Consider the following 115,343-nt stretch of genomic DNA (forward strand, 5'->3'; position numbering starts at 1 on the left):
ATTCAGCTAGAGGGCAATTACATTACACTATTCTGGGCCGTAGAAGCTGTGTTACTGCTCTGGCTATCGCAAAAATCAGGTATCCGCCTGATGATCGCAGCGTCGGCGTTGATCACTGTGCTCATGTTGATCAGTTTGGTTATGGACTGGCAGCATAACTACTATCCACTCGAAGAGTACATCGATTTGTCGTTATTTTTAAACAAAGCTTTTGTGGCTTCTTTTGTGGCTATGCTGTCGCTATTAGGTGCTTCACTGCTGCTCAAACAAGATGCTGTAGTAGAGGTAAGAGGCGTGCAAATAATATGGCGTGCATTGTATTTGCGTGTGTTGTTGGCTATAGTGTTCTATTTTGGATTTTTGTTTGAATTGAATTACCAGTTTGTACGATTCGACTATCAGGATACACACCGATTGATTTTATTGGGTATTTATAACTTTACCTATGTGCTGCTTATACTGGCTGTGTATCGCCGCCAGCCGAGCGAACTGTTGCGCAAATCTGGCTTTGTACTGTCGATACTTGCGGTCTTCTCATATATGACCTTCTATCTACAAACCATCACTGATGCCAGAAGTTTTTATGCACTGGATAGCGAAGCAAGTACAGGGTTCTATTGGCATTATATTATGCTGATCTTGTTTGTGCTTATTCTTACCTATTTGTTTAGAGATATTCGCCAACAGTACACATTCAAGTCTAAAGAGGGAACGATTTTTCTTTGGGTACTGGCTTTTATTGGTGTGTATGTATGCACCACAGAGGTTACTCATTTGTCGGTCATGAGGCAATACGGGACTGATCTCGATGATTATGGTGCTTATGATTTAGCCATTCGTTCGGTATTTCCAGTAGTGTGGACATTGAGTGCTTTGGTGCTGATGGTGGCAGGGATGAGGTTGCGATTGAAACCACTACGTTTGGCTTCATTGGTTTTGTTTTTGGTCACTATTGTGAAATTGTTTTTCTACGACTTGGCTGGAAACTCTACAGGAAAAATCATCTCTTTCATATTGTTGGGGGTGATTTTGCTATTGACTTCCTTCCTTTATCAAAAATTAAAATTCATAATTCAAGATGATGAAAAGAAAGAATAGTTGGTTGCTGGGAGTGCTACTGATAAGTACTTCCGTTTTTGGTCAAGAGTTTGCCTATGAGGCTTCGCTACTACAGGTGAGGGATGCTGGATATTATCAGGTGATGCTTTCACCCGAATTGCTAGGGCAAGCTAAGCCCAACCTGTCAGATGTGAGAATCTATGACAAAGCAGGTGTGGAGCAGCCTTATTTGCTACGAAGAGAACAGGAGGTTTCTACCAAATCTCTTTTCAGAGCATATGAAATCACAGACAAGGCCTATCAGCAAAATGCTATATCTCATTTGATTTTTAGTAACTCAGACAAACGCGCAATTGACAATGTGAGTATTGAGGTGAAGAATACTGATGCGAAAAAAAGAGCCAGATTGAGCGGAAGCGACGATCTAGAAAACTGGTATGTGATCAGAGACAACTATTTGCTACATGCCATGCAAAGTGAAGAAGAAACAACGGAATTGAAAATTCTGAACTTTCCGTTGAGCGATTATGCTTATTTCAAACTGGAGATCAATGACAACTGGCGATTGCCGATCAACATCCTAAAGGTAGGATATTACGATACCCAGCAAGTAAAAGGGGCTACTACTACGTATGATTGTCCAATTATAGAGCAGAAAGATAGCCTGAAGACATCATATGTTCGGGTGGTATTTGATGAGCCTGTCTACATGGAACAATTGCAACTAATGGCCAGTGGTGCCGATTTTTATTCTCGATTTACGAAAGTGAAAACCAAAAGAATAGGAATAGATAAGAAAAATAAAGCGTATGAATATTGGACGACTTTAAAGTCTTTTGAGCTTAACTCTAATAGCGAAAACAAAGTCTCTTTTTCAGGTGTCACAGTGTCTGAACTGGATATAGAAATAGACAATAGAGACAATGCTCCTTTGAAAGTGGAGCAAGTAAAGGCTGGTTTTTTGAATAAATATGTAGTGCTTGCTCTCAAGCCAGAAAATTCCTACGTAATAAAACTAGGTAATGATCATCTGGCTACACCTGACTATGACATTGCCAAGTTTGCTAGTCAGATTTCAGCTGATAGTCCGAAATTAGTACATGGTGCTTTGGTAGATATCAGACCTAAAGAAGAGCCAAAAGCCCCAGACTTTTGGGACAATAAATATTTGGTGTGGTTGGTGATTGCTGTTGTAGGCTTTGGGCTGGCTTATGTCTCATTTAAGATGATCAAGGAGATCGGAGGAAAAGAATAGATTAAAAAGAAAAAACATCCGCATCTTCTTCTATCAAGGTGCGGATGAATAAACGTCAAATTATTTTCTTTTTCCGTTCTTTTTGGGTGTTTTGAACTCTTCCAGATTCAATTTTCCGTCTTGATCAGTGTCCATGGTGCCAAAGACTTCTTCTGGCGATTTAGGTTTCATGTTTTCCTGTCGAGCGAGCATCATTTTTTCATATTCTCCATATTCGATTGTGCCATTTTTGTTTTCGTCTATCTTGTCGAATGACTTCTTTGAATCCAATTTCTTGTTCATTTTTGCTTGCTTTTGATCTGCTGCGGTTTTGAATTCTGATGCGTCAATGAACCCGTCAGAGTTGGTGTCTAGCTTGGCAAAGAGCTCTTCTTTGTTTGGGCGCTGAGGTTGTGCCTGCACTTGAGAGATAAAAAACATACCCAATGCGAGGGCGCTACATTTTAGAATTAATACTTTCATTGTTATTGAATTTTTGATTTTATAGTCGGTTAGACTACAGCTCTATTCAATAGTTTAAATCAAAAGAATTCTTTTTCAGAAAGTATCATTTAAATGATAATGAAAAGTGAATTACTGCATGGCTTTCAATATGTCGCGTAACTGCTCTGGGGAGGTAATTAGATGTGCTTTGCCTGTGAGGCTTAATTCTATGCGCTTGGCCGATTCGAAAGTGAGTGCGTAGGCGTCCTTCCCGTTGAAAAGGTAGAGCCCATGTGCCAATTCGTCTTTGGCATCCATGCAGATGTCTTGTACATCAAATGGGGCAAATTCTAATTGAGTAATTTTTTCAAAGCCTTTGTCTTGAGAATAAGTGAACAAACTCACGACCTGTGATTCATTGCCATCATTTCTTAGTTTGATGTCTACTGGGGCTTTGGCTCCTATACAGCTCAAGGAGCTGCTGCTTTGTCCACATCCTGCGAGTGTAATGACGATTACAAGTAATACGGTGGTGTGTTGAAATACTTTCTTCATTGAATTTGAGCCTTGATTACTCAAAGCTAAGAAATACGTAGAAGATAAGTGACTGTAGAGAGGGGATATGTGAGTCTAAATGTTAGTGATGTCTTTTTGTAAGAGAGTAAATGTACTTAGAATCACCACAATGATGATTCTAAGTAAAGTTCTTAAAAAATGGCTTTGGCTATCTTTTGTACACTGGTAGACTTGCCCATAGAGTAGTAGTGGAGTACAGGTACACCATTGGCTTTTAGCTCTTTGGATTGTTGGATGCCCCATTCGATGCCTACTTGCTGTACTTCTGTATTGTTTTTACATGCTTCTACAGCATCTACTAGATCGTCTGGCAGATCGATTTTGAAGAAGCTAGGCAGTACACTCAATTGCGATTTGGTTTTCAAGGGTTTGAGTCCTGGGATAATAGGCACGTTGATACCCATAGCTCTACATTTTTTTTCGAATTCGAAAAATTTCTGATTGTCGAAAAACATTTGTGTGACGATATATTCAGCACCAGCATCTACTTTTTGTTTTAAAAATTTCAAATCAGAATTCAAACTTGGTGCTTCAAAGTGTTTTTCGGGATAACCCGCCACGCCAATGCAGAAGTCTGTTGGATTGGCATTTTCCATATCGCCGTCGAGATACTGGCCATTGTTCATGCCTTGTACTTGATGCAATAGGTCGATAGCGTAGTTATTGCCCTCAGGCTCTGGCTTAAACTGCGGTTCAGACTTGATAGCATCGCCGCGCAGTACGAGCACATTGTCGATCCCAAGAAAGTTGAGGTCGATTAGGGCATTTTCGGTTTCTTCTTTGGTAAATCCACCACAGATGATGTGAGGTACTGGGTCCACATCGTATCGATGTTTGAGAGCGGCACATATTCCTACTGTACCAGGGCGTTTTCTGGTCGTTTTTTTCTCTAGCAGCCCATTGGGGTGTTTTTTGTAGATATATTCCTCCCGGTGATAGGTCACATCGATAAACGGCGGTTGAAACTCCATCAACGAATCCAAATGATCGAAGATATTTTGAATGTTTTCTCCTTTTCTTGGAGGGATGATCTCCAATGAAAACAAGGTTTTGCCGTTGGCTTGTGCGATATGTTCGGTTACTTTCATGCGATATTTAGTCGATGGACTATGGCGGTTAGTCCACAGTAGGTTTACTTATACGTTGATGTTTTGGGGCATCGTTGTTGTCAGTTTTTTTAAAATCAAACAGGAAAGCACAAGATGTATGCTTCCCTGTTTGATTCAGTTTTATTTCAAGTTAGGCTGCGGAGTCATTCTCAAATAAGGCTTTACCTCTGTGTGTCCTTTTGGAAACAAAGTAGGAATTTCTTCATTAGTCACTGCTGGTGCGATCACACAGTCGTCGCCGTTGTTCCAGTTGGCTGGCGTAGCTACTTTGTGGTAAGCAGTCAGTTGTAGTGAGTCGATTACTCGGAGCAATTCGTCAAAATTACGTCCTGTAGAAGCTGGGTAAGTAATGATCAACTTTACCTTCTTATCTGGTCCTATCACAAATACTGATCTCACGGTCAGTTTGTCATTGGCATTGGGGTGGATCATATCGTACAGCGTAGATACTTTTCTATCTTCATCCGCAATGATTGGGAAATTTACGGTTGTGCCTTGTGTCTCGTTGATGTCCTTTATCCATCCGTTGTGAGACTCCAATCCGTCTACGCTAAGCGCAGCTACTTTTACGTTTCTTTTGTCAAACTCAGCTTTGTATTTGGCTACAGTGCCGAGCTCAGTAGTACACACTGGTGTGTAATCTGCAGGATGAGAAAATAAAATACCCCAACTGTCGCCAAGCCATTCGTGAAAATTGATCTCACCTTCTGTTGATTGTGTTGTGAAGTTTGGTGCTTCATCACCTAATCTAATCGTGCTCATTTTGTTAATATTTAAATTATGAAACAAATATTTACTTACTAGTTTGATTCTTTCTTTTTCTAATCGGAGGATCAATAGCCAAGGTTTTCTTTCATCCAATCTTCGGCTTCTTTTACGTCCATTTTTTTCGTTTCGGCGTACGTCGCAATCTGATCTTTGCCTATTTTTCCCAGCCCGAAGTATTTGGCCTCAGGTCTGCCAAAATAGAAGCCAGAGACTGCTGCCGCAGGATACATGGCGTAAGACTCCGTAAGAATAATACCTGCTTCTTTTTCTGCATCTAGGAGCTTAAATAGCTTGGATTTTTCGGTGTGATCGGGACAAGCAGGATAGCCTGGTGCCGGACGGATACCGGTATAAGCTTCTTTGATCAACGACTCGTTGTCGAGCTGCTCATCTGAGGCATAGCCCCAGATTTCTTTTCTTACTTTCTCATGGAGCAGTTCCGCAAAGGCTTCTGCAAGCCTATCCGCTAAGGCCTTGATCATGATGATGTTGTAGTCGTCATGATCGGCTTGGTATTTTTCTACCAATGGCTCGATACCTAATCCCGTAGTGACGGCGAAGAAGCCTAGGTAATCATTTTGTTCTTTAGTGGAAATGAAATCTGCCAAAGACAAGTTGGGTAGTCTTGATGATTTTTTGCCTTGCTGTCGCAAGAAATGGAAGGTTTCGATTTCTTCTTTTTCGTTTTTTGGATTGAAAATTTTTACAGATTCTCCAATGTTTTGAGCAGGATAGATGCCCATCACTCCGTTGGCATGTAGGAGTTTTTCTTCGATTACTTTATCTAAGAGTACATTGGCATCTTCGTAGAGTTTTTTGGCTTCTTTGCCAATTGTTTCGTTTTGAAAAATCTTAGGGTATTTGCCTTTGAGCATCCAAGTAGAAAAGAAAGGCGTCCAGTCGATATAATTTCTTATTTCATTCAGGTCATAATCTTTGAAAGTTTGGTTGCCCAATACTTTCGGTTTTGTGATCGAACCTTCTGGCAAAACGAATTTGTTTTCGATGGCCTGATCAATAGGGATGAGTAGCTTGTCGTTTTGTTTGTTTTGGTGAGTTTCGCGCAAGCCGATGTATTCTTCTTTTACGTCGGCAGCAAAGGTGCTGCCTTTTTTACCAAGGTCGTTGACTACAGGTACTGCTCGCGATGCATCTAGTACGTGTACGGCTGGGCCTGAGTATACAGGGTCTATTTTGACAGCTGTATGGATACGAGAAGTGGTAGCTCCACCAATCAACAGGGGAGTGGTCATGCCTCTTTTTTCCATTTCTTCAGCTACTTCTACCATTTCTTTGAGCGAAGGGGTGATCAACCCACTTAGGCCAATTACATCTACGTTTTCTGCAATGGCAGTTTCTAGTATCTTTTCTTTGGGCACCATCACACCGAGGTCGATGATCTCAAAATTATTGCATGCCAAGACTACGCCTACGATATTTTTTCCAATATCATGCACGTCACCCTTCACGGTGGCGAGTAGAATTTTGGCTTTAGCCGATGAGCCAGATTTTTTCTTTTGAGCTTCTAGGTAGGGGAGCAGTATGGCTACAGATTTTTTCATTACCCGTGCACTTTTCACCACTTGTGGCAGAAACATTTTTCCTGCGCCAAATAAGTCTCCTACCACGTTCATGCCGTCCATCAGTGGGCCTTCGATGATTTTTAGCGCATCTTGATACTCTTCGTAGATTTCGAGCGTATCGTCTTCGATAAATTCGATGATGCCTTTCACGAGTGCGTGCTCAAGTCGTTTGGCTACTGGTTCGCTGCGCCATTCGAGTGCTTTGGTTTCATCTTTTTTGTTACCTTTTACAGTTTCTGCATAGTCGAGGAGTACTTCAGTGGCATCTTCAGTACGGTTGAGTAGTACATCTTCTACCTTGTCGAGCAAGTCCTTAGGTATGTCATCATATACTTCGAGCATGGCTGGGTTAACGATGCCCATGTCCATACCTTCACGAATGGCATGATATAAAAAAGCAGAGTGCATGGCTTCTCGTACGGTATCGTTTCCTCTAAAAGAAAAAGATACGTTACTTACGCCACCACTCACATGGGCAGCAGGTAGGTTTTCTCTGACCCATCTGGTCGCCATAAAAAAGTCGAGCGCATTGAGTTTGTGCTCGTCCATGCCTGTAGCTACAGGGAAAATATTCAAGTCAAATATGATGTCCTGAGGCGGGAAATTTACTTTTGGCCCTGTGAGGATGTCGTAAGAGCGCTGGACGATTTCTATACGTCGGTCGTAGGTGTCTGCCTGACCGTCTTCATCGAATGCCATGATGATGGCTGCTGCACCAAACATTTTGATGGTTTTGGCACGTTGGATAAATTCTTTTTCACCTTCTTTTAAACTGATAGAATTGACCACGCACTTGCCTTGGGCGCATTTTAGCCCTTCGGCTATGATCTCCCAGTCGGACGAATCGATCATGATTGGTACACGAGCGATATCTGGCTCAGCTGCGACTAGGTTCATGAAATCTTTCATGGCTTTCACACCATCGAGCATGGCTTCATCCATGTTGATGTCGATGATTTGTGCACCACCATCTACTTGGTGTCTGGCAATTTCCAAGGCCTCTTCATAATTTTCTTCTTTAATCAGTCGAAGAAATTTCTTTGATCCTGCCACGTTGGTTCGTTCACCTACATTTACAAAATTGACTTCAGGTGTCAAAATCATTGGCTCTAGCCCACTGAGTTTGAGTGGTGGGTAGTTATGCCATTTGTATTCGTATTTGCCTTTATAGTCTGGATGTATGCTCATATTCGTCGTCGTCAACGGTCGACAGCTTTCTGTCAACTGCTATTTAATGCTTTTAATTAATGCTTGAACTTTTACCATAAGTAGAGTTAGTCAAACATGAATTTTATTATTCTGATGTTAAGTTTATTGACCATCGGCTATCGACCATGGACTTGTAATTTCCCTTGGTTGGTACTTTTCTACTAATTCTGCAATGGCACGGATATGATCTGGAGTAGTGCCACAACAGCCGCCGATGATGTTGACCAGGCCTTCGTCTAAAAATTCTTTGATTTGCTCGCCCAGCATTTCGGGTGTTTCGTCGTATTCGCCAAATTCATTGGGTAGTCCAGCGTTTGGATGTGCACTCACATTGAATTCGGAGTTTTTAGCCAGTATTTCTAAATAAGGTTTGAGTTGGCTAGCTCCCAATGCACAATTCAACCCGACAGATAACAAGTTGAAGTGAGAAACAGAAATCAGGAAGGCCTCTGTTGTTTGCCCAGAGAGAGTGCGGCCACTGGCATCAGTAATAGTGCCTGATACCATGATGGGTAGTTCTTTGCCAACTTCGTCGAATGCCTCTTTTATAGCTACCAATGCTGCTTTGGCATTGAGGGTGTCGAAGATTGTTTCTACTAATAATATGTCGACACCGCCAGCTATTAGGCCTTTTACTTGTTCGATATAGGCGATTTTGAGTTCGTCGAAGGTGACGGCTCTAAAGCCTGGATCGTTTACGTCAGGAGAAAGGGAAGCGGTACGGTTGGTAGGCCCGATAGACCCAGCTACAAACCTTGGCTTGTTAGGGTTTTTGGCTGTGTATTGATCGCAAGCTTTTTTAGCTTGCTTGGCTGACTCATAGTTGAGTACATAGGCCAGATGCTCTAGGTTATAATCAGCCTGAGCAATAGTAGTACTACTAAAGGTGTTTGTTTCCAAGATGTCTGCACCAGCTTCGAGGTATTCACAGTGGATTTCGAATAGCACATCAGGTCTAGTGAGTGCGAGTAGATCATTATTGCCTTTGAGTGGCGAGGGGTGATCTTTTAACTCTTCATTTCTAAAGTCGTCTTCGCCCAGATCATACCGCTGGATCATGGTACCCATAGCGCCATCTAATACTAATATTCTTTCTTTTAGAATATCCAGAATGTTCATATTCTTCAATTTTTAAAAATGAATTGCGACAAGCTATTATGCCATGCGCGAATACTTTAAATACCTGGGAAACTTCCCACATAGTACTTACCAAAAAAGAAATCTTATAGAGATAACCTATCTTTTTCTAAACGCTGAAGCATTCAGAATGGGAGTTGGCACAACATCCAGTATTGCGGCTGTGGATATGTTGCCAAGACGTCTACGGGCCCAGTCCCTCGGTCTTTCTTGATAAGTGGGGCAAAGATATACGAATCTAAGGTGTGAACAAGAGATTGAGGAATAATTAGATGATTGTTATTTATGAGGTGAATTTGTTGAAAGATTTGAAATGAATCTTGAGGTGGGTGGCTTTAAAGGGTTTTTCGTCTCATGTTAAAGACTTCTGTATTGATTGATCCGTCTTTTTGTCTCAGTTTCAGTGAAATTTTTAGGTAATTAGGGTCGATCAGTTCGTAGGTCAATCCTTTGAATATAGCTTTGTTTGGTGCTACAGATTCTAGTGTGAACGTGACATAGTCACCTTTTTCTTCCCAGCCTGTCATGTCAGGATTGAAATGCTTGAGTCGGAGTCTTAGGGTGTCGTTTACCTCAGAGATGTCCATGAATTCCATGAAAGTGGTTTGCCCATCTGCCATGTGTTTGAATATGCCATTCATACGCCCTAGAGAAGGAGGCATCCAGCACTCTTCTGATACACCACCAAACCCATCGCCTACCCAATAGCCTCTTAGGAAGTTGAGATCATCAATACTGGGCTGCTTGTCTTGAGCAGTAGCTTGAATGGAAAGGATAAAAAGAAAGGGAACGAGTATTTTTTTCATTCCCTTAATGTAATTAAATAATAGCTAAAAAATGGTAGTCGCCTATTTCATTATCTCATAAGAGATGAATACTTGGTCGCTTACAGTTAGGTCTTGTGCCTCGAAGTTGGACATGTCGCTTTCTGCGAAACTTTTCATCATGCCCATTTGGCTAGCAGCATAGGGTCTGGGCTGAGAAGATCCACTGCCGTAGTTTATTTCTTTGATGCCTTTGATGGTATAGCCAGTGGCTGAGGCTAGTGTTTCAGCTTTGGCTTTGGCATCAGATACGGCCATTTGCATGAGCTGTGTTTTTACTTTTTGGGTTTGCTCATCTGACATACCAAACGAGATGGATACTCCAGGTGCGGCTTCGTCAGAAGCTGTTTTGTTAAGTACTTCTAGCAATCGTTTGGTAGAATGATCGAATTCGATCATAAGAGTTTGTGAGGCTACATATTCAAAACCTTTAGGTTCGTTTTGTCTGTATTTTCTGTTTTGCCTGATATTGAAATTTGACGTTTTGATGTCTTCTTTTTTGAACCCGATTTTTGTCAATGATTTGGTGAGTACGTCTATACGGTTGGTCATGGTGGTCAGTGCTTCATCGTAGCTGTCTTTGGTTTCGTTGATGGCGTACGAAATAGTGGTGCGCTCTGGCTGGACAGATAAGGTGGCTTGGCCAGTTACGTTGAGCTGGGCATGAGCTAAAAAGATAACTAAAAATAGAATGGGGGTAAGGATTAACTTTTTCATGTTTGTCGAATTTGTTTGGTTGGCGTGTTTACAAAAATCAGCCCAAAAACTAGAGATAGTTTGAAAATCATAGAAAATGATATGAATGGTTTGATAAAATTAAAAGAGGTCAAAAAAAAGTCCGATCTTTGTCACAAGTCAAGGTCGGTTTTGTCCTTGAGAGTACTGATACAATTGGAATTCGTAAACTATGAGTGATAAAGAAATAAAGACTTTTGCCAAAGATATGATGGCGACTCTGCAGAAGTATAAGCAGACGTCGAATAAGAAAGCGATATGGCAGATTTGCAATTCAATGATCCCATTTGTGGGGATTTGGATAGCGATGTATTGGGCCTTTTCTTACAATCTATTTTTGTTTTTTGGTCTAGGGATTGTCAATGCGTTCTTTTTGGTTCGTATTTTTATCATTCAGCATGACTGTGGTCATCACTCGTTTGTGAAGTCCAGAAAATGGCGAGATATCATAGGGTTTGTTTGTAGTATTTTTAGTGCCATGCCTTATCACTATTGGGCAGATGCACATGCGTTTCATCACAACCATAATGGGAAATTAGATACTAGGGATATAGGCGACATCAATACCCTTACGGTGAAGGAATATCAGGAAATGGGGACTTGGGATAGAATCAAATACCAAATATTCAGATTTCCTGTCGTTACTTTCTTGATTGGCCCTATCGTCTATTTCATTAGAAATATGAGACTTCCACTTGTGATTTTGGATGATAATAAAAGTAGAGCCTTTTGGAGTGTGATGATCAACAATGTCGTTGTGATTGGCGGATTGATTGCACTTTGTTTGATCTTTGATTGGAAGGCGATTTTGGCGACTTATTGTACGGTCTTGTATTTGTTCTCAATTATAGCCATTTGGTTTTTCTTTGTGCAGCATCAGCACGAGGATGGTTATAAAAGGTGGGAAAACGATTGGGATCATTTCGTGTCGGCAGTCAAAGGAAGTACCTACTACAAATTACCTGGTTTGGTCAATTGGCTGACGGGAAATATCGGGGTGCATCATATTCATCATTTGTATTCAGCCATTCCTAATTATAATCTGGTTAGGTGTATCAAAGACAATCCACAGTTTAGCAAATACACGACAGTAGTCACTTTTTGGGAAAGCTTGAAGTATATGAATCACAAACTATGGGACGAAGATGCGCAGCGTATGATTACTTTTAGTGAATACAAAAGGCTCTATCGCATGGCTGCCTGATCAAGACCACAGAAGATATGTAATGATAAGGTCATGTTTCGAATTCGAGGCATGACCTTTTTTTGCTGTAGGGGAACCTTTCGAGCCACTCAGAGGTATAGAACAGTAGCAACGTTAAAAGAATAAAAGTAATGGAAAATAAAGAATTGAATTGTGAAGATGGCGTGTGTGATCTATCTGCTGTTGAAGCGCCTACTAGTGTGCCATTTAGCAAAGGAGGAGATCGCTTGATCTATATAGGTGATCCGATGTGCTCCTGGTGCTGGGGAATTACCAATCATCTGGATAAGCTCAAAGATGAATTCGAAGATCGACTTGATTTTGAACTGATCCTTGGAGGCTTGCGCCCTGGTGGAGGAGACGAATGGACAGAAGAATTTAGAAATATGCTTCGTACGCATTGGGAGCACGTAGAAACGGCTTCTGGACAACCGTTTGATTTTCGATTCTTCGACCGAGCGGAATTCGACTATGATACAGAGCCATCAGCGCGTGCGGTGAGAGTTGTACGAGATTTGGATGCTTCCAAAGAATGGCAGTTTTATAAAAGACTACAAAAGGCCTTCTATGCCGAAAACAAGGATGTGCATGATTTGGCTACTTATGAAGCACTTTGTGGGGGATTAGGACTGAATTATACGGCTTTTGAAGCTTTGTTTCTTTCGCCAGGGTATAAACAATTGGTAAATCAAGATTTTGCTAAATCCCAACAGATGGGTGTTAGAGGGTTTCCTGCTGTGGTATTGAAGAAGGGAGAGGCTTATCATGCGGTCAGTTTGGGGTACTCTGATTATGATCGAATGAAGGCCACACTAAGCTCTATTTTAGGCTAAACACCCATTGGCATGATTTCAGAAGAGACTGTCTTAAAAGCGCTCAAACTTTTAAGATAGCCTCTTCATTTATTTAAATTATTAGCATTGTTCAGGTATGGTTTGAAATTCTACCGGAGCCTCATTGTCCTTGAAAGAAGCACGAGGTTTTAGGTTTAGCGTCTGAAACATCTGCTTGTCCATATCCTCTTCAGGGTTTGGTGTCGTCAAGAGTTTATCTCCCGCAAAGATAGAATTGGCACCAGCCAAGAAGCAAAGTGCTTGTTCTTCGATATTCATTCTTACCCTACCTGCCGATAGTCTCACCATTGCGTTAGGCATAATGATTCTTGCCGTAGCAATCATTCGAATCATTTCCCAGATAGATACTCTTGGCTGGTCTTCGAGTGGGGTACCTTCTACTGGCACGAGCGCATTTACTGGTACAGACTCAGGGTGTTCTTCGAGTGTGGCTAGGGTATGTAGCATGCCTACCCGGTCATTGTGGCTTTCGCCTAATCCTATGATGCCACCTGAGCACACAGAGATTTTCGCTTTTCTAACGTTGTTTAATGTGTCTAGGCGATCGTCGTAGGTTCTGGTGCTGATAATTTCTTCGTAGTGTTCTTCGCTGGTATCTAGGTTGTGGTTGTAAGCATACAAGCCAGCATTTTTTAATTTCTCGGCTTGTTCTTCAGTGAGCATACCTAGTGTGCAGCATACTTCCATACCCATGCTGTTTACGCCTTTTACCATGTCCAAAACCTTGTCGAAGTCGCTGTTGTCGCGTACTTCTCTCCAGGCTGCACCCATGCAAAATCTTGTACTGCCGCTATCTTTAGCTGCTTTCGCAGAATTTAGTACTTCATCTACTTCCATAAGTTTGTGCACCTTCACGTCTGTATGATATCTGGCTGCCTGAGGACAATAGGCACAATCTTCTGGACAACCACCAGTTTTTACTGAAAGGAGCGTGCAGACTTGTACTTCGTTTGGGTCGTGGTAGGCACGGTGCACAGTCGCCGCGCGATAGACTAAGTCCATAACGGGGGTGTTGTATATTTCTGTAATTTCTTCTCTGGTCCAGTCGTTGCGAATGATCATGCTTAAAACTCTTTGATTAAGGATTAATTTCGAATCGCTAAATTAGAATATTTTGATTATTTCCGTCCAAAACCTATTGGTTTACTTGGGTAGATAAGAATAAATAAATATTTGACAGGTTTTGTGATGGATGTTGAATGATTGCTTATTTGTTTTTAACAAAAATTAATATTGGATATTTGTCATAAAACCAAACTTCGTATAGTTTTGGTTCGCAAATGGAAAAATCTCTGTTTAGACATATTGTATTGCTGTCCTTGCTTCTGCTCGGCGGAGTCAGTCAGTTGTCTGCATGTACAGAACAAGAGAGTTACGTCCAGTCTGCCACTATTGCACTCGAAGGAGCAGGGCATGCCAGCTTTAATATTGTGCATGAAGTGCAGCATGACGTTTTCAAGTCTTCTATTCCTCTTTCTGAAAAAGAACACCATCAGATAGAAGTAGCAGAAAAAGAAGTAGAAGAAAGTGAAACGTCTTCTTCTAAAAAGCACGCAGTTTCAAGCGACTACTTTACTTCTATTTCATCCGACCTGATTTTAGGTTACTTTCATTGCCTTAGAAGCCGCCAGGCCTTCTATAATAGCTTTTCTCATTATACCGTATTTAAGCCAATATATGTTGTGCTCGGAGTATTCCGACTATGATACTACGCTTAGTGTAGGTGAGAAATATTGCTTACTACCATTTCAAATTAATTACAAAAGTACTTTCTGTTTTTTAAAAACCAGAACCTACGTATTTGTAATGTGTGCTTGATTCACACGCCAAAAAAATCAAAAATCCATACCAATAAAAATTAAATCATGAAGAAGAAAATTGTCTTGCTCACGAGCTTGTGTGCAGTGCTATGCATTGTGAGCTGTGAATCCAAAAAAGAACATCACAAAAAGGAAACTAAATTCCAAGTGACAAGTCCTGTCAAGTTGGACACCTCCATTGTTAAAGATTATGTATGTCAGGTCAAATCGATTAGGCATATCGAATTGAGAGCCTTAGAGAGAGGCTATTTACAAGATTTTTATGTAGACGAAGGCCAATCCGTAAAGCGAGGTCAGCTGATGTTTCAGATCATGCCGAAATTGTATCAGGCTGAAAAGAAAAAAGCACAAGCTGAAGCCAATTATGCGGAAATCGAATATCTCAATACTAAGAATCTAGCTGAAAAAAATGTAGTTGGACAAAATGAGCTGGCTCTAGCTAAAGCCAAGTATGACAAAGCTCTGGCCGAACTGGCATTGGCGCAAGTTCATGTGGGCTTTACTGAGGTTAGAGCGCCGTTCGACGGCATTATGGACCGTCTTCGTGTAAGGCAAGGGAGCCTTCTCGATGAAGGTGACTTGCTCACTACGCTATCGGATAATAGCAAAATGTGGGTCTATTTCAATGTGCCAGAAGCAGAGTACCTAGATTATCAGGAAAATAAAGCTACGGATAGCATGCTCGTAGTTAATCTACTCATGGCCAACAATAAGATGTTTGAGTATCCAGGTCTTGTAGAAACTATAGAAGCAGATTTTAATAACGAAACGGGTAACATCGCCTTTAGAGCGACATTTCCTAACCCAAAGGGGCTGTTGAGACACGGTGAAACAGGAAATATCCAAATCGTTAAATCGATGAAAAATGCTTTGCTTATTCCTCAAAAAGCAACTTTTGAAGTGCTTGATAAGAAGTTCGTGTATGTGATAAACGAACAAAATGAGGTGGTGCCTCGGCCGATAACCATACTTTCAGAAATGGAAGATTTATATGAAGTAGGGGCAGGGTTGAAAGAAGAGGATAAAATTCTTCTGGAAGGTTTGAGAATCGTGAAAGCTAAGGATAAAATCAATTACGAATTCTTAGATCCCAAAGTCGTATTCTCCCATCTCAGAATACATGCCGAATAAACTGATCAATAAGCATTTAAAAAAATAAGAAGATGTTTCAAACATTCATACGTAGGCCAGCCCTAGCCATAGTGATCTCTTTGGTCATTATGTTTATGGGAGTACTCGCCATCAAAACGTTACCCAAATCACAGTTTCCTGATATTGCACCACCGATGGTGGTGGTCTATTTGTCTTATCCAGGAGCTAGTTCGACTGTATTGACAAATTCAGTTTTGATTCCGTTAGAGCAAGCCATTAATGGTGTGCCTGGCATGAAATACATGTTTTCTACAGCGGCCAGCTCAGGTGAGGCCAATATACAGATCGTTTTCCACAAAGGGAGTGATCCTAACCAGGCCGTAGTAAACATCAATAACAGAGTGCAACAAATGAAAAACCGCCTCCCACCCATTGTGCAGTTGGAAGGGTTGAGGGTGCAACGTTTGATGCCTAACATGCTGATGTATGTAAATCTGTACGGTACAGATACGACTAATGTAAATATGAAGTATATCTTCAATTACGCATACATCAATATGCTGCCAGAGCTGCAGCGGATCAATGGTGTAGGTCGTGCCCAAATCATTGGTAGTAGACAGTATGCCATGCGTGTATGGTTGAATCCAGACAGAATGCGGGCATACAATATCTCGTCGGAAGAAGTAATGGAAGCTCTCAATGAGCAAAGTATCATTGGGTCTCCGGGTAGACTAGGACGAGCAGATAGTAAACGATCCGAAGCAATTGAGTATGTGTTGACCTACAAAGGTAGGTTCAATGAAGCCGAAGAGTACAAGGATGTCATTGTCAGAGCCAACTCTGAAGGAGAGGTTTTGAGACTAAAAGATATCGCAGACGTAGAGTTGGGTAGTGAGTATTATGATATTTACTCCAACAAAGACGAATTTCCATCGGCAGCAATAACCCTAAACCAAGCCTATGGCAGTAATGCCACCGAAGTGATCGAAGAAGTAAAAGCCAAGCTAGAGGAAATGAAAAAGGATTTTCCTCCAGGAGTAGAGTACGAAATCAGTTATGATGTCTCTAATTTCTTGGATGCTTCTATCGAGGAAGTTATTCACACCCTGAGAGATGCTTTTATTCTGGTGTCACTTGTTGTATTTCTGTTTTTGGGCGATTGGCGCTCTACACTGATTCCGACGTTGGCGGTTCCAGTGTCGCTGATCGGTGCCTTCTTTGCTATGCAGATGTTTGGTCTTAATATCAATATGATCACCTTGTTTGCTCTGGTACTAGCCATCGGTATTGTAGTAGATGATGCGATTGTGGTGGTAGAGGCTGTGCATGCCAAGATGGAAGAGAAACACTTATCGCCATTTAAAGCAGTGAAAGAGGTACTTGTAGAAATCAGTGGAGCCATTATCGCCATCACGCTTTTGATGACAGCGGTATTCGTGCCAGTGTCATTCATGTCGGGGCCTGTAGGTATATTTTATAGACAGTTTGCAATTACGATGGCATCGTCTATTGTGATCTCTGGAGTAGTAGCCTTGACACTTACGCCTGTGCTCTGTGCCATTATTTTGAAAAACAACCATGGTCAGCCAAGAAAGAAAACGTTGATGAATCGATTTATGGATGGATTCAACAGGGGGTTTGAGAAACTGACGGGAAAATACACGGGACTTTTGAAGCTAATAGCTAATCGGCGTACAGTCACCTTTGGTTTGTTGATCTTGTTTAGCTTAGGAACTTTTGGAGTAGCCAAGCTGCTTCCATCTGGTTTTATTCCATCCGAAGACCAAGGGATGATCTACGCAGTATTGCAGACGCCTCCGGGTTCTACGCTGGAGAGAACATATGCGATCAGCCGCCAGCTCCAGAAGTATGCTATGGAAGTGGATGCTATTCAATCAGTGTCTTCGCTAGCTGGATATGAAATATTGACACAAGGTAGAGGGTCTAACTCTGGCACTCTTCTAATCAACCTCAAGCCGTGGCATGAGCGTCACCATACGGTGAAGGAAGTGATTGAAGAATTGGAGGAAAAAGCCAAGGACATTCCAGGGGCACAAATCGAGTTTTTTGATCCACCAGCAGTGCCTGGGTATGGTGCAGCAGGGGGTATTGCACTTCAGCTGTTAGACAAAAATTCCGAAATCAACTATCAACGGTTGGGTGAAGTCAACGAAGATTTTATGGATGCCCTAGAAGAAAGACCAGAACTTACTTCTTTGTTTACATTCTACAGAACGGATTATCCTCAGTATGAATTAGAAATAGATAATGAACTAGCCATGCAGAAAGGAGTATCCATCGGCCGAGCCATGGACAACCTTTCCATCATGGTAGGTAGTACCTATGACTTGGGTTTTATCAAATTTGGTAGATTTTTTAAGGTCTTTGTACAGGCAGATCCAGCTTTTAGGAAGTTACCTTCTGATGTGATGAAACTCTATGTTAAAAACGACATAGGTGAAGAGGTGCCTTATTCTTCTTTTATGAAAATAAAGAAAACGCAGGGTATCTATGAGATCAACAGATACAATATGTACACCACAGCGTCTATCAGGTGTTCGCCAGCCAAAGGCTATAGTAGTGGTGAGGCTATTACAGCTATACAGGAAGTGGCTGAGCAGACATTGCCGAGAGGCTATGATATCGACTGGTCTGGTCTGCAAAAGGATGAGGTAGCAAGAGGTAACGAATCTGTGTACATCTTCATCATCGTATTGATCTTTGTTTATCTGGTGCTGACGGCACAGTACGAAAGTTTCATTCTTCCGTTGGCCGTTATTCTTTCGCTTCCAGCAGGGATTTTCGGATCGTTCTTGGTAGTTAAAGCCATGGGACTGGCCAATGACATATATGCACAGGTGGCACTGGTGATGTTAGTCGGTTTGTTAGGTAAGAATGCCGTCTTGATTGTAGAGTTTGCAGTACAAAAGCATCAGGAAGGAATGACCGTGTTGGAAGCAGCCATTGAAGGAGCTAGAGTGCGTTTTCGCCCTATTCTGATGACCTCATTTGCTTTTATTGCTGGTTTGATTCCACTCATTCTTGCTTCAGGACCAGGAGCAATTGGCAATCGTACCATTGGTGCTTCTGCACTTGGGGGGATGCTATTCGGAACCATATTTGGAGTGGTTATCGTCCCAGGATTGTACTACATATTTGGTACATGGGCAGATGGCCGCAAATTGATTAAAGATGAAGATTTTGAGCCTTTAACAGAACATCACAATGGATAATAGAAAAATATATCAATGTATAGGTGTCGCTTGCTTTGTGATAGGCTTTTCGGCTTGTGCACCTAGTATAGTTTCGAAAACAGAAAATGTAGACGTAGTACCTGAGCAGTATAACGATGCTCAGGATACTACCAATACCGCGGGCCTTGTTTGGAAAGAATTCTTTTCAGATCCTTACCTGACGGCCCTTATCGATACGGCTTTGTATAATAATCAAGAGCTGAATATTACCTTGCAGGAAATCGAGATTGCTCGAAATGAGGTGAGAGCTAAGAAGGGGGAGTACCTCCCTTCTGTAGGTATTGGTGCTGGCGCTGGAGTAGACAAAGTGGGTAGATATACGAGCAAAGGGTCTAGTGAAGCCACTACGGACATTAAACCAGGCAAAGAGACACCTGATCCGTTGCCAGATTATGGCTTTGGTGCCTATGCCACTTGGGAAGTGGATATTTGGCGTAAGCTACGGAATGCTAAAAAATCTGCATACACCAGGTATATTTCGTCCATTGATGGAAAAAATTTCTTGGTGACCAGTTTGATCGCTGAAATAGCTAATTCATATTATGAGTTGCTGGCGCTTGATAATCAGCTGGCCATCTTGCAGCAAAACATCGAGTTGCAAAATAATGCTTATGAAATGGTGAAGCTACAAAAGCAAGCCAGCCGTGTGACGGAATTGGCTGTGCGTAGATTTGAAGCACAAGTGCTCGATACCAAAAGTATACAGTATGGCATTCAACAAAGCATCATCGAGACCGAAAACAGGATCAATTACCTAGTAGGTAGGTATCCGCAGCGAGTGGAGCGAGACCATGTGAGTTTTGGTGAACTGGTGCCCAATACGATTGCAGCAGGTATTCCTTCGCAGTTGTTGGAAAATCGCCCAGATGTGAGACAGGCAGAAATGCAACTGATCGCGAGCAAGCTGGATGTGAAAGTGGCTAAAGCCCAATTTTATCCTAGCTTGACTATCCGAGCAGGAGTGGGGTTTCAGGCGTTCAATCCTGCGTATTTGCTCACTACACCTGAGTCGCTCATTTATTCATTGGCGGGAGATATTACGGCGCCGTTGATCAATAGGAATGCGATCAAGGCGGCCTATTATAGTGCCAATGCACGCCAGATACAGGCGGTATTCAACTATGAGCGCACGATTCTGAATGCTTATGTAGAGGTGGTCAATGAGATGTCTAGTATTTCTAATCTGGCAAGTACTTATGATCTGAAAGAGCAACAGGTGCAGACGCTGAACGAATCAATTGATATTTCTAATTTCCTATTCAAATCAGCACGAGCGGACTATATGGAAGTGCTCTTGACCCAGCGTGAAGCTTTGGAGTCTAGGTTCGAACTAATAGAAACCAAAAAGAAACAAATGAACGCCATGGTGAATGTCTACCGTGCATTAGGCGGTGGCTGGAAAGAATAAGGTAGATAATGAACAAACGAAAATCTGAGCTGTAGCTCGGATGGTATGGATGAAAAGCCGTTTTGCCTAGGTGCAAAATGGCTTTTCTCTATTTTAGGGAGTACATATCTAAACGTAGTGTTTGGATATTATACAATCTTATTTTTACTTCATGATCAAATAAACCAAACCAGTTGGCGTACTCATAGTATAGATTGACATATTGTTACTGGTCTGCAATAATATATTTTGAGTCAATCCTTGTTTCCAGAAATTGTGATATATTAACCTAATAAACTAATCTACTATGAAAATCATTGCACTACTTTTTGGCCTTTTATTCACATTTAGCAGTTATGCACAAGAATCTAATGCGATAGGTTCCATATTTCCAGACATGGAAGCAGAAGGGGTAGACAGCTTAGTCAAACTCCCTGAGCATATCAAAGGCAAATATTCCATCATCGGACTGGCATACAATAAAAAATCTGGTGAGCGTATGCCAGATTGGATAGCTCCTATATATCAAAAATTTATCATGGAGCCTGGAGGGCTGATGATAGGGTACGATGTCAACACTTACTTTGTTTATATGTTTAGTGGAGTCAAAGTTGCAATGAAAGATGTGGTGAAAAGTAAGATGATTGCTGAAATGGATCCTGTGCTATTGCCTCATACACTCTTCGAAACAGGAGATTTGAAAAAGTACCAGACTTTCTTGGATATGCTTGGTCGTAAGGATACACCATACTTTTTTGTGCTCGATCCCGAAGGTAAAATCCTGTGGGCAACTCGTGGTACATGTCGCGAATCCAAAATCAATAAACTAGCTTCTTATATAGATGATGAGAAGTAGGTGCTTGAGCCGCTAGTCAGCTTGCCTGTGTTACGGAAATTTCATTTCCGTTTTTTTGATTGATATTTTCTATTTCTAAGCTGTCATGTGCTAACCTCATAAGGAATACTTGGCTATAGTAATAAATTCAATATTTATGTTGAACGAAACTCACTGTCTCATTTTTTGGGGGGATGATCATAACGATCAGCTAAGCACAGTCGGCTTAGCCTTTCAAATATCTCAAAAGTATCTGATCCAGATACCCTTTGCAAATAACTAAGTAAGCCGATTGGGCTTAGCGCCTGTTATCAGCTTTTTATTTTTTAGTAGTATTCAGTTTGTCCAAAATAATTGCTAATCCAACTTCTAGGTTCGAGAATAAAAATAGTCTCAATGGTTTTAAGCTTTCTTCAGATTCATTGAGATAAGTCTCCAATTTCCTTCTAAGTTCAGACAATGGATCAAAATCTTCATATAAGAACTCGCCTATGTTGTTTGATTTGTAGCGATCCTGTAATAGTTCTGTAAAATTGAAGAGCTGCTTATTTGAGGATTCTTTTATAGCTTCCAGTAGTGCATCTACATCAATGTATGGAAGGAATTCTTTTGATAAGAAATGCTTCTTAAATACTTCAGCCAAATCAAATTCATTGTTCTTCCTTAAGCATTCAATAATCTCTGAGTTACTATAATTAAGTTGTTCGTTACGTATTTCTATATGAATCTCTTTAACATGTTTCATAATCTCCATTACCCGAGCATCTCTGTCTCCAAAATGAAAAATCGAATCAAGGACATGATTATTAATCTGTCTCTTTTCCTTCGCAATTTGCAACCCCGTCTTTAGATCCAAAATAATCTCTTCAACTGATCTATCTACTAGTTTATTTTCAGAGAAATAGAAATAGAACTTAGCAAGCTGTACATAATCATAAATACTGTATTTTCCTTCCTTCGCATATTTCAACACACTTTTGCTGTACTTATTAAATGTGGAATCATCCAATTCTCGAAATTTATAAGTGATTAGAGCTCTAAACTCTTCAATCTCAATAGGGATTTGATCAGGGTAACGATCCTTTATTTCTTCCTTTAAAACAATCTGGTCAAGAAAGCCTGAAAGAATGTAAGAATAAATTGAAGAGTAGAAAAAATAAGAATTAACTGATCCAGATATATACTTTTCATAAAAATGTTGAACGTACTCTTTAGGCTCTTCTTTGCTAATTTCTTTGTTTTTTGACAAACTTAATGATTGACGATACTCATCAATATTATCTAATTTCTTAAAATCTTTATTATCAGATGAAGTTAATTTTCCCTCTTTAAATTCTATTGTTATGATTAGTGAGAAGAAGATTATTTCATCCATATAATCTTCTTCAATGTCTTTTATATTTCCATAAAGACCTTTTAATAGATCAAGATAAAAGTCAATTATTCGGAGGTTTTGTAAGTCATATACAAATGCTAATTCAACAAATCTATTTTGTTTCGAAAGTAAAAACGTGTGAAATTCCTCGTGAGATTCACGGTATCTTTCGAACAAATGAGGCAGAGCATCTTCAATATTCGTTTCAAAATTGATAGTTCTTCCAATGATCTTTTCTTTAATACTAGCATATCCTTGTTGACTTTTATCTATGTTTGGTTCATCAGCAAGAAATATTGATTTCAATTTTTTATGTTCTACGAAATTGTTGATGTAACCTAATGTTTCCTTTACGGGAATTTGACACCTTTCAAGGTCATCAAAACATATTATGTAATTGGAAAAGTCAAGCGAGTCAAGGCTCACTCCCTTTAATAAATCGTTTAAATCCGTTTTGAGAAAAATCTTACTTGTTTGATTCAATACATTGCCTATTACTTTAACGGAGTTTGAGAACCAATTCTTTTCTTCTTTACCAATTACGGGAATTAATCGAATAAATAACAAACTCTCAAGATCGCTGATAGAACTTATTCCGTTGAGCGATATGTAGATTGGATTCAGTTTTTTTGTGGTAGCCACTCGGCTCAATTGGTTCTTCCAAAAGTAGGTTTTACCGCATCCCCACTTACCATTAATAAGTAATGCATATTGAGTTTTCTTATTATCTAAATATTCAGAAAAAACTTCAATAATGTGCTCGGTATTCATGCTTGAAGATAGTTGATTATTATTGCTGATAACGGTCTCGTGTATAATTAGTGGCGTGATTAAGCACGGAAGTTAACAAATATAAACCGAATAGAATATTCCGCAGGAATATTCGTAAGCAAGCTCGACCTAGCCATTAATTATACACCTTGTTGCCACACGTTTTTTTAGCGTCTGACTGGTCCTTGATCATAAATTTCGAATTCAAACATATCAGAGTTTTTAAATCCGTAAACTTTGTTTAGTATTTCTAATAACACCTTTTGGGTTTTCTCTTGGTTGTTTCCCATATTCATTGCGTAACAAGGAATTCCGTCAAATTCATAATACTCAAAATCATCAACCATTTTTAACGTTCGGAATTTAGCCAAGTTTTCCATTTCGTTGTCAAAAGTCAGATTTATCGAGAAGTTAAATGAGTTTTTTGGTGTGGCTGTTTGTTCAATTAGTGCTCCATGAATAACTTGCATTATAACAGTTTTGTCTTTTGCTAAGTTTATCAAAAATGCGTGATTTTTATTTTCAAATCGGTCAGCCGTAATATTTAGGGTATTTTTTAATCCGCTATCAAGCTTTTCAGTTTGTGATTTCACTCCAAAATTTATTCCTAACGCGGCTAAAATTGTGAATAATATTCTTCTCATTGATTTTGTTTAAATGTGTGGCAACATCCGGATATCAACCACTAGTGGTTGATATATCCATTATGAATGTAAAATAACACAAACTATTTTCTTGTAGAAAGACACGGTAAACAAATCCGTTAAAGCTTATTTTGTTTGCTTTGAGCTTGCTGGCTAAAGAGGATTTGGTAAGTGTCAGAATAATTGAACACCAATCAATTTAAAAGCGGTTAGGGAATAAATTCCTTAAATTTATTGATCAGATGCAACCCCCACGAGCCGATCCGCATCTTGTCCATGAATTTCATAATCAATGGTGATTAAAATAGGTCGAAACAACTCTGAATCTGAGCTGATACGTCAGTGCAAGCGTCAAGATAGGCGGGCACAGCGATGGCTATATGAGCAGCAAGCGCCCGTGATGCTTACGGTATGTAGGCGCTATATCGGCGATGCAGATATGGCCGAAGAGCTGATGATCAGCGGATTTGCCAAGGTGTTTGCCAAGCTGGATCAGTATCAGGCACAGGGGAGTTTTCAGGGGTGGATCAGGCGCATCATGGTGACTACCTGCTTGGAGTGGATTAGAAAAAACAGACAGCTCTATAAGGAAGTAGACCTCGATGAGATCAATCCTTCGGTAGATTATGAGACGGTCGATCACCATTTGGAGGCCGAAGACTTGATGCAGGTGATTACTCAATTGCCGCAAGGCTATCGTACCATTTTCAACTTGTATGCCATAGAGGGATATAGTCATCAGGAGATTGCGGATCAGCTGGGGCTTTCGGTCAACACCTCAAAATCGCAGTTGAGCAGAGCCAGACAATGGCTACAAAAGCAGTTGGCGCAGCAGGAGATAAAACAAAGAGACAATGGAAGCTAGACAGACAGACAAGTTATTTCGCGACAAGCTAAAAAGTGCGACTACGACACCGCAGGCCGCTAGTTGGGATAGGCTAGAGGCCATGCTAGAAGAAAAAGAAAAGACGGGGTTTTATCTCTGGCGGGTAGTTGTCATGCTTGTGTTGCTGATCGTGTCTGTCGGGGTGGTCATCTTTTGGAGTAGGGAGTCGGAGATACCTGTAGAGGTTATCGCAGTAGAGCAGCCGTCGGAGACCATCAAGGATAGTCGCCGTGTCATTCCGCTAGCCATTGACACCAGCAAGGTGGCTATAAAAGAGGTGATAAGCCCCTCTGTGGATGGGGTGAAAACTTCTGATCATCCTCGAAAAAAAACAACAGAAAGAGTAACCCAAGAGCACAGGGAGGTGACTCCTATACGAATAGAAAAGGAGGAATTGCCATTGGCGCAAGTAGAAGTACCTCAAGATACCATCGTAGAGCCTGTGAAGAAGAAGTATAAGTCGATCAGGATTACTTATAAGAGAGGGGGACAGAAGGAAATGCTCGCCAAAGTAGATACCGTAGCGGGAAGCAAGGTCAAAGACTTTTGGGCGCAGACTAGAGAGATCAATCCTGCAGACATGTGGGCAGATATCCGAGAGGCCAAAGACAATCTCTTTCAACGAAACTCAAGAAAAAATAACGTCAAAAACTTAAACAAATAAAATCATGCAAAGATTAGGACTCACCATACTCATGGGAAGCCTATCGTGGGTAGCGATAGCCAATAACTCCGTCAGAGAAGATACGGTCGTAATAGAATTGGGGGAACGAAGTAAAATGGTAATCTACACCGAAAACCAACAAGACCTGAAAGAGCTCAGTAATTACGACATTAATGCGATGATCGGTGAGCTCAATAGTCATTTGGATTCGGCGGATGTCAATACAGAGGAAGTAGTGATGAAGGACGACACGGGCAAATACTTAAGGGAAATAAACGAGCCAGAAGAGGAAGGAAATGCTCCGCTGGTGTACTACGGTGATGAGGGGTATGAAAAGGAGCAACATACGGATGAAGATCCGTACGAACAACGATACGATAGACAGGCCTATGATAGCCGCTATGACGATATCGACGAGGAAGAATATGTAAGGGTAAGGCGTAAGTCTCAGAATAGGCGTACCTATGGGACATTCGAAATGGATCTGGGGATGAATAATTGGTTGGAAAATGGCACGTTTCCCGACAATAACAATGCTGCCTATGCAGTGAAACCTTGGGGGTCTTGGTATGTAGGCGTGGGAGGAGCCTATCATACGCCAGTGATAGGGCCGCTCAAGCTTAAATGGGGAGGCAACATGACTTGGTACAATTGGAAATTGGAAAATACTGCTGTGCGTATCACTAAAACAGACACGGAGACGACGTTTGTAGAAGACCCGAATATCGATGGTAAAAAGAGTAAACTGGCAGCTACTTACATCAATGCCAGCTTGATACCGATGTTGGAATTCGGCACCAAGGGGCACTCGGAGCGTGGTTGGAACTGGAGCAAATACAGAGATCGTGGTTTTCGCATAGGAGCGGGAATGTACGCTGGTTATCGCATAGATAGCTGGACCAAGATGAAATACTCAGACAATGGCGACAGTGAAAAAGACAAAAACAAGGGTAATTATTATCTCAATAATTTCAGGTATGGCATTCGGGGACAGGTTGGATTTAGAGGAATGGATCTCTTTTTCAACTATGACTTGAACAGTGTTTTTGCTGAAGATAGAGGGCCAGAGCTGCAAGCCATCAGTTTCGGATTTATTTTATGATTCGAAAGAAAAACAACGTCATTGTGAAGCCATGAATACACGGCAATCTCTTGGTGTTATTCGTCTTTGGCGGCTTCTTCGGCTCGGTCTTTTTCGATTTTCTTTTTGGATTTGGCCAATGGTCCTAAGAAGTGCTTAGGGTTTTCGTCGAAGTGAATCAATAGTCTATCCAAGTCCTCGATCGTTTTGTTGAGGTTGTTGTATAGGCTGTCTTCTTTGAGCATTTTTCCTACGCTACCCTTGCCTGCATTGATGTCTTCTATCATTAGCGTAAGCTGAGCCAGTGTTCCGTTTAGTGAATTGATGGCACTGTCTATTGGTAGGTTTTGTACCATGTTGAGTGTAGAATCTGCTTGGTTTAGCACGGGTTCTAGCATGTCTACTTTGGTATTGATGTTAGCCAGCAGTACGTTGACTCCCTCAAGTGTTTGCTTTAGGTTGCTGTTGTTTTGTCTCACAAACATATTGACTCCTTTCAAGGTCGTGTTTAATGATGTCAATACCTCTTTGATTTCTTCACCAGCACCTTCCATGCCTAGCAAGATTTCGTTGACTCTTCGTATGGTAACAGTTAAGTTGGAAGTGATGGGTTCAGCACTTTCGAACAGGGCAGCGAGTCCTTTGTCTATGTCAGATTTTAGGGTATCGCCGCTTTCTAGTGGTTTAGATAGATCGCCGATTTCCAACAAAATAGCTTTACTGCCCAGAAAGTCACTGTTGGTCAATTGAGCCACGGTAGAGTCTCCCAAGATTACCTTTTCGTCTACATCTAGTTCTACGATGATCTTGTTGTCCATCTGTTGCAAGATGCCAATGGAACTTACTCGTCCAACGGCAAAGCCGTTTACAATCACAGGGTTGGATACATTCAGCCCATCAATGTTTTTGTAAAGTACATAGTACTTGTTGGTGGGAGAGAAAAAATTTTGTCCTTTAAGGAAGTTGAATCCGAAATAGAGGATGGCACCAGAGATGATGGCGAACAAGCCTACTTTTACTTCTTTGCTCACGTTAGGGTCTTAGTTTTTAGATTCGATTTCGGTTTTGTAATCACGGAATGCTCGGTATATACCCGAAGCAATATAGGTTTGTTGCAATTTATCATTTAATTCTTTTTCCTCCTTAGGATTACTCAAAAATCCAGTTTCTACTAATATACTTGGCATGGCCGAACTCCATAGCAAGTATAGGCTAGATTGTTTTACTCCACGGCTTTTTCTTCCTACTCGGTTTTTGAATTGGTCTTCTACATTGGTGGCGATCAGGATGCTTTGTTCCTGATAGACAGATTGTGTAAGTGAAAATAGGATGTAAGACTCTGGAGAGTTAGGGTCAAATCCCTGATAGGTTTCTTCGTAATTATCTTCCAGAAGAATAACAGAATTTTCTCTTTTGGCTACCTCAAAATTTCTGTCAAAATTTTTCAATCCCATCACATAGGTCTCGGTACCATGTACTTCGTTGCTCCAAGGGGCATTGTTGCAGTGAATGGATATAAACAGATCGGCATCGTTCTTGTTTGCCAAGTCTGATCGTTCGAATAAGGTAGGGAAACTATCATCTTGCCTGGTGTAGATGACTTCTACATCAGGCATGTATTTTTTTATAATCTCTCCAGTTTCCAGTGCGATGCTTAGTGCAACGTCTTTTTCTTTGGAGTAAGCGCCAAAAGTACCTGGGTCTTTGCCGCCATGTCCAGCATCAATCACTATCTTTCGGACTGTAAAATCTTTGACTCCTGTATAGTTAAAGGAGCTTAAAATCAACAGAATTGAAAAAAATGGTATTGCAAAAATATTTTTCATCCAGATCCGCATGTTTAATTATAATGGCAATATTTTTGTGCAAAAATGTAAATTTTTACTCGTAACTGAAAACCTCTGGTGCGCATTATCAAGTACGTAGTCATTTTAATTTCTCTCTTTTCCGCTAGGTTTTCAGCTTTTGGTCAAGTGTCTGCCATAGATACTGCTCAGGTTCTTCAGCAACTAGAGCAAATAGATGTCCAAAGTTTGCGAGATTCCATTGTCAACCATCCAGAATACTACCCACTTATTGCTGATTCTTTGCAGTCTATCATGGGCGTAGATGCCACTATGCTAGATAGCCTTATGGATACGGTAGCGGTAGCTGCCCCTCCCAGGCCTAAGGGTGATATAGAGACAACGATCGACTATCAAGCAAGAGACTCTATTTATTTTGATTTGCAAAATCAGATGATGTACCTCTATGGCGAGTCTCAAATTGACTATGGCGATATTAGTTTGTCGGCAGACCGTATCGCTCTCGATTGGGTGACCAACAATATTCAGGCAAATTATACCTTAGACAGTGCTGGAAAGAAAATCGGAAAGCCTGTATTTAAAGAAAAACAAGATGTCTATGAGACGGATGATATTAAGTATAATTTCAAATCCAAACGGGCACTGATCAATGGAGTGATCACAGAGCAGGACGGAGCTTTTATGCATGGAGAAAAGGTGAAGAAGAACGAGAAAAACGAGATGTTTATTCGTGGAGCCAAATATACAACATGCGATCATGCTTATCCGCATTACTACATCAAGTCGCAAAAGCTCAAAGTGATCCCTAACAACAAAGTAGTCTCAGGGCCTTTCAATTTGTATTTTGGCGAAATCCCAACGCCGATTGGATTTCCATTTGGGATGTTTCCTCAACCTAAAGAAAAATCGTCAGGTATCATATTTCCATCCTATGGAGAAGATCAAAACAGAGGTTTTTTCTTGCGAAGTGGGGGGTACTATTTTGATATCAACGAATACATGGATTTGAAATTGACTGGAGATATCTTCACCAATGGGAGCTATGGTCTACAAAGTGTATCGACCTACCGCAAGCGTTATGCCTTTTCTGGTAATTTTAACTTGAGGTACAACAAAACAAACAGTACACAATTCGAAGATGATTCTTTTTCAAAGGATTTTTGGCTCAACTGGTCGCATAGTCCAGAATCGATCGGGACTTCTCGGTTTTCGGCGTCGGTCTCTGCGGGTACGTCTACTTATACCGCCAATGCCAACAATGTGGGCTACGACTATCAGCAGAGTGTAAATGCACAGTTCAACTCGAATGTGTCCTATTCGAAGACCTTTTCAGGTACTCCGTTCAACTTGAGTTTGAATGCCAGACATAGCCAAAATATCAGTACGGAAGTGGTGAATGTGACGCTGCCCGAATTAAGTTTCAATATGAATCGAATCTATCCATTCAAGAACGTGAGTGGGGTAAAAGATGGGGTGCTGGGCAAACTTGGTTTTTCATATAACCTGGTGGCAAAAAACGAACTTTCTAATGCCGCTGTGGCTAATCCAAGTTTTAATGTGGTGAACAGAAGTTCGATGGATGATAGTTTGATTGGGTTTAGTTCAGACAATCTTTCACAGCTGTTTGACCGAGCCAAGCTAGGTGCTCGACATTCCATTCCGATTGCTACATCGTTCAATGTGTTAAAATACATTACGATGAGTCCGAGTTTTAATTATACGGAAGTATGGTACCCCAAAGAACTTGAATACACATACGACCCAGTGCTTGAAGGCGTGAGAGTAGACACACTCAATCAATTCTCTAGAGCAGGCTGGTACAGCACAGGAGCTTCGGTATCTACACGTTTTTATGGAATGTACAATTTTAGTGGTGGAAAAGTCCAAGCTATTCGCCATGTAATTACTCCGAGTGTGGGCTTTAGTTATAGTCCAGATTTTGGAGATCCATCCAGAGGAAATTACCAAGAGGTAACCGTAGATGCCGATGACAACACGAGAATCTTGTCTAAATACGAAGGATTTGCCTATGGAGGGCCATCTTTGGGCGAGAGTGCCAGTTTATCCTTTTCTATGAATCATAATATAGAAATGAAGGTGAAAACTAAAAATGACTCGATATCAGAATATAAAAAGGTAAAAATATTCGACAACCTGTCCATGTCGTCAGGTTATAACTTTCTTGCGGATTCCTTTAACCTAAGTAACATCAATTGGAATGCCCGAACGAGTTTGTTCAATAGCATGGTGAGTTTCAACATGAGCGGTACCGTAGACCCGTATGTGTATGTGCTGGATAGTATAGGAGCTAATGATCAGGTGTATCAGCGACGCATCAATAAGCTGGCATGGAATAGTGGTGAAGGTATCGGTAGGCTGACACGGGGCAATGTAGCCATAGGCTTGAACCTAAAACCCAAAGGTAGTAAATCTGACGACAGCCAAAACCAGGGGCAGGGTATGAACCCTAACCATATCAATAATTCGGACCCAGACAATCCATTTTTGCCCGGTATGGAAGAAAATCAGGTGGCAGGTAATGTAAATCAATTTATCTCCCGAGATCCCAATATGTATGTGCCGTTTGATGTGCCATGGGCATTAAATATCAATTATTCTTTCAATTACACCAAGAATGGATATGCCGATCCTGTGATCACGCAAACCCTCAACTTTAGTGGTAATTTGAGTATTACCGACAAAACTAGAATTGGCTTCAATTCAGGTTATGACATCAAACAGAAGGAATTTACCGTGACACGACTGAACGTGGGGAGAGACCTGCACTGCTGGACACTCAATTTTAACTGGGTGCCATTTGGACCCCGTCAATCATACTTTGTAGAAATACGAGTCAATTCTCAGCTGTTGAAAGATTTGAAGCTAGACAAGAAAAGCCGATCTACATACACCAGTTTCTAAGCGGACAAGAGCTAGCAAAAGCGTTTGTTTCAAAATATGAAAAGCAACCTGAGCTTCAAGGACCTATTCAGGTGTTTTTTTGAGTTATCCTTTTTGCATCGTTTTTTATAATTCTAGAAGACTAACAAACCAAGTATGGTTTATCTCGGATTAGGGTTAGTTTTGCGCCCTTAATATGAACAACACACAATCCTTTTTTACCATCCAATTTGCTCTGCTATGCTTGAGCGGATTTCTCTTTTTTGGTAGTTTCAATATGATGATCCCAGAGCTGCCCAGCTATCTCGAAAACATGGGTGGTGGGGAATACAAAGGGCTTATTATTGCTTTGTTTACAGTCACAGCGGGATTGTCAAGGCCGTTTAGTGGCAAGCTGGCGGATAAAGTTGGGAGAATACCCGTGATGGTGGTGGGGGCTTTGGTGAGCGGCATTGCGGCATTGTTGTATCCGTTCGTTACTGGTATCATTGGCTTTTTTGCACTTCGATTTTTTCATGGATTTTCTACTGGCTTTAAGCCAACAGGTACCTCTGCGTATGTGGCGGACATTGTGCCCGCAGCCAGAAGGGGGGAGGCTATGGGTATTGTAGGCTTTTTTAGTAGTTTGGGGATGGCAGCAGGGCCAGCTATTGGGTCGTTTATTGCAGCCAATATGGGGTTGAATACCATGTTTTATAGTTCCTCTGCCTTTGCGATTTTTTCTGTGCTGATCTTGATCGGCATGAAAGAGTCGCTCCAGAATAAGGAGAAATTATCGGCTAGCCATTTTTATATAAAACCTAAGGAGATATTTGAACCTAATGTCATTTCACCCTCTTTGATGATGATGTTATCGGTTTTTTCGTTTGGCGGTATATTGACCATTATTCCTGATATGAGTGATCATTTGGGGCTTCCCAATAGAGGGTTGTTTTTTACCTTTTTTACGATTGCTTCTTTGCTTGTGAGAATCGTAGCTGGCAAAGCCTCTGATAAGTATGGTCGGATACCTGTGCTCAAAGTAGGTAGTTTGATATTACTCACTGCGATGTTGCTCTTGGCCAACACCCATTCACAAATGATGTTTGTGATTAGCGGGGCTGTGTTTGGGTTGGGGGTAGGTATTTGCTCACCTACGATCTTTGCTTGGACCATCGACTTGAGCGATGAATCCCACCGCGGCAGGGGCATTGCTACGATGTATATTGCCTTGGAAATAGGAATTGGTATGGGGGCATTTTTGTCGGGTTGGATCTATGACAATGAGCTTAAAAATATACCGCTGGTGTTTTATATTTCTGCCGCTACTGTCTTGTTTGGGCTCATCTATTTATATTCGAAACCAGTTAAAAAATTGGCGGAAGCCAGCAAGGTAGACTAAGGACATGAAAGACGAAAAAGTAGCCCAGATTGTAAAATATGTATTTATAGCGATAGCTATAGCGGAGTTGTGTAGTCATGTTTTGGAGTGGAAGCTGCTCAATGAATTTACTAAACCTATGCTGATACCAGTGCTATTGGTCTACTTGCGCAAAGGCATGAAAACGCCCGTGAATCTGTCTTTTATCTTCGCTGTGTTTGCTCTGGTGTTTTCTTGGTTTGGCGATGTAGCATTAATGTATGTTTATAAAAGAGATTGGTACTTCTTGGTAGGCTTAGGTGCTTTTGCTGTTGCTCAGGTTCTTTACTTTTTTTCATTCAAACATGCCAAGACTGGCGAAGAGAAAGCTACACCGCTTTTGCAGCATATGATGAATGTGCTTCCATTTGCTATTTTCGTTATTGGGTTGCTTTGGACACTGTGGCCTATGCTAGGGGAGCTAAAGATGCCTGTGGCAGTCTATGCTGTACTGATCTGTACGATGGCGCTTGGAGCTGTATATCGCAATGGTCGAACCAGTACAGATAGTTTCAATCAAGTGGTGTTTGGGGCAATTCTTTTTATCCTCTCAGATTCGCTGATTGCCATCAACAAGTTTTATGCTCCCATGGAAAATTCAGCCATCTGGATTATGGGGACTTACATCCTCGCTCAGTGGAATATCATCAATGGCTTGCAAAAGCATTATAATATGGGAGCGTCTCAGGGTTGATTTTTAGGAAGTTAATGATCCGTATCCAAGCCGAACTCCTCGGCTAATTTCAACAGCGCTGGGTTTTTCTTTGCCATAGCTTTAAATTTTTCTTCGCTCGTATAGGGTTTGCGTTCTTCTGTATCTGCGGTAATCTTGTAGTTGAACGAGATATCTGTGTTTTGTAGTTGCGACCGTAGGTAACCCAATAGCTCTACTTCTACATTTTCTACCATGGCGATTTCTACCGAGTTGTTGATTGTCAATTCAATTTTGTTGCCATTGACTTTGATGGGTTTCGTCAATATGATTTTGATCGCGCCCGTTACTTTCTTGTCGGCCAGATACTGATCTAGCTTTTGGCGAACGAGCACTTGTGTGATGGGCTTTTGTTCTCCATTCGCAACGATCGGTTCAGCCTGTTGGGTTTCTTCTACAGTAGGTTCTGTTTTTTTGTTGAAGATCGATTTCAGACTTGGAGTTTCTAGCTTCGTGGCTGTAGTACCTGCCTGGCGAACGATAGGTTTGGGTGTCGCTGGTATTGATGGCGACGAGGGTGATGCATTTAGAGATGGTGGCGTAGTTTTTTGAGGCTCTACTGCTACGCTATCACTTTTTTTTTTAGCTCGTCAGCCCCCTCTGAGGCAGATACTTTCAATGCCTGTTTCAGGTAGCCCAATTTCATCAAGGCCAACTCTACATGTAAGCGCTGGTTTTTGCTCGATTTGAAATTGAGATCAGCCAAGTTAAGGATATTCAATCCAGACATCAAGAAGGAGAGTGAGATCGCTTTGGATTGTTCTAAATATTTCTCTTGGATATTTTTAGAGACGTTTAGCAACTTGACCGTTTCTGGATCTTTGCAGACCATGAGGTTTCTGAAATGTTCGGAAATTCCGATCAGAAAATTGTGTCCATCAAAGCCGTTTCTTAAAATCTCATCATAGGTCAATAAGGCCTGAGAGACATTGCCTTGGCTGAGTAGATCAGTAAGTTTGAAGAAGTAATCATAATCAAGAATATGCAAATTCTTGATCGTATCTTGATAGGTTACCTTATTGCCAGAAGAGAAAGTTACGATCAAATCAAAGATTGATAAAGCATCTCTGAGTGCGCCATCAGCCTTTTGAGAGATTAGGTGCAGGGCTTCTTCTTCATAGTCTATGCCTTCCTTATCGGCTATTTTTTTTAGCTGATGTGTAATGTCATCAATTTCAATTCTATTGAAATCAAAAATCTGACATCTCGATAAAATGGTAGGGATGACTTTGTGTTTTTCTGTGGTAGCCAGTATAAAAATGGCATACGCAGGGGGTTCTTCTAGCGTCTTCAAAAAGGCATTGAAGGCCTGGTTTGAAAGCATGTGAACCTCATCTATGATATATACCTTATGTGTGCCTTGTTGAGGAGGGTAGCGTACCTGATCGATCAGATTTCGAATATCCTCTACAGAGTTGTTGGACGCGGCATCGAGCTCGTAGATGTTGAGTGCGTTGGTGGATTCTGCATTGCCTTGATCGTCAAATTTGTTGACCATCCGTGCTAAAATCCTGGCGCAGGTGGTTTTGCCTACTCCTCTAGGGCCACAAAATAACAAGGCTTGCGCCAAATGATTGTTGTCTATCGCATTCTTGAGGGTAGTGGTAATATGACCCTGACCTACTACCTCTGCAAAGCCGAGGGGTCTGTACTTACGTGCCGATACTACAAAATTTTCCATGGGCGCAAGATAGTAATCAGCGGATAATTTCTACCCTAAATGTGAGGCAATAATTGAAAAAAATAGCGTTTCATTTTTTTGAAAATTGAGTACAACGCTGCTTGCTAATTTTTGATGCCCTTCATTAATTTTGAATAATGAAAAATCAAATAGCTATGAAAAAAATCAAAATCATTCTAACTCTTTTTGTACTCACTTTTTCTATCAGTCATGTCACAATGGCTCAAAAGAAAGAAAATGAAAAGGAGTCAAATAAGCCAAAGGCATTTCATCTACAGCAGCATGTAATGGTGACCATGAAAGATGGTTCGCAAGTGGAAGCTGTAGTGCACAGCCATGTGTCTAAAAAGAAGTATTATGTACGACAATGGCACAGTGGCAAAGAGGGGGTGGTACATGAGAAATACATTAGGGCACTATCTGAAGGTGAAGTTGCTGAGTTGAAGAAAACTAAGAAAAAATAAATGATGATTCAAACCTCCAAGATTTTTAAAAACCTTGGAGGTTTTTTTGTGGTTCTACACGTTCGTTTCTAGTGCTACATCCCAGTCTTTCCAAACGGGTTCGTAGCCTTGTGCTCGAAGCATCTCTTGAATGGCAGCAGGTGAGCGTTCGTCGGAGATTTCAAACTGCTCTAGCGACTGCGGTTCTACCGCGTACCCACCCGGGTTGGTTTTGGATCCAGCACTCATGGTGGTGATGCCTAGTTTGATGGCATGGTTTCGGAAAAGGTTTGTTTCCCGTGTAGACAGGGACAATTCTACCTCTTGATTTAATAATCTGTAAGCACAGATCAGTTGTACCAATTCTTTGTCGCTCATGGCTACTTTTGGCTCCAAGCCACCAGAGAAAGGGCGCAATCTAGGAAAGGAGAGGGAGTATTTGGTTTGCCAATAGGTGCGTTCTAAGTAGTCTAAATGTAGCGCTGTGAAAAAACTATCTACGCGCCAGTCTTCTAGGCCAATCAACGTACCCAAGCCCATTTTGTGAATACCAGCTCTACCGAGTCTGTCGGGTGTTTCCAATCGGTATTGAAAATTGGATTTCTTGCCTTTGGGGTGATGCTTTTTGTAATCGGCCTCATGGTAGGTTTCCTGATATACTAGCACGGCATGTAGCCCAGTAGGGATGAGCCGTTCGTAGTCTTCTTGATCGAGGGGCTGTACTTCCATACTCACATTGGCAAAGTGTGGCCGAATGCGCTGAATGGCATGGGCTAGATAATCTACGCCTACAGTTTGATTGGCTTCGCCAGTGACTAGTAGCACATGGTCAAATCCCATTGATTTAATGGCTTGTACTTCACGGGCTATTTCTATGTCGTTGAGCGTCTTGCGCTTGATTTTGTTGTCTAGGCTAAACCCACAGTAGGTGCAAATGTTTTGACACTCATTGGAGAGGTACATGGGGGCAAAGAGCTGCATGGTGTTGCCAAACCGCTGGAGGGTGAGCTGGTGGCTAAGCTGTGCCATTTGCTCTAAGTAGGGCATGGCAGCAGGAGAAATGAGCGCTTTGAAATCCTCTAAGTTTCGATCTGGATTGGCCAAAGCTCGTTCTACATCCTGAGCGGATTTCGAATAGACAGAAGTCTTCACTTTGTCCCAACTGTACTGTTCAAATAGGTCTTTGAAATTAGGCATCCAAGAAAGCGGTTAGGGGGCTGCTGGCTACAGCATTGGCTATTGGTTTGGCGAGTTTGGCTTCATAGGCCATTCGTCCGGCTTGTATCGCCATTTTAAAGGCAATTGCCATTTGTGTTGGGTTTTGAGATACCGCAATGGCGGTATTGACCAGACAAGCGTCAGCGCCTAGTTCCATCGCCTTGGCTGCGTCTGATGGAGCACCGATGCCAGCATCTACAACTACAGGGACATTGGCTTGCTCTATGATGATCTCCAAAAAGTCGATGGTTTTTAAGCCTTTGTTGCTACCAATAGGCGACCCTAGAGGCATGACTGCTGAGGTGCCTGCCTCTTCGAGTCTTTTGCATAGCACGGGATCGGCGTGTATGTATGGCATCACAATAAATCCCTTTTTTGCCAATTCTTCAGTTGCTTTCAGTGTTTCGATAGGGTCAGGCATAAGATATTTGGGATCTGGGTGAATTTCTAATTTTACCCAGTTGGTTTCTAAAGCTTCTCGTGCCAACTCAGCCGCAAATACAGCTTCTTTTGCATTGCGCACACCAGAAGTATTGGGGAGCAAATGGATTCGCTCATGTGATAAGTGATGGAGAATCTGATCATTTTGATCTTTGATATCCACTCGCTTGAGTGCCACAGTAACCAATTCAGACTCGGAAGCTTCGAGCGCTTCCTTCATGTCTTGATTGCTTTTAAATTTGCCTGTACCTGTAAAAAGGCGAGACTTAAAAGTCTTCCCCGCTATCGTCAAATGTTCCATCTGGAAGGTGTAGTTTAATTTCTTCTATTGTTTCTTTTTTGTCGAAAGAATTGTTGATCAATGAAGCCACTGCAATGCCGTAGCAGCCAGTGAGTTGCAAGTCAAAAATGTCTTCCATTTCAATTCCGCCTATGGCGATGATTGGAATGTCTATATCCTGAATGATCATGTTGTTCAGAATGTTGGAATAGCCACGAATGCCCAATTCAGGACTCAGATTTTCCTTGGTAGTGGTAAATTTGAAAGGGCCTAAACCTACATAGTCCACAACTTTAGATTCGTAGAGCAGTTCTACTTGTTCCCATGTATTGGCAGTACCCCCTATGTAGGGCTTGTCGCCCAATATGGCGCGTGCCTCTACAGGGTCCATGTCTTCCTGACCCAGGTGTACGCCGTTGGCTTTGATGGCTTTGGCTATTTCTACATGATCGTTGAGAATCAATTTGGCGCCATATTTCTTGCAGATGGCTTTGGCTTCAAAAGCCATTTCTTCGATTTCGTCGAGTTCACGATCTTTTACTCTGAGCTGCACCCAGTCTATACCTGCCGCACAGGCTTCACGGATGTTGTCGAGGTGACTTTTTTCGTCAGTTTCTTGAGAGATATAATGCAGTCTGCTAATCATATTTCTATTTCGTAATGTTTACCTAATTTATTAATACCGCTTTTAAGATAACCCTCCACATATCTTTTGCCAAATGTACAAGCAGTTTTTAGTTTCATGCCTTTGCTTAGGCCAGCAGCGATAGCAGAAGAGAGTACACAGCCTGTTCCGTGTTTATTTTTGCCCTTTACACGGTATCCCGAAATTTGACTTTCAGTACCATCTATATGGATCAGTCGGTCGGAGGTGTCGTTGCCTTCGGTATGACCACCTTTGAGCAGTATGTTGGTCGTGATTGGCTGGCCGTTTAGGGCTTTTTGCAATTGCTCGTATTCAGGGAGATTAGGTGTGATGAGGAATAGTTTGCTTAAGACTTTCGTCAATTGGGCGACTTTTAATTCCTTTAAAAAATCAAAACCAGAAGAAGATTGTAGAATCGGATCCCAGATGATTTTAATACCTGCCTTGTGGGCTAGCAACAAATCCAGCAATTGATCCAATGTGTTCAAATCTTGAACGATACCTATTTTCACAATATGAAATTCATACTTTTCAAAAAGTGTATCCAACTGAGCTTTGATCGATTCGAAGTCTTGCCAGTTTATCTGGTTTACTTTGTCTTCGTGCTGAGCTGTGAGCGCGGTTATAGCTGCCATGCCCTGCACTTTACATTGTTGCAAAGTTTGCATATCGGCCAATACGCCAGCCCCACCACAGGGGTCGAATCCCGCAACACTTAATACTATATTTTGTTCGTTGTCAGGCATTTATAAATGCTTCTGTTTTCTGTATTCTTATTGAAGTATCTTCTTCAGACCATATAGTTCCTAAAAGAGCTATACCATCGAATCCCAAATCTTGTATCTCTGCCATTCTTGAAATTTCTATTCCGCCCAAAGCATAAATCATCATACCGCTATATTGGCTCAGTGCGCTTTTAAGGATGGTATAATCGAATTCTCCAGCGTAGCAAACTTTGGAAATACTTTTGTAGATCGGACTCAAAAAACCATAGGACAGGGGAGCTGTTTCTGCTTCTATTTCTGCGAAAGAATGAAACGATTTAGATACCAAGCCGGTGGCAAGCACTTCTTGATTGCTTTTGAAGTGCTTGCCACCGAGACCTAGCTCATCCACCAAATGATGGTGGCTGTGTAGGCTGATTTTATCCCAATGGTTTTGGTCTAGTGCTTTCAGATAGTCTGTCATACTTTCTTCCGAGGCAAAAGGCTTTCGTATGTGCAGCCGTTCTATGTTGCTTTTCAGCAAACGGTTGCAGGTTTCGATTTCGCCTTTTACTTGGGTCTCTGGTGTGATGACTATCGTTTTCACGGTTTATTGCTCCAGATACAGTTCGCTGCCTTTCTCGGCAAACTCCTTGGCTTTTTCCTCCATGCCTTTGTTGAGTGCATCTGCTTCTTTGAGTTCGTTTTCAGCGGCATACTCACGGACGTCTTGTGTGATTTTCATCGAACAGAAATTGGGGCCGCACATCGAGCAAAAATGAGCCACCTTAGCACCTTCTGCAGGTAGCGTTTCATCGTGAAATTCCTTGGCCGTATCAGGATCTAGCGACAGGTTGAATTGATCTTCCCATCTGAACTCAAATCTGGCTTTAGACAAGGCATTGTCTCGATATTGTGCGCCTGGGTGGCCTTTGGCCAAATCGGCGGCATGTGCGGCTATTTTGTATGTAATCACTCCATCTTTCACATCTTTTTTGTTGGGTAGTCCCAAATGCTCCTTCGGTGTTACGTAGCAAAGCATGGCACAACCATACCAGCCGATCATGGCCGCTCCGATCCCTGAAGTGATGTGGTCATATCCTGGTGCAATGTCGGTAGTCAATGGCCCAAGGGTGTAGAAGGGTGCTTCTTGACATTCTTCTAGTTGCTTTTCCATGTTTTCCTTGATCATGTGCATAGGAACGTGACCAGGGCCTTCGATCATCACTTGAATGTCGTGTTTCCAAGCGATTTTGGTGAGCTCACCAAGCGTCTCTAACTCAGCGAATTGTGCTTCGTCATTGGCATCTGCCAAAGAGCCTGGTCTTAATCCATCACCCAAAGAGAAGGCTACGTCGTAGGCTTTCATTATTTCGCAAATCTCCTCGAAATGTGTGTATAGGAAACTCTCTTTGTGATGTGCCAGACACCACTTGGCCATGATAGAGCCACCTCTCGACACGATACCTGTTACGCGTTTGGCGGTCATTGGGACGTATCTCAATAGGACGCCCGCATGGATGGTGAAGTAATCCACACCCTGCTCGGCTTGTTCGATCAAAGTGTCTTTGAATATTTCCCAAGTTAGGTCTTCAGCTTTGCCATTTACTTTTTCTAGTGCTTGGTAGATGGGTACTGTACCGATTGGTACAGGTGAGTTTCTGAGAATCCATTCTCTGGTTTCATGGATATTTTTGCCTGTAGACAAATCCATGATGGTGTCTGCACCCCAGTGACATGCCCAAACGGCTTTTTCTACTTCTTCTTCGATTGAAGAGGATACGGCAGAGTTGCCGATGTTGGCGTTGATTTTCACCAAGAAATTGCGACCGATGATCATCGGTTCAGATTCTGGGTGGTTGATGTTGTTGGGTATGATGGCACGCCCCGCAGCGATTTCGTCTCTGACGAACTCAGGTGTGATCTTGCCTTTAGGTGTGTTGGCGCCAAAACTTTCTCCTGCATGTTGGTCGTTGAGGTGACCCCATTCTTCTATTTTTTGGTTTTCACGAATTGCGATGTATTCCATCTCTGCCGTGATGATGCCTTTTTTAGCATAGTGTAGCTGAGATACGTTTTGTTCAGGCTTGGCTTTCTTTGGTCTTGACAAGTATTCGAAGCGTAATTCATCTAGTTTTTCGTCATTGAGGCGCTCTAGCCCGTATTGCGAAGAGATGCCTTCCATTTCCTCTACATCACCTCTGTCGAGAATCCATTGCTCACGTAGCTTAGGTAAACCTTTCTTTACATCGATATCGATGTTGGGATCGGTATAAGGGCCGCTGGTGTCATACACGGTGACGGGAGGGTTGGTCTCTTTAGGAGCGGATGGGTTGAATTTTAATACCGTATCGTTGAGAGAGATCTCGCGCATCGCTACTTCGATGTTGTGGATCTTGCCTTTTACGTATACTTTTTTCGACGCGGGGAATGGATCTCTGGTGATCTTGTCTTCCGATGGTAATTGCTCTGCTTTAGCCATAGTTTTTGATTATCCGCCCTGCGTGGCGGTGATGATTAAAATATTGTCTTGATCCTGTACTTGATACTTTTCCCATTCCTGCTTGGGCAGGATTTCATCATTGATCGCTACTGCGATCCCTCGATCATGAAAAAGGTTGTTGGCCTTGAGTATGCCACTCAGTTCAGTTTCAGTTTCTGAAATTTTGTAAAATTTATCGTTCAGTTTTATTTGCATGCTAGATACATTTTGAGCTGTCTGGTTTTCCTTTTCTGATTTTAGAAATGGATCGTCAGTGTGGCCATAAAGTTTCTTTTGGCTCCAATATAATAGCCTGGTCCATCGGCGGTGCCGTCGTAGTCAGTGTCTACTGGTGCGCCATTGGTATAGTACTCTTCGTCCAGTAGATTGTTGATTTCTATGTTGAGGTTGAGGTTTTTCCAAGTGTAACCAATTCGGGCATTGAGCAGTGCAAAATCGGGTAGGAGGTAATCCTCGCTATTGTCGATACCCAAGTAAGATTTGGAAATGCCATTAGCACTTAGCCCTAGCTGCATGGCTTGGGTAGGTGTTGCTTCTATACCCAGATTATAGATGACGTTGGGGGTGAGTACGGCTTCATTGCCAGTGAGGCGATCGGAGCTTACACCGTTGCTACTGATGGCTTTGATTTCACTTTTCATGTAGGTGAAGCTACCCAGCACGCTTAGTTTTTTTATGGGTTGATATTTGAAGTCTGTCTCTACTCCGTAGCGAATACTTTCGTCGATATTCTGACGGATCATTACGCCAAATTCGCCTACTTCTCCCACAGGAGCGATTTCATCATTAAACTTCATATAGAAGAGATTACCATTGATGACGAACTTCTCTTGGCGGTATTTGGCACCGAACTCGATGTCGTGCACTTTTTCTTCTTTGAAATTGTCGCCCGCAGCGTAGTCGTAGTTGTTTCGGTCTAGTTTGAAAGCTCCACCTAGTATGTCGATGCGAGTGGGTTCGCGAGATACCCATCCGACTGAGGCATAGAGTGCCAGTTGTTTGCTAGCCGCATAGCTGATGCTTGCTTTTGGGTTTACAAAAAACCAATCCTTGTCTATATCGGCAGTCTCCCCTGGGTCGGCTGTCGCCAAATCTGGTCTGAGCGTCATTAGGATTTTGCGAATTTGCAAATCAGCGGTGAAGGTGAATTTGCTGAGGCTTAGATCTGCTTTGGCAAACCAAGAGAACTCTTTTTTCTGTGACGTTTCGTTGTGATAGGGGTTGGCCAGGTTGGTAGATACTGCTTCCTGATTGCCTCGGTTGAAAATGTAATAGTGCGCTCCAGTATTTACAAACCAAGTCTCGTTGGGTGAATACAGCAAGTTGAGCATGGCGCCGTAGTGCCTGTTTTGTAGGGGGTAGTTGCCCCACTGATCGTAGGCAAAGGTGCCCGCCGGATCTACCCAGTCGAAGTAGTCGCCACCGCTGTAGTTGTAGTACAGGGTGCCTACAGATTTGAATTCATCAGAAAACTTGTGCGTGTGCTGCAAGCTGAGCATCTGCTGTCCAAAATCATCCTTGGTGTTTTCATCGAGCGAGTTGGTAGTGAAATGCTGATCTAAGGAGGTCTTAGATTCAAACGCATACCCGATTCCGTTTTTAGCATTGGCATCGAATGCCGTCAGTTTAACAAAATCCTTTTTACCATAATAGCCCGCAGAGAAGAAAAAGGAATAGGCATTGGTGGAGGTATGATCTCTGTAGCCATCGGAGTACAAGCGGCTAAAGCTGCCGTAGAGCGCAAATTTATTGTTGAGCAGTCCTGTGTACATGTTTCCGTTGAGGCGGTAGGTGCCAAACGAGCCAGCGCCGATTTGTACTTGCCCTTTGGGTTGGTCTACGTCCAAACTTACGGATTCGAAATTGACAGAGCCAGCATAGGAGGCTGTGCCGTTGGTGCTGAGTCCTGTGCCACGCTGTACTTGGATAGATGATATGCTGTTGGTGATGTCGGTGAAGTTGTTGAAGAATACTCCTTGGTCGAGCATGTCGTTAATCGGTACGCCATTGAGTGTGAAGTTGATCCGTTCTTGAGCCATGCCTCTGAGTCTCATCTGTCCTGTGCCAGTCATGTTGGCACCAGATTCGGAGTAGCTATATACGCTAGGAGTGAGTTTGTTGATCATGAAGATGGGGTGCTCGCCGTTGTATTCTTCTTCGATCTCTTTTTTGTTGACGGTGGTTTCGGTGATGCCTACATACTCATCGCCACGCACGGACTGGATGATGAGCTCCTCAAGCTCATAGGATAGCGAGATAGAATCTAAGTCTGGTGCTATCTGTGCAGACGCAACGGTGCTGCAAAGCATAGCTATGGCTACTAGGTAATATTTCATTTTGTATTGTTTCTTAGTTAATACTTGACAAAAGCTAAGGGCACTCTTGTCGTTAGCGTACCACTATATCCCTTCGACCGCATTACCGGCATCAGGTTCTATGGGTGTAATCTCAGCCTGTAGGTATTTCTCCATTTAGGCACCCCTTATGAGGCAAAGGTATCAGAATAGTTTTGAGAAAAAAATATTTGACTTGGCTTTGGCTAGGTAATTGTTTTATTGCATTGGGATTGTGTATTTCTATGATCGAAATTTCCGATTTTGAGAAATGCTTTGATCGATACGCCTTAAGCGAGATATAGCATAATCAATTTTTATAAAGGATCAATGAGTCATTCATTGGTCCTTTTTTGATGTCCAGGCGTGTATAGATTTGATGGCTCGTTTGGTTCGGATAAGGCCATGTCCAGAGATGATTTCGTAGGGAGAACCCAGTGCTTCTATTTCTTTTTTATAAATATCAAAAAGTAAACTACGATCGTGTGGGTTTTCCCGTAAGGGGTCATCTTCCCATGCCATATCGGGAGAAAGTAGTAAGTAAAGATCCACGGCACGTGCTGATAGTTGCTCTTGAATGAAAGCATCGCAGCGGTCGTATTTCCATTCGGACCATACCTTGATCACTTCGAGGCTGGTGTCTATAAATACGATGGCGTTGTCGGAGGCTAATAGCTGGTCTTCTTGTTCGATTTGTCCTTTAGCGATTTCAAGTAAGTCGCTTTCTTGGTATGGGCGCTGAATTTCTGATAGGTACGTGCGTGCATACTCTGTCACCCAAGGCTGCTCGAAGTATTCACTTAGCTGCTTGGATAAGGTGGATTTGCCTGAGCACTCTGGCCCAGTTATGACGACCTTAAAAGGAGATTTGGAGATCTTTTCCATGCTAAGTAGCCAGCCACTGCCATGACAATGTACACGCCGTATAAAAATGAATAAAAATAAATGCCCTTGTAAAAATAGATGCCACAGGCCAATACATCTACAACAAACCAATAATACCAGTTTTCCAATTTTTTCTTACTCATGAGCCAGATGCCAGTTATGCTCAGTATAGAGGTGGTAGCATCCCAATAGGGTAGTGCGGCGGGAGGGATGTGGCCCCAGATCAAATGAACATTTGATAAGAAGTATCCAAAGCCGATAATGCCTAAACAGGATAGTAGTAAGAGGGTTGAGTTTTGTTGAATAGAGTAGGTGGTGATGGGTAGGTTGTTTTCATTGGTTTGCTTGCCAAAGACCCAATAATACCAGCCGTACACATTAAGGATTAGAAATACGATATGAAGTAAGAGGTCGCCATAAAGCTGTATTTTCCAGAAAACCACAAAAGACACCAATACATAGAGGATGCCAGCTGGCCAGGTCAGAATGCTTTCGCGAATCAAGTACCAGACGGATAAAAGGCCGAAAACTAATCCTACAAATTCGTATAAGTCTATCCCTAGTGCATAGGTGGTTATTTCTTCGAAAATTTGATTCATGCAGTAGGGTTGTTCAGATGGTTTGGTGTTGCAATAATAGCATAGAAATCAATCAACTGATTAGATCATCCCCTCGCGAATACTACGGGCGATTAATTCAGTAGTGTTTTTACTATTTGTTTTCTTTAGAATGTTTCTTCGATGAGAGGTTACCGTATTGATAGAAATAAACAATTTGTCAGCGATCTCTTCAGTGCTATGGCCAAATGAGATCAGTCGGATAATGTCTCGTTCTCTGAATGTGATTTGCTCGGCGATTAGTTTTTGTTCGCTATAGGTTTTGAAAAAAACGGTCTCGTATTCATTTTTATCATTGAGCATTTTGGCGGAAGCTCTAATAGGTAAATGCCCTCCTGTGATGGGAAGCAAACTGTAATGTGCCAAACCAATGATGGGTTTTCCTTCTTCGTCGAAATACATGGGGGTGGTGTGCTGGAGGATCGGGTGGTAGATGCCATCCGCCATTTTGATTCGGTAGTTCCATGTATAGCTTACCTTTTTGCGGTCGAGTATGTCTATCTCCGACATGGTAAATATCATAAGATCGTTTAATGATTGTAGCCAGAGTGACATCTCATCAGGGTGCATATGTTCCCACCAGAACGTCATGCCTTTGTTACACATCATTTCGGTGTTCATCCCAGTACAGGGTTGAAAATTTTTACTCACGTACTCAAAAGAGCGAGTGGTGGTATTGGTAATACAAAAAAACGTGTTGCTGTGTGGAATATATTGATCGAGCTCTTTGAGCTTTTCGATGTGGTTTTCCAAAAAATCCCCTCTAAACTCTTGATAAGTCTCAAAAATTTCCGAGTAATCGGATATGATTTTACTGTTCATGTTATCCTTAGCTGGTTAAACTAATATGGTTAGGAAGGTATGAGGGGTGCCTAAAACACCTGAGTTAATATATAAAATATTTGTTTTAAACGAAATTGCTGATTGAATCTGAGTGGCAAAGGTCAGCCTGGAGATACTGAATTGCTTTGAGGTTGCGTGACATCAGCGTTTTTGATTGATTCTGTATATCGGGCAGATACGATTTCTCTTTGAATCATATACGAATTGTCTTGATGACAAATGTGAGAGCACCCGATAGAAAGTGCTTGCCCAGGGAGCAATTCATATTCACGAAGCATTTCATCAATTTTATTGCCTGGAAGCTTAAATTTAGCTCTGATCACTGCGGCTATGGGTCGTTCTGCATTTTTGTTTTCCATAATTAGCGCAATGCCACATTTCTTTTTGGAGCAGCTGCCGTTAGCGTAGATGCTGATGTCGTCTGTAGCTTCTTTGCTGAACTCATTGCCTTCAAATGCTGCGCCTCCACCATTTTGTGAAGCCAGTGCCAGTTCATAAATGTCCTTGTATGTGAGCTCACTGGCTTGCTTTTCCTCGGGTGGGGCAGAAGGATCAGTAGTCCTTTTGCTGCACGCACCAAGGCTGAGCAAGATCAATGAAACAAGGATAAACTGTTTGATCATGGATATGGTAATTGAATTTGCTGCAATTATAGTTAAAGTTAAGGCGAAATTTCACTCTAAGATCATTGGATATAGCACTATTCTTAGCTTTTTTGTTGTGATTGGACATCAAATGAGAGGTTATTTGTCATATCCTAAGTCGCCCTGTCCTAAATTGTATAACTTGCACTCATGAATATTGTAAGAAGTTGGAGAGAGCAAAAAATCATACTCAAAATGTGGTTTCCTGTTTTGAGAGATGAAGATTTTTTGTTTGAACCTGGTGAAAGAGAAAGTATGCTAGACAGACTCGCGGCAAAGCTTAGCAAGACGCGGACTGAATTAGAATCATTATTTGCGGAGTTGCAACTATACTAGTTGATTTTTAGGACCTTGTCCTTTCACTCTTTTTACCTAAATCATATTCAACCTCACTTGTAGTTATTAGCAGCTCCCTTCTTGAGTAAAACAGCTCGAGGAATTTTAATTTTTTATTTAATACAAAACAAAATTTGACATGGAAATTCATGCATTAGACACCCTTAAGTATTCATACCTGTGGAATAAGTATCGCCCGATGGTGGTCAAGTTGATGAAGGATGCTGCAGATGAACCACAGCAATATAAGTTTTTGAAACACGAATTTCACGACATCAACCCAAAGGAAAAAGGAGGGCATTCGTTCGATTTTGAATTGGCAAATGGAAGGCCTAGTAAAGAAATGAAGACATCGATGGTAGCAAGAAGCTTATATGCTGTGATCGATCAATCGTCAAAAGCAGCCGAGTTGGCTCAAGGTGCTACTTATGGTTTTGTAATGGATAAGCAGTACAATCTGCACATTACACTTATCGAACCTAAAGCTGAAAAAGCATCAGAAGTAGCCGTAGAAGAAGTAGCCTCTGAAGAAAAATAATAGCAAGGAAGTATCTTGTCTCGGATTTATATAAAAAATGCCTCTCAATAATTATTGAGAGGCATTTTTTATGATACGAGTTCTATGCCTTGATCAGTGATCACTATTAGCTTCTCTTTGTACAGGTTTCCCAGTGATCGTTTGAAATTTTTCTTGCTCATCTGTAGCATCATCTGGATTTCTTCAGGAGAGCTTTTGTCGTGGAGAGCCAGCTTGCCATTGTTGAGTTTGAGGCGTTCGATGATTCTGGCTGCTCCATCTTCAAGGAGATCTAGGCCTGTTTTTCTCAGGCTGATATCGACTTTGCCATCTTCTCGGACTTCTTTTACATAACCCCTCATTTTTTCGCCTTTCAGCAATTCTTGAAAGACTTCATTTTCATAGACCAGTCCCTGATATTTATTATTCACAATAACTGCCGTGCCCAGTGGGGTAGTTTCCCCAATGATCAAATCCACTTCTTCGTCTTTTTCTAGTTCTACATGCTCAGATTCAATATAATAATGAACCTTTGCACTAGCGGCGAGCCTTTTGGTGATCTGATCCAGATACATATAGATCATATGCCATTGGCCAGGGCGCATATTTTTTTGCTGTTCGCTAAAGGGTACAAGTAGATCTTTTTCCAATCCCATGTCCATGAAAGCCCCAATGTTGTTGACATCTTTTACTTCCAGACAGGCAAATTCATTGCGCATCACCTTGGGTACCAGTGTGGTAGCTACGATGCGATCTTCCGAATCCGTATAAACGAATACATCCAGTACATCCTCGTCTTTGGCATCTTGGGGTACATATTTATTAGGCAATAGCACTTCGTTTTCTTCTTCATCGATCAGGATGGCTCCTGGAGGTACGATTCTGGCTATTTTGAGACTGTTGTATCTACCGATTTCTATCATGCAGCAAAGCTAGCTGAATTTGCTGGTTTTTGGGTGCTCGTGGTGTGAAGCTTGGAGGAATCAGCCACGCCAGACCAAATAACTCAAATAAAGGAGATAAGTGAATACAAAAAGGAAACCCATACCACGGCCTATTTTTGCCTTTCGGCCAATGACGATAGCCAAGATCAGTAAAGTGCTAGACCCGATGACCATGAGTATATCAGAATTGGATACAATGTCAAATGGTAGAGGCCTGATCAAGGAACTAACTCCTAATATCCAGAGTAGGTTGAAAATATTGGAGCCTACTACGTTGCCTACTGCCATGTCGGCTTGGCCTCTTTTGGCTGCAATGGCAGATGTGACTAGCTCAGGCAGAGAGGTGCCAATGGCCACTACCGTCAGCCCTATAAAGGTCTCACTTAGCCCGAAAAACAGTGCAATTTCGAAAGCACCATCCACGACCCACTTGCCTCCTACAAACAAAGCTAGCGAACCTCCTATGATATATAGAATAGATCGGGTTTGAGGTAGGAGTATGATTGTGTCTTCATTCGCATCCATGTCTGGTTCGTTTTCTTTGGACCTAGAGACTACATAGATGTAGGTCATGAAGAGACCAAAAAAGAACAGTAGAATCATGCCGTCGTATCGACTCAGGGTCAATCCCTTTACATCTACAAACAAGTCTGCATTAGCTAAAAAGCCAACCATAAAGGTGGCGAGCAAGGTAATAGGGATTTCGGTAAAATAGATGCTTTTTTTGATCGGCAATGGGCTGATGATTGCAGCCACTCCTAGGATCAATAATACATTGGCCACATTGCTACCTAATACATTGCCAATGGCAAGCTCGGAGCTACCGTCGAAGCTTGCCAGTAGGTTGACGATTAGCTCTGGCATACTGGTGCCAAAAGACACGATGGTGAGCCCAATGACTAATTCAGGAATGTTGTTGCGCTTGGCAATGGAGGAAGCGCCATCTACTAAAATGTCTGCTCCTTTTATGAGTAATACAAAACCAATGACAAATAAGACGTAAACCATAAATAGCATTTAATTATTCGTCAATGATAATCTGAAAATGATAAATAATTGCTGTTTTTAGCCATAAAAAAAGAAATCCGTTCAAACTACGAATATCGTGGTTTGAACGGAATCAGGGAGAGATATCATTTGTTTATTTGAAAATCAATTGTTTGGATTTGCCTACTTCTTTGATGGAGTTGATCATGGCATGATCTAGTGTGTTTTCAGACGCTTCTGCTGGTTTGTGCGCTGCGATGTATTGTTTACGTTGGTTACTCAGAGTTTGGATATCTTTTTTAATAGCAGCTCGTTTGGTAGTGAGTTCTTTTACGTATGATTTTTTTTCTTCCGTATCCATATTTTGCATGGGGGCAGGGAGGTACTCTTCTTCTACAGATTCTAGTATTGCGGCATCGTCTTCGTAGGCGTCCACTAGATCCCAACTGCTGTTTTTGTAAGCATGTGAACTTTTTGAAATTGCTCTGCTTACTTTGTTAGACTGGCTGTAAGACTCAGCATTTGCATCTTGTGCTATTTGTTTTTCTTTTTTGCTTTTACCTTGTGCCCCATAGTAGATGTAGGTTTTGTTCATTTCGTCGTTGAGCCTGTCTATTTTGTCATCGTATGGAGTAGGTACATACACGGTTTTTTGATTTTGTTGGATACTCATATACGATCCTCCAGTCAGTGTAGCGCCATGCCTCCAAGAGCTTCGCACGCCTTCTTGATAGTCTCCGCAGTAGATTGTATTCACTACGATATCTTGCTGTTTAGCGAGATTACAAGCGGATTCGTAGGTTACATTACCTTGAGTAAATGGTTCATTTCCTGCTATGAATATCATTTTTAAGTCAGTCTTGGCTTTAGACCAGTTTAATTTTTGGATGGACTTGTCTATGGCGTAGCCGCAGTATTCATCGCCGCCATTGGTAGATAGCGCGAATAGTTTTTCAGAGATGTCGTCTAGATCTGTGGTCAGGTCTGTAACCATTCGCATATATCCCTCGGCTTGAGGCAGGTTATCATTGCCGTATTCAAACAAGGCAATTTTTATTTCTGGTCGAGTGCCATTGCCACATTTGGCTGCTGCCAGTTCATTGACTATCGTCCAAAGTTGTGATTTGGCCTGTTCGATGAGTCCATCCATGCTATTGCTTGTGTCGAGCAGGAGAGCGATCATGATTTCTTGTTGATCAGGAGCGGGTTTAGCTTGGCTGGTAGGAGAGAAACATCTCAAAATGAAAGTAGTGATAAAAAAGAAAGCGATTGTTTTTACGGATATTGAGATTGAATTCTTCATGACTTTTTGTTTTTAATGATGCCTCAAATGTGAACTGGAAAGACTAAAGAAAATAGTTGAAATGAGTGAAGGGCTACTATCAATGAGGGAAATAGGAATGCGGTTTAGGCGAGCTGTATTTTTTGATTCTAGATATAAAAAACTCATTTTTTATTCCCTGTATTTGTATGCACATTTGTTGACGTACAAACGATTATTAGACTTTATGCAAACTCCACGTATAGTAGATATGGCGTCAGAGCAATTGGTAGGATTATCTGTAGAGATGTCTTATACTAATAATATGACGGGTTGGTTGTGGGGGCAGTTTATGCCCAGAAGACATGAGATTAAAAATCTAGTTTCTCAGGATAAGTATTCATTGCAAGTCTTTTCTGCGGATTTTGATTGGTATACAGCGGATCCTGACACTCAATTTGTGAAATGGGCAGCAATGGCCGTAACCCATTCCACTGAAGTGCCATCGGGTATGGCTACTTTAACTCTGGAAGGAGGGCAGTATGCCGTATTCGTGCATAGGGGATTGGCGAGTGAGTTTCTAATTACACTACATTATATTTTGGAAACTTGGATGCCTACTTCTGGATATGTGCCAGACACGTCTCGACCTCAGTTCGAAATTTTAGGAGAAAAGTATAGGAGAGATGATCCCAAATCTGAAGAAGAAATTTGGTTTCCTATTAAGAAAAAAACAATTTGATTAGTGTCAAAACCATAACGATCGTAATCATATTGGCACTAAGCCATGTGACCTTTTCGCAAGAGAAGGAAAAGGAAAAGGTACGCTACAAAAGCCTGTCTGAGCGTAGTATTGATACTGATCAGAGTGCTATAGACTTGCTAGAAACAGCCGAAGGAATGATTTCGACGGATCCTGCACGAGCTTTGGATTTGATAGAACAGGCGCTCGCTACTAGTATCACTCAGCAGAGTGTTTTTCATGAGGCAAAATGTTATTTGTTATTAGCTGAGATTAATGAAAATCAATCTGAAATGGCATTAGCTAACCAAAATTACTTAGAAGCCTATCAGCGTCTTTTTAAGGGGTATGGAAAAACTATGGATTTTGAAGAGACGCTTGAAGGGTTGGGGCGGGTCAATGAGGCACTGGGAAATTATGGTCAGGCGGTGCAGTTTTATGAGCGATTATTGGGTTTGACTACTGATGAAAACAAAAGGTTGGAAATAGAGCTGAAACTTGCAGCTATTGAAATAAAGCAAAACGAGTCTCAAATGGCGCTCAAACGAATGAGTGAATTGGAACCATCCGCTACTTATCATCAATCCAAGTCCTTGCAGTCTAAAGGGCGGGCGATCAAAGCACGTGCATATGCACAGCAGGAAAACTATGAGGCAGCTGAGGAATCCTTGGCACCAGCCCCAGAGCTAATCACAGAAGGATTACATGAGTCTATGGATGATATGCAAGTTCCTATACTCGAAGATGAAGAGGCTGAAGAACTACTTAATATCTACTCGCAGCAGAATAGGCAAGCGGATGAAATAGCACTCCGAGAAAAAATAGCGGCTAGTAAAACAGAAGCAAACCTTCCCCTCCAAGCGGCCAAGCAAAGACAGGCTATTGGTAAGGTGCTGATCGAGCAGGGGCGAACCCAAGATGCAATCAATCAACTGAAACAAGCGGTGATACTAGCTGATTCTACAGGGCACAGAGAGGAGCAAGCCAGTGCCTATTTGGCATTGGCGGAAGCCTATACGCGAACAGGAGAATCGGAGTTGGCTTTAGCAGCCTATGCTCGTCATAGTCAGGCGATGGAGGATTGGATGGAAGAGCAGCGAAGCCAAAGGAGTTTTCGAGAGACCTTGCTCAAAAAGCAACAAGACATACAGGCCCTTACCAAAGATATGGCATTGGATGAGTCGAGTTACCTGCTCGAAGAGACCACAAGCGAGCTCCAAGCACAGCAGCTCAAGGGACAACGGTTGCTGATTTATGGATTGTCGATGCTGCTATTGTTTGTAATGTTAGGAGCATTTTTTGTTTACCGAAAGGCATTGCAAACGAAGCGGGTGGGGCAACTGCTTGCTCTGAAATCCTTACGAGCACAGATGAATCCTCATTTTATTTTCAATGCTTTAAATTCTGTCAATCAGTTTGTAGCACTCAATGACGAGAGAGCAGCAAATAAATTTTTGGCAGATTTTTCTAAACTGATGCGAATGGTTTTGGATAATTCTCAAAAGGAATTTATCTCTCTGAGAGAAGAGCAAGATATGATTGCGTTGTATCTAAAGTTGGAGCACTACCGGTTTAGAGATCAATTTGAATATGAGTTTGTAGTAGACCCCGAATTAGATTTGGATGATATAGAAATACCTCCTATGCTGCTGCAACCACATATAGAAAATGCCATCTGGCATGGTCTCAGATACAAAAAAGAAAAGGGACACTTGCGGGTTAATATTTACCAAAACGGATCAGGGATAAAAATCAGTATCGAAGATGACGGTATTGGCCGAACGGAATCAGCTAGATCAAAAACAGTGAATCAAAAGAAGAAAAATTCGGTAGGATTGAAAAATACACAAGAACGAATTTCGATTATCAATGAAGTGTATCGTACACATTACGCCATAGTGGTGTCAGATTTGAACGATGATGGCACAGGTACACGAGTAGAAATATTGACACCAACTTATCATGGATAAGCTCACAGCTATACTGGTAGATGACGAACAGGACAGTCGGCAGATTTTGGCTAGCTATTTGGCTAAATATTGTCCAGATGTGGAGCTGTTGGCAGCATGTAAAAACATACAAGAGGGGCTGAGTGCAATTACTCAGCATCAGCCAGACCTGTTGTTTTTGGATATAGAAATGCCCTATGGTACGGGGTTCGATCTGCTGGAGCAAGTAGGAGAAGTGAACTTCGAAACGGTCTTTGTAACAGCGTATGACAATTATGCCATTCAGGCATTGAACATGAGTGCCGCTTATTATCTGCTGAAACCTGTAGATATAGACGAGCTGATACAAGCAGTCGCAAAGATAAAATCTGAACGAACTAAAAATTCGGAAATTTCTCATGTGAAGATCTTGCTAGACAATATCAAAGAGACACATGGTCGGCCGAAAAAAATCATGTTGCCAACCTTCGAAGGGTTTGAAATTGTACCGATTGATCAGATTGTATATTGTGAGGCAGATGATAATTTCACAAAATTTCATTTGAAAGGCGTGTCAAAGCCTTTGTTGATTTCGAAGACGCTCAAGCACTTTGAGGATTTATTGCCTACAAGCAACTTTTTACGTATACACAGATCTAGCTTGATTAATATAGAGTATGTGATCAGGTATACCAAAGGCAAAGGAGGCTATGTGACTATGAATAACGGTACAGAACTAGAAGTGTCTCCAAAGAAAAAGCCCCAATTTCTTGAGGCTTTTAGACTGTCTTAAAATACAGGTTCTCCGTTGTTGAGTTCAAATAGTTCGACTCGGCCTTTACCGAGGAAGGGCAGTTTGGTTTGTATCAAAAGGGGATACTGGTTTTTGTCCGAACTGATGAAAATTTCTACTGGGCGATCTTTTTTTAATTTCTCATTTTCAGGAAGTAGGAGGTGCAATTTGTAGGTGCCTACTAGTCTGTCGTTGAATTCTATGATTTCTTGTCCCATATAACGTACACCTACTTTGTACAGCTTTTTCTCGTAGTGCGTGGTCAGCATCACCGAATCACCCACCTGTAAGCCAAACCAGTTGTAATGTTTGAAATACATAAATGTACCTAAAATATCTTCCGTGTCTTCCTGTAGTTTGACCTGCCAAGCCCTATTGGGATCTTCCCTTTTGTGGTCTAGCACCTTTACGTCTACCACCATCGAGTCATAATTATAGTTGGTCCACTGCTCCCAAGTGGCATGGCCGCTGGTTACATTTTTTTCGTTGTAGAACGGCTTTAATGTTTTTTTGTCGATCATCGAGGTGTAGTGATCATCGAGGCTGCCCAGCCAGTTGCCCAAGCCGAGTGTTTCGGCATATACACCTACTTTGTAGCAAGGAAATCCTCTCCAGTAGGAGTCATTGTCGATGGTGACTTCGCCACTACCAATCGTAAACCACCCAAGTTTAAGTTTATACTTGAGACTTTCTTTCTTTAGTTCGGGCTCGTTGATGCCATTAGATTGTGCATATATCGTGTGGCTTATGCAGAGCATAAAGAAGAAAATAAATTTGCCAAACTTAAAATTCATACTTCGCATTTTAGAGTTTATAATGATACTGGCTTGATTGATATAAATTGTACTTTTGGCTTCTCATAATGTACCAAACACTAATTTAATCTATCAAGATCGAGTTCTTGCAATATTCAAACCAAAACTTATGTATGATGCCCTGGCTCCATTTGTATATAGATACCAGTGGACTTGTCAAGGCTTGTTGCGATGCTAATATTACTTTTGGTAATATCAACAATCAGTCTATCGAAGAAATATGGCAAGGAGAGCCTATTCGTAAGTTTAGAAAGCTTATGCTGGCAGGCCAGCGAGACCGTAGATGCGATTCTTGCTTTGCTAAGGAAGCTGCAGGCAAAGCCAGCATGAGAATGGAGACGTTGGATAAGTTTGCACATCGTATGGACTGGGTGCAGCAAACAGATCTGGATGGTTATTCTCCGTCATCAAAACCTATTTATTTTGATATCCGCTTTAACAATCTATGTAACCTTCGGTGCAGAACCTGTTGGCATGGAGCCAGTTCAAGTTGGTTTGAAGAAGCGAAAGTGCTGAAGAATAATTTTGGAAAAAAGGCCATTATCGAAGCTGCAAAAGATAGCGGACACTTGATCGATATTTTGCTTAACCAAGGCATAGAGGTCGAAGAGATTTATTTTGCAGGAGGGGAGCCACTCATGATGAAAGAGCATTACGAACTGCTTGATCGATTGATTGAAAATGGCAATACGAAGGTCCATCTCAGGTACAATACCAACCTCACATTACTGAGCCTCAAAGATAGAAGTGTCTTAGCGCTGTGGAGTTTTTTTGACAGGGTAACTGTAGCGGCCAGTATAGACGAGATGGGAGAACAAGTGGAGTATATGCGAAAAGGGATAGACTGGAAACGGTTTATACACAATATGCAAAAGATCAAAACTGAGCTGCCTCATGTGCAGCTTGAAATAGCGCCTACAATCAGCGTGTTCAATGTGGATAGCTTAGGGGAGTTGCATCAGTTTTTTGTAGAGCAAGAATTGATTGATGTGAATGCATTATACCTGAATGTGCTTTCTCGCCCAGATTATTACAATATAAAAGTTTTACCAAAGGCGGCTAAGCAATTGGCGCAAGCTAAACTCGAATCACACCTCAACTGGTTGTCTGCTCGGGGTGGTTCAGAGGTGTTGATGGCAGAATTTGAGTCTGTAATTGCCTATATGAATCAAGAGGATTGGTCGCATAAGACCGTCGATTTGCGCCAGCATCTTGCCCAATTAGACCGCATGCGATTGGAGAACTTTGAGACTGTTTTTCCTGTACTTAAGAAGGCGCTTGATCTCGCTTGAAAATTAAATGTAGGTCTGTAGAAGACTGTGGATCGAAATAGTAGCCTTCGTAGTCGAATCCTTTGAGCAGTTCTACTTCGTTGATTCTGTTTTTGATAATGTACCTGGCCATCAAGCCTCTTGCTTTTTTTGCAAAAAATGAAATGACTTTGTATTTGCCATTTTTAAGATCAAGAAAGTCTACCTGTACGACTTGTGCTTTTAGACTTTTTCGATGGATGGCTTTGAAGTATTCTTGCGAAGCAAGGTTGATAATGACTTGATCTTCTTGCGCTTTGAGATCTTTGTGTACCAGTTTGACGATTTGGTCCGCCCAAAATTTGTAAAGAGTAGGTTGGTCGTCAACGGGCAGGCTCGTACCCATCTCCAACCTGTAGGGCTGTATGAGGTCTAATGGGCGAAGCAAACCATATAAGCCAGATAATATCCTTAAATGGGATTGAGCATACTCAAGATCGGCTTGGTCGAGCTGATCTACAGCTAGCCCAATGTATACATCTCCCTTGAAAGCGAATAGGCTTGGTTTAGAGTTTTCTAAAGTATGTGCTCTGCGATAATCTTTGTAGCGCTTCACATTGAGCTGAGCGATATTGTCACTCACACCCATCAAGTCTTGTATGTCTGCTGCTTTTTTCAACCTTAACTCTCGTATCAAACGGTTGGTTTGAGTAGAAAACCGCGGCGTGGTGTGACTTGCTACTTCCACGTCATTTTCAAAATCTAAAGTCTTGGCTGGCGAGATTACTGCGATCATTCGAAACTATTGTTTGTTTTTTTAATAGGTCGACAAAACTATATGAACCATCAGAATAATGAGACCCTCAGTAGATCTTTATCCTGATAGGAGTGAATTCCTGGAAGTTATAATTATTTGTTGCTTTCACCATCGAAATGATAGGTCACGACCAAGTAGTAATTAAATGATAATTTAATTACTCTGATAGATGAGCTAAAAATAGAATCTCTTTAACTTGCGGGTCTATTTTAGTATATCTATTTTAGACTCTCCTCAATATCCTGTTGATCCATTAGCTAAGGCTGGGAGTATGCATTTTGGTGAAGAAAATTTAATGGTTAGGACAACTACAAAGCACAAAACATTATTACAACTCTCAAGGTCTGATTATTTGCATAATGGCAGATTCAAAGAACTTGTACATGAGGTATTGACTGCCCTTACGTATGAGCTAGATGTGGAACGTGCGGGTTTTTGGATTTTCAACCAAGAGAATGGATTAGTGAAAAACCCTTTTCTTTATGAAAAGATGTCAGACAGTTTTGTGAAAGGATCATGTTTTGATGAGAGAGATTGCCCAAAATTTTATGATACGATTCGCTCTAAACTGGTCATCAAAATAGACGATGCTGGAAATAGTAAGTTGACAGAGGAAATAAGAAGTACCTATATCAAGCCGAATGCGATCAAATCTTTGCTAGGTATTCAGGTCTGGTACAAAGAGGTAATCTTAGGTGTGATATTCGTGGAGTGTACGACAGAAGTGAAAAGTTGGACAACACATGATAAGATCTATCTGACGACTGCAGCTTCATACATTTCACAATCTTATAGCTCACAGTTGAGAATCAAAGAGAAAGGACTACGCCAACTTACAGAGGCCAACTACCACTCGGTATTTAATGACAGTCCTGTGCCTATGCTGATCTATGAACCCGAGACCTATAAGATTCTTGATGCCAACAATGGAGCACTTTTGCTTTATGGTTATAGTTTGGGTGAATTCACTGAAATGACTTTGAAAGAGTTGAGAGCAGGGCACGGTAAGGTTTCAAAATCTTATGATTTGGACTATGAGCAGAAGCTCAATGCTAAAGGAGAAACCTCAGAGTGGGAGCATCGCCATCGAAATGGGAATACTTTCACCGTTCAGATATCTGGACACGCTACTACTTACAGAGATTCCAAAGCTAGAATAGCTGTGGCTATCGATGTGACAAAAGATAAAAAACAAAGAGAAGAAAAAGAGGCTGTGATCGCCAAACTGGAAGATTATGCTTTTTACGCCTCTCACAATATTAGAAGGCCCATTTCATCTATTCTTGGCATAGTAGATTTAGTGAAAATGACATGGGACGATCGTGACAGCTATGAAGAACTTATGGCCAATCTGCGTATTGCTACAATGGATTTGGACGAAGTGATTCGAGTCATGCACGCCAAATTAGAGTTGGATTAACAAAACATAATTATACTTAGGAAGATAAGGCCAATAAGCATGAAAAATAAAGTAAGAGACTCCATACTAAAGAGAAGTAGTTTCATCATTCTGATGCTCTTGATTCTAAGTGCTTTTGCATTGCTTAGAATGCTGGCTACTCATCAAGATATCGATGATGTGGCGCGGATAGATTTGCCATTGGTGGAAATACTCACGCAGATAGAAACGAATCAGTTGGAGCAATCGATCAATTTTGAACGTGCGCTTCGTTATGCCGAGGAGTTGGATAAACATCCATTTGCCTTAGAAAATTTCCAGCGAGCTGATAGTACATTTAGATACTTGGCAGCGATGGTGGATGAGGATCTGATTGCCGCCGAGGGACAAGTAAGTGAAGCTTTGAATATGACAGAGAGCAGTAGCCAACTTTCCAAGTTAAAAGGATTGGCAGTAGCCGTCAGGAAGTTGGAAAGCGAGCACACCAATTATGAAAATCATGCGATAGAAGTATTAGAATTATTAGAGCAAGGAGATTTAGAGACAGCCATGATTAAATCCGAAAGGGTAGAGTCAGAAGAGAATGAATTCAATAATCAGATCGAAGGAGTGTTGATGAGATTGGAGATGTTTACAGAGTCTCAGGTAGAATCTGTAGAGCAAGAAGAAGAACTGTCTATGCAGTGGATCGTGGTGCTTACTATCTTTTTCACTACACTTTCACTAGTGGCGGTATATACTTTCAGTTATAAAATTTGGGTGCCATTAGAGCAGATCAGAAAAGGAGCCGAGCGCTTAGGTGCGGGTAATCTAGATACTAGAATTCAACTGAAACCTGAAAGTATTACAGAAGATTTGGTAGATGCATTCAATAGCATGGCTGATCGGCTACAAGATGCCCAAGAAGAAATTGAGCGATTTACGCATTTTTCCTATAGTACAGCTCATGACCTGAAAGCACCTGTGAATAACATGAAGTCGCTGATCGAAATGCTGGAGAACACCAAAATGGGAGACAATAGCTACGATACTGTGTTGAAAAATGTAAAAAGAAGCGCTGAGCAATTGTCTATGACAGTCAATGCTTTGAATGATGTGAATCACCTGCGAGCTTCATTGCATGAAGATCCGCAAATTTTGTCGTTTGATAAAGTTTTGGCCGAAGTAGCCCAAGGGATGTTGCAGGAAATTAAAGATTCTAATGCTACTTTCAGAAAAGACTTTTCAGCTTGTAAGCAAATTAAATACCCTCCACTACACCTCAAAAGCATTCTTCAAAATCTACTTACGAATGCTGTGAAGTACAAAAACCCAGAGAAGCCTCTAGTGATTGAGTTGAAGACGATAATCAACAAAGGTAGAGTGACTTTGATCGTAAAGGATACTGGTTTGGGCTTTGATGCGGTCAAGTATAAAGAAGAAATCATGAAGCCATTCGTAAGGCTGCACTCACATGTGAATGGCAGTGGATTAGGCTTGTATATCATCAATACCATTTTGAGCTACCACCATGGAGAACTCTTGGTGGATAGTAGACCAAAGCAAGGTGCTAGGTTTACTATTCATTTGAATGAAATGGATTAAAAACCAGTACCCTCAGATTTTTCTTTTTTTGGTTGTATAGCGTTAGGGTCTAAGGCTTTGAGGTGGTGAATGTGTTCGTCTACTAAATCGACTCGTTCAGTTACGGCATCTATATAGAGGACCAATTCTTCTTCTAGGGCAGCAATATCTTTATCGAACCCGCCACTACCTTTTCTTGCCATGTTTTTTTCAATGTGAATAACCTTATCACATTCCTTTTTTAAAAAGGATACGAATTTTTGATTTGTATATTTAGTCTCTAATAAAATGATGTCATCCAAAGTTTCTTTGGCAGCCAAGTCTTCACCAGCGTTATATTTTTCATTTACTGTAAAATACAGCGTGGTGTCATAATGATGAATCTGACTTAGCAAATGTGAAACTTCCTTTCGGTAACTTTTAGAATGGCAATAGTCCTTCATCCCCTCATAAGTTTCCATTTTTAATGCTTCTATGTCCCAGCTAGTACGCAGTTCGTCTATAATGAAAATGATGTCATTAGGTCGTTTTTGAGCGAAAATCGTAGAGGAAAATAAAATAAATAGGGCAAGAATAGAGATGGTTTTTTTCATGTTTTTCTAAAATTTGTAATGTTTCGAGTAGAACAAAACTATCGTTTATCCATGAAAATAAGGTACTTAGTACACGAAATGTGCAATTGGTTCCAGATCTGATGTTATGGAAATTCTTCGTCTAGGAAGCGCCTATTCGTTTTTAGCAAAGATTCTTTATTTTGCAAGTCCATCAACCAAATTATCACTATGAGAATATTAGGTATTGTTTTTTTGTGTTCTATTCTTGCTTTCAACCTTCAGGCTCAAAGCTATGGAGACGCTTTTAAAGAAGGAGGGAAGTATTACAAGCATGCTCGCTATGAAGAAGCCATTGAAAAATTCAATGAAGCATTGAAGTACGACAGCAGGTCAGACAAAGCTTGGTTTTATTTAGCGATGTCTTTCAAAAGAAATAATCAACCTGAACAGGCAGCTATTGCTTTTGAAAAATTACGAGGTGTCAATTCCGATTATAATCCAGCATTTTATTTTGAGGGTGGGGAAGTGTTTATCGAGCTAGATCGACTGTCTCGTGCCGAGCGGTATTTTGAGACTTTCTTGGAACGGTATCCAGACACACCTAACAATACGATGAAAAGGCACGAAGCAAAAAACAGATTGATCTATGCCCAAAAGAGCAGAGAAGTAAGGGAGCAACCCAATACGACTCCAGACCCCGTGCTTGTATCGCAGCTCAATAGCAACTCAAATGACTACGCTCCCCAGGTAAATCCAATGGGTACGAGATTGTATTTTACCAGTGTGCGTCAAGGTGGTTTTGACAATGTGCAAGACAGCTCTAGAAGCAACCATTTTGGAGAAGATATTTATGTATCTAACATGAAAGGTGATATGTGGAGTATGCCTGCCATGCTGCCAGAGCCAATTAACTCGATAAATGATGATTTCGGCTCTGCATTTACTGGAGATGGTCAGACTATGGTGTATGTGCGCTGTGGAGGCGACGAAAGTGTAGGCAATTGCGATTTGTACATTACGACACTGGATGGGACACAGTGGTCCGAGCCTGTAAATATGGGTAATGTGGTGAACAGTAAAGATTGGGATTCGCAGCCTACTATTAGTTCTGATGGTACCCGTATTATTTTCACATCGTCGAGAGATGGAGGGTATGGGGGGGCCGATTTGTATATGACAGAAATCAATCACCTTGGAGACTGGGGCATTCCTCAAAATCTAGGTGGTACCATCAACACACCTTTGAGTGATAATAGCCCCTTTTTAGCAGCAGATGGCAAAACCCTATACTATGCCACCAGTGGACATCCAGGCTATGGCGGTGCAGATATATTTTATAGCGTATTCGAAAATGGCAAATGGGCTAAGCCTATCAACCTAGGTGCGCCGATCAACTCTTCTGGTGAGGATAAAAACTTTAGTATTTCAGGATCAGGAATAGGCTATTTTTCATCATCAAGAGATAGCGATAGTTACAATATCTACGAAACAGATTTGCCAGACTACTTAAAGCCTAAGCCTACAGCTGTCATCCAAGGAATCGTGTCCAATGCCAATACTGATGCGCCACTTGGTGCTTTGGTTATGATCGAAGATATAGATACAGGTGAATTGATTGCAATCAACAAAAGTAATTCTGAAAGTGGCGAATATTTGGTGGTATTACCTGCCGGTAGAAACTATAGTGTGTCTGCCAGTAGGGATGGTTATTTTTTCTATTCTCAGAGTTTTGACTTGCCTAAGGATACCACTTATCAAGAAATCACAAAGGATATTGGCTTAGAGCCAATTGAAAAAGGAACGAAGGTGGTACTCAATAATATTTTCTTCGAATCGGGACGTGCAGAACTCAAGCCGATCAGCTATGTAGAGCTAAATAAGGCCGCTGATCTGATGAAGAAAAATGCCACAATGGTAATTGAAGTAGGAGGCTATACAGATAACTTGGGGTCAGATGACTTGAACTTGAAATTGTCGCAATCCAGAGCAGATGCTGTAGTGACCTATTTGAAACTAGCAGGAGTGGAAGAAGCCCGTCTGCAAGCAAAAGGATATGGGGAGACGATGCCTATAGCAGACAACAGCACAGAAGAAGGGCGGAAAGCCAACCGAAGAACGGAATTTGTCATCGTAGAGTTCTAATATTCTCATACGATGCACATAGAACCAACTAAAAATGTAGGTGCTTTTATATCATTAGTTTTTAAACTATCTTTTCTTTCAAGCTGCATTTATATTTTTAGTTGGTCTATCGTTTCACTTTTATGAGGTCATATTTTGTTTTATTGTTCTTGGGTTTGTGCTTTGCTTATCCAGGTATAGGACAGTCAAGTTTTGATCCTCAATTGCCCATAGATCACATTAGTCTATCCCAATGGACTGCTGAAGATGGCCTCTCATCCAATAATTTAACCAGCGTATTTCAAGACTCCAGAGGGTTGCTTTGGGTTACCTCTTTTAATGGTGTTATGATCTATGATGGAGAACGCATCGAAGTATATGATATCAATAACCTTAGCCTTTTAGAGACAGATGGTTTTTATACGGTGGTCGAAGGTGCCGATGGAATCATTTACCTGGGGTCACAAGGCAGTGGAGTACTCAAGTACACTGGAGGTCAATTCTCAAAACTCAAACCAACACAAGGGGTTTTACCTAAGTCAATTCCTTCGTTGCTGATGAGTACATCTGGTGTACTCTATATTGGCTCAAACAACAACGGATTGTACAAATTTGAGAATGGAGAAGCGACTAGAATTGATTTTTCAATGCTCAACAACAGTACAATTAGTGATATAGAAGAAGATGAAAAGGGACGAATTTGGGTCTCAACGGAAGGTCAGGGTATCTTTTGTATCAATAATGCTCAAGTTGAAAAACACTACCTTTCTCGTGATGGACTCTTGGATGATTATATTGAAGACCTTGCCATTACCTCAGTAGGAGTGGTGTTGATAGCTAGTTCACAAGGCTTGCAATTGATAGACTCAAAGGAGGAAATTCATGCTGTGGAGGCATTTAGTGGAGTATATGTCAACCATCTGATGATAGACGATTGGGGAGCCGTATGGGCTGGCACCGAAGATGGCCTCGCAAGATGGGTGCAGGGTTCAGGTCGGGTAGATTGGATATATGGAAAAGGAGGAATTGATTTGGTACGGATCAGTGCCATTATCAAAGACGAAGAAAACAGCCTGTGGCTTACATCAAGCAGGACAGGGCTTATTCGAGTGAAAGAAAGTAAACTGACTAATTATACCTACCCAAGCCTATCGAGTAACCGAGTCAATATCATACATGAATCTTGGGATGGGCGATTCTATATCGGTACAGATCAAAATCAAATTGATATTTATGACGAAGGTAAATATGCCCGATTGAAAATTAATACTGATCTGAATGGTAATGGAATTCGAGACATTTACCATGATAGAGATGGTTCATTTTGGTTGGCTACATATATTGGGATTGTTCATAAAGAGGGAGAGAAAGAGACCGTGTACTCAACTTATTCAGGGATGCCTGCTAATAACTTCCGGACAGTTTTGAAGGATAGTAGAGGGGATTTTTGGTTTGGTTCAAGATCAGGAGGCTTGGTGCAATTTAGGAATGATGAGATAGTAGAAATCTATAACCATGAAAACAAACTTGAATCCAATTTTGTACTCAGCGTAACCGAATCTGAGAATGGAGATTTGCTGATAGGTACGCATAGCGGTGGCATGACGATCATCAGGTCTTCTGGTTCATCCACTACCTTGCACCTAAAACCCGATGACTCTGGTGTTTTGCTATTCAACATAGACATGATATCTGATACGACAGCCTGGGTCACAGCCAATATAGGTTTGGTCTATTATAATGGAGATAGTCTGATGCCAGTAGATTTGATGTCTGACAAGCGAAGCAAAACGTATTTTGACCTAGTCGATGATGGTAAAGACGACCTTTGGTTGACTACTAATTTGGGTATTATCCAAATAGCAAAAAAGAACTGGCAAAAGTATCAGAATGGAGAAGTGACCGAATTGTCGTATCAGCTTCTAGATGAAAACAATGGCATGAACAACAAAGAGTGCACAGGAGCTACTCGATCACTGCTGACCAAGGACGGGAAGGTGATGGTTCCCACATTAGGAGGAGTGTGTGAAGTGAACCCTAGTAAACTTCAGTATTATGGAGGGCAACCGAAGGTGACCATTAGGAATGTAGAAGTGGATAACGAACGTTTGAGTCTGCAAGAAGAGGTGGCTATCATAGAGCCAGGAGCCTTGCGCTATGTCTTTGAATTTGCCGTGCATAGTTACACTGCGTCAGATCGAAATCAATATAAATATCTACTTGAAGGACTTGAAAATGAGTGGAGCGCACCTAGTTATAATGGTCGTGTAGAGTATACAAGTTTGCCACCAGGGAAATATACCTTTAGGGTTATAGGTGCTAATGAAAACAATATTTGGAACAATATAGGTGCGGAGTTTAGCTTTCGGGTAAAACCTTATTTTTATCAAACAGCATGGTTTTATTTGTTAATCTTTTTGTTGGTTATGGGCACATTTATTTTGATTTATCAATGGCGGATGGCTTTTATCAACCGACAGAACGTAGAACTAAAGAAAGTGAATGCTGAGCTAGATCGATTCGTTTACAGCGCTTCGCACGAAATCAGATCTCCCTTATCCTCTATTTTGGGATTGATCAACTTGGCCAGAATGGGAGATCCCCATAAGCGGCTGGAATATTTTGATCATATTGAAAAAAGTGTCAATCGCTTGGATGATTTTATACACGATATTGTAGACTATTCCAGAAATGCTCGTCTGGGTATAGAGGTTAGTCTGGTGGATTTTAACGAAATCATATCTGATATCATAGCAGACATTAGCCATACGGCCAATTTTGAGAAAATCAGATATGAAATGTTATTGAACCATAAGGAGGATTTTTATACAGATGTCAGAAGGTTGAAAGTAGTATTGAGCAATGTGATTATCAATGCATTTAAACATCATCAACCAGATCGAATATCAGCACCGTTCGTACTAATAGAGATCGCCGACACGAAGAAAGGGGTGAAGATTACCGTGAGCGACAATGGGCCAGGCATCGAGAAAAAACATCATTCTAAGATGTTTAATATGTTTTATCGAGCGACTACGTCTAGTGAAGGTTCTGGATTGGGACTCTATATTGTCAGCGAAATTTTGGAAAAACTGCAAGGAGAAATAGAAGTGACATCAGAACAAGGGGTAGGTACTACCTTTGATATTACTTTGAGAAATATGGAGGCACTTTTTCAGGACAAGCATATGGCTTGATCCAGACTACGCTTCAATTTTAGAAATGATTTAAACTAACTAACCATGAACAAAGTCATTTTTACTGCGGATGATTATGGGGTGATCCCAGCAATAGACGAAGGGATAATCAAAGCAGTCAATGCAGGAAAAATCAATTCCGTCGCCGCTTTTTCTAATCACCATCTTTTTGAGTCGCGTATCAAAAAATTACAAGACTCTTGCGCAGGAAAAACATTTGAAATAGGATGCCACCTGACTATATCATCAGGTAAGCCTATTTCAGAGCGGAAAATAGGATTGCTTACTCGCCAAGGTAGCCTCGGTTTTCGCAGACGCAAATACTTTAAAAAGTATACGCAGATGAGAAGGACTAAGCATACAACTCAGGAACTCAATGACCTGCATTACGAATTAAGCAAACAAGTAGAACAGTTTTATAAGTATGACATTGAGATTACGAATCTGAGTTGCCATCACAATACCTTATTCTTTTTTGAAGATTACCACCAGTTGTTTTTTCAAGTAGCCAAAGAGTTTGGACTGGTGGTTCGTTCTCCGCTCAATATCCCCAAAGCCATGAATGATCTTTATATATCGATGGTGGTGCTGCGGCTATTCGATAATATGTCGAAGGAAGACAGACATCGGATTTTATCGCATACGCGGAATATGCGTTCGTTTTTATCGCAATATGAGGGGTTGCCAGACATGCCTATTGCCTTAAATACTGTGCACTATGGGCCGCTAGCATTGCCTACCAATCGTTTGAGTAATTGTGAAATAGATGCTTATGCCGATGAAAAGAACCTAGCCTTGCGTATGGAACTTAGCAATGATGCACCAGAAGAGGAAGTGATGGAGTATGTTTTTCATTTGATAGATGACAACTACGATCAAATAGATGCTTATTGTGAACAGACCAAGTTTTCGAATTCGAGGTACACAGGCATAGATGCTGGGTATTTTGATAGCCGGATGGCAGAGCAACGAGCTTTACTCAACTTTGAATTGTCGCATTTGGTTTCTTTTGAATCTTGGCGCAACTTGTCTCGTTTATAATAACTAGCTTTGCACAACAAGAGAGTTTTTCAGACTTAGGTAGAAACAAAACAAAGTATATTTTGTATTAATTTAAGAGTTCTGACCAAATACCAATTATAAAGAACTACCTTTGCTACTGGAATCCGTAAGATCCATCCCGCATTTGTCCTTTCTACAAAATATTTAGGCATTTCAGTATTGATTTTATTATTTCCTAAATAAGGTGCAGTACTTTATTTAACACTAAATACTAGATATGTCAAAATCCCAGAATAGCTTCATCAAGAATCAGAAGGCTAAGAAGAAAATGCTTAAGAAGAAGGAAAAAGAGGAGCGACGAAAGGAAAGACAAGAAAATAACAATAAAGGAGGAGAGTTGTCAGATATGATGGCTTATGTTGATGAATACGGAAACATCCTCTCTGAACCACCAGAGCCAAAAATAGAAAAGAAAAAGGATGAGCGAGCAGCTCCTCTAAAAAGGCACGAAAGAGCCGAAAGAACTGAAAGAACCGAACTTAAATAAAGATTTTTTTTAATAATTTAATATACTAATGCAAGGAACAGTAAAATTTTTCAATGACGCCAAAGGATTTGGTTTCATTAAGCCATCAGATGGAGGAGACGATATTTTTGTACACACTTCAGGTCTAGTGGATGAAATCAGAGAAAACGACGAAGTTGAATTTGACACCGAAAGAGGTAAAAAAGGCATCAACGCTGTGAACGTAAAAGTTCTAGGTTAATCCTTTCTTTTGATATCATACAAAGAAGTAAAGCAAGTCCTTTTTGGGCTTGCTTTTTTTGTACTTGCTTTTCCATTAGTGTCGGGTCAGTTGATAATGGCGCCATCGAAGTAACGTACGCGAATAGGCAAGCCCCTAGAGCTTTTGCCTATATATACCATTTGAGTATCTGTCCACACAGCTTCAGGTTTGTTCTTGTTGATGACAGGGTTTTCCACTTCCATAATGATACCTTTATTGACTTCAGAATCACTTGAGTTTGCTTGCTCATTGAAGTGAGTCCAGGTTTTAAGTACAATATCTTTGGCTAGATTATTTTGTCTGTGCTCAGGGTGGATTAGGCATCGAAAATGCAACATATGAAAGCCCAGCGTAGGCACTAATGCAGAATATACAGTACTCACACCTACTACCTGCTTTTGCTTATCCATGATTACAAATACGACTTGTTCAACCCTTTCTTCTGCTTTTGCTGATTTCGGTAGTGCACCTAGGGCTGTCCAAAAACCGATGATTTGAGCTTTTATTTCTGGTTTTTTGCCATTCCATACATTTTGAAACAGATAGTTGTCTTGAGATTTCTGACTGGGGGTATTCATAGATGTTCGGCTAAGTTTTAGCTTGTAAATATTTTTATTTATTGAGCAGGTGTAGGCAGACTGTCTTTAAAATCATCATAGGATATGCCAGTTTCTGATATACCACTTTTATCGCAGCCCAATTCGTCGGCTTTGGCATTGATGTCTTGCACTCTGTTGGTGGGTGATGGATGAGTACTCAAAAACTCAGGTCCGCTACTTTGGCCAGAGGCTGATAGCTTTTCGAAAAAAGTAGCAGCTCCGTTGCAGGCATACTCCGTGTCATTTAGATAAATGACCGAATGTTCGTCTGACTCGGCTTCATCTTCTCTGCTAAACTTGAGTGCAAAGAAGCCTGAAGCTAATTGGGCTACATTGCCTTCCCCTAAAAGGATTTGTACAATGATTTGAAGACCCAAATTTTCTTTCATCTGATCACTCGAATGACGTTCGGAAGCATGTGCAATCTCATGTCCCATCACGCCAGCAAGGTCGTCTGCATTGTCCAAGTAGTGAATCAACCCTGTGTAGACATAGATAAAGCCACCAGGCGTAGCAAAGGCATTTAGTACCTCATCGTTGTGTATGATTTTCACCTCATCGTAGTGAAAAATATCTTTGTATTTTACATCGTCACTGGCTACGATAGCATCTGTCATTTTTTGAATATATGCATATGCTTCGGGATAATCCTCTTCAGATAACACAGGATAATTAGTAGGGTCTTGTGCGATTTGAGCGACTACGGATTTTCCCATTTCCACATCGTTCTCAGGAGTGAGTCCTGTGAGCTGGTCTACTGCATCGCTACACCCAAAAGCTAGCATGCTGATAACTAAGCTGAAAAGTACAAATTGAATTTTTCTCATGAATTTTTATGAATGTCAGACCCTCAAATTTATAGCACTTCACGCAATTGGTCTATTGAAAGGTAAACAAAATAAGAAAGCATGTGGTGTCACGCATATGCTTGTCCTCGGTATTATCTAGTTTTGTCTAAATTTTTTAGTGTATGCATACATTTGATTCGTTCCAACTCAAAAATCCTTTAATAAATGCTATTGCCGATTTGGGATTTGAACAGCCCACACCAATACAGACGCAGGCTTACCCAGTGATCATGTCTGGTAGAGATGTAGTTGGGATCTCTCAGACGGGGACAGGCAAGACTTTTGCATACATGCTGCCATTGCTGCAGGAGTTGAAATATTCGAATCAGGTCAACCCGAGAATTCTTGTTCTGGTACCTACGCGAGAGCTGGTGGTGCAGGTGGTAGAGCAGATTGAGGTTTTTGCCAAATACATCAGTGTGCGTGTGCTGGGTGTCTATGGAGAATCTAATATCCGAGTACAAAAAGAAGCCCTAGCTGAAGGGCAAGATATTATAGTAGCTACGCCAGGTCGTTTGTATGATCTTATTGTCAATCGTGCCTTGCAGCCCAAGGAGCTGGGTAAACTGGTGATTGATGAAGTAGATGTGATGCTGGATTTAGGATTCAGAGTGCAGTTGACCAATCTCTTCGAGCTATTGCCAAACAAAAGGCAGAATATCATGTTTTCGGCTACGATGACCGAAGAGGTGGATGTACTCATCGATGAATATTTCACCATGCCAGATAAAATTGCTGTGGCTGTGAGTGGTACGCCGTTAGACAATATCCAGCAGGAGGCTTATGCGGTAAAGAATTTTTTGACCAAAATTAGATTACTCAATCATATACTGGTAGACAAAAACACCTATCATAAGGTGCTGGTATTTATATCCAATAAAAAATTGGCCGACAGGCTATTTGGAGCGGTAGAAGATCATTTTGGGTCGCATGTATGCATCATTCATTCCAATAAATCTCAGAATTATCGTTTGCGCTCTGTCGAGGAATTTGACCAAGGCAGCAAGCGGATACTGATCGCTACAGATGTTATAGCTCGAGGTTTGGATCTAGACAAGGTTTCGCATGTCATCAATTTTGATGTGCCTAACTATCCAGAAAATTATATGCATAGAATAGGTCGTACAGGTCGTGCCGAAGAAAAGGGGCACTCTATTTTGTTTTATACAGAGAAAGAAGAGCCATTAAAAGAGGCCATAGAGTCTTTGATGGATTATCAGATTCCTTTACTAGATATCCCTGAGGAAATAGAGGTGACCAACGAGCTCATACCCGAAGAGCGACCCAAAGTAGCGGAGAGTAACTACAATCGAAACACCAAAGTACGCTTGGTTAAAATTGAAGACGAGGAGAAATTAGAAAAAAACAAAAAAGTAAACCTCGGAGGATCATATAAGCGAAAGCTGGCAATGAAACATAAGAAACCCAGAACTCGCGGAGATAAAAATCAGCAGGGTAAACGAAAAAGAGGCTAGTTTTTGTTTGACTGTTAATTCATCAGGACAAAAGCTCCCCAATAATATGGCTCTGGGAAATCTTTCCGAAGCCTTTTTTGTGCTGCAATGAAAGCTTCGCTTTTAGATTTTCCACTCATCCATTCATGATAGAAGTACGTCATCAAACTTTTGGTAGCTTCATCACTTACTTTCCAAAGACTCATAACTACAGATTGTGCACCTGCTACCTGAAAGGCACGCTGTAAGCCATAGACTCCTTCGCCAGATTTGATTTCACCTAGGCCTGTTTCGCAGGCACTCAACACCACTAGATCTGTGTTTTTTAAATCTAGCGTCAACACTTCGTAGGCGGTTAAGATACCATTGTTGGCAGTACTTACTTCATTGGTAGATTGATAGCCGCCCATGGCCTGTTCGGCATTGGCAAGCATTAGACCTGATCGGAGTAGAGGATTGGCGGCAGCCTGGCTCACTTCGATGCCCAATACTTTTTCCTGAGTAGACTCACTTTCTTGTAAAAAGAAACCATGAGTGGCTACATGCAACAAGGAAGGGGAGGCGATTTTTTTGAAGTTATCCTCAGTAGCATTTTTCGCCATAAACGACTTTACCGTATAGCCATTAGACTGTGTGATTTGGCTGATGGCTTCTATTTCTGCTTTGGTGCCTGGTAGGGCAGCGAGTAGTCCTTCATTTCCATAGTCTGGGTACCCAAAAAAGTCAGCCAACTTAGCAGTTGCTTTATTGCTTTTGGGGGCGATCAGATCGCGGGTACTTGCATACAAGTGAAAATTCATGCCATCGGCTACATAGGTGTTATCTGGCTTTTTGAGTGCACTGATGTTGACTTGAAAATATACTCCATCTAGAGACAAGTGTACGTTTTTTACACCACCCAGTTTTTGATCTACTGGCTGCCAGTATTGTTCGTAGAGGATTGGGTTGTCTATCTTCAGTCGAACCATGTTTTGATAACCTTTGGCATATTTGCCGTCTAGCTCTGCTCCATTGTCTAAGATCGCTAGCGCAGGATGTAGTGTATTGGGGTCGGCAATGAGGAAAGCATACTTTTTATGAGTTGTAAAACTATTTTTATAAACAGGAAATCCTATCGTTTCTATGGCGACATCAGTGGGAGCCAGAGCACTCTTGATTTCGCCTAATGTTGTAGTAGGTAGTTTATTGGCTGCGGCAAAATCTGCAGACTGCTTGCTCAATGCTTTTTCCAGTTGGTTTGCTTTAGTTTCTGCATCATCCAAATTAATTTTCAGTTGATCGAGCTGTGCTTTGGAATAGGTGTAGTAGAGCAGGAGGTCTTCTTTGGATTGTTGCCATTCTAGATATAGTGCTTTGAGAGATTCGTTGTTGCTATTTAAAATTTCATTTCTAATTTTAGATGAAGCACTAAAAAGGATGCCTTTGGTTTTCAATTGGATGTTGTACATCTCAGTGAGTAGTGCAGGGTCTTCGATGGCTCGCTCACTAGCATAGTTATAAAACTTTAGAATAGAGGGTCTTATCTGTGACCAATATTGTCCTTTTTCGTATTCACTCATGGCGGCGAAGTTTTGTTCTACTTGCGTGAGGTTGGTAGAGATGACCTGTTTGAAGCGTTCATTGGCTAAGTTGTAATTTCCTTGTTTCCAGGCGACTACAGCTAAATCCTCAAGTGATCTCAGGTAGTCTGGGTGGTGTATGCCAAAATACCTGATATAAGCTTCGTTTACTTGATTGAGTACTGTTGCGGCTTCTGTATACTGGCCTCGATACAAGTGGTATTTACCTAGGTTATGTTTGGTTTTGATATAAGCAGGGTGCTCTTCATTATATTTTTTTGCAAATATTCTTAGTGCATCATCAAGTAGTGTTTGTACGTGGTCGGTTTTGCCAGATTCTAGCAGCACACTCGCTAGGTAGTTTTCTACATTGGCATAATCTGTCTGGTTTCTAGCCATTCTTTTTTGTTTCAACTCTAGAATTTCATTGAAGAGCTGTTCGGCTTGTTCGTATTTGCCTGCACTGTAATAAATCAGTCCTTGGTTGATTTTGAAACTTATATTGTCTCGTCCTTTTTCTCTGAGTTCTTCTCCTGCCATATTCATGGCTGTAGCTATGAGTTTTTCGGCTTCTTCATCTTGCCCTATTTCATTGTAATACAAAGCCTTGTTGCTCGTTTGGATGGCGTGAGAGAGGCTGTTTTTTTTGTTTTTGCTCAGAAGTAAGTCTTCGGATTTTTGAAAATATTCTTCGGCTTCGGTGTATTTGCCTTGAGATTGCACGATCACTGCTAGGTTGTTGTATAGCGAAGCCAGAGCGATACAGTTGACACCTATTTCTTCTTGAAAGTAGCTGATCGTTTGATTTATTAATTCTTCTGATAGGTTATATTTTCCTTCAGCATGAATCATGATGGCGATATTGGCCATGGTTTTGCCTATAGCGTATTTTTCTTCGAGACTCACCGTATCCATGTCTAGCAGGTCTCGGATATCAAAAACAGAGTCTAGAGAGATCATGGCATAACTAGCTTCATTGGTAAAGAGCGCTAACGCTTCCATGAAGTTATAAGTGGCTATTTCTGGGTTGATGTATATGGAAAATTCTGCCGTACGGTTCAATTCAAATATTTGCTCATAAATTTCAGGTACGATGGGTTCGCCTTTTCCATCATAATCAGCCCCTAGGGTGTAGAGTAGACTTTCCTGACTGTCTCTATTGGCAAAAAAGGAGGCTCTATTGCCCTGTGAGAAAATGTAGTTGTAAAATGAAGTGTCTTTATCCAGTTGCTCTGCTCTAAGTTTTTCTACCTGGCTATCTGTGTCAAATAGCTCATTGGCAACATCGAGGTGCTCTTGTTTTACAAAATCGTTGATTTTTAGTTTGCCTAAGTTGAACTGCGCCTGAGTAGTGGTAAACAGAGAGAATCCAGTGAGGAGTGAGAGAATGATTAACTGCTTCATGTTGATTGTTTTACAAACATGAAGTTAAAGAATTTTGCGTATTCGATTTTAAAGAATGGAGCTTTTGAATTAGGGTTATTCCTTTGTTTTATCTTTGGTGAGCTTACTCTCGTAGCTACTGCGGCTTAGTACCTGATTCATCATTTTGATTACATCATCTATTTCGATAGAAGTATTGTTGATGTGCTTGAGCATTTCTGGTAGCTCTTCTTGGTTGAAAGCATTTTTGTTGAGCATCAAACTGGTCAGGCCTAGGAGGCGTGAGAGTGGACCACGGAGTTCGTGTGATGTCTGAAAGGCATATTCTTCTAGGTTTTGTAACAATATTTTTCGCTCTTCGTCCTGTTTACTCTTTTCTGTAATGTCTAGCTTATTGAGCCATAACCAGCTGATCTTTCCATTGTCAACTTGTGACGTTACATGGCCGATAAACCACCGATTCGTACCATGGATCGATTCTGTCATGACTTTTCCATTAAGGTGATAGTCATTTTCGACATAGGTTTCCAACAGATTTGTCATTGACTCTTTATGATCCATAATAAAGGATAGGCGTTCGCCAATGAGGGTAGTGGGATCTTTGTGTAAGTATAGTTTTGCAAAAACATGATTACACTCTACTAGCGTCAAATGATCCTGTAAGTGGGCTACTTGCTGTGTTTTTGGCCAGCTTGTATCTAAGGGTGGGTTTAGTTCGAGTCGAGCGATTCCTTCAAAGCTATTGGTAAATAGTTTACGGTATTTGTCCTCACTTTCTAATAGTCTTTCGGTAATACCAATCAACTCATTTTGCTTTTTTCGAAGGTCAGTGGTACGCTCTTCTACTACCTCTTCAAGGTTGGAAGTCAATCTATCTAGCTTGACATTGTTTTCACTTAAATGAATATTTGATTTTTCATAAATGAAAAGCAAATACCCAATAATTAGATTGAAAATAGCCCAATAATAGATAGATGTGAGGTAGGTGTAATCGTTATTGAGGAATGTCTTAGTGAATTCTTGATTTGCATCAAAATGCAATAAGTACGATTGCTGAAAATAAATACAGACTAAACTAAACACCATTAAAAAGCCATATATGATGGGTTCTTTCTTGTACGAAAAGAGAATTTGAGAGACAAGTGATAATCCAATAATACTTAGGTCGAAATGGAAATAATAATCTGGTGAGGTACCCTGTACGACAGGATCTAACACGAGCCAAAAGGCAATCCATGAAAGGATATAAACCCACCTGCTGAGCAGAAATTGGTCTTGACGGTTTAAATAATAACAAAACAATGAAGCACCAGCAAACATCATTCGAGTAAACTGGTCAAAGTTTAACTCATTATAGGGGATTAAGTATTCTTTGTAATCCAATACATATGAAATGAGAATAATGATGGGCACCATCAAAAACATCACATTGGCTAGAATGATCCTTTCCTTAGTAGTTTTTAATTTCTCTGAGTCTGATCCAACAAGAAAAAGTGTACCGATGAAACTATGCTTCGTCAAGAGTTTATTTCTATATAGTATTGAATGTATTTATGTGCTAACAAGTCGAATAGCACGCATCAGATTTGGGTTATAACAAGATAAACGATAAATCTAATAATGCAAAATTAAGCGTAACTACCAGAGTCCTATCGGGCTTTGTATGAATGGTTAGAGCAAGGGATTAACTGATTATTTTTTGGACGAATCCCTTATCTCGAGGATAAGCGAGAGTAAGTTGCATAGTTCGGTGTTGGGTTGCAGGTCATCGAACAGATGAGTATACGATGTAGTAGTGGTGTAGGCTACGAGCTGCGAATGTCTTGCCCCATCGTATGTCCGTTTTTGACTAGGAGAGACTAGTTTTGGCCACTGCTTTGGAGAAGTCTTTTCTAGCTTATTTATAAGTTTACTCCAATTATCGGAGGTGATGATTTGTTTCTGTGTAGTCGCTTTTGCCTCTCTATTTAGTTTTTGTGTGATGATCGAATGATAAGGAGTGATAGTGATCTGCTCAAAATAGGTTCTGGATGTCGATTGAAATTCAATCTTGGTTATCTGGTTAGGTTGAGCAAAAACCGAGTATGTGAGCGCGCTGAATAAAATGAAGGTGAAATATCGCATACGTGTGGTTGAGTATAAACAACAATGATACCATATCATTTTTTGATGAGAAGCTGCATGCCTGCAATGGTCATTATGTATAATTTTAATTTATGAAAAAGCAACAAAAAGAGTATATGCAGGAAGCGATTCGGCTTTCGATTCAAAATGTGACTGCTCATACAGGTGGTCCATTTGGGGCAGTGATCGTGAAGGATGGTGAAATAATAGCCAGGGGCACCAACTTAGTTACTGCTAATAATGACCCTACGGCACATGCTGAAGTGGTAGCAATCAGAGCAGCTTGCACTTTCTTGGGTAGCTATCATCTCGAAGGATGTGAAGTATATACCAGTTGCGAACCCTGTCCCATGTGCTTGGCAGCCATTTACTGGGCGCGACCAGCAGCTGTCTATTACGCCAATGCCAAAGAAGATGCGGCAGCTATACAGTTTGACGATCAGTTTATTTATGAAGAGCTGTCGCGTCCCTTGGCAAAACGAAAGCTTTTCACTCGTCAGATGATGAGGGAAGAGGCTTTGGAAGCATTTCAAATATGGGAGGCGAGCACGGACAAAAAAGAATATTAGTTTTAACTAGTCCAATCAATAAAACGTGATTTCACAATCGGGATACATCGTCTGAAATTCATCCACTTTGCTCTGACTCAGACGAGTATTATAGCATATGAGTGATTTCAAATTTCGCTTATCGAAGACACGATCCAGTCTCCACATGCGTGTATTGCTCACATTGAGACTTTCAAGGTTCATCAAATCATCGACTCCTTTTATACTTTTGATATTGGTGCCAGAGCAATCGAGATGCTTCAAACTACGCACCTCATAAAGGTCTTTGAGGTCTTCTATTGCAGTTTGTGAGATGTTTAAAGTTTCTAGTTTAGTCAATTTAGAAATACCCTCAAGTGAGATGAGTGGGCCGTTAGTACAAGTCAGTTTCAAGAGCCCTTCGTGCATATACAATTCGCTCAAATGGGTTAATTGTATGCGATCTAGTTTGATAGCCTTTAGGTTGATAAAGGCCTGTAGGGGGGCGAGTGATGGTATTTTTTTGTTGACGATTTCAAGCTCTTGCTTTTCTATCAGTCGATGCAATTCGAATGAGCTAGGGTTGGAAAGTCCGAATGTCTTTTGCCATACGGGAGGCAAATTGTTCCACCAAGTCAATACGCTGTCCGATTGATATATGATGACAGTCTGCGGATTTGTAGACAAATGACTAACGACTTGGCTTTCCTCTACGAATGTACCTTCTGTGTCTAGTAGTTCTAATTGGTTCAATTGATTCAATGGTTGAATGTCTTTGACTTTGGTATTCGTTAGGAAGAGTTGCTTTAGCTTTTTGTTGGCTTCTAAGCCATCTAAACTTGCTATAGGCAAGTCTATGCCAGATAGAAACTCTAGATCTTCCATGTCGGAGGTAAAATCAAAGCTCCCAATATCATTACGACTTACGTTGAGATAGCGCAATCTTTTGAATTTTTGCAGGGGAGAAGAGGTGTACAGTTTCTTGTCAGATACATCTAGCGAATCGATGTTCATGAGCATGGCTAGGTCTTCTTTGGTAGGCTCATTGGTGCCCATTTGTGTGCCTAGTACACTTTTCCAATTGGCGGGTAGCGACCACCACCATTGTGTGAGTTGTTGGCTGTTGGTGACTACCACCACAGACGGGTGTTGCGTCATAAATTCAGAAGCTATTTGCTCCGTGACACTAGAGAGATCAGCATAGATTTTTTTCAAATGTGGTAGACCTGCTAATGGAGTAAGTTTGGAGACTTTGGTTTGATTAATCAACAGCTCACTCAGCATAGGGTGATTTTCTAGTCCGTTCAGATTGACAATGCGTGTTTCTGATAGGTTGAGTGTTTGCACTTGAGGCAAACTTTGAAAAACAAATAAATGATCTACTGGGGTTCTAGACAAGTTTATAGCTACTAGTCCCGTGCTATTAGCGAAAAATGTAGGGTCGTCGAATGCCGTGTTTGATAGATTGATGTTTTGCAATGCTTGTAGAGCATTCAACGCATCAAAATCTGTGACAGCAGTACCAGATAAGTTGAGTTGTTTAAGTTTGGATAGTCGTGCCAATGTACTGATGTCGGTGACTCCTGTATTGGACAGATCCAATCGAACCAGTTGGTCAAAATATTCTAATGTTGTAATGTCCACCAATCGAGTGTTTGCAGAGCGTAGGCTATTGAGATGTCGGGCGTATCGTAGGGGGCTGAGATCTGTGATTTTTGTATCACTGATGTCTAATTGCTTCAAGTTCTTCAAGGCTGATAGGGGCTCTAAGTCTAAAACGAACTGATTTCCAGCCAGGTTGAGGCTGTCGAGTGAGGCAATTTTCATCAATGTTTTGCTGTCAATCACTTCAGCAGGTACCAGGCTTTTGAAGATGTTGACCCAGCCAAAGGAAAGGCTTTCCCACCAAAGTTGGAGTTCTTTTTCACGGCTTACTTTCGTGCTGTATACACTTACGATTTTCAGATCGTTGGTCTGTTCGTTGTGGTTTACTTCCAGAAAACGCTTCTTCGTACTATTGAGAGTTTCGTCGTCTAGTGTGGTTCCCTGCAGGGTACTTTCAAAAGATACTAAATAGTAATAGCTGCCATCTTCAGCTTCTATTCTCTCTATTTCTATATTGTTGAAATCGAAATGAATGTCGTTGAAAAAGAAATCTACATCGCGCAAGTAAGCAGATACATCTTTGTTGGTGATTACCTTTCGGTCCAAAATCAAATCATCTTCGATTTGTACTTCCTGATTTTTGAATACTTTCTTGTAGCTCTCCGTGATAATGACCTCTTTGTCGCGAGTAGAGGTTTTATTTCCACCTATGGTGTTGAGCATATATTCGTAAAAGTTCACCAAGCTGCGCACTTCATCTATGCTGCTGTCGTCGGGGGCGGTTTGCGCCTGACTCAGCGTGTATGTGAGGCTGAGTGCCAACAAAAGAAAGTATTTCATCACCTTAATTTTTGTCGTATATGTAGTCCAACATTTGTTGTTTTTGATCGTCGTTTGCCAGAGGAACTAAGCTGGATATGAGCCACCCAGAATTGTACCCTGGTCTGTTGAAATTGGAGATTCCAAAATAATAGCCGTCGATCGCAAAGAAATGGAAATTGACATTTTTCACAGAGGTAAATTCTAGATTTCCTTGATTCAATTCATAAATGAATAGCGTAAGATAGTCTGGCTGAAATGTCCTTGGGGTAAACTGCTCTGCATGTTTGTTGTCCTTCAGGCCTTTACGCAAAGTCATGAAATCTAGTTCGTGACTCATCGGGTGAAGGAATTTCTTCGTTTCAGTGGTGTCTTTGTCAAACCATTTTTTGAATTGACTGAAAGCTACATCGTCGATCACCCATTCATAGCCTTGACCTTGTTGCTGCAAGCGCATGTATAAAGTACCAGAGATTGCACGGCCTTTGTATTTGAATGTGGCACTGACCTCTGCCAACCAGTCGTCTTGATTGAAATCTAAAAAGGCAGGAGATTTTTTGTCAGTGATTTTGGCAATAAATGCTTTAGTCTGATCATTGTCCAATTGATTGGTTTTGGTGTCGAACAAGACGGGCATGTATCTTTTGCGAAGATTGGCATCTCGGTAGCGCTTGTCTGAAGGATAGTAGCGTTTACCATCTTCATCCTCTTCGCCATTGAAGCGTCTAAAAAACTGATTGATTTGTTTGGTAGAGGCTCGGAGTTGCTCTTCAGTATCTTTCATACTATCAGTGAGCCCTTGGCCCACTGATGCATGTATAGATAATAAGGTAATTAGTGCGAATAGGATGCTTTTCATGCAGACGTTTCGGTTACTCTAATGTCGCCCAACATGACATCCCAGAATTCGATGATTCTACCTGCAATCTGCGTTTCTTTCTTCTTCACGTAGATTGTAATGTCTTTTTTAGTGGTGTCTTTGTAGTTCAATGTACCGTCTTTAGAGCTGCCTTCGAATCGCTGATAGACTGTGATTACACCTACAAAAGTACCGTCAGGCTGCTGCTCTAGATCACTCACATAATGAATGTCGTACCATTGGATTTTCACTTTGTCATAATTCAAAGCCATTAGTCTTTCGAAGTATTCTCTCACTTTGTAGTAAGTCACTTCTTCTTTACTGAGCGACGATACGCCCATCTCGCTATCTGTAGCAAATAGCTCTTCGGCTCTGTTCATCACACGCTGGGCTTCGGAAAACTGGGTGTCCTTTTTACCGATAATACTGATGTATTTACTCAGGTCTTTTACCTTTTCTAATGCTAGCGAATCGATGGCTTGTTTTCTCTTCGGGTCTATTGTACTTTGGCCAAATGCGCTAGCGGTCAGCAAGAGAGCCAACGATAGCATGGTATATTTGATTATTTGCATGTCTTTAATTTCTTTTCAGGTGATATACTTATTTTTTTAATACCAATTCTTTGATATTTCCATTGCTATCATAGACTACTTCTTCTACTTCTGCAGGTTTGCTCTTAGTGTCTTTCAAGTAATCTAAATACTTACCAATGGTAGTAGGTTCGTCGTAGTCAGGATTAGCCCCATCATGATAGATCACCACTAGCACAGGTGCTTCTGATGAGCTAAACATCGTCAGTGCCTCGTCGATGCTGGCGTTGGCCGCAGCAGTTGACGGAGCGCTTGATACTGCTCTCATGTACTTGTTGAGCTTTTCCTCTTTTGTAGGTATTTTTTCGGGTATTCTTTCCTCTACTACAGGTGTTTCTTCTACTTCATTCACTGGGACTTCATCTTCTTCTACTTCTTCGATAGGGGCAGTGACTTGTGCCAGATTTTTCTTGCTTTTGCAAGAAGAGACACTGATAATCATAGCGATCAAGATCACGAGTGAAAGGGGAGAGATATTTAATGTTTGTTTTGTCATGGTTGAAATAATTTGAATGTGTTTATTAAGATTCTTTTGTTCAAACTTGTTGCGCATATACAAATAGCGTTCCAGTTGAGATTAACATTTCATAAATAGTTTTATTTAGTTCCGTTATTACTTGCTTACCATCTCACAGGCGGTAGCCATAGGCAAGTTGATTTCAAATGTTGTTCCTTTACCTATTTCACTATTCACAGTTATTTTACCACCCAGTTGTTGGCATAGACTTTTAATAATTGATAAGCCTAATCCGTTGGAAGGTTCTCCATTGGTGGGTTTAGCCGAAAGGCGTGTAAAAGGTTTGAACATTTTGAGCTGATCTTGTTCACTGATCCCTGGTCCTTCATCTCTTATTATGAGATTCAGATTATCATTTTGGGAATGAATGTCGATGTGTATCGAAGTGCCTTGCACAGAAAATTTGATGGCGTTGGACATCAGGTTGTCCAATATTCTGGAAAGCAAGCCAGCATCTGTACGTATGTCAAGATCAAAAAAATCTCCAGTTAGGATTAGTTTTTGGTTTTTTGATAAAAGGGCCTTTTCGAAGTTGGCTTGCCAGTTTTCGATAAACGGCCCTAGTGCTATATCTGATAAATTTAATATAGGTTTTTGGTTTTTGGCTTGGTTGATGTCCAACAAATCTTGAATCATGTTATTGCCATTTTTTACAACCGAACGGATCTTTGATATGTAGTCTTGTTGGTCTTTATTCAAATTGCCTTCCATGGAAATGAGTTGGGTCAGTCCTTCTATGTTGTTGAGCGGTGTTCTCAAATCGTGTGCTACTATACTGATGATCCCATCTTTTTCTCTGTTCAGATCAGATAATTTCGAATAAGAATTGGTCAAATGTTCGAAGGCCTCTTCAATGGCCATGTTTTTCGTTTTGATTTCTTCGTATGCTTTTTGAAGCGCATTGGATTGATTTTGTAGCTCTTCTTTTTGCTTGGAAATTTCACCTGTGCGTTGTGCTACTTTACGTTGTAGTATTTGACGTTGTATTCGTACCCGACGGCTATTGAGTAGGATGACAACATAGATGCCAATGCATACGAAAATACCTAGGAGAATAAACAATCCATAATTGATATTTTCTGCGTCTATTATGAATGATATAAGTAGTGCTGCCGCTACTTTTTGGCCAAACATGCTTCTTTCTTTATCTGCTTCTGTACTCTAACTCGAAAATTAGGGAGGTTATTCGTATTAACCTTTATTCTTGATGAAAAAATTATTGAAGGATTGAAATTTATTTCAAAAATCAACCTCTGATCGTAGTAGAACATTTTTGTTTTCTTGAACCCGATATATCGTATAGTTTTGTTTTATACAAATAATCATACGTATGAAAATTGGCTTAGGTACAGCGGCTATTGGTCGTCCTCAATATATCAATATCAAACCATCTCCTACGACCTCTTTTGAGTTGGAAGCCTTTCGTCAAGCAGGGCTTCATACTTTGGATGAGGCTTATGCTGCTGGTATTCGCTACTTTGATACGGCACCAGGCTATGGTATGGCAGAGCAGTTGCTAATCGATTGGCTAGAGCGACAGGAGGATTTGGAGATTGAAATAGCTACTAAATGGGGTTATGAATATGTGGCCAATTTTGACCCAAATGCTGAAATACACGAACTGAAAAATCACAGCTTGGCACAATTGGAAAAACAATGGAAATCGTCTAAGGCACTTTCTCCTAGACTGACCACATTGCAAATTCATTCGGCAACTTTCGATACGGGAGTGCTCGATGATGAAAGTGTCTTGCAAAGACTGGCTGAACTGAAAGTTGAGCATCAGTTGGTTATTGGATTAAGCTGTACAGGGGACAATCAAGTAGATGTGCTAAAATATGCGTTGGATATTCAGGTAGAAGATCAGCAGCTCTTTGATGTGTATCAGGTGACCTACAATATTTTGGATCAAAGTCTGGCTAGTATTATTAGTGAGTTGGAAGATAAGCGTGTTGTAATTAAAGAGGGTTTGGCGAATGGTAGATTATTTAGAAATGAAAATTATTCGAATTACCATAGATTGTATGATCGATTAGAGCAAATGGCAGAGCAATACGACGTAGGGATAGATGCCGTAGCTTTGCGTTTTTGTTTGGATACAGTAGATCCATTTATGGTGTTGAGTGGTGCAGCCAATGCAAAGCAGTTGAGAGAAAACCTAAAGGCAAATACGTTTCAACTTACTCAAGATGAAATAGCAGAGTTGAAGGTATTTTCACAATCACCGAAAGCTTATTGGGCAGAGCGAAAACAATTATCCTGGCAATAGGAGGGGCGTCGGCGCTACTTTGAGATGATCGATTGATATACTAATTTCACCAAGACATTGTGGGACGAGCAACATGTGTAAGGCTTCTCCCGTCTACATTACAATCATGATGAAAAAAATACATGCAGCCCTTCTTTCTTTTGGTATGTCCGGAAGAGTTTTTCACGCCCCATTTATAGATGTCCATCCTGGATTTGTTTTGTCTGGGTCATGGGAGCGATCCAAAAAGGAAATTCAAAAACATTATCCCGAAGCAACAAGCTATGATTCGCTGGAAAGCGTACTGCATGATGAGACTGTCGATCTGGTCGTGGTCAATACGCCAACATATACTCATTATGAATACACCAAATTAGCACTTGAAGCAGGTAAGGATGTGGTGGTGGAAAAGGCTTTTACGACTACTGTGGCAGAAGCAGAAGAATTAGCAGCTCTGGCCAAGTTGAAAAAAAGGAAATTATCTGTTTTTCAAAACAGGAGATGGGACAGTGATTTTAAAACGGTGCAATCGGTTATCGATAGCGGTGTGCTTGGCCGATTGGTTGAGGTCTCGTTTTCCTACGATAGATTTAGTCCCAAACTTAGCTTGAAAGGCCATAAAGAGAAACAAGGGCCAGGGGCAGGTATTGTCAAGGATTTAGGGCCACATCTCATCGATCAGGCTTTGTGCCAATTTGGTTTTCCTCAGTCTGTATTTGCGAGTATAGCGATTACTCGTGAAGACTCCTTGGTGGATGATTTTTTTGAAATTTTATTGTACTATCCTCAGATGTTGGTGCGACTGCGGGCAAGTTATTTTGTGAAAGAGCCCGTGCCTTCTTTTATTGTATATGGTACGCAAGGAGCATTTTTGAAGGCTCGTGCAGATGTGCAAGAAGCCGATTTGCAAGCATCTAAAAGGCCAGGCCATGACGGATGGGGTACCGAACCTAAAGAAGCATTTGGTATTTTAAACTATGAGTTGGAAGGGAAAGACGTTCGTAAAGAGGTACCAGCTTTGCAAGGAGACTACCGCCAGTATTATGAAGGAATCTATCAAGCCCTAACTCAAGATGCTGAGGTACCTGTAAGTGCTGAGGATGGTATAAGAGTGATGAAAATTATCGAAGCGGCATTTTTAAGTGCGAGCGAAAAAAGAGTGATCTCTTTGGCCTAAAAAATCAATACCTATACAGCAATATGCCAACCATAACGATGATGTCAATTTTCTATTTTCAGCTTACTTTCTCTACTTTGAAATAAAGTACTAGCTTTACTCTTGTAATGAAATCATTGATCGCCATACTATTTGCAACACTGTTTTTTCTGCAGGCTTTTGTGCCTAATATGGATTTGTGTTGTGAAGTGCCCAAAATTCCAGTGCTTTTTGAGCATTACAAGGAGCATGTGGCACACGATGGTATTTCATTTTTTGATTTTTTGAATTTGCACTATGGGACTGACCAGGAGTCGGCCGCTCACCATCATGGTGATGAACACGACGAAAAGCTGCCACTACATGGCGAGCACCAGTGCAATCATGCGCCCATGTATTACTGCTCACTAGAGGTGCCATTTCAAATGTCATATCAGACATTTCCTATGGATATTACTTTCGGGTTTTATTCGTTTTCACTTACATCTGAATATTCAGAAAGTCCTTTTCAGCCTCCCAAGGCATAGTTGTTCCCATTTTTTTGAAAAAGATAGACCAGCAAAGCATAAGCTTTTTAGTATGGGCTAATCGAGGTGTATCTTATTTTTTAGCACGACTGTCATGTAGTGCTTATTCATTTTTAGAATAACTATTTAATACTATATATATGTTAGATAAAATCATTCGATTTTCAGTCGATCACAAGCTTATTGTGGGCTTGTTTACACTTGGACTGATCATCTGGGGCATTTTTTCATTGGCGCAGTTGCCTATGGATGCAGTGCCCGATATTACCAACAATCAGGTGCAGGTTATAACTACGTCTCCGACATTGGCGGCAGAAGAAGTGGAGAGACTGATTACGTTTCCAGTGGAAGTTACTATGGCGACTATTCCAGAAATAGAGGAAATTCGTTCGTTCTCGCGCTTTGGTTTGTCTGTCGTCACGATCGTATTCAATGAGCGTGTAGATGTGTACTGGGCACGCCAGCAAGTAAACGAGCGCATGGCGGAAGTAGAAGCACAAATACCTCCTAACGTAGGCAGGCCGAGGTTGGCACCAGTCACCACGGGGTTGGGCGAAATCTACCAATACGTAATCAGTACAGCACCAGGGTATGAGAGCCAGTACGATGCTCGTCAATTGCGTAGCATACAAGACTGGATTGTCAGGAGGCAGTTGCTGGGTACACCAGGAGTTGCGGATGTCAGTAGTTTTGGAGGGTACCTCAAACAATACGAAATAGCCATTAACCCTGATCGCCTCAATGCCATGCAAGTATCTATTGCTGATATTTTTGAAGCATTAGAATCGAACAATGAAAATACAGGCGGTGCTTATATCGAGAAGAATATGACGGCTTTATTTATCAGAAGTGAAGGATTGGTCGGGAGTATGGAAGACATTGAGAATATCGTCATTAAAAATCACGCTGATGGTATTCCTGTTTTGATCCGAGATGTGGGCAAAGTGCAGCTTGGTCATGCGGTGAGGTATGGCGCCACCACGCGTAATGGAGAGGGCGAAGTAGTAAGTGCTATCGTCATGATGCTCAAAGGTGAAAATTCAGCAGAAGTAATTAAAAATATCAAAACACGTATTGAGCAAATTAAAAAGACCCTGCCAGAGGGGGTGACGATAGAACCGTTTTTGGATCGAACCAAATTGGTAAATACAGCAATAAGTACCGTAACTAAAAACCTAACAGAAGGTGCGCTGATAGTCGTATTTGTACTGCTTTTGCTTTTGGGCAATATTAGAGCAGGACTTATTGTGGCTTCGGTTATTCCTTTGTCTTTGTTGTTTGCTTTTAGTATGATGAATCTCTTCGGTGTGTCAGGTAACTTAATGAGTTTAGGAGCTATAGATTTTGGACTGATTGTGGATGGTGCGGTCATTATTGTAGAAGCCACTATGCACCACCTCGGGCTACTAAAGTGGGGCAGAAGACTCACTCAGCAAGAAATGGATGATGAGGTATATGCCTCTGCTAGCAAAATTAGAAACTCGGCCGCTTTTGGCGAAATTATTATTCTGATTGTGTATTTGCCGATTTTGGCATTGGTAGGCACAGAAGGCAAAATGTTTGGACCTATGGCACAGACGGTAAGTTTTGCTATCCTAGGTGCCTTTCTGCTATCACTCACGTATGTGCCTATGGCTTCCGCTTTGTTCCTCAGTAAAAAAGGAGAGCACAAAGCCAATGTTTCAGACAAAATTATGGCGTTTTTTCATCGCCTATACGATCCGTTGATACGTTGGGCAATGTATAAAAGACCTTGGTTGCTCGCATCAACTTTGGCTCTTTTTACCTGGGCGCTATACACCTTTTCTGTTATGGGCGGGGAGTTTATCCCTACTCTAGAAGAAGGTGATTTTGCTGTAGAAACCCGAGTGATTACGGGCAGTTCCCTGCAAAACACCATTCAAGCGACCACGCAAGCCGAACAGTTATTGTTGGAGCAGTTTCCAGAAGTACTGCAAGTAGTGTCTAAAATAGGGTCTGGTGAAATACCTACCGATCCTATGCCTCCAGAGGCGGCTGATTTGATGATTATTCTAAAGGATAAAAGTGAATGGGAATCGGCTTCAAATAGAGAAGACCTGGCCAATTTAATGTCCGAAGCGCTGGAGGTGATCCCAGGTGTTACGTTTGGGTTTCAGCAGCCGATACAGATGCGATTCAACGAACTCATGACTGGTGTGCGGCAGGATGTGGCTATCAAAATCTATGGAGAGGATCTAGATCAATTGTCCGAGTATGCACAGCAAATAGGTGCTATTGCATCGGGCGTGTCTGGAGCTGTAGACCTCTATCTCGAAGAGGTAACAGGTGTGCCGCAAATTGTGATCGACTACAAGCGTAATCAGTTGGCTAAGTATGGTTTGCATATCAAAGAAGTGAATCAGACGATTCAAGCAGCATTTGCTGGCGCATCGGCAGGGCTGGTTTATGAAGGAGAACGTAGGTTTGACTTGGTGGTTCGTCTGAAAGAAATACATCGTTCTGGTTTGCAGGATGTTAGAAATCTCTACATCTCCAGACCCGATGGGCATCAGATTCCACTCTATCAATTGGCGGATGTACAAATCAAAGAAGGGCCTTATCAAATCCAGCGAGACAATACACGCAGAAGGATCATTGTGGCTTTCAATGTTAGAAATAGAGACGTGGAGAGTGTAGTCACAGAAATGCAAGACAAGATCAATCAATCTATTGTATTTGCACCAGGCTATTCGGTATCGTACGGAGGACAGTTCGAAAATTTGATCGAAGCCCGTCAACGTTTGAGTGTGGCAGTTCCTTTGGCTTTGTTGCTCATCTTTGTATTGTTGTATTTCACCTTTCAGTCGGTAAAACAAGGTATTCTGATTTTTACAGCTATTCCTTTGTCTGCCATCGGAGGCATTTTTGCGCTTTGGTTGCGAGATATGCCATTTAGTATCTCGGCAGGTGTTGGGTTTATCGCTCTTTTTGGTGTGGCTGTGCTCAATGGCATTGTATTGATCGGGGAGTTTAACCAACTCAAAAAAGAGGGTGTTTCAGATGTGTTTGAGCGAGTATTTAAAGGTACAGCGATACGACTTCGCCCAGTGATCATGACGGCGTCTGTTGCGTCATTGGGTTTTTTACCTATGGCTTTGTCTCATTCCTCTGGTGCCGAAGTCCAGAAACCATTGGCTACTGTTGTGATAGGTGGGTTGATTACGGCTACGTTTTTGACTTTGATCGTATTGCCTATTCTTTATTATTATTTTGAGAAAGGGATAAAGGTCAAACCAGTTGTCGCTCTGTTGTTGATTGTGAGCTTGTTCGTCGCTAACCCGCAAAAAGTCATGGCACAAGCGGCTCCAGTGGTTTATCAATCGCTTGATGAAGTGCTAGATGTGGCGCTAGTAAATAACCCCACGCTGAAAGCAGAAGATTTGTATGTACAGCAGCAGCAAGCGACCAAACAAACCAGTTGGAACCTGCCTAAAACGGATGTAAGGTGGACGCATGGGCAATACAATAGCGTATATGATAATGACAATCAGTTTAGTATCAGTCAACGGTTTGAGTTTCCGACGGTATATGCCAATCAAAGTAAATTGGCGCAAGCCAAAGTGGAGCATAGCGAACAGCGAAAAGCCATCACACAAAACGAACTGGTGAAAGAAGTGAAGGCGGCTTGGTATGCGCTGTGGTATGCCAAAAGCAAGGCTTTACTTTTAAAGCAACAGGACAGTATCTATTTGCGCTATGCCGAAGCTGCCAGTTTACGCTATGCTACTGGTGAAAGCAATTTGCTAGAGAAAGCAACGGCTCAGTCGCAGGTAGCTGATATAGAAGTGATGCTTGCTCAAAACAAATCGGATATAGAGATTTTACGTACGCGGCTTCGTACATTGCTAGATACAGAAACGGTGAGGCAGGCCGATTTAGGGTATTTGACAGCAAAGAAGTTTGCTATATCACCAGATTCTGTTTCGCTGGCGGCCAACCCTACCTTGCAATGGTTTCAGGGACAGATAGATATTCTAGATCAGGAAAAAGTGGTGGAAAAATCTCGACTGCTGCCAGACATTACGTTGGGTTATGTGAATCAATCGCTCAATGGTCCTGGACTTGATATAAATGGTACTCCAGTCAATTACAGTTCTAGTGATCGGTTTTCTAGTTTTCAAATAGGGGTGGCTTTGCCGATTTTTGGGTCGAAGTCACAGCTGTCAGCCGTCAAGGCGGCAGAGCTCAAAAAACAAGTAAGTACAGCACAATTAGAAGCTGCCACCAATGAAGTAAATGGGCAATGGCGTGCGCTGATTCAGCAATACAAAAAGCACAGAAATAGTTTGAATTATTATGAAAACAATGCCTTGCCTCAGGCTGATCTGATTTTGGCACAAGCCCAGAAAGGATTTGAAGGAGGAGAGATAGGCTATGTGGAATATACTCAAGGGCTCGACCGAGCTTTGAACGTGAAGTTCAACTACTTCGCCATACTCAATGAATACAATCAGACACTCATACAAATCGAATTCATTTCTGGAATTCAATAAATAAAATAGATATGAACAATACATTTAAAAGATATAAACAGCTGTTGGCTTCAGCTATGGTATGGTCGCTTGTGATGAGTGCTTGCACTTCGCCACAGGTAGCAGAAGAGGATCATCATGAGGAAGAGGACTTGGTAGAGCTCACCCCAGCGCAATTTGAGCGTGCAGGAATAGTCATGGGTAAAATAGAAAAACGTACAATAGGTTCGGAACTCAAAGTAAACGGTATGATCGATGTGCCTCCGCAGAGCAATATTTCAATCAATATGCCTTATGGGGGCTTTGTGAAATATACGGAAATGCTGCCTGGTACACAGGTGAAAAAAGGTCAGTTTTTGGTGTCTATCCAAAACCCTGAATTTATCCAGTTTCAGCAGAGTTACCTCGAAAGCCTAGCCAGTAGAGAATACCTCAAAATGGAGTATGAACGACAAAAATCGCTTTTTAATGAAAAGGTAGCCTCGGGCAAAAACTATCAGCAAGCCAAGAGCAATTACCTGTCTAACGAAGCTCGACTACAGGCGATGAAGGCACGTTTGGAACTGATAGGATTCAATCCAAAACGGATCGCAGAGGAGCAGGTGAGTGCTGTGGTCAATATATATTCTCCAGAGAATGGATCGGTCAGAGATGTATATACCAATATAGGTAAATACGTGAACCCTCAGGATGTGATTATGGACATTACCAATGCGGACGATTTACATGTAGAACTTACTGTTTATGAAAATGATATACCTAAGATAAAAACTGGTCAGCGTATTCGATTTTCATTGGCTAATGAAGAGTCGATTTGGAGAGAAGCTGAGATTTTTTTGGTAGGGAGTGGTGTACGAGAAGATCGATCGGTGACGGTACATGGTCACCTCAAAGAAGAACAGTCCGATTTAATGCCTGGTATGTATGTGAATGCCAAAATTGAAATAGGAAGTCATGAGGTTTGGGCAGTGCCAGCCGTATCGATAGTGAGATTCAATGGGAAACATTACCTATTTACAGCAGCAGCAGCAGCAGCAGCAGCAGCAGCGGCTCACAATGAAAAAGAAGACAATCTTCATTTTGATATGCGGGAAGTGACCGTTGGTGCTACCGAAGACGAGTATACGGCCATTGCCTTGGTGGATGATTCTGTGAAAGTAGAGACGTTGGGCGTAGTGGTGAAGGGTGCCTTTACTTTATTGGCCAAAGCCAAAAACAGTGAAGAAGAGGGTGGACATCATCATTAGAGATTAACCTCCACTATTTATAACAGGCTTGTACACTTCTGATAAGATGTGTACGAGCCTCTTTGTATATTGCGAATCGAAAAATATATCTACGCCATACCTTCATGCAGCAACATACGGTGAATCTATTCGGCCAGCCTTTTGAGCTGCTTTTTGAGCAGGTCAAAGCATGTTTCTCTAACCATTATTACCATTACCAAAAGCATGTAGTGATGCTTGAAAATGAGCAGAACGAAGTCATGGGGTATATCCGACTGCCACTGCACCTTTCTGTAAATGACCAGCTCGATGTACTGGCCACAGATACACTGGTACTTTATTTGACTATAGAATCTGGAAATGCGGCCATCAGTGTGATGTTTGGTAAAACCAATGTCTATCACACCACCTTTTCTGCTTATATGAATCGCAAAAAGCAGGGGGTCAGCCAGATAAAATATTTAAATAAGAAAGGAAAATCACGAGCAGGATCGAGAGTGCGTTTGGCAGCTACTATAGCCTTTTTTGAGGATATCAACACAACTTTGACTAAGCTCTTGGGTGAGTATGAGGTAGCACGAATAGCTATCAACTGCAATACCACTTTGATTCCTTATTTACACCAATCTAAGGTTGCCTGCCCATTCACAAAAAGCGATGCTAGGCTATATAAAATCCCCCTACATATTTCTCAATCCAATTTCACTAATATAGATAAGGCAGTGAAAAAATTGATAGCACCCATTCTTTTCTATGATGTGAAATATGCTTCTTGTTTTGGATGTTTTCACGAAAGTAAAGAATGAGCTAGCGAGGTGTGATTTCCGTTTATGCGATTAATTTTTAGTAGTGTTGACAATACAATTGATTTAGAATAAATTGGATGTTTGTCATAAACAAATGAGCAGCCGAGAAAATGAATAAATTTAGGGTGTATGTGGTGGAAGATGAACTGCTGATCGCTCGGGCCTTAGAAATAGCTATAGAAGAGAGTGGTTATGAGTATGTAGGAGGGACGGACAATGCAGGAGAGGCGATCAAAGATATTATAGAAATACAGCCAGATATCGTACTGTTAGACATCACTATAGCAGGGGAAAAGGACGGGATTGCGCTGGCTCATGAGATTAATAAAATCTCACAAACGCCGTTTCTTTTTGTAACCAGTCATACTACCGATCAGTTTTTAATGCGAGTGAACGAAACTCATCCTGCAGGTTTTATTTCCAAGCCGTTTAATGAATCCGACATCAAAGCCAATATCATGATCGCGATGAATAACCATGAGGATCGTTTGGCAAAGCAAGCGCCTCCTGTATTGTCGTACGACGAAAAAATACTGGGGTTATTGCGAGAAAACATTGTACAGCATTTGGAAAAAGAAGACATTAGCGTAGAATCATTGGCGGAGACTGTGAGTATGAGTGAGAGTACATTGAGACGGTTTCTTAAGAAAATGATAGATCAGTCGCCAGGCAATTTTATTAGAGAGGTGAGGTTGGAGGTGGCTTATGAGTTGTTGAAAAATAAACAGGAGAAAAGCATATCGCAAGTAGCCAATCAGGTAGGTTTTCAAAATGTCAATCATTTTTCCCAGCTTTTCGAGAAGAAATACGGACTTCGAGCTTCGTCAATGCTCTAATCAACTCTTTTTTATAGACTCAAAGTCAATCTTAAAAGCGGTGCCGTTTGTTTGCTCGACAGTCAACACGCCCCTGATTTGCTTCACCAGAGAATAGACCAACGTGACTCCCATACTTTTTTTCTTATCGAAATCAGTTGGTAGCCCTTTTGTGCCATTATCGCTAACCAAGAGGTGAAATCCTGTAGGAGTTTGATGGAGTTTGATTTGAAGTTTCCCTTGAGTTATGGTGCTGAATACATGCTTATAAGCATTCGATATGAGTTCTGTTAGGATTAGCCCTAGCGGTACAGCAGTATCTATATCCATTGTAATGTCTCGTACTTCTATTGCTAGATCTACGTTGTTTTTCGGTTGGAAGGTGTCTTGTAGGATTTGTGCCAGATCGGTTACATAGTCTTTCATGTCGATCTTGGCATAGGCGTCATTGGCGTATAACTTTTGGTGGATCAGCGACATGGACTTGATCCTGCTTTGGCCTTCTCTGACGGCAGCCTTAGCGGCCTTATCTTTGAGGTGGTGACTTTGTATGTATAGGATGCTGGAGACCAGTTGTAGGTTGTTTTTTACACGATGGTGAATTTCTTTGAGTAGAACTTCTTTTTCCTCTACCAGTAGGTTTAGTTTTTCTGTTCTTACTTTCACAAGCTGCTCTAGCTCTTTGTTCATTTGCGTCTGAAGTAGCAGGTTTTCTTTTCGGATTTGATTGTAATTATATCCTAAGGCAAATGACATCAAACACACTTCTATAAGCTTGCCTACATAGGCAAAGTTTGCTGTGAAAAGATTGTCGGGAAGGTAGCCTTCTGTACGCAGCCCATATACGATGATCCCAATCAGGTAAATACTCCATGCCACTTGGAAGTAGCGTGCCACGGTTACTTTTCTGTAGGTAAGCGTGGTACTAATGATCAGCACCACGAAAGATCCCACACCTGTACCCAGTACTACGATTTGTTTGGCTAGGTAGGAAAAGCCCATAAGTTCGAATAAAGGAATACTAAGTCCTGATAACATGATGGCGTATATGCTATACTTCATCCAAGGTGTGAAATGTTTCTCCCCTAAGAATAGCATACAGAAGTAGGAGGATATGAAAATATTGATACCGATGCCGACACTCACTACATAGTACGACAGCCAATAGGAGTGTGGTAAGATCGCATAAAAATAGCCTTGTATTCCCATTTGAATGATCGTGGTGAGCAGGATGCCTGCACTGTAGAATATGTACTTAAAGTCCCTCACCGAAAACCAAAGCATCATGTTGTAGCTAAACATCGCCAATAGTCCACCGATTAGAATAATAGCAAAAAAACCTTCCTCTTGTTTGACTAAAAAATGCTTGGCGACATCACGTACACTTATGGGTAGTACTAGTGCATATGTGCTTTTTACTCTAAGATAGATGGTGCTGTCACTGATGGGGGTATCTACGATCACATAGGGAGAGTTGATCGCATCAGGCTGATCAGATGGAGTCACTCTAAATCCGAAATTGTATTGGTGCAATAGGTTTGCCGTATCGTAATAAAATACGTTTAGTTCGTCGAGAAGAGTCCGGTTCAATTCGAGCACAAAGGGGCTTGTAGGGATTTCTTCCAATTTTATTTTAACCCAATATGTGCTTTGAGTGACCCCCTTGGTGAAGTCTTGACTGACTATGGGAGTGTATTTCATACCCATGGCCTGCGTCAAATTGAAATGATCGTGTCGATCTTCTATATAGGACAACTTGAAATCATATTCTCTGTTGTGACTGCCTATCGCTATGGGTTGTATGCAGATCAGGAAGAGTATGAAAATTCCAATTTTCTTGTACATGTGCAATTATACTTTCGATTGGGTTAGAAATACAAGGTTGATCAAATATCAATTGACGGGTTTCGAGTATTTATTGACGGGTTTCAAATAGGATTAGCTAGAGAATACATTTTCCTTTGTATTTGAGTGGTATTTGGAGTTATCCACTTGAGAAAAACTTTAAATGAATATATGATGAAAAGTATAGAAAAAAGTAAATGGAACCAGTTAGGACGTAGTTTGTTGTTTCCTATGATAGCACTTACGCTAATGTGCAATACCTGTGAGGTAGATGATGATGATGATGTGGAACCTACAGTAGATCTGCAGGGGGCTTTGGATGACGGAGAGGCTTTATCAGAGTTGTTGGAATCATATTCCGAAAAAGATTTTTATGGGTTGACCTACGAAGGGGGCTACATATTCTATATAGACAAGGATAATGAAGTGGCGTATATCGCAGCTAAACAAGATTTTGGAAGTAGTGTGGAGTTTAGCGATGAATATTTTGACTTAGGAAGAATGCTTAGTTCTAATATAGGGAAAGGGAAATCAAATACAGAAACACTGATTTCAGAATTGGGTAATACAAGCAGCCATGTCGCACGTACATGCTATTCTATTAGTACAGAAGGGTACAGTGATTGGTTTTTGCCTAGCAAAAGTGAATTGTATAGAATGAGAGATAATATATATAAGAATGGTAATGCTGGGAATTTCCCTGGCGGCAGTACCAACGCAGGTTATTATTGGCACTCAACTGTAAGCGGTTCTAGAGGATATGCGGTGCAGTTTGTAAATAATTCAGAAACTACACCGAGTAAAGCTAACTTACGTCCAGTTCGACAGGCATTTTATTAAAATCTAACTTGGCTAACCTAAAGTAGCAAGCCCGCTAAATCGAGAAGATTAGCGGGCTTTTTGTTTGAGTCGTGTCCTATCTATCTAATCTATCGTCCGACCAAGGCCACACCATCAAAATGGATGCCTTCCCAGCCGTGTTGGATAAAATTCCGAATGTTTTGGTGATCTGTCCCGTTTGGATTTTCAAGTACATCTTTTCTATAGTAGTCACCGAAGCATTGTAAGGTCTCCTCTGGTGAAAACCCTTGATCTTTAGCAAAAGCAAACAGTTTACAAGAGCCCGAGTTTTGTCCTTCATCGTTACGAAGGTCACCATTTCGAAACGCTGTAGGAGAAAAGACATAATGTGCTTCGATCACCTGCATGGTGTCATCGAATGAAACAAATGTAGGGGTAGATTGGAGTTTGGTAGTGAATGCGGCTATATCCATCGATAAAGTTTAGTCAGTAATAAAGCAGCGAAAATAGAAGTAATCGATTTAAAAATGATAGGATATACCCATTTTAGCATCAAAGCTGACTAGATCAGAAGTTGCGATACCTGTTTGATCTAGTATTACACCATTTAACCAATGGAAAGACCATGGGATAAACGGTGTAAATATATTGGAGACTTTAAATCGATTGTGTTACTTCAAGTACTGGTCTTCTTGATTTAGGCGTGATATTTACCTGATTGCTGTCGTTTTGATCTCTGTATCCAATGGCTACAGCTACCAAGGTGTTGTAATCTCCGCCATGGAGGATTTGGTTGTACTTATCTGCTTCTATGCCTTCCATGGGAGTAGAGTCTATACCCATTTCAGCACAAGCACTCAAAAACACACCCAATGCCAAATATACCTGTTTGTCGAACCATTCCTTGATCATGGTTTCAGGTTGTGGTTTGATCACTTGCTTGAAATACCCAACGGCGCCTTCTGGCAATGTTTGCTCTATTTGCTGTTCAAACTTATCTATGTTGTCTATTCTGCTGAATACCACTACAGTGTCACTGTTGATTACTTTTTGGTCGTTAAAATATGACGCCTTAGCTAGCTCTTTTTTAGTATCAGGATCAGATACGAATGTAAATTTCCAAGGCTGACTGTTGATAGAAGAAGGGCTCATTCTCAAAATTTCTTTAAGCTCTTTTATTTGTGCTGTCGAAATCTTCTTTGTAGGGTTATAAACCTTGGTGGTGTATCGATTTTGTATGGATGTTAAAAAACTCATGATATGCTATTGATTTTAATATTTTGCAACTTGATTTTTTGCGTTATGCTACAAAGAAACGAGTTTGCTCAAGTCGGGTGACAGTATATATGTTGGATAAAAAGGTATATATATTGGTTTTTTATGTTGTAATATCCAATATTCATCTTTTTTCGCGTTGTATTTGTCTTAAATCTACATTTTTACGTAATGTGTAACCAATATACATACTATGAAACTGGAAGAAGCCAAGAGAATATTTGAAATAGAGGTAGAAGAGTTTTTAGAATGGAAGCATCGTCCACATAAGCACAATTTTTTTGAAATCGTGTACGTGGATCAGGGGAATGGCTACCAGTGTATCAATAAGCATGAATTTGCCTATCAAGTAGGCAATGTTTTTTTGTTGCCACCATTAGACTGTCATTCGTTTAGGATAGTAGAAAAATCCAGATTCTATTTTATTCGTTTTACAGACCATTACTTTCTACATGATCGCTCCATGACGGACTACAAAGATTGGTTTGATAAGATGTCGTACATCCTAGCCAACTACAACAAAGTGCCAGGAGACATCATAGGCAGTACTCGAGAGCGAGCGTTTATCGCACAGACCATCCAGTTTATACATCAGGAATATTTGCAAGCAGATGTATATTCCGATGCTATCATTATGGGAGCCATGGTATCTATACTCAATATATTGGCACGCAATATCGAAAAGAACTATGTGCAGCAAGCCAATGATCTGGATGGGAGATTTGGTGAGGTGCTAAGGTATATCAATACCAACATCAGTGATCCAGCCTCCCTTCGTATCACCGAGCTGGCCGATCGTTTTGGTATTTCACCTACCTATTTTTCTGAATACTTCAAGAAGCATGCAGGTCTTAGTTTGGGAGAATATATCACTAAGTCAAAACTGAAATTAGTAGAAACCAAAATACTACATACAGATCTTTCGCTAAAGGAGATTGCACATCAACTCAGATTTACAGACAGTAGTCATTTGTCTAAAACGTTTAAAAACACTTATGGTATGACCATCAAGGAGTATAAGTTGAATAATCGAAGAGTGAGTATTTGATTTACAAGTTTCATTATTTTTTATTTAAAGTATATAATTTCTAAACCATCGTTTAGTATTGTCGTATACCACTGCACAATGGCAAGAAAAAAAGAGTATATAGAGCATGAGGTAATTGATAAAGCCATGAGCCTATTCTGGCGAAATGGATATGAAACTACTTCCATGAGCATGCTAGAGAAAGAAATGGGCATCAATAAATTTTCTATATACGCCAGTTTTGGAAGTAAAGACGGGGTATTTCTGGAGAGTATCAAATTATACAGAACTAAACTACAAGTCCTTTTGGATAAGCTAGCGGCTTCTGAAGATGGAGTAGCTGGTATCAGAACTTATTTTTATGATTTCCTTGAGTTTTCTAAGGATAGTAATTGTGGTAAAGGGTGTTTAGTTTCTAATACAGCCAATGAGTTTGGCCCTGATGTAGACGCTGTTTTGAAAGCAGAGTTGTCCAAGTTTACAGAGGAAGTTCGTCAGCTTTTTGCCGATACCCTAGCGCAAGATGAGACTAAAGACCTTGCCAAAGTAGAAGAGCAGGCAGATTATTTGATTATTTCTATGCTTGGTCTGGCCAATGCCTCTCGGTTGTTTACCCCAGTTCAGTTGGATCACTACATAGCCAATATTTTCAGCGGCATTTAAATTTTTTTACATAAATACTAAACGATCGTTTAGTTTAAGAATAGTAACACATCAATAAACATTTGAACATTATGAGCACATTAAAAATTCATACCGTAGAGTCAGCTCCACAAGAAAGCAAAGCACTACTAGAGAAATCACAGGAGGCATATGGATACGTTCCCAATTTACATGGAGCCTTGGCCGAATCCCCTGGTTTGTTAGAAGCCTATCAGAGCCTACACGGTCTTTTTACCCAGTCGTCGTTCGATAAGGATGAGCTGACAGTAGTATGGCAGACCATCAATGTAGCGCATGAGTGTCACTATTGTGTGCCTGCACATACGGCAATAGCACATAGCATGCAGATAAATGAGGTGATCATAGATGCTTTGAGAAACGGCACAGTTTTGCCTTCGGTTAAACTACAGGCTTTGCATGAGATGACGTTGTCTATCGTACACAACCGTGGACGTGTGACCGATGCAGAATTAGAAGCCTTCTATGCTGCAGGGTATAACCAACGTCACGTATTGGATATCATTTTGGGACTGTCTCAAAAGGTAATTAGTAACTATACGAATCATATCGCGGAAACTCCTTTGGACGAAGGTTTTAAGAAGTTTGCTTGGGAAGCAGCTATTGTATAATACTGAGCTAATATCAGCCAAGTACAAGCTATAGGGTTTGTATTTGGCTGTTTTTTTAGTTTCTAGACATTATTTTAGAGCATCAGGCCCTTTCATATCAGTTAATGTTGTGCGACTGCTAGGCGCTGCCTAACTTGCTCTCGTTTAAGATTATTTATTCACAGTTCGTATATGTTTGACGGCTCAGATTACCCAGCCTCTCTAGAAGAGGACGTTTTTGATACATGGTTAGAAAATGGCCGGTTAAACAAAATCAGTTATCACTACCTGCTGATTGTATGGGATTCGCTCGATTCGAAGTATATCCCTGTCTATGCAGAAGGGCGACATTCATTTCAAGAATTTGAACCCTATGGCGCATCTGCCAGTCATGAATCTCTAGTCGCTATTTATGATCTTTATTCCGAAGCAAGGATTCCTTTAGATTAAGTTTTTTTTATTACTGTTTTTTCATTTTTTAAAAACATCACTTCTATATTGTGGTGTTTTGTATTTTGCATTCAAAATAAAACATAATACAATGAAAAAACTTATTTCCTTATTCGCATTTATACTTCTAGTAGTTGTTACAGCTAATAGCCAGAACGTGAGCTATAAAGCGACAGAAAAGGTTGTGTCTGATGATTGGGAAAACCTTCTGGACAAAAAATTAAGTAAGTGGGAGGTATGGACAGGGGTGCCAGATCCATCAGTCATGGGGTTGCCCGATGGCTATGAGGTGCCCGAAGATGGGAAGCCTGTAGAACCCATTGGATTGGGTGATCCTATGGGTATTTATAAGGTGACTAAGGAAAACGGTGAATTGGTGCTCAATATCTCTGGTCAGGTATATGCGGGACTCACGTCTAAAAAAGAGTATAAGAATTATCATATGACATTGCTGTTTAAGTGGGGAGAGCAGAAGTATGCACCACGCTTGGAACAAAAAAGAGACAATGGTTTGTTGTATCATTGCTATGGAGAACATGGTGCCTTTTGGAATGTGTGGATGAGGAGTCTGGAGACCCAAATTCAAGAGGGTGATTTTGGGGATTTGTTTATTCTGGCAGGTACTCAGGCAAAGGTGAAAACAGATGCGACTGAGCATTGGGATCCTAGTAGTAGCAATATTTCTAAACGAGGCAAGAGATCCGTTGATGCAGAAAGCCCCAATGGAGCGTGGACTCGGGTAGATCTGTATGTGATAGGCGACCGAGCAGTGCATGTCACTAATGGTGTGGTGGTACTCGCACTAACAGATGCAAAAAAACATGATGGTCAACCCTTGAAAAAAGGCCGTCTGCAAATACAATCTGAGGGAGCAGAGGCTTATGCCAAGGACATCCAAATTAGGCCTATAGCTGATTTTCCTGAAGATATAGCTCAGGCAGCTGGCTTTTAAGTCTTATGATCTGTGGCGAATTGGGGATTTGTGAGTGAAGCCCGTATTTCTAATGGCTTTCTAATCTGTTTCATTAGGCTTTTTAAGTGCAAATATGGAATTTTGCAGTTGTCCCATATAACTTATGAATAATATCTTACTGGTTGAGGATGAGCAACATGTAGCCGAAGTGATTTGTAAAAGCTTGGAAGAGGAGGGCTACAAAGTATATCATGTCACGGACGGGATTAGAGGAATAGAGCTGCTGAAAAAACTGTCTATCAATTTAATCATCCTTGATATCCTGTTGCCGAAAATGAATGGGCTAGAGGTATGTTCCAAAATCAGAAGCGACGGCTATAAGGAGATCCCCGTATTGATGCTGACAGCGTTAGGTAGTGCCGAAAATGTTGTGCTTGGCTTGGACAGTGGAGCAGATGATTACTTGGCCAAGCCCTTTAAACTCATTGAGCTCAACGCTAGAATCAGAACACTACTGAGGAGAGCGGACATTTCAGATATGTATCCTTCGAAGGCCGAAAGTATCTATCGTTTTGCAGATATAGAATTAAATAATGATACGAAAGTTGTCCGGCGAGCAGGAAATGAAATCTCACTGACTTCTACCGAATATAGGCTATTGCTCATGTTTATGAAAAACAGTAAGCGGGTACTTTCGCGAATAGATTTGCTGGAAGAAGTATGGAGTATAAATCATGACATCGGAACCAATGTGGTAGATGTATATGTGAATTATCTACGAAAAAAGCTAGACAAGTATGGTGACGAAAAGCTCATTCATACAGTGATAGGTATGGGGTATGTCTTAAAACAAGCCTGATGAAGATACAAAATAAGATCATATACCTAGTCATTATTATTTTTGTCTTGTACACTTTGTTGTATAGCGGATTTATCTATTATTCTATTTCCAATTATGCTTTCACTGATTTCTACAAACGACTAGAAATCAGAGCTGCGACTACAGCCAAGATCAAACTCGAAAAGCCATCCGATGTCAGTCATATTCTGGAAATGGAGCAAGAGTATCTGGAAAAACTCCCCAATCAGACAGAGTACATACTTCCTATAATTAAAGGGAAAATACAAGAGGATAGTCTGTCTAAACTACTACCCAAGTCTCTAATAGAGGAGGTGCTGGATAATACTTATGGTAGTGATAGTGAGGGGGTTATATTTTATTCAGGGATTACTTATCAATCTCAGAATGGAGATGAGTTTATGGTAGTGGTGTCTGCCGAAAACTATTTTTATTCCCATCATATCGCTTACTTAAGGACGCTATTACTTACCTCATTGGCTTTTGGGATTTTATGGATTGTATTTTTCTCATTTGTCGTATCAAGAACTTTGATACGACCGATAAAAAATATAATTAATGATGTAAGGAAAATCAGCTCAGAAAATCTACATCTACGCCTGAATGTACCTAAGAAAAACGACTCGCTGTCGAGGCTAGCGCTGACTTTTAATGATATGCTCAATCGGTTAGAGACTTCTTTTGAGACCCAGAAAAACTTTATCAGTAATGCTTCACATGAGTTGAATACTCCATTGACTTCGATCATAGGAGAGGCAGATTTTGCCTTGTCTAAAGAACGTGGTGCGCTTGCATATAAGGTGGCTCTAGGAAAGATATTAGAAGAAGCAGAAAAGCTAGATAAAAAAACTAAAGCACTCTTGTTTTTGGCTCAAACGGGTTTTAATGGTAAAGCACAGAAATTCGACAAAATTAGAATTGACCAACTCATCTTGGATGTGCAAGATACTGTTCAGAAAATCAATTCTGGATTTAAGTTTAAACTCGATTTCAGCTTATTACCCGAAAATCCTGAAAAACTTAAAGTGAAGGGTAATGAGCAACTGCTACACTTGGCACTATCCAATATTATGGTCAATGCCTGTAAATATTCAGACAATGAAGTCGTGCATATTGCCTTTGGCGCTACGGACAAAGATGCCTTTATTGTGATTCGAGACTCTGGTATTGGTATTCCAGAGAATGAATTGCAGTATATCTATGATCCTTATTTTAGAGCCTCTAATACTGGCAGCCATGAGGGCTATGGTATCGGACTCCCACTCAGCCGAAACATCATCAAAATGCATGATGGCACGTTGCAAGTAAACTCTAAATTGAATGGAGGAACCACTGTTTTGATCAATATCCCTATAGGGAATTATTCGCTCTAATGCTATTTTAATAAACTTAGATTAATCTAATCTGTTTCTAATTTGAAGGTTGAAATCTAATCTGATTATAATTTTGTTGTAAATCCCTTCTAATACCTCATCGATAATTTTGGTAAAAAAACAAATCGATGGAAAACACTAAAAGAATACTCATTCCCAATGATTTTTCTGTAAAATCATTGTCACTAGTCAAAGAGGTGGTTGAGCAGATGCCGAACCAATCTCTTGAAATCATTATGTTACACGGCATGTTTTTGCCTAATTCTATAAGCGATCTCTTGTTTTACTCTAAAGGGAGGATGATTAGAGAAATGGAGTCGGAAGAGTTTTTGAAAGCTCATGCGCTCATTTCTAGTAAGTTTAAATCGCAAATTGTGTCTATGGTCACGGATTTTATCTATTTCAACGATAAAAAGAACATGCAAAAATACCTGGACTCTAATCGTATAGACGAGGTGTACATTCCTTCAGACATTAGAATGGATCCTAGTGTGCACAGACGAAGCTTTGATATTATACCCTATCTCCAGAAATGCTCGGTACCTGTAACGGCTTTGAAAATGAAAGCGGACACGCAAGAGGAATTTCATTTTACCAATCAAGTTTCTGATCTATTCTACAAGACGACCACACAGCCCATTATTCAAAAATCATGAGGATTATTTGGGTAGTACAGGGGCTTTTGGCTACGATGATACTTACCAGTGCTTGTCTATTGATACAGCTAGAAAGCCCTGAAGAACTGCTGGTGGGTGAGTGGGAAGAACTCTCTTGGGAATATGAAAAGGTAAATCATCAAGGGAACTCAAATTACTCTGCAATAGACGAAGCTCAAAAACGGGAAATTATCCAAAACCTGATTTTGCACGAGTCTGAAATTTGGCAATTCGAGCCTAATAAAAGGCTCACTTTCATATCGGCAAATGGAAGAAAGGAAAGTCTAAGCTGGCATGTAAAAGGTCGTGGCAATATACTGGAGCTGCGACATGACGATGAGCGAATAGAGGAGTACCAAGTGCAGCAATTGTCTGAAGATCTCTTGGTGATACATTTCAATTTTGACCTGCAAGTGAAAGGAATAGTGAAAATGACGTTTAAACGAATGAACAACAAGAATGCTTAGGAAATATAGTAATTATCGAAATTTTGTAGACAATATCCAGTTGGGAGGGCTCACGGCCTTTTCTGCTGGGATGGTCAATGTCATGTCTGTAATTGTGTTTTTTGCTTTTACCTCTAATGTGACTGGGCATTATGCTATTCTGGCTCAGGAGATAGCAAAAGGGAATTGGTATGAGGCATCTATTGCTTTGATATGGATCAGCTTGTTTTTTTTCGGAAATTTCACTTCCAATATGCTGATTATACATGGTACTAGCCGTCTAGGGCAACACCTCGCTCATGCTTTGCCTGTCATGTTAGAAATCGCATGTTTGATATTTGTGGGCATATACTTGCAATACTTCTATATAGAAACACTACAAGAAACGGAGATCTTGGTAGGTGCGATGCTATTTGCTATGGGACTTCAGAATGGACTGACTGCCAGTATTTCCAATTTTTCGGTAAAAACGACACACCTTACCGGTCTCACCACGGATTTGGGTATCCTTTTTTCAATGTTTACCAAAAAAGAGTACAGAGAAAACAAGGCACTAGTTCAGAAGGCTCAACTCTTGATCGTGATTATGTGTTGTTATATGGCGGGAGGTATAGTATCGGGTGTGGTTTATTATAGTATCGATTATTATACCTTTTATGTAGCCAGCTTGGTGTTGTGCGTTGTGATCCTTTACGACTATTATAAACTTAATGTCACCAAGATGATCTTTAAGGCAATGCGCCTGAGTGAGGTGGAAACAAGTCCAGTGCCAGAAAAAAGTAATGTACCACCAAACACGAGAGAACTACATACACTTAATAAAATACATCAAACGTCACAATATGCGCAAGAAACCTAAAAGTAAAAAGACATAGTATAAACTATCCTTCTAGCTCTTCGATTTTTTCTGCGATCGTTTCCCATTCTTGGTCTTTGTTGGCTAGGGTTTGGCTGTTGGATTCGTAGGTCTGATTGAGTTTGTCTAGCTTCTCGGCGTCGTTGAAGTTGGTAGGATCGGCCATTTCAGCTTCTAATTCAGTTTTTTTAGCTTCTAGCTTCTCTAGATCGGATTCGACTTTTGTCAGTTCCTTTTTGAGTTTGGTTAGTTCCTTTAGATCTTCGTCGATTTCTTTTTGCTTTTTCTCTTTCTTTGGTTTTTCTTCTTTGACTACCGTTGGTTTGAAAGCATCTTTTGGTTTGTTATTTTTTTCACACCAGTAGGTATACTCTTCGTAGGTGCCAGGATATTCTTTGATCTGCTGATCTTCGATCCACCAGATTTTGTTGGCTACTTGTGTGACGAAGTACCTGTCGTGAGATACCAAGATGAAAGACCCTTGGTATTGCTGCAAAGCCTGAATCAGGATGTTGACCGACTGAATGTCCAAGTGGTTGGTGGGCTCATCTAGCAAGAGAAAGTTGGCTTCAGATATCAGGGTTTTGGCCAAAGCCACTCTAGATTTTTCCCCTCCAGAAAGCACTTTTATTTTTTTAAATACATCTTCGTCCGAAAACAAAAAACAACCCAATACACCACGAAGCTCTTGCTCAGATTTGCCAGATCCAAATTGCTTGAGTTCTTCAAGTATTTCGTTTTCTACATTGAGTGATTCTAGCTGATGTTGGGCAAAAAAGGATGGGTTTACATTGAAACCCATTGAGGCTTTGCCTTCTACGTTTTCGTCTCCGTCGATGATCCGCAGGAGGGTGGATTTGCCTTTGCCATTGGCTCCGATCAAGGCGATTTTGTCGCCTCTCTCTATCTGTCCGCTAGCTTTTTTTAGAATGTCTATGTCTGGGTAAGACTTGGATACTTGATCCAGCGTGGCCACATGACGACCAGACTGTTTGCTGAAGTTGAATTTGAAATTGACCGCTGCATTTTCTTCGATTACATCATCGATTTTGTCCATCCTTTCAAGGGCTTTTACCCTGGACTGTACTTGGCGGGCTTTGGTCGCCTTGGCACGAAATCGTTCTACAAACCGTTCGGTCTGTCTTATTTTAGCTTGTTGGTTTTCAAATGCGTTTTTTTGCAATTCATTCCGAAGCTCTTTTTCTTCTAAGTAATTGTCATAATTGCCTGGATAGGGGGTCAGTGTCTGCCCACTCACTTCTACAATTTTGTTGATCGTGTTATTCAGAAACTGTCTGTCGTGAGAGACCACAATCACGGCGCCTTCGTAGGATTTTAGGTAGTTTTCTATCCATTGAATAGAAGGTAAATCTAAGTGGTTGGTCGGCTCATCGAGCATGAGAATCGATGGTTTTTCTAAAAGCAATTTGGCTAGAATCACTCGCATACGCCATCCACCAGAAAATTCTCTTAGCGGACGCTGTAGATCCTCTGTTCTAAAACCAATTCCTTCTAGTACCTCTTCGGCTTTGCTTTGGAGTACATAGCCATCCTTGGCTTCAAATTCTTCTTGTAGTCTAGCTAGTTTCTCTACGAGTTTGTCCTCGTAGTCAGTCTCCATCTTGTGTAGGATTTTATCAATTCGATGTTGGATCTTGGTGACGTCAGAAAAGGCTTCCATCGCTACCGATAGGATAGAATCGTCCGACTGAAAGGAAAGCAAATCCTGATTTAAAAAACCGATGGAGCAGTCTTTAGACATACTAATGTCTCCACTGTCTTTTTGGAGTTGGCCTATGATTAATTTCAATAAAGTAGACTTGCCCGTACCGTTAAGTCCAATCAAACCAATCTTGTCTTTAGGTTTGATATGTAGTGAGGCATTTTCAAAAAGGGCTCTGCTGCCCAGATAATAAGATAAATTATTGATAGAAATCATGTCGCAAATATGCAAAGGATCATAGGCAATTAAAACTCTGAGTTCATTTGATATTGGGATACATCCCATGTAATTTTATCTGAGACAAAGCCCAAGTATATATGCACTATAACCAATCATTTATTATTCTATCCTTCAGTGTCTTTTCTTTCTTTCAATGTGAGTCTACGCCCAAAAGCGATACGCAAAGAACCGAAGAAGAAACAACCTCAGAGGAGGTGTTTACTGATGAGTTGAGCAAAATTCAATTGCCAGAAGGCTTTTCGATCAGTCTGTATTCAGACAATATACCCAACGCCCGATCTATGACAATCAGCCCTGGCGGAACAGTCTATGTGGGTACACGAAAGGATGACAAGGTATATGCCTTGCAGGATACGAATGGAGATCATGTGGCTGATAAAAAATACATAGTGGCTAAAGACATGAACACACCTAATGGTGTGGCTTTTTACAAAGGGGACCTATATATCGCTGAGATTAGTAAAATATGGAAAATTGAAAACATAGAATCCGATTTAGGGAAATTGAAAGAGCCTGTGCTGATTGCAGACCGATTTCCTAGTGATAAACACCATGGGTGGAAGTACATCGCTTTTGGTCCAGATGGCAAGCTCTACGTTCCTGTAGGTGCACCGTGCAACATTTGCGAAAGCAAGAAAGAAGTCTATGCCACCATTACTCGCATGAACCCAGATGGATCTGATTTTGAGATTTTTGCCAAGGGGATTCGTAATACAGTAGGGTTTACTTGGCATCCAGAGACAGGTGAAATGTGGTTTACCGACAATGGTAGAGACATGCTAGGAGATAACATGCCCCCATGCGAGCTCAACCACGCACCGATGGCTGGGATGCATTTTGGTTATCCCTATTGTCATGGAGGGGACATTGCTGATCCTATACATGGTGGTGAGTATAGTTGTACCGATTTTGTGCCGCCCGCACAGAAGCTAGGGCCACACGTAGCGCCACTTGGTTTGAAGTTTTATTCTGGTGATATGTTTCCCGAGGACTACCAAGGAGATATATTCATTGCCGAACATGGCTCGTGGAATCGGTCTGAAAAAATAGGCTACCGTATCATGCGAGTGTCTATGGCAGAGGGTAAGGCTACTGGTTATGAGCCTTTTGTGTACGGTTGGCTCGATGAGGACGAACAAGAGGCTTTTGGCCGTCCAGTAGATGTGCTCATTATGCCAGATGGCTCTATGCTGGTGTCGGACGATAAAGCAGGAGTGATTTATCGTATTGCCTATACTACCACCTGATGGAGTGTCATGTTGATTTTAGTTGCTCTGCGCCATACTATACCCTCAATGAGCTGGGTGGGCACACCACAGATTTGTGGATCGTGTGTCCTGGCTATGGCCAATTAGCCAAATATTTTATTCGAAGGTTTGATGTTTTTGATTCACAAAAGCATTTTGTGGTGGCTTTACAGGGCTTGTCTAAGTTTTATTTGCCAGATCAAAAACATGTAGGAGCGAGTTGGATGACCAAGGAAGATAGAGAGACTGAAATGAGAAATCAGCAGGCTTATTTCGATGCCGTGATGATCGCCGTTCTTCAGGGGCGTGTTTTGAATGATTTTAATATTCACCTCATGGGTTTTTCTCAAGGAGTGTCTATGATTAGCCGTATGGCGGCTTATGCCAAGATAGATTTTAAAAACCTAATTCTTTGGGCGGGAGGTTTTCCTCCAGAATTGTCTAAAGCAGATTTTTCTCACCTTAGCATGTATGCCAAGCTAAAAGTAGTAATCGGTACCCAAGATGAATTCTACGCTTTGGGTAAAAATTATCAAACTGAAATAGAGAAGATGGAAGTCGCTATTGGCCTTAAACCAGAGGTGATCACTTTCGAAGGGAAACACGAAGTGCAACGAGAGGTCCTCCAGCGTTGCTTGGAGTGATTGATTTTTTATAAAGGAAGATAGAGAATGAACCCGAAGACTCAAACACTGCAATTTTTCTTTTGACTCTAGCCTCTAGTCATTGTGATTTATTAAAAATGTTTTCAAATTTGTGATGATAAAAACATTGGTTTTATTTGAAGCGTGATCCAGTTTATTCAAAAATATTTCCTCAAGTCCACCAGTCTTTTGCTGAGCATTTATATGTTGAATCTTTCTATAGATGCAGCAGACATGGAAGGTCGGTATGATCCGACTGTTAACGAGATTGAGTCTGTTTTTGAATTAGTTTTAGAAGTAATCATGGATCAAGGGGATGTTTTGCCTGAGCATGACGAACCCGATCCCGAAACTGAAACGTGTTTTCTAGGCTTGGATCATATTATACCGTCTAGCCCATTTCAGTTCGAAACGATACTGCGATACCATATTCACGGTGCAGCGAGTTTTCTTGTTATGAGTTATGAGGATCCTTTCTTAAGCTCTCTAAATCCTCCACCCAAGTCATTTTCCTGATTTTCTTAGTTAGTAGTATCTAAAAGAAGAAGCCGTAAGAGTTAGACTTCTTTATGTACTATGCCAATTTATTATTTTGTTTTAGCAGAATGCAGGGCGAGATACGTCAAGTTTTGAAGGTTGCGAAGTGTGATCGCTTGTCACAATCGTGCAACAACGACCTGCTTCTGTGATTTTAAAAACCTAAGTTGTAAAAAAAGGAAGGAGTATTCATCCATTTGTGATGGAATATTTATTTCGTGTTTTCTAAGGCTTAATAAAGCACTAAAGCGAACGGTTGAGTTTCCTGAAAATACAACGATAAAACTTTGATTATGGAAAAGATAAATATTGTAGAAATAGATTACGAAGGTCAAACCATACCTCTTGAATCACACAAATTCGAATATCTACCTCGAATTAATGAACGAATAGTTTTGCGCACATCTAGTGGAGACGCTAAAGTGTATCAGGTGAAGGATATTCACCACACGGTAGCCGAAGGTACAACCGTTTATGTTGTTAGCGATTATAGATCACTGAATAGCGTATTACAAAGTATCGTGGAAAGTGTTGTGTAATGAGGAATAGTCATTTGTTGAGCTAATTGATCTCTGAAATCTAACAAATCTTGTAAAGTGTAAAATCGCCTGAACCCTCAGGCGATTTTTGTTTGTACTCGTCTGGAGTCTGTCAAGACCACTTTTTAAAATTGATATTTGCACCGTCGAGCACGTTATAGTCCTGTCCATCACATTTTCTGTTTCTTCATTCAAGTATTGTCATTAAGTTGCCGCTTTGAATTATAATGAAAAAAGCATGGTGACTAGGGGAATACTTGGATTGAGTTTGATTTTTTTTGGATTTGTGGCTATTGCACAACCGGATAGATGGCAGCAGCGAGTAGCATACAAAATGGAGATTGATATGGATGCTGAGTCCAATCAATTTTCGGGCACACAAGAACTCACTTATTATAACAACTCTCCAGACACCTTGTTTAAGGTGTATTATCACCTTTATTTCAATGCTTTTCAGCCAGGTAGCATGATGGACGTTCGCAGCCGAACGATCTCTGATCCTGACAAAAGAGTGGGTGATCGGATTTACCATTTGGGTGCAGACGAAATAGGTTATCATAAGATAAATTCTCTTTTTCAAGATGGAAAACCAGTGGATTATTCGATAGACGGCACGGTCATGACTGTGCAATTGGTTGCACCCATTATGCCTAATACTAGCGTGGTATTTCGAATGAAATTCGAGAGTCAAGTACCCCTACAAGTGCGTCGTTCTGGTCGAGATAATAAAGAAGGCATTCGGCTGTCTATGGCACAGTGGTATCCCAAATTAGCAGAATATGACTACTCTGGGTGGCATGCCTATGATTATGTGGGGCGGGAGTTTTACAGCCCATGGGGAGATTTTGATGTGTCTATCAAAATTGATAACGAATATGTAGTGGCCGCTACTGGATTGCTTAAGGAAGAGATAAATAGAAAGAAGAAAACAACTTATAGATATGCAGCAGAAAACGTACACGATTTTGTTTGGGCAGCAGATCCAGATTATGTACGTAAGGTCGTCAATGTTCGAGATGGATTGGATTTTGAATTTTATTACCAGACAGATACGCTAGCCGATCGGTGGGTGGAAATGGAAGATTACATAAAAAAAGCAGTGCCATTTATAGAGGAGCGATGCGGTACGTATCCTTATCCTGTATATAAGGTGATTCAAGGAGGAGATGGAGGTATGGAATATCCGATGGCAACCCTGATCACAGGACATCGGTCTTTGAAGTCTTTGGTGGGCGTGACGATACATGAGTTTTTGCACAGCTGGTATCAGATGGTATTGGGTACCAATGAGAGCTTGTATTATTGGATGGATGAGGGGTTTAACACTTACTATGATAACCTGACGATGGATTATCTATTCAATGAAAAATATCCGTCAAAAGATTTCATGAAGTCTTCTTATAAATACTATAATCAGATCGTGACAAGTGGATTGGAAGAGCCAATGACCACCCATGCGGATCATTTCGAAACCAACAAAGCTTATAGCATGGCTTCTTACAGAAAAGGAGGGCTTACCTTGCAAAACTTGTCCTACCTTGTGGGATCTGAAGCTTTCGATGCAGCTATGTTACGCTATTATAATACCTGGAAGTTTAAACACCCTAACGCTACAGACTTTGAAGTCATTATGGAAAAGGAGAGTGGGCTAGAGCTGTCTTGGTTTTTCAATTATTGGATTCAATCTGCTAAAACGATAGACTATGCGGTGGCTGATGTGAGCATGGAAAGCAAGGGGACATCGATTGCACTCACACGCAAAGGCTACATACCCATGCCGCTAGATGTGCTAGTTACGCTCAAAGGAGGCGAGCAGCTGAGTTATCATATTCCGTTAGGAATGACTCGAGGCCACCGTCCATTGGCAAAAGGTGAAATTTTGATGACTGAGTGGAAATGGGTAAACCCTTATTACTCTTTTATCATAGATGTGGCTAAAGATCAAATAGAATCTGTAGAGATAGACCCAAGTCAGCGTATGACAGACCTTGATTTTCAAAATAATAAGTACCCAAATAGTAATAATGAAGTAGAAATACAAGGGAAGCCCGAGAAACTGGAGAATAACTAGTAGATTTGGGCTCGATCAATAAGAATAACTACATTGAAATTTAAAGAAGTTGGTATTCATCCTCCCGTATTGGATGGAGTAGATGCCATGGGTTTTGAAAATACGACTCCGATTCAGGAGAAAGCTATTCCCATCATATTAGAAAAGAAAGATCTCATCGCTTGCGCGCAAACGGGTACAGGTAAGACCGCCGCCTTTTTGCTGCCTACAATGCAGCAAATCCACGATCAGGCCGATCATGGAAATATTGATGCATTGGTGGTCGTCCCTACTCGGGAGCTAGCCATTCAGATCGACCAACAGATCCAAGGGTTGGGGTATTTTGTAGACATTAGTTCTGTCGCTGTATATGGTGGTGGAGATGGTGTCAGCTGGGAGGTGCAGAAAAAGGCACTGCTCAAAGGAGCCAATATCGTCATCGCTACACCAGGCCGTATGATCGCCCACCTCAACCAAGAGTATGTAGACCTATCGAAGGTGAAGCATTTCATCTTGGACGAAGCCGATCGTATGCTCGATATGGGATTTTATGATGACCTCAAAAAGATCATGAAGTTCATTCCTAAGGATTGTCAGCGGCTCATGTTTTCGGCTACCATGCCACCAAAGATCCGTACGCTCGCCAAGGAGATACTAAACGAGCCAGAAGAAGTCAGTATTGCGATATCTAAGCCCTCAGAGAATATTCTTCAAGGTGCATTTATGATTCACGATGGACAGAAATCTGCTTTGATTCACCATATATTCTCTGCCAAGAAAATGGACAGTGTGATTGTATTCCTTTCTCGCAAGAGCGAAGTGGACAAGATCGCACGTGAGATCTCCAAGCTAGGGGTGAATGCGGCACCTATTCACTCTGGACTAGAGCAGTCCAAGCGCGAGTCGGTATTACAAGACTTTATCAATAAGAAAATCAACGTACTCGTAGCTACAGATGTGATGAGCCGTGGTATCGATATCAAAGGGATCGATATGGTGATCAACTACAATGTACCAGGCGATGCCGCAGATTATGTGCATAGAATTGGTCGTACAGGACGGGCTGATGCCAATGGTGTAGCCTTTACGTTCGTAAACGAAGAGGACATGTACAACTTCTCCAATATCGAAACACTGATCGGAAAGGAAATACAGAAGATAAGGCTGCCAGAGCACATCGGCGAAGGACCAGTGTATAATCCAAAGCAGCGATCGTTTAAGCCAAGAGGCGGTAGCAGTGGTGGAAGCAAAGGAAAACGCAGACCTCCAAAGAAATAAGCAGACATCCCTTCTTTGCACTAAAATAATTAGTAAATTCTTTTGCTGGCTGAAATAATATTGCTAATTTTATTGTCATTAGCGCTAATTAATAAATCAATCCACAGGTTTAATTAATTTAATGACAAAATAATTAGTAATGGAAACATATACAGTAGGAGGAGAATACAAGCTAAAGCTTACGTCTAAGAAATTGAAATCGGGCAAGTGTCAAGTAAAATTTCATGCATCGGTACTACATACCAAAAAGATGTACGGTTATGTATTGGCAGACTCCGGGGAGACCTTGAGGCAAGTCGTAGAAAAAATCATCAAACGCCTCGATCAGCTTAAAAACAGAGAAAATTTTCATCACATTAACCTATATTCTATAGGCAAGTACAGCACTAACGATACGGGTATGGTGCTATTCGATGCTTAATAATAGAAATAATTGTGAGGTTCTATTAAGTTTGTTATCAATTCAATCTGAACATGGGAGTAGCTAAGGTAAACGACAACATAAAGTTCTTAAGAAAGAAATTTGGGTACACGCAAGAGACATTTGCAGAAGCGATTGGTATCAAACGATCGCTAGTAGGGGCTTATGAAGAGGGGCGTGCTGATCCTCGGCTCAACAACCTACTTCGCATGTCTGAAGTGTTTAATGTGAGTGTAGATACATTGATTAGTAAAGTGGTCAGTGAGTTGTCTGATGATGAGCTGCACCAGTCGGATGCGGGAGGGAGTGCTCGTGTGCTTGCCATTACGGTAGACCAAGACGATAATGAGAATATTGAACTCATTCCTCAGAAGGCCTCAGCTGGCTATATGAATGGCTATGCAGATCCTACCTATATCGAAAATATGCCTAAGTTTCAATTGCCCATGTTGCCCAAAAATGCAACCTATCGCGCTTTTGAATTGTCTGGTGATTCTATGCTGCCCTTGCAGCCAGGGACGGTAATAATAGGCGAATACATAGAGAATATTGCCCATATCAAAAATGGAAAAACCTATGTGTTGCTGAGCAAAGAAGAAGGAATTGTATACAAGCGTGTATTCAACTATGTCGATGAAAATGGTAAGTTGTTTCTCGTTTCGGACAATAAGTCCTATTCTCCATATCAAGTAGACGCCAAAGATATTTTAGAAGTATGGGAGTCAAAAGCTTACATTAGTATCAATTTTCCAGATGCTAATGGCAAAGGAGACTTAACTATGGAAGAACTATCAGGTATTGTAAAAAACCTTCAGAACGAAATTATCAAGCTGAAAGATGCTAAGTAATAGGTAATGCCCTTTTGTATAAGCGTACTGTTGCAGATTGGATTTATGTAGGAAAATCAAGAGTGATCGTATGTATGTCTGCGTTGTTGATATATCGGATGTTAACATTATAATACTCGCATATTTTTTTCACTATTGCTAAACCGAGTCCTAGAGAAGCAGACGATTGGTTATGTTTCTTGAATCGTTCAAATAGTTGTTCAGGTCTCACTTCTAATGTACTTCCAGTATTAGATATTTCTAACCTTTTCTTTTGTGTCGTAATCTTGATATAGCCTGATGGCTGATTGTGCTTGATAGTGTTTTTAATCAAATTGCCTATCAGTATATCTGCCAGTGTGGGGTTGATCTCTGTTATTAGGTCACTGATGCTATTGAAGGCAACTTTGAGTTCCTTAATGTCTGTAAATTCCTCATATTCATTTAGTTTGGATTGGATTAGCTCATTGAGATTCACAGTTTCATGAGTGTAAAATTGACCATTGTCAATTTTGGAAAGCAGCAGCAGCCCTTGATGCAATTTGGATAGCCGAATAGTAGATTTGTGAATGTCCTCTATCCAATACATTTGTTTATCAGTGAAGTTTTTCCCTTGAATCAATTCTTCAATGCGAGTGGTGATTAGAGCTAGTGGTGTTTGAATTTCGTGTGCTGCATTTTCAGTAAACTCTTTTAAGTTTTGATAATCTACAGCGATTTTGTTAGTCATTTTTTCTAATACTTCATTGAGTTCGTTAAACTCGTAAATATCAGTATTGTCCATAGTTAGCCCAGCGCCCTGACTAATTTCAAATGCTTTCAAATTCGATAATGATTGGTAAAAAGGTTTCCAGACTTTCTTGGATATGCGTCGCTGCAGCAGGATCAAAATGATTAGCCCGAAACTCACAAGGATAAGCATGGTTGTAGTTATAAACGTAAGGAGCTTATTGGATTCTATGAGTGATTTTCTGATGTTGACTTCGTAAGGCTGATCTCCTATGGTGGTGTAAAAGCTATATTGGCGGAATGGGTCAATTTGGTCACTGTATCGGCTTACAAATAAAGTATCAGCAAATTCAACTAATGGAGTGAGCGTATCCTTGACTTCTTTTAGTTCAATTTTGTTTTCCACAAAATAGCAGCTGGCTTCCCATACACCCTGTTCGGCAACATAGTGCTCAAAATCTTGCCTTTCGACCTTGAGTCGATATTCAACCTCTTCGTAAATGACATATTCTGTAACGGAATAAAAGACGATAGCAATCACTAAATAGGCGATGATCGAAAAAAGAATATATTGTCGATTGGTGCGTGTGAGTAGCTTCATTCTAGACCAAATTTATAACCGATGCCGTAGATAGTTTGTATGTAGTCGTTGCACCCACTTTCGGTTAGTTTTTTTCTAAGATTTTTTATTTGAGAATAAAGCATATCAAATGAATCGGAAGAATCAATATAATCGCCATATAGGTGCTCGGCAATAGCTGGTTTGGTCAAAACCACGTTGATATTGGAGATGAAGTACATGAGTAAGTCAAATTCTTTTCTCGACAGGACAACATTTGAGTTGTTGGCAAATACTTTACGAGAGTTTAGGTTGATATTGATTTCTTTATAAGTCATTTCATTTGTGCCGCCGAATTGCCGTCTTCGAATTAATGATTTAACTCTGGCATTTAGTTCCGATAAATGAAAGGGCTTGATTAGGTAGTCATCAGATCCAATTTCTAATCCTCTGATTTTGTCTTCTAAAGCATTGCGGGCAGAGATGATGATAATGCCAGTAGACACATCTTTAGATTTGATATACGATACAATATCAAACCCAGTTCCATTAGGAAGGTTGAGATCTACAATAGCACAGTCGTAGTTGTAAAGACTGATTTTTTCATGAGCCAGATTGAATTCGTCTGCTGTTTCTACAACAAAACCTTCTTTAGACAGATACTCCGAAATACTTTCGGCAAGCCCTTTTTCATCTTCAACAACCAAAATTTTCACGCGTACTTTCTTTTAAAACTAGACCGTAAATATAGGATTTGAATTCTGTAAACATTTTGGAATTTGCGCTTTCTAGATTCCCAATTGTTTCCAAAGTCGGTTTATAGGTTTGTCTCATATTTTTTTAAACAGCAAATATGTGTGAGCAAATGACAAAAAGTAGAAGCAAATTAAAGCTCCTGATTTTGATGACAATAATGAATGGAGCATGGAATGCCGTGTTGGGGCAAACATTGGATTTGGCAAAAAGCCTAGAAATGGCCAAAGCTAACTATTCAAGCATTCAAGCCAA

General features: G+C 40.9%; 108 protein-coding genes and 2 riboswitches (2 of these 110 cut by a window edge). Of the genes, 59 read left to right on the top strand and 49 right to left on the bottom strand.

From position 1 onward, the window contains the following. Together N7E81_RS13485 and N7E81_RS13490 are read left to right on the top strand one after the other, a co-directional pair. Window positions 1-1,098 carry the final stretch of a DUF2339 domain-containing protein gene (locus N7E81_RS13485; RefSeq protein ID WP_263050114.1) on the top strand. 1,251 nt of this gene lie to the left of the window's left edge, so the window shows 1,098 of its 2,349 coding nt (coding positions 1,252-2,349); the start codon falls outside the window, past its left edge; it ends in the stop codon at window positions 1,096-1,098. After that, window positions 1,079-2,314: a hypothetical protein gene (locus N7E81_RS13490; RefSeq protein ID WP_263050115.1), complete on the top strand. Its 1,236-nt coding sequence runs from the start codon at window positions 1,079-1,081 to the stop codon at window positions 2,312-2,314. The genes N7E81_RS13485 and N7E81_RS13490 overlap by 20 nt, the downstream gene beginning before the upstream one ends. A gap of 60 nt (window positions 2,315-2,374) precedes the next feature. Here N7E81_RS13490 and N7E81_RS13495 read toward each other — a convergent pair whose 3' ends face one another. From N7E81_RS13495 to N7E81_RS13530, 8 genes are all read right to left on the bottom strand, one after another. Then, the gene (locus N7E81_RS13495; RefSeq protein ID WP_263050116.1) at window positions 2,375-2,776 is read right to left on the bottom strand and encodes an EF-hand domain-containing protein; all 402 of its coding nucleotides are present in this window, start codon (window positions 2,774-2,776) and stop codon (window positions 2,375-2,377) included. Window positions 2,777-2,887: 111 nt separating this feature from the next. Then, a complete protein-coding gene (locus tag N7E81_RS13500) occupies window positions 2,888-3,292 on the bottom strand; it encodes a hypothetical protein (protein WP_263050117.1) in 405 nt (134 codons plus the stop codon). Between the two features lie 152 nt (window positions 3,293-3,444). Beyond that, window positions 3,445-4,401: a methylenetetrahydrofolate reductase [NAD(P)H] gene (metF, locus tag N7E81_RS13505; RefSeq protein ID WP_263050118.1), complete on the bottom strand. Its 957-nt coding sequence runs from the start codon at window positions 4,399-4,401 to the stop codon at window positions 3,445-3,447. Between the two features lie 141 nt (window positions 4,402-4,542). Further along, the gene (locus N7E81_RS13510; protein WP_263050119.1) at window positions 4,543-5,184 is read right to left on the bottom strand and encodes a peroxiredoxin; all 642 of its coding nucleotides are present in this window, start codon (window positions 5,182-5,184) and stop codon (window positions 4,543-4,545) included. A 71-nt stretch (window positions 5,185-5,255) separates the two neighbouring features. Beyond that, window positions 5,256-7,961, bottom strand: a complete 2,706-nt coding sequence (gene metH / locus N7E81_RS13515; RefSeq protein WP_263050120.1) for a methionine synthase — start codon at window positions 7,959-7,961, stop codon at window positions 5,256-5,258. Window positions 7,962-8,084: 123 nt separating this feature from the next. Continuing rightward, a complete protein-coding gene (locus N7E81_RS13520) occupies window positions 8,085-9,101 on the bottom strand; it encodes a homocysteine S-methyltransferase family protein (RefSeq protein ID WP_263050121.1) in 1,017 nt (338 codons plus the stop codon). A 114-nt stretch (window positions 9,102-9,215) separates the two neighbouring features. Further along, a riboswitch (SAM riboswitch) is annotated at window positions 9,216-9,339 on the bottom strand. A gap of 115 nt (window positions 9,340-9,454) precedes the next feature. Beyond that, window positions 9,455-9,925, bottom strand: a complete 471-nt coding sequence (locus N7E81_RS13525; protein ID WP_263050122.1) for a DUF6265 family protein — start codon at window positions 9,923-9,925, stop codon at window positions 9,455-9,457. A 42-nt stretch (window positions 9,926-9,967) separates the two neighbouring features. Then, window positions 9,968-10,660, bottom strand: a complete 693-nt coding sequence (locus N7E81_RS13530; RefSeq protein WP_263050123.1) for an SIMPL domain-containing protein — start codon at window positions 10,658-10,660, stop codon at window positions 9,968-9,970. A 190-nt stretch (window positions 10,661-10,850) separates the two neighbouring features. Between N7E81_RS13530 and N7E81_RS13535 the strand changes: the two genes are divergently transcribed. Next, on the top strand, window positions 10,851-11,882 hold the full coding sequence (locus N7E81_RS13535; protein WP_263050124.1) for a fatty acid desaturase: 1,032 nt from the start codon (window positions 10,851-10,853) through the stop codon (window positions 11,880-11,882). 131 nt (window positions 11,883-12,013) lie between these two features. Then, window positions 12,014-12,715, top strand: coding sequence for a DsbA family protein (locus N7E81_RS13540; protein ID WP_263050125.1), 702 nt, complete (start codon window positions 12,014-12,016; stop codon window positions 12,713-12,715). An 81-nt stretch (window positions 12,716-12,796) separates the two neighbouring features. Here N7E81_RS13540 and bioB read toward each other — a convergent pair whose 3' ends face one another. After that, window positions 12,797-13,798, bottom strand: a complete 1,002-nt coding sequence (bioB, locus tag N7E81_RS13545; protein ID WP_263050126.1) for a biotin synthase BioB — start codon at window positions 13,796-13,798, stop codon at window positions 12,797-12,799. A 218-nt stretch (window positions 13,799-14,016) separates the two neighbouring features. Here bioB and N7E81_RS13550 point away from each other — a divergent pair, with 218 nt between their 5' ends. The 5 genes from N7E81_RS13550 to N7E81_RS13570 all read left to right on the top strand — a co-directional run bounded on the left by N7E81_RS13550 (window position 14,017) and on the right by N7E81_RS13570 (window position 21,145). Then, window positions 14,017-14,442, top strand: a complete 426-nt coding sequence (locus tag N7E81_RS13550) for a hypothetical protein (protein ID WP_263050127.1) — start codon at window positions 14,017-14,019, stop codon at window positions 14,440-14,442. A gap of 159 nt (window positions 14,443-14,601) precedes the next feature. After that, the gene (locus tag N7E81_RS13555) at window positions 14,602-15,687 is read left to right on the top strand and encodes an efflux RND transporter periplasmic adaptor subunit (protein WP_263050128.1); all 1,086 of its coding nucleotides are present in this window, start codon (window positions 14,602-14,604) and stop codon (window positions 15,685-15,687) included. A gap of 32 nt (window positions 15,688-15,719) precedes the next feature. Beyond that, window positions 15,720-18,881: an efflux RND transporter permease subunit gene (locus N7E81_RS13560; RefSeq protein ID WP_263050129.1), complete on the top strand. Its 3,162-nt coding sequence runs from the start codon at window positions 15,720-15,722 to the stop codon at window positions 18,879-18,881. Beyond that, complete coding sequence (locus N7E81_RS13565; protein WP_263050130.1) at window positions 18,874-20,310, top strand: TolC family protein; 1,437 nt, start codon at window positions 18,874-18,876, stop codon at window positions 20,308-20,310. The genes N7E81_RS13560 and N7E81_RS13565 overlap by 8 nt, the downstream gene beginning before the upstream one ends. Window positions 20,311-20,596: 286 nt before the next feature. Continuing rightward, the gene (locus N7E81_RS13570; protein WP_263050131.1) at window positions 20,597-21,145 is read left to right on the top strand and encodes a hypothetical protein; all 549 of its coding nucleotides are present in this window, start codon (window positions 20,597-20,599) and stop codon (window positions 21,143-21,145) included. Window positions 21,146-21,443: 298 nt separating this feature from the next. Here the strand turns inward: N7E81_RS13570 and N7E81_RS13575 are convergent, their stop codons facing one another. Beyond that, a complete protein-coding gene (locus N7E81_RS13575; protein WP_263050132.1) occupies window positions 21,444-23,270 on the bottom strand; it encodes a KAP family NTPase in 1,827 nt (608 codons plus the stop codon). Between the two features lie 167 nt (window positions 23,271-23,437). Beyond that, on the bottom strand, window positions 23,438-23,914 hold the full coding sequence (locus N7E81_RS13580; RefSeq protein ID WP_263050133.1) for a hypothetical protein: 477 nt from the start codon (window positions 23,912-23,914) through the stop codon (window positions 23,438-23,440). A gap of 292 nt (window positions 23,915-24,206) precedes the next feature. On the opposite strand from N7E81_RS13580, the gene N7E81_RS13585 reads away from it, so the two are divergent. Genes N7E81_RS13585 through N7E81_RS13595 form a run of 3 tightly spaced genes read left to right on the top strand, consistent with a single transcriptional unit; the run spans window position 24,207 to window position 26,566 of the window. Next, the gene (locus tag N7E81_RS13585; RefSeq protein WP_263050134.1) at window positions 24,207-24,779 is read left to right on the top strand and encodes an RNA polymerase sigma factor; all 573 of its coding nucleotides are present in this window, start codon (window positions 24,207-24,209) and stop codon (window positions 24,777-24,779) included. After that, the gene (locus N7E81_RS13590) at window positions 24,769-25,464 is read left to right on the top strand and encodes a hypothetical protein (protein ID WP_263050135.1); all 696 of its coding nucleotides are present in this window, start codon (window positions 24,769-24,771) and stop codon (window positions 25,462-25,464) included. Before N7E81_RS13585 ends, N7E81_RS13590 begins: the two co-directional genes overlap by 11 nt. A gap of 4 nt (window positions 25,465-25,468) precedes the next feature. Next, on the top strand, window positions 25,469-26,566 hold the full coding sequence (locus N7E81_RS13595) for a hypothetical protein (RefSeq protein ID WP_263050136.1): 1,098 nt from the start codon (window positions 25,469-25,471) through the stop codon (window positions 26,564-26,566). A gap of 56 nt (window positions 26,567-26,622) precedes the next feature. On the opposite strand, the gene N7E81_RS13600 is transcribed toward N7E81_RS13595, so the two are convergent. Beyond that, window positions 26,623-27,576 carry an MlaD family protein gene (locus N7E81_RS13600; protein WP_263050137.1) on the bottom strand — a complete coding sequence of 318 codons (954 nt, stop codon included), beginning with the start codon at window positions 27,574-27,576 and terminating at the stop codon, window positions 26,623-26,625. Window positions 27,577-27,585: 9 nt separating this feature from the next. Further along, window positions 27,586-28,371: an N-acetylmuramoyl-L-alanine amidase family protein gene (locus N7E81_RS13605; protein WP_263050138.1), complete on the bottom strand. Its 786-nt coding sequence runs from the start codon at window positions 28,369-28,371 to the stop codon at window positions 27,586-27,588. Between the two features lie 78 nt (window positions 28,372-28,449). Here N7E81_RS13605 and N7E81_RS13610 point away from each other — a divergent pair, with 78 nt between their 5' ends. The 3 genes from N7E81_RS13610 (at window position 28,450) to N7E81_RS13620 (ending at window position 33,344) form a co-directional block, all read left to right on the top strand. Continuing rightward, a complete protein-coding gene (locus N7E81_RS13610; RefSeq protein WP_263050139.1) occupies window positions 28,450-31,272 on the top strand; it encodes a putative LPS assembly protein LptD in 2,823 nt (940 codons plus the stop codon). Window positions 31,273-31,447: 175 nt separating this feature from the next. After that, entirely contained in the window at window positions 31,448-32,632 is a 1,185-nt protein-coding gene (locus tag N7E81_RS13615; protein WP_263050140.1) for an MFS transporter, read from the top strand. 4 nt (window positions 32,633-32,636) lie between these two features. After that, the gene (locus tag N7E81_RS13620; RefSeq protein WP_263050141.1) at window positions 32,637-33,344 is read left to right on the top strand and encodes a lysoplasmalogenase; all 708 of its coding nucleotides are present in this window, start codon (window positions 32,637-32,639) and stop codon (window positions 33,342-33,344) included. A gap of 11 nt (window positions 33,345-33,355) precedes the next feature. Here the strand turns inward: N7E81_RS13620 and N7E81_RS13625 are convergent, their stop codons facing one another. Beyond that, a complete protein-coding gene (locus tag N7E81_RS13625; protein WP_263050142.1) occupies window positions 33,356-33,697 on the bottom strand; it encodes a hypothetical protein in 342 nt (113 codons plus the stop codon). A 4-nt stretch (window positions 33,698-33,701) separates the two neighbouring features. Between N7E81_RS13625 and N7E81_RS13630 the strand changes: the two genes are divergently transcribed. Beyond that, a complete protein-coding gene (locus tag N7E81_RS13630; protein ID WP_263050143.1) occupies window positions 33,702-33,914 on the top strand; it encodes a hypothetical protein in 213 nt (70 codons plus the stop codon). 10 nt (window positions 33,915-33,924) lie between these two features. On the opposite strand, the gene dnaX is transcribed toward N7E81_RS13630, so the two are convergent. Then, window positions 33,925-35,043, bottom strand: coding sequence for a DNA polymerase III subunit gamma/tau (gene dnaX, locus N7E81_RS13635; protein WP_263050144.1), 1,119 nt, complete (start codon window positions 35,041-35,043; stop codon window positions 33,925-33,927). 155 nt (window positions 35,044-35,198) lie between these two features. Here dnaX and N7E81_RS13640 point away from each other — a divergent pair, with 155 nt between their 5' ends. Continuing rightward, a complete protein-coding gene (locus N7E81_RS13640) occupies window positions 35,199-35,507 on the top strand; it encodes a hypothetical protein (RefSeq protein WP_263050145.1) in 309 nt (102 codons plus the stop codon). Window positions 35,508-35,561: 54 nt separating this feature from the next. Here the strand turns inward: N7E81_RS13640 and thiH are convergent, their stop codons facing one another. The 12 genes from thiH to N7E81_RS13700 form a co-directional block, all read right to left on the bottom strand. Continuing rightward, on the bottom strand, window positions 35,562-36,683 hold the full coding sequence (thiH, locus tag N7E81_RS13645; RefSeq protein WP_263050146.1) for a 2-iminoacetate synthase ThiH: 1,122 nt from the start codon (window positions 36,681-36,683) through the stop codon (window positions 35,562-35,564). Next, window positions 36,676-37,446, bottom strand: coding sequence for a thiazole synthase (locus N7E81_RS13650; protein WP_263050147.1), 771 nt, complete (start codon window positions 37,444-37,446; stop codon window positions 36,676-36,678). Before N7E81_RS13650 ends, thiH begins: the two co-directional genes overlap by 8 nt. Continuing rightward, entirely contained in the window at window positions 37,412-38,071 is a 660-nt protein-coding gene (locus N7E81_RS13655; RefSeq protein ID WP_263050148.1) for a thiamine phosphate synthase, read from the bottom strand. Before N7E81_RS13655 ends, N7E81_RS13650 begins: the two co-directional genes overlap by 35 nt. Beyond that, complete coding sequence (locus N7E81_RS13660; protein WP_263050149.1) at window positions 38,068-38,817, bottom strand: hydroxymethylpyrimidine/phosphomethylpyrimidine kinase; 750 nt, start codon at window positions 38,815-38,817, stop codon at window positions 38,068-38,070. Before N7E81_RS13660 ends, N7E81_RS13655 begins: the two co-directional genes overlap by 4 nt. After that, a complete protein-coding gene (locus tag N7E81_RS13665) occupies window positions 38,810-39,382 on the bottom strand; it encodes a thiamine phosphate synthase (RefSeq protein ID WP_263050150.1) in 573 nt (190 codons plus the stop codon). The genes N7E81_RS13660 and N7E81_RS13665 overlap by 8 nt, the downstream gene beginning before the upstream one ends. 3 nt (window positions 39,383-39,385) lie before the next feature. Then, a complete protein-coding gene (thiC, locus tag N7E81_RS13670; protein WP_263050151.1) occupies window positions 39,386-41,257 on the bottom strand; it encodes a phosphomethylpyrimidine synthase ThiC in 1,872 nt (623 codons plus the stop codon). Between the two features lie 9 nt (window positions 41,258-41,266). After that, window positions 41,267-41,473 carry a sulfur carrier protein ThiS gene (thiS, locus tag N7E81_RS13675; RefSeq protein ID WP_263050152.1) on the bottom strand — a complete coding sequence of 69 codons (207 nt, stop codon included), beginning with the start codon at window positions 41,471-41,473 and terminating at the stop codon, window positions 41,267-41,269. Between the two features lie 41 nt (window positions 41,474-41,514). Next, entirely contained in the window at window positions 41,515-43,614 is a 2,100-nt protein-coding gene (locus N7E81_RS13680) for a TonB-dependent receptor (RefSeq protein WP_263050153.1), read from the bottom strand. A gap of 51 nt (window positions 43,615-43,665) precedes the next feature. Continuing rightward, a riboswitch (TPP riboswitch) is annotated at window positions 43,666-43,771 on the bottom strand. A 179-nt stretch (window positions 43,772-43,950) separates the two neighbouring features. Continuing rightward, window positions 43,951-44,496, bottom strand: coding sequence for an ATP-binding protein (locus N7E81_RS13685; protein ID WP_263050154.1), 546 nt, complete (start codon window positions 44,494-44,496; stop codon window positions 43,951-43,953). Continuing rightward, complete coding sequence (gene pnuC / locus N7E81_RS13690; protein ID WP_263050155.1) at window positions 44,457-45,095, bottom strand: nicotinamide riboside transporter PnuC; 639 nt, start codon at window positions 45,093-45,095, stop codon at window positions 44,457-44,459. The genes N7E81_RS13685 and pnuC overlap by 40 nt, the downstream gene beginning before the upstream one ends. A gap of 60 nt (window positions 45,096-45,155) precedes the next feature. Continuing rightward, the gene (locus N7E81_RS13695; protein ID WP_263050156.1) at window positions 45,156-45,935 is read right to left on the bottom strand and encodes a LuxR C-terminal-related transcriptional regulator; all 780 of its coding nucleotides are present in this window, start codon (window positions 45,933-45,935) and stop codon (window positions 45,156-45,158) included. Window positions 45,936-46,057: 122 nt separating this feature from the next. Next, on the bottom strand, window positions 46,058-46,579 hold the full coding sequence (locus N7E81_RS13700) for a hypothetical protein (protein WP_263050157.1): 522 nt from the start codon (window positions 46,577-46,579) through the stop codon (window positions 46,058-46,060). Window positions 46,580-46,750: 171 nt separating this feature from the next. On the opposite strand from N7E81_RS13700, the gene N7E81_RS13705 reads away from it, so the two are divergent. After that, window positions 46,751-46,936, top strand: a complete 186-nt coding sequence (locus tag N7E81_RS13705; RefSeq protein ID WP_263050158.1) for a hypothetical protein — start codon at window positions 46,751-46,753, stop codon at window positions 46,934-46,936. Between the two features lie 139 nt (window positions 46,937-47,075). After that, the gene (locus N7E81_RS13710; protein WP_263050159.1) at window positions 47,076-47,474 is read left to right on the top strand and encodes a hypothetical protein; all 399 of its coding nucleotides are present in this window, start codon (window positions 47,076-47,078) and stop codon (window positions 47,472-47,474) included. 68 nt (window positions 47,475-47,542) lie between these two features. Here N7E81_RS13710 and N7E81_RS13715 read toward each other — a convergent pair whose 3' ends face one another. From N7E81_RS13715 to N7E81_RS13725, 3 genes are all read right to left on the bottom strand, one after another. Beyond that, on the bottom strand, window positions 47,543-48,376 hold the full coding sequence (locus N7E81_RS13715; RefSeq protein ID WP_263050160.1) for a CvfB family protein: 834 nt from the start codon (window positions 48,374-48,376) through the stop codon (window positions 47,543-47,545). Between the two features lie 60 nt (window positions 48,377-48,436). Beyond that, complete coding sequence (locus N7E81_RS13720; protein ID WP_263050161.1) at window positions 48,437-49,405, bottom strand: calcium/sodium antiporter; 969 nt, start codon at window positions 49,403-49,405, stop codon at window positions 48,437-48,439. 133 nt (window positions 49,406-49,538) lie between these two features. Then, complete coding sequence (locus tag N7E81_RS13725) at window positions 49,539-50,687, bottom strand: vWA domain-containing protein (protein ID WP_263050162.1); 1,149 nt, start codon at window positions 50,685-50,687, stop codon at window positions 49,539-49,541. A gap of 205 nt (window positions 50,688-50,892) precedes the next feature. Between N7E81_RS13725 and N7E81_RS13730 the strand changes: the two genes are divergently transcribed. The 3 genes from N7E81_RS13730 to N7E81_RS13740 are packed head-to-tail and all read left to right on the top strand — an operon-like array spanning window position 50,893 to window position 54,108. Then, entirely contained in the window at window positions 50,893-51,387 is a 495-nt protein-coding gene (locus tag N7E81_RS13730; RefSeq protein WP_263050163.1) for a GyrI-like domain-containing protein, read from the top strand. Then, window positions 51,384-53,357 carry a histidine kinase gene (locus N7E81_RS13735; protein ID WP_263050164.1) on the top strand — a complete coding sequence of 658 codons (1,974 nt, stop codon included), beginning with the start codon at window positions 51,384-51,386 and terminating at the stop codon, window positions 53,355-53,357. The genes N7E81_RS13730 and N7E81_RS13735 overlap by 4 nt, the downstream gene beginning before the upstream one ends. Next, window positions 53,350-54,108 carry a LytR/AlgR family response regulator transcription factor gene (locus tag N7E81_RS13740; RefSeq protein WP_263050165.1) on the top strand — a complete coding sequence of 253 codons (759 nt, stop codon included), beginning with the start codon at window positions 53,350-53,352 and terminating at the stop codon, window positions 54,106-54,108. Before N7E81_RS13735 ends, N7E81_RS13740 begins: the two co-directional genes overlap by 8 nt. Here N7E81_RS13740 and N7E81_RS13745 read toward each other — a convergent pair. Then, the gene (locus tag N7E81_RS13745) at window positions 54,105-54,902 is read right to left on the bottom strand and encodes a DUF3108 domain-containing protein (protein WP_263050166.1); all 798 of its coding nucleotides are present in this window, start codon (window positions 54,900-54,902) and stop codon (window positions 54,105-54,107) included. The two genes, N7E81_RS13740 and N7E81_RS13745, sit on opposite strands and share 4 nt — an antisense overlap. A 134-nt stretch (window positions 54,903-55,036) precedes the next feature. Between N7E81_RS13745 and N7E81_RS13750 the strand changes: the two genes are divergently transcribed. Beyond that, on the top strand, window positions 55,037-56,215 hold the full coding sequence (locus tag N7E81_RS13750) for a twitch domain-containing radical SAM protein (protein WP_263050167.1): 1,179 nt from the start codon (window positions 55,037-55,039) through the stop codon (window positions 56,213-56,215). On the opposite strand, the gene yaaA is transcribed toward N7E81_RS13750, so the two are convergent. Beyond that, on the bottom strand, window positions 56,190-56,969 hold the full coding sequence (gene yaaA / locus N7E81_RS13755; RefSeq protein WP_263050168.1) for a peroxide stress protein YaaA: 780 nt from the start codon (window positions 56,967-56,969) through the stop codon (window positions 56,190-56,192). The two genes, N7E81_RS13750 and yaaA, sit on opposite strands and share 26 nt — an antisense overlap. A 316-nt stretch (window positions 56,970-57,285) precedes the next feature. On the opposite strand from yaaA, the gene N7E81_RS13760 reads away from it, so the two are divergent. Both N7E81_RS13760 and N7E81_RS13765 read left to right on the top strand, forming a co-directional pair. Continuing rightward, window positions 57,286-58,410, top strand: a complete 1,125-nt coding sequence (locus tag N7E81_RS13760; RefSeq protein WP_263050169.1) for a PAS domain S-box protein — start codon at window positions 57,286-57,288, stop codon at window positions 58,408-58,410. Window positions 58,411-58,449: 39 nt separating this feature from the next. Continuing rightward, on the top strand, window positions 58,450-59,973 hold the full coding sequence (locus N7E81_RS13765) for a sensor histidine kinase (protein ID WP_263050170.1): 1,524 nt from the start codon (window positions 58,450-58,452) through the stop codon (window positions 59,971-59,973). Here N7E81_RS13765 and N7E81_RS13770 read toward each other — a convergent pair. Then, window positions 59,970-60,545, bottom strand: coding sequence for a hypothetical protein (locus N7E81_RS13770; RefSeq protein WP_263050171.1), 576 nt, complete (start codon window positions 60,543-60,545; stop codon window positions 59,970-59,972). The two genes, N7E81_RS13765 and N7E81_RS13770, sit on opposite strands and share 4 nt — an antisense overlap. A 189-nt stretch (window positions 60,546-60,734) precedes the next feature. Here N7E81_RS13770 and N7E81_RS13775 point away from each other — a divergent pair, with 189 nt between their 5' ends. The 5 genes from N7E81_RS13775 to N7E81_RS13795 all read left to right on the top strand — a co-directional run bounded on the left by N7E81_RS13775 (window position 60,735) and on the right by N7E81_RS13795 (window position 67,593). Continuing rightward, a complete protein-coding gene (locus N7E81_RS13775) occupies window positions 60,735-62,648 on the top strand; it encodes an OmpA family protein (protein ID WP_263050172.1) in 1,914 nt (637 codons plus the stop codon). 122 nt (window positions 62,649-62,770) lie between these two features. Continuing rightward, a complete protein-coding gene (locus N7E81_RS13780) occupies window positions 62,771-65,824 on the top strand; it encodes a sensor histidine kinase (protein ID WP_263050173.1) in 3,054 nt (1,017 codons plus the stop codon). 45 nt (window positions 65,825-65,869) lie between these two features. After that, on the top strand, window positions 65,870-66,865 hold the full coding sequence (locus N7E81_RS13785) for a ChbG/HpnK family deacetylase (protein ID WP_263050174.1): 996 nt from the start codon (window positions 65,870-65,872) through the stop codon (window positions 66,863-66,865). Window positions 66,866-67,103: 238 nt separating this feature from the next. Then, entirely contained in the window at window positions 67,104-67,373 is a 270-nt protein-coding gene (locus N7E81_RS13790; RefSeq protein WP_263050175.1) for a cold-shock protein, read from the top strand. Window positions 67,374-67,401: 28 nt separating this feature from the next. Next, a complete protein-coding gene (locus N7E81_RS13795) occupies window positions 67,402-67,593 on the top strand; it encodes a cold-shock protein (protein WP_084370440.1) in 192 nt (63 codons plus the stop codon). 86 nt (window positions 67,594-67,679) lie between these two features. Here the strand turns inward: N7E81_RS13795 and N7E81_RS13800 are convergent, their stop codons facing one another. Then, the gene (locus N7E81_RS13800) at window positions 67,680-68,192 is read right to left on the bottom strand and encodes a hypothetical protein (RefSeq protein WP_263050176.1); all 513 of its coding nucleotides are present in this window, start codon (window positions 68,190-68,192) and stop codon (window positions 67,680-67,682) included. Window positions 68,193-68,230: 38 nt separating this feature from the next. Continuing rightward, window positions 68,231-69,040, bottom strand: coding sequence for a M48 family metalloprotease (locus N7E81_RS13805; protein WP_263050177.1), 810 nt, complete (start codon window positions 69,038-69,040; stop codon window positions 68,231-68,233). A 143-nt stretch (window positions 69,041-69,183) separates the two neighbouring features. On the opposite strand from N7E81_RS13805, the gene N7E81_RS13810 reads away from it, so the two are divergent. Then, window positions 69,184-70,536, top strand: a complete 1,353-nt coding sequence (locus N7E81_RS13810; protein ID WP_263050178.1) for a DEAD/DEAH box helicase — start codon at window positions 69,184-69,186, stop codon at window positions 70,534-70,536. A 14-nt stretch (window positions 70,537-70,550) separates the two neighbouring features. Here N7E81_RS13810 and N7E81_RS13815 read toward each other — a convergent pair whose 3' ends face one another. The 3 genes from N7E81_RS13815 to N7E81_RS13825 form a co-directional block, all read right to left on the bottom strand. Continuing rightward, complete coding sequence (locus N7E81_RS13815) at window positions 70,551-73,478, bottom strand: CHAT domain-containing tetratricopeptide repeat protein (protein ID WP_263050179.1); 2,928 nt, start codon at window positions 73,476-73,478, stop codon at window positions 70,551-70,553. Window positions 73,479-73,553: 75 nt separating this feature from the next. Next, window positions 73,554-74,978 (bottom strand): hypothetical protein, encoded by a 1,425-nt coding sequence (locus N7E81_RS13820; protein WP_263050180.1) that lies wholly within the window; start codon window positions 74,976-74,978, stop codon window positions 73,554-73,556. 171 nt (window positions 74,979-75,149) lie between these two features. Further along, window positions 75,150-75,581 carry a hypothetical protein gene (locus tag N7E81_RS13825; protein ID WP_263050181.1) on the bottom strand — a complete coding sequence of 144 codons (432 nt, stop codon included), beginning with the start codon at window positions 75,579-75,581 and terminating at the stop codon, window positions 75,150-75,152. Between the two features lie 92 nt (window positions 75,582-75,673). Between N7E81_RS13825 and N7E81_RS13830 the strand changes: the two genes are divergently transcribed. Further along, the gene (locus N7E81_RS13830; RefSeq protein ID WP_263050182.1) at window positions 75,674-76,150 is read left to right on the top strand and encodes a nucleoside deaminase; all 477 of its coding nucleotides are present in this window, start codon (window positions 75,674-75,676) and stop codon (window positions 76,148-76,150) included. A gap of 15 nt (window positions 76,151-76,165) precedes the next feature. On the opposite strand, the gene N7E81_RS13835 is transcribed toward N7E81_RS13830, so the two are convergent. The 5 genes from N7E81_RS13835 to N7E81_RS13855 form a co-directional block, all read right to left on the bottom strand. Then, window positions 76,166-78,553 carry a leucine-rich repeat domain-containing protein gene (locus N7E81_RS13835; protein ID WP_263050183.1) on the bottom strand — a complete coding sequence of 796 codons (2,388 nt, stop codon included), beginning with the start codon at window positions 78,551-78,553 and terminating at the stop codon, window positions 76,166-76,168. Between the two features lie 4 nt (window positions 78,554-78,557). Then, window positions 78,558-79,391 (bottom strand): hypothetical protein, encoded by an 834-nt coding sequence (locus N7E81_RS13840; protein WP_263050184.1) that lies wholly within the window; start codon window positions 79,389-79,391, stop codon window positions 78,558-78,560. Continuing rightward, window positions 79,388-79,942 (bottom strand): hypothetical protein, encoded by a 555-nt coding sequence (locus N7E81_RS13845; RefSeq protein WP_263053090.1) that lies wholly within the window; start codon window positions 79,940-79,942, stop codon window positions 79,388-79,390. Before N7E81_RS13845 ends, N7E81_RS13840 begins: the two co-directional genes overlap by 4 nt. Window positions 79,943-79,991: 49 nt before the next feature. Beyond that, window positions 79,992-80,477 carry a nucleoid-structuring protein H-NS gene (locus N7E81_RS13850; RefSeq protein WP_263050185.1) on the bottom strand — a complete coding sequence of 162 codons (486 nt, stop codon included), beginning with the start codon at window positions 80,475-80,477 and terminating at the stop codon, window positions 79,992-79,994. A 117-nt stretch (window positions 80,478-80,594) separates the two neighbouring features. After that, window positions 80,595-81,632 carry a sensor histidine kinase gene (locus N7E81_RS13855; protein ID WP_263050186.1) on the bottom strand — a complete coding sequence of 346 codons (1,038 nt, stop codon included), beginning with the start codon at window positions 81,630-81,632 and terminating at the stop codon, window positions 80,595-80,597. A gap of 196 nt (window positions 81,633-81,828) precedes the next feature. On the opposite strand from N7E81_RS13855, the gene N7E81_RS13860 reads away from it, so the two are divergent. From N7E81_RS13860 to N7E81_RS13890, 7 genes are all read left to right on the top strand, one after another. Then, entirely contained in the window at window positions 81,829-82,767 is a 939-nt protein-coding gene (locus N7E81_RS13860; RefSeq protein WP_263050187.1) for an aldo/keto reductase, read from the top strand. A gap of 106 nt (window positions 82,768-82,873) precedes the next feature. Beyond that, window positions 82,874-83,923, top strand: a complete 1,050-nt coding sequence (locus tag N7E81_RS13865; protein ID WP_263050188.1) for a Gfo/Idh/MocA family oxidoreductase — start codon at window positions 82,874-82,876, stop codon at window positions 83,921-83,923. Between the two features lie 107 nt (window positions 83,924-84,030). Then, the gene (locus N7E81_RS13870) at window positions 84,031-84,429 is read left to right on the top strand and encodes a hypothetical protein (protein WP_263050189.1); all 399 of its coding nucleotides are present in this window, start codon (window positions 84,031-84,033) and stop codon (window positions 84,427-84,429) included. 140 nt (window positions 84,430-84,569) lie between these two features. After that, complete coding sequence (locus N7E81_RS13875; protein WP_263050190.1) at window positions 84,570-88,943, top strand: CusA/CzcA family heavy metal efflux RND transporter; 4,374 nt, start codon at window positions 84,570-84,572, stop codon at window positions 88,941-88,943. An 11-nt stretch (window positions 88,944-88,954) separates the two neighbouring features. Then, window positions 88,955-90,169 carry an efflux RND transporter periplasmic adaptor subunit gene (locus N7E81_RS13880; RefSeq protein WP_263050191.1) on the top strand — a complete coding sequence of 405 codons (1,215 nt, stop codon included), beginning with the start codon at window positions 88,955-88,957 and terminating at the stop codon, window positions 90,167-90,169. Between the two features lie 104 nt (window positions 90,170-90,273). After that, window positions 90,274-90,954: a hypothetical protein gene (locus N7E81_RS13885; protein WP_263050192.1), complete on the top strand. Its 681-nt coding sequence runs from the start codon at window positions 90,274-90,276 to the stop codon at window positions 90,952-90,954. Between the two features lie 110 nt (window positions 90,955-91,064). Beyond that, window positions 91,065-91,790 (top strand): response regulator, encoded by a 726-nt coding sequence (locus tag N7E81_RS13890; RefSeq protein WP_263050193.1) that lies wholly within the window; start codon window positions 91,065-91,067, stop codon window positions 91,788-91,790. On the opposite strand, the gene N7E81_RS13895 is transcribed toward N7E81_RS13890, so the two are convergent. Continuing rightward, window positions 91,791-93,614 carry a 7TM diverse intracellular signaling domain-containing protein gene (locus N7E81_RS13895; RefSeq protein WP_263050194.1) on the bottom strand — a complete coding sequence of 608 codons (1,824 nt, stop codon included), beginning with the start codon at window positions 93,612-93,614 and terminating at the stop codon, window positions 91,791-91,793. A 171-nt stretch (window positions 93,615-93,785) separates the two neighbouring features. On the opposite strand from N7E81_RS13895, the gene N7E81_RS13900 reads away from it, so the two are divergent. Continuing rightward, window positions 93,786-94,454, top strand: coding sequence for a DUF1566 domain-containing protein (locus tag N7E81_RS13900; protein WP_263050195.1), 669 nt, complete (start codon window positions 93,786-93,788; stop codon window positions 94,452-94,454). An 89-nt stretch (window positions 94,455-94,543) separates the two neighbouring features. Here the strand turns inward: N7E81_RS13900 and N7E81_RS13905 are convergent, their stop codons facing one another. After that, the gene (locus tag N7E81_RS13905; protein WP_263050196.1) at window positions 94,544-94,888 is read right to left on the bottom strand and encodes a HopJ type III effector protein; all 345 of its coding nucleotides are present in this window, start codon (window positions 94,886-94,888) and stop codon (window positions 94,544-94,546) included. Window positions 94,889-95,072: 184 nt separating this feature from the next. Beyond that, window positions 95,073-95,672, bottom strand: a complete 600-nt coding sequence (locus N7E81_RS13910; RefSeq protein ID WP_263050197.1) for a nitroreductase family protein — start codon at window positions 95,670-95,672, stop codon at window positions 95,073-95,075. Window positions 95,673-95,883: 211 nt separating this feature from the next. Between N7E81_RS13910 and N7E81_RS13915 the strand changes: the two genes are divergently transcribed. From N7E81_RS13915 to N7E81_RS13960, 10 genes are all read left to right on the top strand, one after another. After that, window positions 95,884-96,738, top strand: coding sequence for an AraC family transcriptional regulator (locus N7E81_RS13915; RefSeq protein WP_263050198.1), 855 nt, complete (start codon window positions 95,884-95,886; stop codon window positions 96,736-96,738). 78 nt (window positions 96,739-96,816) lie between these two features. After that, a complete protein-coding gene (locus tag N7E81_RS13920; RefSeq protein WP_263050199.1) occupies window positions 96,817-97,380 on the top strand; it encodes a TetR/AcrR family transcriptional regulator in 564 nt (187 codons plus the stop codon). A gap of 71 nt (window positions 97,381-97,451) precedes the next feature. Next, complete coding sequence (locus N7E81_RS13925) at window positions 97,452-98,009, top strand: carboxymuconolactone decarboxylase family protein (RefSeq protein ID WP_263050200.1); 558 nt, start codon at window positions 97,452-97,454, stop codon at window positions 98,007-98,009. 171 nt (window positions 98,010-98,180) lie between these two features. Next, on the top strand, window positions 98,181-98,438 hold the full coding sequence (locus N7E81_RS13930) for a hypothetical protein (protein WP_263050201.1): 258 nt from the start codon (window positions 98,181-98,183) through the stop codon (window positions 98,436-98,438). Between the two features lie 91 nt (window positions 98,439-98,529). Further along, window positions 98,530-99,390 (top strand): 3-keto-disaccharide hydrolase, encoded by an 861-nt coding sequence (locus N7E81_RS13935; protein ID WP_263050202.1) that lies wholly within the window; start codon window positions 98,530-98,532, stop codon window positions 99,388-99,390. A 124-nt stretch (window positions 99,391-99,514) separates the two neighbouring features. Then, window positions 99,515-100,210 (top strand): response regulator transcription factor, encoded by a 696-nt coding sequence (locus N7E81_RS13940; RefSeq protein ID WP_263050203.1) that lies wholly within the window; start codon window positions 99,515-99,517, stop codon window positions 100,208-100,210. Further along, window positions 100,210-101,583, top strand: a complete 1,374-nt coding sequence (locus N7E81_RS13945; RefSeq protein ID WP_263050204.1) for a sensor histidine kinase — start codon at window positions 100,210-100,212, stop codon at window positions 101,581-101,583. Before N7E81_RS13940 ends, N7E81_RS13945 begins: the two co-directional genes overlap by 1 nt. Window positions 101,584-101,711: 128 nt before the next feature. Further along, window positions 101,712-102,239, top strand: coding sequence for a hypothetical protein (locus N7E81_RS13950; RefSeq protein WP_263050205.1), 528 nt, complete (start codon window positions 101,712-101,714; stop codon window positions 102,237-102,239). Next, the gene (locus N7E81_RS13955) at window positions 102,236-102,706 is read left to right on the top strand and encodes a hypothetical protein (RefSeq protein WP_263050206.1); all 471 of its coding nucleotides are present in this window, start codon (window positions 102,236-102,238) and stop codon (window positions 102,704-102,706) included. The genes N7E81_RS13950 and N7E81_RS13955 overlap by 4 nt, the downstream gene beginning before the upstream one ends. Beyond that, window positions 102,699-103,544 (top strand): YoaK family protein, encoded by an 846-nt coding sequence (locus N7E81_RS13960; protein WP_263050207.1) that lies wholly within the window; start codon window positions 102,699-102,701, stop codon window positions 103,542-103,544. Before N7E81_RS13955 ends, N7E81_RS13960 begins: the two co-directional genes overlap by 8 nt. 22 nt (window positions 103,545-103,566) lie before the next feature. Here the strand turns inward: N7E81_RS13960 and N7E81_RS13965 are convergent, their stop codons facing one another. Next, window positions 103,567-105,480 carry an ABC-F family ATP-binding cassette domain-containing protein gene (locus tag N7E81_RS13965; RefSeq protein WP_263050208.1) on the bottom strand — a complete coding sequence of 638 codons (1,914 nt, stop codon included), beginning with the start codon at window positions 105,478-105,480 and terminating at the stop codon, window positions 103,567-103,569. A 101-nt stretch (window positions 105,481-105,581) separates the two neighbouring features. Between N7E81_RS13965 and N7E81_RS13970 the strand changes: the two genes are divergently transcribed. The 8 genes from N7E81_RS13970 to N7E81_RS14005 all read left to right on the top strand — a co-directional run bounded on the left by N7E81_RS13970 (window position 105,582) and on the right by N7E81_RS14005 (window position 113,068). Beyond that, window positions 105,582-106,751 carry a PQQ-dependent sugar dehydrogenase gene (locus N7E81_RS13970; RefSeq protein ID WP_263050209.1) on the top strand — a complete coding sequence of 390 codons (1,170 nt, stop codon included), beginning with the start codon at window positions 105,582-105,584 and terminating at the stop codon, window positions 106,749-106,751. Then, on the top strand, window positions 106,751-107,395 hold the full coding sequence (locus N7E81_RS13975; protein WP_263050210.1) for an alpha/beta hydrolase: 645 nt from the start codon (window positions 106,751-106,753) through the stop codon (window positions 107,393-107,395). The genes N7E81_RS13970 and N7E81_RS13975 overlap by 1 nt, the downstream gene beginning before the upstream one ends. Before the next feature lie 204 nt (window positions 107,396-107,599). Next, window positions 107,600-107,911 (top strand): hypothetical protein, encoded by a 312-nt coding sequence (locus N7E81_RS13980; RefSeq protein WP_263050211.1) that lies wholly within the window; start codon window positions 107,600-107,602, stop codon window positions 107,909-107,911. Between the two features lie 314 nt (window positions 107,912-108,225). Further along, on the top strand, window positions 108,226-108,471 hold the full coding sequence (locus N7E81_RS13985) for a hypothetical protein (protein ID WP_263050212.1): 246 nt from the start codon (window positions 108,226-108,228) through the stop codon (window positions 108,469-108,471). Between the two features lie 238 nt (window positions 108,472-108,709). After that, entirely contained in the window at window positions 108,710-110,542 is a 1,833-nt protein-coding gene (locus N7E81_RS13990) for a M1 family metallopeptidase (RefSeq protein ID WP_263050213.1), read from the top strand. Between the two features lie 33 nt (window positions 110,543-110,575). Beyond that, complete coding sequence (locus N7E81_RS13995) at window positions 110,576-111,799, top strand: DEAD/DEAH box helicase (protein ID WP_263050214.1); 1,224 nt, start codon at window positions 110,576-110,578, stop codon at window positions 111,797-111,799. A gap of 139 nt (window positions 111,800-111,938) precedes the next feature. Beyond that, window positions 111,939-112,220 carry a hypothetical protein gene (locus N7E81_RS14000; protein WP_263050215.1) on the top strand — a complete coding sequence of 94 codons (282 nt, stop codon included), beginning with the start codon at window positions 111,939-111,941 and terminating at the stop codon, window positions 112,218-112,220. Window positions 112,221-112,273: 53 nt separating this feature from the next. Continuing rightward, on the top strand, window positions 112,274-113,068 hold the full coding sequence (locus N7E81_RS14005; protein WP_263050216.1) for an XRE family transcriptional regulator: 795 nt from the start codon (window positions 112,274-112,276) through the stop codon (window positions 113,066-113,068). Window positions 113,069-113,111: 43 nt separating this feature from the next. Here N7E81_RS14005 and N7E81_RS14010 read toward each other — a convergent pair whose 3' ends face one another. Then, window positions 113,112-114,377 carry a sensor histidine kinase gene (locus N7E81_RS14010; RefSeq protein ID WP_263050217.1) on the bottom strand — a complete coding sequence of 422 codons (1,266 nt, stop codon included), beginning with the start codon at window positions 114,375-114,377 and terminating at the stop codon, window positions 113,112-113,114. Then, a complete protein-coding gene (locus N7E81_RS14015) occupies window positions 114,374-115,051 on the bottom strand; it encodes a response regulator transcription factor (protein ID WP_263050218.1) in 678 nt (225 codons plus the stop codon). The genes N7E81_RS14010 and N7E81_RS14015 overlap by 4 nt, the downstream gene beginning before the upstream one ends. 188 nt (window positions 115,052-115,239) lie before the next feature. On the opposite strand from N7E81_RS14015, the gene N7E81_RS14020 reads away from it, so the two are divergent. Then, window positions 115,240-115,343, top strand: the beginning of a protein-coding gene (locus N7E81_RS14020; protein WP_263050219.1) for a TolC family protein. It continues 1,249 nt past the right edge of the window; the window shows 104 of its 1,353 coding nt (coding positions 1-104); its start codon is at window positions 115,240-115,242; its stop codon lies off the right edge, out of view.

The sequence above is a fragment of the Reichenbachiella carrageenanivorans genome (assembly GCF_025639805.1).
GTDB lineage: Bacteria > Bacteroidota > Bacteroidia > Cytophagales > Cyclobacteriaceae > Reichenbachiella > Reichenbachiella carrageenanivorans.

Coding starts and splice junctions, on each gene's coding strand:
- N7E81_RS13490 (WP_263050115.1), top strand. CDS start 1,079: ATGATGAAAAGAAAGAATAGTTGGTTGCTGGGAGTGCTACTGATAAGT.
- N7E81_RS13495 (WP_263050116.1), bottom strand. CDS start 2,776: ATGAAAGTATTAATTCTAAAATGTAGCGCCCTCGCATTGGGTATGTTT.
- N7E81_RS13500 (WP_263050117.1), bottom strand. CDS start 3,292: ATGAAGAAAGTATTTCAACACACCACCGTATTACTTGTAATCGTCATT.
- metF (WP_263050118.1), bottom strand. CDS start 4,401: ATGAAAGTAACCGAACATATCGCACAAGCCAACGGCAAAACCTTGTTT.
- N7E81_RS13510 (WP_263050119.1), bottom strand. CDS start 5,184: ATGAGCACGATTAGATTAGGTGATGAAGCACCAAACTTCACAACACAA.
- metH (WP_263050120.1), bottom strand. CDS start 7,961: ATGAGCATACATCCAGACTATAAAGGCAAATACGAATACAAATGGCAT.
- N7E81_RS13520 (WP_263050121.1), bottom strand. CDS start 9,101: ATGAACATTCTGGATATTCTAAAAGAAAGAATATTAGTATTAGATGGC.
- N7E81_RS13525 (WP_263050122.1), bottom strand. CDS start 9,925: ATGAAAAAAATACTCGTTCCCTTTCTTTTTATCCTTTCCATTCAAGCT.
- N7E81_RS13530 (WP_263050123.1), bottom strand. CDS start 10,660: ATGAAAAAGTTAATCCTTACCCCCATTCTATTTTTAGTTATCTTTTTA.
- N7E81_RS13535 (WP_263050124.1), top strand. CDS start 10,851: ATGAGTGATAAAGAAATAAAGACTTTTGCCAAAGATATGATGGCGACT.
- N7E81_RS13540 (WP_263050125.1), top strand. CDS start 12,014: ATGGAAAATAAAGAATTGAATTGTGAAGATGGCGTGTGTGATCTATCT.
- bioB (WP_263050126.1), bottom strand. CDS start 13,798: ATGATCATTCGCAACGACTGGACCAGAGAAGAAATTACAGAAATATAC.
- N7E81_RS13550 (WP_263050127.1), top strand. CDS start 14,017: ATGGAAAAATCTCTGTTTAGACATATTGTATTGCTGTCCTTGCTTCTG.
- N7E81_RS13555 (WP_263050128.1), top strand. CDS start 14,602: ATGAAGAAGAAAATTGTCTTGCTCACGAGCTTGTGTGCAGTGCTATGC.
- N7E81_RS13560 (WP_263050129.1), top strand. CDS start 15,720: ATGTTTCAAACATTCATACGTAGGCCAGCCCTAGCCATAGTGATCTCT.
- N7E81_RS13565 (WP_263050130.1), top strand. CDS start 18,874: ATGGATAATAGAAAAATATATCAATGTATAGGTGTCGCTTGCTTTGTG.
- N7E81_RS13570 (WP_263050131.1), top strand. CDS start 20,597: ATGAAAATCATTGCACTACTTTTTGGCCTTTTATTCACATTTAGCAGT.
- N7E81_RS13575 (WP_263050132.1), bottom strand. CDS start 23,270: ATGAATACCGAGCACATTATTGAAGTTTTTTCTGAATATTTAGATAAT.
- N7E81_RS13580 (WP_263050133.1), bottom strand. CDS start 23,914: ATGAGAAGAATATTATTCACAATTTTAGCCGCGTTAGGAATAAATTTT.
- N7E81_RS13585 (WP_263050134.1), top strand. CDS start 24,207: ATGGTGATTAAAATAGGTCGAAACAACTCTGAATCTGAGCTGATACGT.
- N7E81_RS13590 (WP_263050135.1), top strand. CDS start 24,769: ATGGAAGCTAGACAGACAGACAAGTTATTTCGCGACAAGCTAAAAAGT.
- N7E81_RS13595 (WP_263050136.1), top strand. CDS start 25,469: ATGCAAAGATTAGGACTCACCATACTCATGGGAAGCCTATCGTGGGTA.
- N7E81_RS13605 (WP_263050138.1), bottom strand. CDS start 28,371: ATGAAAAATATTTTTGCAATACCATTTTTTTCAATTCTGTTGATTTTA.
- N7E81_RS13615 (WP_263050140.1), top strand. CDS start 31,448: ATGAACAACACACAATCCTTTTTTACCATCCAATTTGCTCTGCTATGC.
- N7E81_RS13620 (WP_263050141.1), top strand. CDS start 32,637: ATGAAAGACGAAAAAGTAGCCCAGATTGTAAAATATGTATTTATAGCG.
- dnaX (WP_263050144.1), bottom strand. CDS start 35,043: ATGGAAAATTTTGTAGTATCGGCACGTAAGTACAGACCCCTCGGCTTT.
- N7E81_RS13640 (WP_263050145.1), top strand. CDS start 35,199: ATGAAAAAAATCAAAATCATTCTAACTCTTTTTGTACTCACTTTTTCT.
- thiH (WP_263050146.1), bottom strand. CDS start 36,683: ATGCCTAATTTCAAAGACCTATTTGAACAGTACAGTTGGGACAAAGTG.
- N7E81_RS13650 (WP_263050147.1), bottom strand. CDS start 37,446: ATGGAACATTTGACGATAGCGGGGAAGACTTTTAAGTCTCGCCTTTTT.
- N7E81_RS13655 (WP_263050148.1), bottom strand. CDS start 38,071: ATGATTAGCAGACTGCATTATATCTCTCAAGAAACTGACGAAAAAAGT.
- N7E81_RS13660 (WP_263050149.1), bottom strand. CDS start 38,817: ATGCCTGACAACGAACAAAATATAGTATTAAGTGTTGCGGGATTCGAC.
- thiC (WP_263050151.1), bottom strand. CDS start 41,257: ATGGCTAAAGCAGAGCAATTACCATCGGAAGACAAGATCACCAGAGAT.
- thiS (WP_263050152.1), bottom strand. CDS start 41,473: ATGCAAATAAAACTGAACGATAAATTTTACAAAATTTCAGAAACTGAA.
- N7E81_RS13680 (WP_263050153.1), bottom strand. CDS start 43,614: ATGAAATATTACCTAGTAGCCATAGCTATGCTTTGCAGCACCGTTGCG.
- N7E81_RS13685 (WP_263050154.1), bottom strand. CDS start 44,496: ATGGAAAAGATCTCCAAATCTCCTTTTAAGGTCGTCATAACTGGGCCA.
- pnuC (WP_263050155.1), bottom strand. CDS start 45,095: ATGAATCAAATTTTCGAAGAAATAACCACCTATGCACTAGGGATAGAC.
- N7E81_RS13695 (WP_263050156.1), bottom strand. CDS start 45,935: ATGAACAGTAAAATCATATCCGATTACTCGGAAATTTTTGAGACTTAT.
- N7E81_RS13700 (WP_263050157.1), bottom strand. CDS start 46,579: ATGATCAAACAGTTTATCCTTGTTTCATTGATCTTGCTCAGCCTTGGT.
- N7E81_RS13705 (WP_263050158.1), top strand. CDS start 46,751: ATGAATATTGTAAGAAGTTGGAGAGAGCAAAAAATCATACTCAAAATG.
- N7E81_RS13710 (WP_263050159.1), top strand. CDS start 47,076: ATGGAAATTCATGCATTAGACACCCTTAAGTATTCATACCTGTGGAAT.
- N7E81_RS13715 (WP_263050160.1), bottom strand. CDS start 48,376: ATGATAGAAATCGGTAGATACAACAGTCTCAAAATAGCCAGAATCGTA.
- N7E81_RS13720 (WP_263050161.1), bottom strand. CDS start 49,405: ATGGTTTACGTCTTATTTGTCATTGGTTTTGTATTACTCATAAAAGGA.
- N7E81_RS13725 (WP_263050162.1), bottom strand. CDS start 50,687: ATGAAGAATTCAATCTCAATATCCGTAAAAACAATCGCTTTCTTTTTT.
- N7E81_RS13730 (WP_263050163.1), top strand. CDS start 50,893: ATGCAAACTCCACGTATAGTAGATATGGCGTCAGAGCAATTGGTAGGA.
- N7E81_RS13740 (WP_263050165.1), top strand. CDS start 53,350: ATGGATAAGCTCACAGCTATACTGGTAGATGACGAACAGGACAGTCGG.
- N7E81_RS13745 (WP_263050166.1), bottom strand. CDS start 54,902: ATGAATTTTAAGTTTGGCAAATTTATTTTCTTCTTTATGCTCTGCATA.
- N7E81_RS13750 (WP_263050167.1), top strand. CDS start 55,037: ATGATGCCCTGGCTCCATTTGTATATAGATACCAGTGGACTTGTCAAG.
- yaaA (WP_263050168.1), bottom strand. CDS start 56,969: ATGATCGCAGTAATCTCGCCAGCCAAGACTTTAGATTTTGAAAATGAC.
- N7E81_RS13760 (WP_263050169.1), top strand. CDS start 57,286: ATGGTTAGGACAACTACAAAGCACAAAACATTATTACAACTCTCAAGG.
- N7E81_RS13765 (WP_263050170.1), top strand. CDS start 58,450: ATGAAAAATAAAGTAAGAGACTCCATACTAAAGAGAAGTAGTTTCATC.
- N7E81_RS13770 (WP_263050171.1), bottom strand. CDS start 60,545: ATGAAAAAAACCATCTCTATTCTTGCCCTATTTATTTTATTTTCCTCT.
- N7E81_RS13775 (WP_263050172.1), top strand. CDS start 60,735: ATGAGAATATTAGGTATTGTTTTTTTGTGTTCTATTCTTGCTTTCAAC.
- N7E81_RS13780 (WP_263050173.1), top strand. CDS start 62,771: ATGAGGTCATATTTTGTTTTATTGTTCTTGGGTTTGTGCTTTGCTTAT.
- N7E81_RS13785 (WP_263050174.1), top strand. CDS start 65,870: ATGAACAAAGTCATTTTTACTGCGGATGATTATGGGGTGATCCCAGCA.
- N7E81_RS13790 (WP_263050175.1), top strand. CDS start 67,104: ATGTCAAAATCCCAGAATAGCTTCATCAAGAATCAGAAGGCTAAGAAG.
- N7E81_RS13795 (WP_084370440.1), top strand. CDS start 67,402: ATGCAAGGAACAGTAAAATTTTTCAATGACGCCAAAGGATTTGGTTTC.
- N7E81_RS13800 (WP_263050176.1), bottom strand. CDS start 68,192: ATGAATACCCCCAGTCAGAAATCTCAAGACAACTATCTGTTTCAAAAT.
- N7E81_RS13805 (WP_263050177.1), bottom strand. CDS start 69,040: ATGAGAAAAATTCAATTTGTACTTTTCAGCTTAGTTATCAGCATGCTA.
- N7E81_RS13810 (WP_263050178.1), top strand. CDS start 69,184: ATGCATACATTTGATTCGTTCCAACTCAAAAATCCTTTAATAAATGCT.
- N7E81_RS13815 (WP_263050179.1), bottom strand. CDS start 73,478: ATGAAGCAGTTAATCATTCTCTCACTCCTCACTGGATTCTCTCTGTTT.
- N7E81_RS13825 (WP_263050181.1), bottom strand. CDS start 75,581: ATGCGATATTTCACCTTCATTTTATTCAGCGCGCTCACATACTCGGTT.
- N7E81_RS13830 (WP_263050182.1), top strand. CDS start 75,674: ATGAAAAAGCAACAAAAAGAGTATATGCAGGAAGCGATTCGGCTTTCG.
- N7E81_RS13835 (WP_263050183.1), bottom strand. CDS start 78,553: ATGAAATACTTTCTTTTGTTGGCACTCAGCCTCACATACACGCTGAGT.
- N7E81_RS13840 (WP_263050184.1), bottom strand. CDS start 79,391: ATGAAAAGCATCCTATTCGCACTAATTACCTTATTATCTATACATGCA.
- N7E81_RS13845 (WP_263053090.1), bottom strand. CDS start 79,942: ATGCTATCGTTGGCTCTCTTGCTGACCGCTAGCGCATTTGGCCAAAGT.
- N7E81_RS13850 (WP_263050185.1), bottom strand. CDS start 80,477: ATGACAAAACAAACATTAAATATCTCTCCCCTTTCACTCGTGATCTTG.
- N7E81_RS13855 (WP_263050186.1), bottom strand. CDS start 81,632: ATGTTTGGCCAAAAAGTAGCGGCAGCACTACTTATATCATTCATAATA.
- N7E81_RS13860 (WP_263050187.1), top strand. CDS start 81,829: ATGAAAATTGGCTTAGGTACAGCGGCTATTGGTCGTCCTCAATATATC.
- N7E81_RS13865 (WP_263050188.1), top strand. CDS start 82,874: ATGATGAAAAAAATACATGCAGCCCTTCTTTCTTTTGGTATGTCCGGA.
- N7E81_RS13870 (WP_263050189.1), top strand. CDS start 84,031: ATGAAATCATTGATCGCCATACTATTTGCAACACTGTTTTTTCTGCAG.
- N7E81_RS13875 (WP_263050190.1), top strand. CDS start 84,570: ATGTTAGATAAAATCATTCGATTTTCAGTCGATCACAAGCTTATTGTG.
- N7E81_RS13880 (WP_263050191.1), top strand. CDS start 88,955: ATGAACAATACATTTAAAAGATATAAACAGCTGTTGGCTTCAGCTATG.
- N7E81_RS13885 (WP_263050192.1), top strand. CDS start 90,274: ATGCAGCAACATACGGTGAATCTATTCGGCCAGCCTTTTGAGCTGCTT.
- N7E81_RS13890 (WP_263050193.1), top strand. CDS start 91,065: ATGAATAAATTTAGGGTGTATGTGGTGGAAGATGAACTGCTGATCGCT.
- N7E81_RS13895 (WP_263050194.1), bottom strand. CDS start 93,614: ATGTACAAGAAAATTGGAATTTTCATACTCTTCCTGATCTGCATACAA.
- N7E81_RS13900 (WP_263050195.1), top strand. CDS start 93,786: ATGATGAAAAGTATAGAAAAAAGTAAATGGAACCAGTTAGGACGTAGT.
- N7E81_RS13905 (WP_263050196.1), bottom strand. CDS start 94,888: ATGGATATAGCCGCATTCACTACCAAACTCCAATCTACCCCTACATTT.
- N7E81_RS13910 (WP_263050197.1), bottom strand. CDS start 95,672: ATGAGTTTTTTAACATCCATACAAAATCGATACACCACCAAGGTTTAT.
- N7E81_RS13915 (WP_263050198.1), top strand. CDS start 95,884: ATGAAACTGGAAGAAGCCAAGAGAATATTTGAAATAGAGGTAGAAGAG.
- N7E81_RS13920 (WP_263050199.1), top strand. CDS start 96,817: ATGGCAAGAAAAAAAGAGTATATAGAGCATGAGGTAATTGATAAAGCC.
- N7E81_RS13925 (WP_263050200.1), top strand. CDS start 97,452: ATGAGCACATTAAAAATTCATACCGTAGAGTCAGCTCCACAAGAAAGC.
- N7E81_RS13930 (WP_263050201.1), top strand. CDS start 98,181: ATGTTTGACGGCTCAGATTACCCAGCCTCTCTAGAAGAGGACGTTTTT.
- N7E81_RS13935 (WP_263050202.1), top strand. CDS start 98,530: ATGAAAAAACTTATTTCCTTATTCGCATTTATACTTCTAGTAGTTGTT.
- N7E81_RS13940 (WP_263050203.1), top strand. CDS start 99,515: ATGAATAATATCTTACTGGTTGAGGATGAGCAACATGTAGCCGAAGTG.
- N7E81_RS13945 (WP_263050204.1), top strand. CDS start 100,210: ATGAAGATACAAAATAAGATCATATACCTAGTCATTATTATTTTTGTC.
- N7E81_RS13950 (WP_263050205.1), top strand. CDS start 101,712: ATGGAAAACACTAAAAGAATACTCATTCCCAATGATTTTTCTGTAAAA.
- N7E81_RS13955 (WP_263050206.1), top strand. CDS start 102,236: ATGAGGATTATTTGGGTAGTACAGGGGCTTTTGGCTACGATGATACTT.
- N7E81_RS13960 (WP_263050207.1), top strand. CDS start 102,699: ATGCTTAGGAAATATAGTAATTATCGAAATTTTGTAGACAATATCCAG.
- N7E81_RS13965 (WP_263050208.1), bottom strand. CDS start 105,480: ATGATTTCTATCAATAATTTATCTTATTATCTGGGCAGCAGAGCCCTT.
- N7E81_RS13970 (WP_263050209.1), top strand. CDS start 105,582: ATGCACTATAACCAATCATTTATTATTCTATCCTTCAGTGTCTTTTCT.
- N7E81_RS13975 (WP_263050210.1), top strand. CDS start 106,751: ATGGAGTGTCATGTTGATTTTAGTTGCTCTGCGCCATACTATACCCTC.
- N7E81_RS13980 (WP_263050211.1), top strand. CDS start 107,600: ATGTTGAATCTTTCTATAGATGCAGCAGACATGGAAGGTCGGTATGAT.
- N7E81_RS13985 (WP_263050212.1), top strand. CDS start 108,226: ATGGAAAAGATAAATATTGTAGAAATAGATTACGAAGGTCAAACCATA.
- N7E81_RS13990 (WP_263050213.1), top strand. CDS start 108,710: ATGGTGACTAGGGGAATACTTGGATTGAGTTTGATTTTTTTTGGATTT.
- N7E81_RS14000 (WP_263050215.1), top strand. CDS start 111,939: ATGGAAACATATACAGTAGGAGGAGAATACAAGCTAAAGCTTACGTCT.
- N7E81_RS14005 (WP_263050216.1), top strand. CDS start 112,274: ATGGGAGTAGCTAAGGTAAACGACAACATAAAGTTCTTAAGAAAGAAA.
- N7E81_RS14010 (WP_263050217.1), bottom strand. CDS start 114,377: ATGAAGCTACTCACACGCACCAATCGACAATATATTCTTTTTTCGATC.